This window comes from Paenibacillus sp. IHBB 3054, assembly GCF_051594305.1.
GTDB lineage: Bacteria > Bacillota > Bacilli > Paenibacillales > Paenibacillaceae > Paenibacillus_AQ.
Window position 1 is genome coordinate 57,672 of record NZ_JBOFBG010000016.1, and the last position, 89,851, is coordinate 147,522.

The 89,851-nt window shown below is 45.3% G+C and carries 80 protein-coding genes, 1 tRNA gene, 1 riboswitch and 1 other annotated feature (1 of these 83 running past the window's edge); of the genes, 19 read left to right on the forward strand and 62 right to left on the reverse strand.

The genetic code is table 11. The features are described 5' to 3' along the window. The 5 genes from bglX to hpt form a co-directional block, all read left to right on the forward strand. A protein-coding gene (bglX, locus tag ACQ76X_RS18135) for a beta-glucosidase BglX (protein ID WP_438495315.1) crosses the window boundary here: on the forward strand, positions 1–698 show its end. Its footprint begins 1,462 nt before the window's first position; 698 of the gene's 2,160 nt are visible here — the last part of the coding sequence; its start codon lies beyond the left edge, outside the window; its stop codon occupies positions 696–698. Positions 699–724: 26 nt separating this feature from the next. Next, positions 725–1,687 (forward strand): metallophosphoesterase family protein, encoded by a 963-nt coding sequence (locus ACQ76X_RS18140; protein ID WP_438495316.1) that lies wholly within the window; start codon positions 725–727, stop codon positions 1,685–1,687. A 184-nt stretch (positions 1,688–1,871) separates the two neighbouring features. Then, a riboswitch (purine riboswitch) is annotated at positions 1,872–1,974 on the forward strand. 138 nt (positions 1,975–2,112) lie between these two features. Further along, positions 2,113–2,673, forward strand: coding sequence for a phosphoribosyltransferase (locus ACQ76X_RS18145; protein WP_438495317.1), 561 nt, complete (start codon positions 2,113–2,115; stop codon positions 2,671–2,673). A gap of 60 nt (positions 2,674–2,733) precedes the next feature. Continuing rightward, entirely contained in the window at positions 2,734–4,245 is a 1,512-nt protein-coding gene (locus ACQ76X_RS18150; RefSeq protein WP_438495318.1) for an IMP dehydrogenase, read from the forward strand. Between the two features lie 70 nt (positions 4,246–4,315). Next, positions 4,316–4,843, forward strand: coding sequence for a hypoxanthine phosphoribosyltransferase (gene hpt, locus ACQ76X_RS18155; protein WP_038595755.1), 528 nt, complete (start codon positions 4,316–4,318; stop codon positions 4,841–4,843). A 212-nt stretch (positions 4,844–5,055) separates the two neighbouring features. Here hpt and ACQ76X_RS18160 read toward each other — a convergent pair whose 3' ends face one another. From ACQ76X_RS18160 to ACQ76X_RS18355, 40 genes are all read right to left on the reverse strand, one after another. Beyond that, positions 5,056–5,676 carry a VanZ family protein gene (locus tag ACQ76X_RS18160; RefSeq protein WP_438495319.1) on the reverse strand — a complete coding sequence of 207 codons (621 nt, stop codon included), beginning with the start codon at positions 5,674–5,676 and terminating at the stop codon, positions 5,056–5,058. Further along, positions 5,669–6,871 (reverse strand): sensor histidine kinase, encoded by a 1,203-nt coding sequence (locus tag ACQ76X_RS18165; RefSeq protein WP_438495320.1) that lies wholly within the window; start codon positions 6,869–6,871, stop codon positions 5,669–5,671. Before ACQ76X_RS18165 ends, ACQ76X_RS18160 begins: the two co-directional genes overlap by 8 nt. After that, positions 6,804–7,499 carry a VanR-ABDEGLN family response regulator transcription factor gene (gene vanR / locus ACQ76X_RS18170; protein WP_438495321.1) on the reverse strand — a complete coding sequence of 232 codons (696 nt, stop codon included), beginning with the start codon at positions 7,497–7,499 and terminating at the stop codon, positions 6,804–6,806. Before vanR ends, ACQ76X_RS18165 begins: the two co-directional genes overlap by 68 nt. 171 nt (positions 7,500–7,670) lie before the next feature. Beyond that, positions 7,671–7,835 (reverse strand): hypothetical protein, encoded by a 165-nt coding sequence (locus ACQ76X_RS18175; RefSeq protein ID WP_438495322.1) that lies wholly within the window; start codon positions 7,833–7,835, stop codon positions 7,671–7,673. After that, positions 7,829–8,290 (reverse strand): hypothetical protein, encoded by a 462-nt coding sequence (locus ACQ76X_RS18180; protein WP_438495323.1) that lies wholly within the window; start codon positions 8,288–8,290, stop codon positions 7,829–7,831. Before ACQ76X_RS18180 ends, ACQ76X_RS18175 begins: the two co-directional genes overlap by 7 nt. Further along, the gene (locus ACQ76X_RS18185) at positions 8,277–9,377 is read right to left on the reverse strand and encodes a hypothetical protein (RefSeq protein WP_438495324.1); all 1,101 of its coding nucleotides are present in this window, start codon (positions 9,375–9,377) and stop codon (positions 8,277–8,279) included. The genes ACQ76X_RS18180 and ACQ76X_RS18185 overlap by 14 nt, the downstream gene beginning before the upstream one ends. A 723-nt stretch (positions 9,378–10,100) precedes the next feature. After that, positions 10,101–11,471 carry a sugar phosphate nucleotidyltransferase gene (locus tag ACQ76X_RS18190; RefSeq protein WP_438495325.1) on the reverse strand — a complete coding sequence of 457 codons (1,371 nt, stop codon included), beginning with the start codon at positions 11,469–11,471 and terminating at the stop codon, positions 10,101–10,103. 329 nt (positions 11,472–11,800) lie between these two features. Beyond that, positions 11,801–12,796 carry a UDP-glucose 4-epimerase GalE gene (gene galE / locus ACQ76X_RS18195; protein WP_438495326.1) on the reverse strand — a complete coding sequence of 332 codons (996 nt, stop codon included), beginning with the start codon at positions 12,794–12,796 and terminating at the stop codon, positions 11,801–11,803. Between the two features lie 76 nt (positions 12,797–12,872). Further along, positions 12,873–12,965 (reverse strand): hypothetical protein, encoded by a 93-nt coding sequence (locus tag ACQ76X_RS18200; protein WP_438495379.1) that lies wholly within the window; start codon positions 12,963–12,965, stop codon positions 12,873–12,875. A gap of 28 nt (positions 12,966–12,993) precedes the next feature. Next, a complete protein-coding gene (locus tag ACQ76X_RS18205) occupies positions 12,994–13,128 on the reverse strand; it encodes a hypothetical protein (protein WP_438495327.1) in 135 nt (44 codons plus the stop codon). A gap of 921 nt (positions 13,129–14,049) precedes the next feature. Further along, complete coding sequence (gene glf, locus ACQ76X_RS18210) at positions 14,050–15,195, reverse strand: UDP-galactopyranose mutase (protein WP_438495328.1); 1,146 nt, start codon at positions 15,193–15,195, stop codon at positions 14,050–14,052. 34 nt (positions 15,196–15,229) lie between these two features. Next, positions 15,230–16,693: a flippase gene (locus ACQ76X_RS18215; protein ID WP_438495329.1), complete on the reverse strand. Its 1,464-nt coding sequence runs from the start codon at positions 16,691–16,693 to the stop codon at positions 15,230–15,232. A 970-nt stretch (positions 16,694–17,663) separates the two neighbouring features. Continuing rightward, a complete protein-coding gene (locus ACQ76X_RS18220; protein WP_438495330.1) occupies positions 17,664–18,851 on the reverse strand; it encodes a glycosyltransferase family 4 protein in 1,188 nt (395 codons plus the stop codon). Between the two features lies 1 nt (position 18,852). After that, on the reverse strand, positions 18,853–19,929 hold the full coding sequence (locus ACQ76X_RS18225) for a glycosyltransferase family 2 protein (protein WP_438495380.1): 1,077 nt from the start codon (positions 19,927–19,929) through the stop codon (positions 18,853–18,855). Further along, positions 19,892–20,776: a glycosyltransferase gene (locus ACQ76X_RS18230; protein WP_438495331.1), complete on the reverse strand. Its 885-nt coding sequence runs from the start codon at positions 20,774–20,776 to the stop codon at positions 19,892–19,894. The genes ACQ76X_RS18225 and ACQ76X_RS18230 overlap by 38 nt, the downstream gene beginning before the upstream one ends. Before the next feature lies 1 nt (position 20,777). Further along, the gene (locus ACQ76X_RS18235) at positions 20,778–22,130 is read right to left on the reverse strand and encodes an O-antigen polymerase (protein WP_438495332.1); all 1,353 of its coding nucleotides are present in this window, start codon (positions 22,128–22,130) and stop codon (positions 20,778–20,780) included. Positions 22,131–22,374: 244 nt separating this feature from the next. Next, a complete protein-coding gene (gene fcl / locus ACQ76X_RS18240; protein WP_438495333.1) occupies positions 22,375–23,304 on the reverse strand; it encodes a GDP-L-fucose synthase in 930 nt (309 codons plus the stop codon). Positions 23,305–23,321: 17 nt separating this feature from the next. Then, on the reverse strand, positions 23,322–24,404 hold the full coding sequence (gene gmd, locus ACQ76X_RS18245; protein WP_438495334.1) for a GDP-mannose 4,6-dehydratase: 1,083 nt from the start codon (positions 24,402–24,404) through the stop codon (positions 23,322–23,324). A gap of 74 nt (positions 24,405–24,478) precedes the next feature. Next, positions 24,479–25,222 (reverse strand): glycosyltransferase family 2 protein, encoded by a 744-nt coding sequence (locus ACQ76X_RS18250; protein ID WP_438495335.1) that lies wholly within the window; start codon positions 25,220–25,222, stop codon positions 24,479–24,481. Next, positions 25,219–26,394, reverse strand: coding sequence for a glycosyltransferase family 4 protein (locus tag ACQ76X_RS18255; RefSeq protein WP_438495336.1), 1,176 nt, complete (start codon positions 26,392–26,394; stop codon positions 25,219–25,221). Before ACQ76X_RS18255 ends, ACQ76X_RS18250 begins: the two co-directional genes overlap by 4 nt. 70 nt (positions 26,395–26,464) lie before the next feature. Continuing rightward, positions 26,465–27,328 (reverse strand): NAD-dependent epimerase/dehydratase family protein, encoded by an 864-nt coding sequence (locus ACQ76X_RS18260; RefSeq protein ID WP_438495337.1) that lies wholly within the window; start codon positions 27,326–27,328, stop codon positions 26,465–26,467. A gap of 41 nt (positions 27,329–27,369) precedes the next feature. Next, positions 27,370–28,005: a sugar transferase gene (locus tag ACQ76X_RS18265; protein ID WP_438495338.1), complete on the reverse strand. Its 636-nt coding sequence runs from the start codon at positions 28,003–28,005 to the stop codon at positions 27,370–27,372. 69 nt (positions 28,006–28,074) lie between these two features. Beyond that, on the reverse strand, positions 28,075–29,085 hold the full coding sequence (locus tag ACQ76X_RS18270) for a stalk domain-containing protein (RefSeq protein ID WP_438495339.1): 1,011 nt from the start codon (positions 29,083–29,085) through the stop codon (positions 28,075–28,077). Continuing rightward, positions 29,082–29,855 carry a hypothetical protein gene (locus ACQ76X_RS18275; RefSeq protein ID WP_438495340.1) on the reverse strand — a complete coding sequence of 258 codons (774 nt, stop codon included), beginning with the start codon at positions 29,853–29,855 and terminating at the stop codon, positions 29,082–29,084. Before ACQ76X_RS18275 ends, ACQ76X_RS18270 begins: the two co-directional genes overlap by 4 nt. A 24-nt stretch (positions 29,856–29,879) precedes the next feature. Continuing rightward, positions 29,880–31,712, reverse strand: coding sequence for a polysaccharide biosynthesis protein (locus ACQ76X_RS18280; RefSeq protein ID WP_438495341.1), 1,833 nt, complete (start codon positions 31,710–31,712; stop codon positions 29,880–29,882). 40 nt (positions 31,713–31,752) lie between these two features. Further along, entirely contained in the window at positions 31,753–32,442 is a 690-nt protein-coding gene (locus ACQ76X_RS18285) for a CpsD/CapB family tyrosine-protein kinase (RefSeq protein ID WP_342480569.1), read from the reverse strand. Then, entirely contained in the window at positions 32,423–33,199 is a 777-nt protein-coding gene (locus tag ACQ76X_RS18290) for a YveK family protein (protein ID WP_438495342.1), read from the reverse strand. The genes ACQ76X_RS18285 and ACQ76X_RS18290 overlap by 20 nt, the downstream gene beginning before the upstream one ends. Positions 33,200–33,298: 99 nt before the next feature. Then, the gene (locus ACQ76X_RS18295; RefSeq protein ID WP_438495343.1) at positions 33,299–35,311 is read right to left on the reverse strand and encodes an S-layer homology domain-containing protein; all 2,013 of its coding nucleotides are present in this window, start codon (positions 35,309–35,311) and stop codon (positions 33,299–33,301) included. Between the two features lie 140 nt (positions 35,312–35,451). After that, positions 35,452–36,234, reverse strand: coding sequence for a tyrosine-protein phosphatase (locus tag ACQ76X_RS18300; RefSeq protein ID WP_438495344.1), 783 nt, complete (start codon positions 36,232–36,234; stop codon positions 35,452–35,454). A gap of 103 nt (positions 36,235–36,337) precedes the next feature. Continuing rightward, positions 36,338–36,925 carry a non-ribosomal peptide synthetase module gene (locus ACQ76X_RS18305; RefSeq protein ID WP_438495345.1) on the reverse strand — a complete coding sequence of 196 codons (588 nt, stop codon included), beginning with the start codon at positions 36,923–36,925 and terminating at the stop codon, positions 36,338–36,340. A 184-nt stretch (positions 36,926–37,109) separates the two neighbouring features. Next, positions 37,110–37,775: a ribosome biogenesis GTP-binding protein YihA/YsxC gene (yihA, locus tag ACQ76X_RS18310; RefSeq protein ID WP_438495346.1), complete on the reverse strand. Its 666-nt coding sequence runs from the start codon at positions 37,773–37,775 to the stop codon at positions 37,110–37,112. 12 nt (positions 37,776–37,787) lie between these two features. Then, complete coding sequence (lon, locus tag ACQ76X_RS18315) at positions 37,788–40,151, reverse strand: endopeptidase La (protein ID WP_438495347.1); 2,364 nt, start codon at positions 40,149–40,151, stop codon at positions 37,788–37,790. A 268-nt stretch (positions 40,152–40,419) separates the two neighbouring features. Continuing rightward, the gene (locus ACQ76X_RS18320; RefSeq protein ID WP_438495348.1) at positions 40,420–40,842 is read right to left on the reverse strand and encodes a VanZ family protein; all 423 of its coding nucleotides are present in this window, start codon (positions 40,840–40,842) and stop codon (positions 40,420–40,422) included. 57 nt (positions 40,843–40,899) lie between these two features. Continuing rightward, complete coding sequence (gene lonB / locus ACQ76X_RS18325) at positions 40,900–42,612, reverse strand: ATP-dependent protease LonB (protein WP_038595820.1); 1,713 nt, start codon at positions 42,610–42,612, stop codon at positions 40,900–40,902. A 1,068-nt stretch (positions 42,613–43,680) separates the two neighbouring features. Then, positions 43,681–44,352 carry a type IV toxin-antitoxin system AbiEi family antitoxin domain-containing protein gene (locus ACQ76X_RS18330; RefSeq protein WP_438495349.1) on the reverse strand — a complete coding sequence of 224 codons (672 nt, stop codon included), beginning with the start codon at positions 44,350–44,352 and terminating at the stop codon, positions 43,681–43,683. Positions 44,353–44,792: 440 nt separating this feature from the next. Further along, positions 44,793–45,932, reverse strand: a complete 1,140-nt coding sequence (gene ispG / locus ACQ76X_RS18335; protein WP_076110811.1) for a flavodoxin-dependent (E)-4-hydroxy-3-methylbut-2-enyl-diphosphate synthase — start codon at positions 45,930–45,932, stop codon at positions 44,793–44,795. Positions 45,933–46,033: 101 nt separating this feature from the next. Continuing rightward, on the reverse strand, positions 46,034–47,290 hold the full coding sequence (clpX, locus tag ACQ76X_RS18340) for an ATP-dependent protease ATP-binding subunit ClpX (RefSeq protein ID WP_038595826.1): 1,257 nt from the start codon (positions 47,288–47,290) through the stop codon (positions 46,034–46,036). Positions 47,291–47,302: 12 nt separating this feature from the next. Beyond that, the gene (clpP, locus tag ACQ76X_RS18345) at positions 47,303–47,893 is read right to left on the reverse strand and encodes an ATP-dependent Clp endopeptidase proteolytic subunit ClpP (protein WP_038595829.1); all 591 of its coding nucleotides are present in this window, start codon (positions 47,891–47,893) and stop codon (positions 47,303–47,305) included. A 289-nt stretch (positions 47,894–48,182) separates the two neighbouring features. Further along, positions 48,183–49,511 carry a trigger factor gene (tig, locus tag ACQ76X_RS18350; protein WP_038595831.1) on the reverse strand — a complete coding sequence of 443 codons (1,329 nt, stop codon included), beginning with the start codon at positions 49,509–49,511 and terminating at the stop codon, positions 48,183–48,185. A gap of 96 nt (positions 49,512–49,607) precedes the next feature. Then, positions 49,608–50,501, reverse strand: coding sequence for a hypothetical protein (locus ACQ76X_RS18355; protein ID WP_438495350.1), 894 nt, complete (start codon positions 50,499–50,501; stop codon positions 49,608–49,610). Positions 50,502–50,674: 173 nt separating this feature from the next. Between ACQ76X_RS18355 and ACQ76X_RS18360 the strand changes: the two genes are divergently transcribed. Continuing rightward, a tRNA-Arg gene (locus ACQ76X_RS18360) sits at positions 50,675–50,748 on the forward strand. A gap of 933 nt (positions 50,749–51,681) precedes the next feature. Here the strand turns inward: ACQ76X_RS18360 and ACQ76X_RS18365 are convergent. The 9 genes from ACQ76X_RS18365 to ACQ76X_RS18405 all read right to left on the reverse strand — a co-directional run bounded on the left by ACQ76X_RS18365 (position 51,682) and on the right by ACQ76X_RS18405 (position 62,097). Beyond that, positions 51,682–52,869 (reverse strand): anhydro-N-acetylmuramic acid kinase, encoded by a 1,188-nt coding sequence (locus ACQ76X_RS18365; protein ID WP_438495351.1) that lies wholly within the window; start codon positions 52,867–52,869, stop codon positions 51,682–51,684. Then, positions 52,866–54,731 carry a beta-N-acetylhexosaminidase gene (nagZ, locus tag ACQ76X_RS18370; RefSeq protein ID WP_438495352.1) on the reverse strand — a complete coding sequence of 622 codons (1,866 nt, stop codon included), beginning with the start codon at positions 54,729–54,731 and terminating at the stop codon, positions 52,866–52,868. Before nagZ ends, ACQ76X_RS18365 begins: the two co-directional genes overlap by 4 nt. A gap of 34 nt (positions 54,732–54,765) precedes the next feature. Then, the gene (locus ACQ76X_RS18375; protein WP_438495353.1) at positions 54,766–55,938 is read right to left on the reverse strand and encodes an exo-beta-N-acetylmuramidase NamZ family protein; all 1,173 of its coding nucleotides are present in this window, start codon (positions 55,936–55,938) and stop codon (positions 54,766–54,768) included. Positions 55,939–56,129: 191 nt separating this feature from the next. Continuing rightward, on the reverse strand, positions 56,130–56,831 hold the full coding sequence (locus ACQ76X_RS18380) for a hypothetical protein (RefSeq protein WP_063848057.1): 702 nt from the start codon (positions 56,829–56,831) through the stop codon (positions 56,130–56,132). Between the two features lie 46 nt (positions 56,832–56,877). Next, positions 56,878–57,984, reverse strand: a complete 1,107-nt coding sequence (locus ACQ76X_RS18385; protein WP_438495354.1) for an ABC transporter ATP-binding protein — start codon at positions 57,982–57,984, stop codon at positions 56,878–56,880. A 54-nt stretch (positions 57,985–58,038) separates the two neighbouring features. Further along, positions 58,039–58,872 carry a carbohydrate ABC transporter permease gene (locus ACQ76X_RS18390; RefSeq protein WP_038595842.1) on the reverse strand — a complete coding sequence of 278 codons (834 nt, stop codon included), beginning with the start codon at positions 58,870–58,872 and terminating at the stop codon, positions 58,039–58,041. A gap of 21 nt (positions 58,873–58,893) precedes the next feature. Continuing rightward, positions 58,894–59,805, reverse strand: a complete 912-nt coding sequence (locus ACQ76X_RS18395) for a carbohydrate ABC transporter permease (protein WP_438495355.1) — start codon at positions 59,803–59,805, stop codon at positions 58,894–58,896. Between the two features lie 70 nt (positions 59,806–59,875). Next, positions 59,876–61,228: an ABC transporter substrate-binding protein gene (locus tag ACQ76X_RS18400; protein WP_438495356.1), complete on the reverse strand. Its 1,353-nt coding sequence runs from the start codon at positions 61,226–61,228 to the stop codon at positions 59,876–59,878. A gap of 26 nt (positions 61,229–61,254) precedes the next feature. Next, entirely contained in the window at positions 61,255–62,097 is an 843-nt protein-coding gene (locus ACQ76X_RS18405; protein WP_038595850.1) for a MurR/RpiR family transcriptional regulator, read from the reverse strand. Between the two features lie 231 nt (positions 62,098–62,328). Here ACQ76X_RS18405 and ACQ76X_RS18410 point away from each other — a divergent pair, with 231 nt between their 5' ends. After that, entirely contained in the window at positions 62,329–63,270 is a 942-nt protein-coding gene (locus ACQ76X_RS18410; protein ID WP_438495357.1) for a BadF/BadG/BcrA/BcrD ATPase family protein, read from the forward strand. 58 nt (positions 63,271–63,328) lie between these two features. Further along, the gene (murQ, locus tag ACQ76X_RS18415) at positions 63,329–64,225 is read left to right on the forward strand and encodes an N-acetylmuramic acid 6-phosphate etherase (RefSeq protein WP_438495358.1); all 897 of its coding nucleotides are present in this window, start codon (positions 63,329–63,331) and stop codon (positions 64,223–64,225) included. A gap of 133 nt (positions 64,226–64,358) precedes the next feature. Here murQ and ACQ76X_RS18420 read toward each other — a convergent pair whose 3' ends face one another. From ACQ76X_RS18420 to ACQ76X_RS18445, 6 genes are all read right to left on the reverse strand, one after another. Then, a complete protein-coding gene (locus ACQ76X_RS18420) occupies positions 64,359–66,230 on the reverse strand; it encodes a flagellar assembly protein A (RefSeq protein ID WP_438495359.1) in 1,872 nt (623 codons plus the stop codon). A 188-nt stretch (positions 66,231–66,418) separates the two neighbouring features. Further along, positions 66,419–67,300 carry a phosphate ABC transporter permease PstA gene (pstA, locus tag ACQ76X_RS18425; protein ID WP_038595858.1) on the reverse strand — a complete coding sequence of 294 codons (882 nt, stop codon included), beginning with the start codon at positions 67,298–67,300 and terminating at the stop codon, positions 66,419–66,421. Next, on the reverse strand, positions 67,300–68,244 hold the full coding sequence (pstC, locus tag ACQ76X_RS18430; protein ID WP_340896802.1) for a phosphate ABC transporter permease subunit PstC: 945 nt from the start codon (positions 68,242–68,244) through the stop codon (positions 67,300–67,302). Before pstC ends, pstA begins: the two co-directional genes overlap by 1 nt. Positions 68,245–68,326: 82 nt before the next feature. Continuing rightward, positions 68,327–69,190: a phosphate ABC transporter substrate-binding protein gene (locus tag ACQ76X_RS18435; RefSeq protein WP_038595861.1), complete on the reverse strand. Its 864-nt coding sequence runs from the start codon at positions 69,188–69,190 to the stop codon at positions 68,327–68,329. A gap of 63 nt (positions 69,191–69,253) precedes the next feature. Further along, entirely contained in the window at positions 69,254–70,600 is a 1,347-nt protein-coding gene (locus ACQ76X_RS18440; RefSeq protein WP_438495360.1) for a stalk domain-containing protein, read from the reverse strand. 272 nt (positions 70,601–70,872) lie between these two features. Then, positions 70,873–71,316 (reverse strand): hypothetical protein, encoded by a 444-nt coding sequence (locus tag ACQ76X_RS18445; protein ID WP_341095861.1) that lies wholly within the window; start codon positions 71,314–71,316, stop codon positions 70,873–70,875. A gap of 204 nt (positions 71,317–71,520) precedes the next feature. Between ACQ76X_RS18445 and ACQ76X_RS18450 the strand changes: the two genes are divergently transcribed. From ACQ76X_RS18450 to ACQ76X_RS18470, 5 genes are all read left to right on the forward strand, one after another. Beyond that, a complete protein-coding gene (locus ACQ76X_RS18450) occupies positions 71,521–72,252 on the forward strand; it encodes an ABC transporter ATP-binding protein (protein WP_438495361.1) in 732 nt (243 codons plus the stop codon). After that, on the forward strand, positions 72,249–73,292 hold the full coding sequence (locus tag ACQ76X_RS18455; protein WP_438495362.1) for an ABC transporter permease: 1,044 nt from the start codon (positions 72,249–72,251) through the stop codon (positions 73,290–73,292). Before ACQ76X_RS18450 ends, ACQ76X_RS18455 begins: the two co-directional genes overlap by 4 nt. A 57-nt stretch (positions 73,293–73,349) precedes the next feature. Further along, positions 73,350–74,057, forward strand: coding sequence for a TetR/AcrR family transcriptional regulator (locus ACQ76X_RS18460; RefSeq protein ID WP_052092273.1), 708 nt, complete (start codon positions 73,350–73,352; stop codon positions 74,055–74,057). Positions 74,058–74,081: 24 nt separating this feature from the next. Beyond that, positions 74,082–74,453, forward strand: coding sequence for a hypothetical protein (locus tag ACQ76X_RS18465; protein WP_438495363.1), 372 nt, complete (start codon positions 74,082–74,084; stop codon positions 74,451–74,453). Positions 74,454–74,653: 200 nt separating this feature from the next. Further along, on the forward strand, positions 74,654–78,025 hold the full coding sequence (locus ACQ76X_RS18470) for a DEAD/DEAH box helicase (protein WP_438495364.1): 3,372 nt from the start codon (positions 74,654–74,656) through the stop codon (positions 78,023–78,025). Positions 78,026–78,162: 137 nt separating this feature from the next. On the opposite strand, the gene ACQ76X_RS18475 is transcribed toward ACQ76X_RS18470, so the two are convergent. Continuing rightward, positions 78,163–78,519, reverse strand: coding sequence for a hypothetical protein (locus tag ACQ76X_RS18475; protein ID WP_438495365.1), 357 nt, complete (start codon positions 78,517–78,519; stop codon positions 78,163–78,165). Between the two features lie 320 nt (positions 78,520–78,839). Here ACQ76X_RS18475 and ACQ76X_RS18480 point away from each other — a divergent pair, with 320 nt between their 5' ends. The 3 genes from ACQ76X_RS18480 to ACQ76X_RS18490 all read left to right on the forward strand — a co-directional run bounded on the left by ACQ76X_RS18480 (position 78,840) and on the right by ACQ76X_RS18490 (position 82,453). Beyond that, on the forward strand, positions 78,840–79,055 hold the full coding sequence (locus ACQ76X_RS18480) for a hypothetical protein (RefSeq protein WP_256718105.1): 216 nt from the start codon (positions 78,840–78,842) through the stop codon (positions 79,053–79,055). Between the two features lie 321 nt (positions 79,056–79,376). Further along, positions 79,377–80,213, forward strand: a complete 837-nt coding sequence (locus tag ACQ76X_RS18485; RefSeq protein WP_438495366.1) for a YitT family protein — start codon at positions 79,377–79,379, stop codon at positions 80,211–80,213. 53 nt (positions 80,214–80,266) lie between these two features. Then, positions 80,267–80,488 (forward strand) — a binding site (T-box leader). Positions 80,489–80,575: 87 nt separating this feature from the next. After that, positions 80,576–82,453 carry an arginine--tRNA ligase gene (locus ACQ76X_RS18490; RefSeq protein WP_438495367.1) on the forward strand — a complete coding sequence of 626 codons (1,878 nt, stop codon included), beginning with the start codon at positions 80,576–80,578 and terminating at the stop codon, positions 82,451–82,453. A 278-nt stretch (positions 82,454–82,731) separates the two neighbouring features. Here the strand turns inward: ACQ76X_RS18490 and ACQ76X_RS18495 are convergent, their stop codons facing one another. Then, positions 82,732–82,878 carry a hypothetical protein gene (locus ACQ76X_RS18495; protein ID WP_438495368.1) on the reverse strand — a complete coding sequence of 49 codons (147 nt, stop codon included), beginning with the start codon at positions 82,876–82,878 and terminating at the stop codon, positions 82,732–82,734. A 60-nt stretch (positions 82,879–82,938) separates the two neighbouring features. Here ACQ76X_RS18495 and ACQ76X_RS18500 point away from each other — a divergent pair, with 60 nt between their 5' ends. The 3 genes from ACQ76X_RS18500 to ACQ76X_RS18510 all read left to right on the forward strand — a co-directional run bounded on the left by ACQ76X_RS18500 (position 82,939) and on the right by ACQ76X_RS18510 (position 84,567). Continuing rightward, complete coding sequence (locus ACQ76X_RS18500; protein WP_438495369.1) at positions 82,939–83,508, forward strand: transposase; 570 nt, start codon at positions 82,939–82,941, stop codon at positions 83,506–83,508. After that, positions 83,509–83,886 carry a transposase gene (locus ACQ76X_RS18505; RefSeq protein ID WP_438495381.1) on the forward strand — a complete coding sequence of 126 codons (378 nt, stop codon included), beginning with the start codon at positions 83,509–83,511 and terminating at the stop codon, positions 83,884–83,886. It begins immediately after the preceding gene. Between the two features lie 468 nt (positions 83,887–84,354). Then, entirely contained in the window at positions 84,355–84,567 is a 213-nt protein-coding gene (locus ACQ76X_RS18510) for a hypothetical protein (protein ID WP_438495370.1), read from the forward strand. Here the strand turns inward: ACQ76X_RS18510 and ACQ76X_RS18515 are convergent. From ACQ76X_RS18515 to ACQ76X_RS18535, 5 genes are all read right to left on the reverse strand, one after another. Continuing rightward, on the reverse strand, positions 84,555–84,998 hold the full coding sequence (locus ACQ76X_RS18515) for a hypothetical protein (protein WP_438495371.1): 444 nt from the start codon (positions 84,996–84,998) through the stop codon (positions 84,555–84,557). The two genes, ACQ76X_RS18510 and ACQ76X_RS18515, sit on opposite strands and share 13 nt — an antisense overlap. Before the next feature lie 103 nt (positions 84,999–85,101). After that, positions 85,102–85,854, reverse strand: coding sequence for a creatininase family protein (locus ACQ76X_RS18520; RefSeq protein WP_438495372.1), 753 nt, complete (start codon positions 85,852–85,854; stop codon positions 85,102–85,104). Between the two features lie 261 nt (positions 85,855–86,115). Further along, on the reverse strand, positions 86,116–87,048 hold the full coding sequence (locus ACQ76X_RS18525) for a hypothetical protein (RefSeq protein WP_438495373.1): 933 nt from the start codon (positions 87,046–87,048) through the stop codon (positions 86,116–86,118). Between the two features lie 310 nt (positions 87,049–87,358). Beyond that, entirely contained in the window at positions 87,359–88,201 is an 843-nt protein-coding gene (gene yidC, locus ACQ76X_RS18530) for a membrane protein insertase YidC (protein WP_438495374.1), read from the reverse strand. Positions 88,202–88,558: 357 nt separating this feature from the next. Next, positions 88,559–88,867: a tyrosine-type recombinase/integrase gene (locus tag ACQ76X_RS18535; RefSeq protein ID WP_438495375.1), complete on the reverse strand. Its 309-nt coding sequence runs from the start codon at positions 88,865–88,867 to the stop codon at positions 88,559–88,561. Between the last annotated feature and the right edge of the window lie 984 nt (positions 88,868–89,851).

Here is an 89,851-nt window from a genome sequence, read left to right on the forward strand (position 1 = left end):
ATCAGGAGAAGCTGATCTGGCGCCTGAAGGACACCGGCAAAAAGATAGTGACCATTGTATTCAGCGGCCGGCCGCTGGAGCTGAAGCCTGTGCTGGATGCCAGCGACGCTTTGCTCCAAGCCTGGTTCCTCGGCTCGGAGTCAGGGAACTCACTGGCAGATGTACTGTTCGGGGACTACAATCCATCCGGGCGTTTATCCATGAGCTTCCCCTACACAGTGGGCCAGATTCCCGTTTATTACAATGCCTATTCAACGGGGCGTCCCTATGATCCCATGTATCCGCAAGTACGTTATGTAACCCGGTATTTAGACTGCCCCAATGACCCGCTCTTCTGCTTCGGCTATGGCCTTAGCTATTCTAATTTTGCTTACAGCAGCTTCAAGGTTGAAGCCGCTGACAAGCTTGTAGCCTCTATTGAGGTAGAGAATACCTCGGACATCGACGGCAAAGAAACCGTTCAGCTCTATATTCACGATGTCAGCGCAAGCGTTGTGCGTCCGGTCAAAGAGCTTAAGGGTTTCCGGCAGCTTTCATTGGCAGCGCATGAGAAGCAGGTGGTTTCCTTCGAAATCACCAGAGACATGTTAATGTTCTATGGCAAGGACGATCAGCTTGTCTTCGAGCCTGGTGAATTTGATATTATGATCGGCCGTAACTCAGGAGATCATTTCACCCGGCGAATCCAGATCGACTGACTTTGGTCAGAGAGGGGAATTTTCAAATGAAACGCCATTTATCATTCCAGAACGACGGAACCTTTAAAATTGTGCAATTTACCGATCTACATTGGATGGATGGAAGAGCCGAGGATCAGCGTACCCGTAAACTCATGGAGCGAATTATAGAAGCGGAGCAGCCTGATCTTATCGTTTTTACGGGGGATTTAATTTACACGGGTCCCGTTCCAGCGGAAGAAAAGGAATGTGAGAACCCTCAGGAAGCTTTCCGGGAGGCTGTCGCTGCTGTTGAACAAACCGGCATTCCCTGGGCCTTTGTATTTGGCAACCATGATACAGAAACCCGCATTTCCCGTGATGAACTGATGCAGGTAGCCTTCGAGCATCCTCACACGCTGGCTGAGGCCGGACCTGCGGAGCTTGCCGGTACAGGCAATTATACACTTGAAATTGAGGGGCCTAATGGCAGCTCCGCTGCAGTTCTTTATTTTCTGGACTCCGGCAGTTATTCCGATCTTGAGCAGGTACCAGGCTACAATTGGATCCAGCGGAATCAGCTTAACTGGCTGACAGCTGAATCGGCACGGCTGAATCCGCAAGCACATGAGGATAAGCTGCCTGCACTTGCATTCTTTCATATCCCGATTCCCGAGTACCAGGAGGTATGGTCTACCCGGATCTGCCATGGACACCGATTCGAGCGCGTCTGTTCTGCTCCTGTTAATTCCGGATTATTTGCGACTTTGCTGGAAATGGGCGATGTGCTGGGCACCTTTTGCGGACATGACCATATCAACGACTTTGTTGGCAGCCTGCATGGCATACGCCTCTGTTACGGGCGGGCCTCAGGCTACAATACTTATGGAAAAGAAGGCTTTATGCGGGGTGCCCGCGTGATAAAACTAACCCTGGGCGAAAAGAATTTTGATACTTGGCTCCGTCTTGAAGACGGCTCCACCGTACTGGAACAGCCCGTTCATGAGCCAGATAACGTAACCGTACACTAATCTTCCAACCTGGAATTGTTCGGCACTAATAATCAGCCCACCCGCTCTTGGAACGAGACTTCCCCGCATGATTGGCGGCGGTCTCGTTCTTTTTTCATTTACATAACACCAAATCAATGATTGACACACCATAACGGCAATGATAGCATATAACAAAATAATTCAAGTTATAATTCCTCACACGATGTTAACATTACATCTCTCTTGTATAAGCTCGATAATTTGGATTGAGCGTATCTACAGGCAACCGTAAATTGCCCCAGGCTACAAGAGGCAACGCAAGACCGAAGGGAACCAAGGCTGAGAACCGCATAATAATTATGCACTCTCCTATGGTGACGTTTGTCTTGCATGTGCCTCTTGTCATCCGGGGTTTTTTGATATTCATGTTAAGGACTTATTCAGATTAAAGGGAGTGAAGGGCGATGAGCGCATCCTATGCACGGTTAAGCGAGTCCATCAGCAAGGCCAAAAACGTGAGGATTTATAAAAACAAGGATACCGCCTATGATTTCAAGCTGTACCCTTTCGGAGAACGGGGCACCTATATGGATCCCGAGCTGATTAGTGAAATCACTGATAATCTGGCAGACAGTGTTACGCAGCAATTCCCTGCATTTGATTATATCGTATCGCCTGAACCCGGCGGACACACTTGGGGGATGCTGGCCGCCTATAAGCTGATGAAACCGATGAACATCCTGCGGCTCAGCACCGAGCTGTACGACAATTATGAGGTATGCATCAAGCGGGAGACCGCTTATAACGAGAACTATATTTATTTTGAAGGTTTCAAGGCTGGGGATCGGGTACTTATACTTGATGATGTCATCAGCTCAGGGGCGACTATATGCTCCATCGCCGACCAAATGGCTGATATGGGCGTGCATTTAGTCGGGGTACAGGCGATTCTGGCCAAAGGCGAGCACTACAAGGCGCTGGAAGCAGACTATGGCATACCGGTACGGGTGCTGTCCAAGGTATAAGGTGCTATAGAAGCTGATTTCAACTTATATAAATAACTTATTTAAGGGAGTGAAGATCGTATGGCTTTTTATTATGAACAGCCTTCAAGAACGTTCAGCGAGTTTCTGCTTGTTCCGAACCTGACCACCAAGGAGTGTATCCCGGGCAATGTCGATCTTAGAACCCCTGTAACGAAATTTCGCAAGGGTGAAGCGCCAGCGCTTACGATGAACCTTCCGGTAACCTCCGCCGTGATGCAGGCCGTTTCCGACCACAACATGGCTATCGCTCTGGCCAAAAGCGGAGGAATCTCCTTCATCTATGGCTCCCAGTCTGTGGAACAGCAGGTTGATATGGTGCGCAGAGTCAAGAAATTCAAGGCCGGTTTTGTCCTCAGCGACTCCAATCTGCGCCCGGAGGATACCCTGCAGGATGTACTGGCCCTAAAAGCGCGCAGTGGCCACTCCACTATCGCCATCACGGACAATGGTGAGCCAACCGGCAAGCTGATGGGCATTGTCACCAGCCGCGATTACCGCGAGAACCGTCTGCCGCCGGAATGCCCGATTACGGAATTCATGACTCCTCTCTCCGCTTTAATCTACGCCGCAGAAGGCATCACTTTAACCGAAGCCAATGATATGATCTGGGACCATAAGCTAAACTGTCTTCCGATCGTGAACAGCAGCGGCCATCTCGTCTACCTGGTCTTCCGCAAGGACTACGACAGCCATCAGGAATATCCGCTGGAGCTGCATGACAGCAATAAACAGCTCATCGTCGGTGCCGGCATTAACTCCCGGGATTACAAGGAGCGGGTTCCGGCGCTGGTCGAAGCGGGAGCGGATGTGCTCTGCATCGATTCCTCCGACGGTTATTCGGAATGGCAGGCGGAGACCATCCATTATATTAAGGATACTTTTGGGGAATCGGTAAAGGTAGGTGCCGGGAATGTCGTGGATAAAGAGGGATTCCTCTACCTCGTTGAAGCAGGGGCGGACTTCGTCAAAGTCGGCATCGGCGGCGGCTCCATCTGCATCACCAGGGAACAAAAAGGCATCGGCAGAGGGCAAGCCTCCTCCGTCATTGAAGTGGCCGCGGCCCGCCAGGAATACTACGAACAGACCGGAATTTATGTCCCGATCTGCTCCGACGGCGGCATCGTCCACGATTACCATATCGTCCTTGCCTTAGCCATGGGTGCAGACTTCGTGATGCTGGGCCGCTATTTCGCCAGATTCGATGAAAGCCCGGGCCGCAAGCTGCTGGTCGGCGGGAACTTTGTCAAAGAATATTGGGGTGAAGGCTCCAGCCGGGCCCGCAACTGGCAAAGATACGACTTCGGCAACGCCGATAAAGAAAGCAAACTTGAATTCGAGGAAGGCGTCGATTCCTTCATCCCTTATGCCGGCAGACTCAAAGACAACCTGGATCTCAGCATCAGCAAAATCAAATCGACCATGTGCAACTGCGGCGCTTTAACCATTCCCGGGCTGCAGCAGCATGCCAAAATCACCCTCGTCTCCTCCACAACTATTTACGAAGGGGGGGCACATGATGTTATGCTAAAGGAAAAAGACAGAACATCCTGATCATTAGCAGCCTGTGAACACAGAAGGGTTGCTACGGCGGGATCATTCTGATTCATAAGGAGCCCACACAATGACGTCATTACAAAAGGTTCTGGTAACCAAAACAGAGCTGCAGCAAAGAGTTCAGGAGCTTGGAGCAGACATATCACGGGATTACGAAGGCAAGGAGCTGGTGCTCATCGGCATCCTCAAGGGAGCAGCCGTATTTATGGCTGACCTGATGCGCGAGATCACCCTCCCCATCGGCATGGATTACATGTCCGTATCCAGCTATGGCGCCAGCTCCACCTCAAGCGGCGTCATCACCGTCAAAAAAGACATCGACACCGACATCCGCGGCAAACATGTCCTCCTCGTCGAGGACATGATCGACACCGGCCTGACCCTGCAGCATCTCAAGCAGCTCTTTGCTCTCCGTGAGGCCGCTAGTGTCCGCATCTGCACCATCCTCAGCAAGCCCTCCCGCCGCCTTGCCGACATCCCCATCGACTACTGCGGCATCGAAATCCCCGACGAATTCGTCGTCGGTTACGGATTGGACTATGCTGAACAATTCCGGAACCTGCCGGAGGTTTGGATTGTGCAGACGGGCGAATAGGGGCAGCAAAAAGAGCCGGAACTTGTTAAGTGCCGGCTCTTTTGCTGTAATGAATTCATAAGGCTTTATTGGACATGGTGACGCTTAAATGCACGTCCGACAAAGGGGATGCATACTGCGCTTATAACAACATAAACAACAATCCTCATAGTGATAATATCTACGGTCAAGCCCCGTTCGCTCCCAGCAGGCCATACACTCCTGGTTTCATCTTAATCGTCATTTGATCGACCGCTGTTTTGCATCCATATTGTTTGGATTGAGTTTTTCTTTTGTCTGTTATTTTCACTGCCTAACAACTTCTCCCACCCGCTTGTACGTTGAAAACAGAGGGATAAAAAAGCAAATACGGCATAGCCGAGTATACCTCCCAAGAGGTTCAGGATTATATCATCAATGTCTGCGGAGGCTCCGATAAAATATTGCGAAAATTCGATAAAAAAGCTCCAGCAAAAAATCACCAACGCAGTTCTCCCAAAGGCTCGCGCCCATGAAAATACACTTGGCACAAAAAATCCACAGGGGATAAACATGATGATATTAGCATAGACCTGCACAATCGCTTTATCCGGCGACATTCCCCCTGACTCATTTAACCAGCGTAAAGGGATCAGATTCAAGTGATGTTGCGCCGGATGAAATGCTTCTTCTCCCCATGCAGAAATTATGGTGGCGTACAACACTATAAAACCACACGCAGCAAATAACAAAAAGCACAACTGCCGGATTACATTTACCCGTCTCCTCAACAAAAAGAATACCGGCAAATATAAGATGGCGAGAGCCCCAATAATAATGCCCCCTATTATAAAGTAACCCAGTAAATCATTCATAGTGACCTCCATGTGAAGTTAGCGGTATCTTTACACTAAATACGGTTTTCCCATTTTCACTCTGCATCCCGATCTGCCCTTCATGCCGCATTATTATTTCTTTGGCAATGGCCAGACCCAAGCCTGCACCTCCCGTATTCGTTGAACGGGCATCATCCAATCGGTAGAACTTATCAAAGATACTGTTTTGCTTATCAGGCGGTATGGTTTGCCCGGTGTTCGTAAAGGTAATGTTGGCCATACCCTCATGGGCTTTTGCCGCCACCTCAATCGTGCTGTTATCGTCACTGTATGCAACGGCATTTTTCAAAATGTTATTAAAAACCCGCGCCAGCTTATCTGCATCACCATAAACGGTTATCGTATCTTCGGCGTCAATAACCATCTTTTTTCCGGCAGTCGTGAGCGAGGGATAAAATTCATCCGGCATTTGTATCAGCATATAAGAGATGTCAACATTCTGTTTGTTGAGCTGGAGCGTTTGCTGGTTATACCTTTCGACTTCAAAAAAATCATGGATTAGGCGCTCCAAATGATACGCCTTATCCAAAGTGATTTTCATATATTTCTCTTGTTGCTCCTTCGGCATATCGGAAGCTTCGTTAAGTAAACTCAAATATCCAATGACGGAAGTAAGCGGCGTTTTTATATCATGAGCCAGATACATGACCAAATCTCTTTTGTTCTGTTCTGCCACCTGTACTTCCAGTTCACGTTTTTTGAGGGTTTGCTTCACAAAAATCAGTTTCTGCTCCATTGAGGACATCTCCGGTGATAGCGTAATATCTGCTTCATCCTTAATTAGGGCATCCATTCCTGCATTGACTTCATTAAAATATTTTGTAAACCAGGATAAAGAAAAATAGAAAAAAATAAGAAAAAAGGCCGATATCGCTATCAGCATTATGATTTCCCAATGATCACGGAAAGTACTTTCGTAAATCGAAAGGGCATCGCTATATTCGTAACCAAAAACATGTTGTAATAACAGAACGCCTCCCTCACCCAGTCGTCCTCGAACCAGTAAATATAGAATTTCCACTGCGATGATAGCCAGAATTATCAAAATCAGCATTCGAATAAATACTTTCATCCTTAACTTTGCATAGCTCATCTGAATATGGGGTTTACTTTTCAATTTTATACCCCACCCCCCATATCGTTCGGATCCATTTCGGATTATCCACCGAATCATTCATTTTCTCGCGCAAATGCCTGATATGAACAGTGATGGTATTATTATTCTTATTGTAATATTCATCGCCCCAAATCACGCGAAATAGTTGTTCCGAGCTGATGACTTTGCCTTTATTCTCACAAAGGACCCGTAAGATTGAAAATTCTGTAGGTGTAAGAGATAACTGTTTTTCGTTCAGCCAGCACTCATGGGTGTTCACATCCAGAACCAGACCCGAATAGGCTATGACCGTTTCATCAGGCACTGGCATGGACTTGTATTTCTTATATCTGCGCAATTGCGCCTTTACCCGCGCGACCATCTCTAGCGGACGAAACGGTTTGGTAATATAATCGTCTGCCCCCATCGTAAGGCCAGTAATCTGGTCTGTTTCTTCATCCTTAGCCGTAAGCATTATAATAGGAAAATTATGATTTTCCCGAATGCGCTGGCAGATGGTAAAACCGTTAATATCCGGAAGCATAACATCCAGAATTGCTAAATCCACATGTTCATTCTCAATATACTTGAGGGCATCCTGCCCATTATAAAACTTATGAACATTGAAATTTTCATTTCTTAAGTAGATTTCGATCAGATCGGTGATGGCTTGCTCATCATCCACCACCAGAATATTTTCAGCCACTATGTGATCCCTTCCTTCACTGCATGAAATATACTTATTGTACCAGAAAACGGAAAGGGCTTATGTTGTTTTTTTCTTGTTTAATTCTTAAGATAATCCTAAGGTTAGCTGAATTCCCCACATAAAGAAGGCTGTCGAAACTTTCTCGACAGCCTTACATTTTGAATGCAATCACGAAGTAGTTACTGGTATTGTACCGGACTTCACTCTGGCGCTGAACCCGGCAACTGCTTTTTTCAATAGTAAGGCCAGTCCCAACGTAATGAGAATACAAATCGCATTTAGAACAAGGTCGTTCACCTGCAGGTTCAGGCTTCTCCGGAGATCTGTCAACATCTTGAGCATTCTTTCATGAAGCAGATAAATCTCCAGACTATGCGTGCCGCAGAATGAGAGGAAGGGACGTACCTATCAAACCGACTGTCCAGCCCGAGCCAAAAGCTAAGCGTCGTCAGATTCAGAAGGACCTCTGTAAAGGACATCTCACCGATCCCCCACAATACAGAAGACAAAATAACAGCACCACCGGAAGATACGTTGGCAGAATCCGCTGCAGCCGTCTTTTGTAAAAGGTAGCCGTGCTGACATTGCCGCCATAGGCATAATATAACCCCCAAACCCGAAACCAGCAGGAAGATATCGACTCCACCGTACCCATAGGCTTGCAAGGTGCCGAGAACCGGCACGGAGGATACATTAATCGTCGAATGATACAGCACCACCCACAGAATTGCCAGTCCCATGAGTTGGGTGCGGTACGTGCTGATCAGCTTATAATTAAGCTTTGTCATGTATAACCTCCTGAAGCGCCGGCAGCTGGCGGGAAGAGGGGCTCGCAGGCATTAGACTGGAAAGTTTCTTGTAATTCAGCGAAAAGAGAATGCCAAGCAAAGCTTCCGCAAGAATGATTAAATCCCGATTAGAAATCACCAGCGGAATCGCAACCACACTAATGACGATAAGAACCCAAACCGCCGGATACCCCATATACGGTTCGATGAAGCAGCCCAGCCACAGCAGGGCTCTCATCGCCACATAAGTGCAGACCAAAGCCAGACACCATATCCACACAATATACAGGCGGCCCAGCCCAAGCCGGTCAAAAGCCAAGATCAAGATCAGATGGGTAAATAGAAATAGAAATGAATGCTTACCGAAATAGAGAATCAGATTACTGGGAGCATAGCTTTTTTTCCTTCTGAAGAGATAAAAGACCCCGAACAATACAAACAAAGACAGCAGAAGATAGTTCACAGACATATTGTATTTGATAAAATCCGCTTCATGCACTCCACCGTAGCTGGATATCACGAGCAGTCCCCCGGCTACAAGAGCTCCAATAAGGTTCACCCGGTTGCTGCACCGATAAGCGAAGATCCCGGCCACAAACGCAAACATCCAAGGGAAATAGGTAAACCCAACAGTTTCTGTGAACAGTATGGATTTAAACGGAAAGTGCGGCAATAGACTGCCAATGAAAAAATGCACCAAAAAAACAAGCAACGCCAAAAGGAGATATAAATAGAGTGGAGGTTTCAAATATTTCTCTATGAGGTATACACTCAGCACTCCGAGTGCAATGATCTGGGGAACATCCATTACCGAAAACGCCTGAACCTCCGGTTTCCACATGAGATTATAAGAGAAACCGATGACAGCGAACAACACGTAGAAGCTAAGCAGCGACCTGAAGCTTTTCCTTCGAACCTGCAAGGTGGTCGTCACACCCGAGACAGCAAAGAAAAGTACAGGGGCCAGACCGGCAATAATCTGAAACACCCGCTCATTGCCATTAAAATAAAGCGGAATATGCGCCACAATCATCAAAATACAGCTAATCCCCTTAATAGCATCCAATGAATAGTCATATTCCTTCATTCCCCTCACTCTCCTCCCCCTTTATTTGAATTTCTTGTAGAGTATTTTCTTATAGAGTATAAGACGGAATTCATAACTTTCCATCACTCTAAAGTGTAAGATTGGGTTGGGGGGGGATTTATGAATATCTGCTTAGTAAGAAAATAGAGAATTATATTAACTATTAAATCAGTGCTAGTACTCTTACAATCCCAACGTTACTGCTACAGCTTGCAGATACTCGACTCAAATCCGTTTTTTGTTCTCCAAACAATGGTGGTCTTCTGCCCTAGAAATGAAATTCAATATCGCACTCGTTTCTCCTCTTGTACTCATCGACTCAATTTGACAATAGCAACGATTGCTTAAATTCGTAGAATTTTTAGTCTTTGACAGAAACGAAACTTGCCCCCGACCACGATAATTTCTGTTTCCATATCTGATGATAAGTTTGGTATTAGCGAGAGAGTTACTGGCTTAAACTTGCACCTATAAAACAGGCCAACCAGAAGTATCAGGCTGACCTCAAAATATATGGAATTGATATACGTCATCACATATGTGCGAATCTCAACAAAGACCAGCGTCTTATCAACCCAATACTATATTTATCTGTCACACTCCATACATCAATGGAGTGTTAGCACGGCTTGAAGAAGACTACTAAAATTCAATAACTCAATTCTTAGTATACTTCAAACTGATTTCCAAGTGAGCACGATACTAATAACTGGTTAAAACATTTTATTTCACTGCAAATCTACAATTTTCTTCCACTTCATCCCACGTCACATATATACGAACAATATCTTCTTCAATTAAATTTGAACCTGTCTGTACTTCAATAAATTCTAAATCAGTAATGGCCTTTATAGCATGTTTTGCTTCTACAGGTATAACTATTACATCACCAAATTTGACAAGGTGAATCTTATCATTTAATACATACTCACCCTGACCTTTTATAATTGTCCATACTTCGCTCCGAGAAAAGTGCATTTGATAACTCAGGTTACAGCCAGCTTTAATACAAACTCTTTTTGTCAGAACTTCATTTTCTTCATCAAATTTTGTATGATCTAAAACTTTATACCAACCCCAACGCCGTTCTTCATACATTGGTCGTTGTTGAAATCCATTCAGTAATTCTTTTATTCTAGGACTTGCCTCCTTATCAGTTACTAATATCCCATCTGGACTTGCAGCAACTATTGCATCCTTAATTCCTAACACGGTTACTGAGATGTCTAGTTCATTTACTAAGTGGGTATTAGTAGAATCATCGCTGATAATGCCTTTACCAATTTGATGCGTTCCCATTTCTTCGGTTAAAGTATTCCATGTACCGAGGTCTTTCCAGCTCCCCATATAAGGCAAAGCGATGATTTTTTTTGCCTTCTCAACAACAGCATAGTCAAAGCTAATCTTTTCTAGCTGTTTATACTGAGTTAGCAATTCTTCATATTGTGTAGAAAAGCCCTTAGCTTCTAACAAGTTTGTAATATACTTAAGTTTAAAAGCAAATACACCACAATTCCATAAAGCGTTCTGATCTATAAGGCTCGTTGCTTCAAATTCTGTTGGCTTTTCTTTAAAGTGACTTACCTCTATAAAATTTTTATTATCATTTTGTATTGGTACGATATATCCGTACTTCTCAGAGGGATAAGTAGGCGTTACTCCCATCAAAGCAAGGTCAGCATCAGATAAATTAATTACTGTCTCTAAATCCTTAATACGTTCAAAAAAACTTAAGTCCACAAAGGGATCTACAGGCAAGACTCCTACTACTTCATCTAAACTTGTACCTTTGACAGAGTATAAGTAAGTAACTGCCAGTGCAATAGCAGGAAAAGTATCACGACGTTCAGGTTCAATAATTAACGAAACACCATCTCCTAATTGTCCACGAATCATATCCACTTGTGACTTGCTAGTGGCAATCACCGTTTTACCATCCATTTGTAAACTTTCCAACTGACTCCAAACTCTTTGAACCATTGATTCCAATTTTCCATTGTTGTCTAAAACCTTTAAAAATTGCTTTGATCTGGAATCATTGGATAATGGCCAGAGTCGTTTTCCTGACCCACCAGATAATAAAATTAAATCCATTATCTCTCCCCCAATATCTTTTCAACATTTCACTTTATTATGAACAAATCGATTTAAAGCCAACTTTTTATTAGCTTCTCAAATAAAAAATCAGAATAACATTCACCCTTTACGAGTATTCTATTGGACTATAATCCAAAATTCACAAATAAAAGAAGTACACAGATATATAATACCCCATCTATTCATGTCACTTTCAAATTAAATTCTTAACTTCAAGTTGCTCTCTTCACTTGAACAGCATTAACTATTATCAAATCATGCAGTTTGTTGCATCGATCCCAAGATTAATCAGTTAAAGTAAGGAAAAAGTATAATACAATATCAATCTACAATTCGTTATTAATCTCAAATCTCCAAGAATCACGACACATATCTATAATGTCGTATTTAGGTATCCAACCCAGCTCCTTCTCAGCCTTCGATGTATCAGCGTAACATGTTGCAATATCTCCAGGACGTCTTTCTACGATCTCATATGGAATCTTAACGTTATTCACCTGCTCAAAAGCATTTATCAATTCTAATACACTTGTACCCCTGCCAGTTCCTAAATTGTAGACATGAATCCCCTCTGTTAGATTATTTAGTGCTGCTAAATGTCCCTCTGCTATATCCACTACGTGAATGTAATCTCTTACACCAGTTCCATCTACGGTCGGATAATCATTACCGAATACATATAGCTTCTCCATCTTCCCTTTAGCTACCCTATTAATATAAGGCATTAAATTATTAGGTAATGAGTTCGGTGATTCTCCAATTAAACCACTTTGATGTGCTCCAACTGGATTAAAATAACGAAGAATTGATATGGATAAAGCTGGAACTGCTTTAGAAATATCAGCTAGAATTCGTTCACTCATTGCTTTAGTTTCACCATAAGGATTTGTAGTCGGAAGAAGTCCCATGTTCTCCATAAAGGGTACTTCATTTTCACCATAAACCGTAGCTGATGAACTAAAAACTAAGCGCCTCACATTATACTTTTGACAAGCCTCGGCCAAGTTCAAAGTACTAATAATGTTGTTCCGATAATATTGCATTGGCATTCTCACGGACTCTTCTATTGCCTTAAGGCCGGCAAAATGAATAATTGCGTCTATTTGATGGTTAATAAAGATGCACTCTAATTCACTTTTATTCGAAACGTCTATTTGATAAAAACAAACCTCTTTATTTGTAATTTCCTTAATCTTTTCTACTGTTTCGATTTTACTATTACATAAATTATCTGCTATAACTACTGTATATCCAGCTTCTATTAAAGCTATACAAGTATGAGAGCCTATATAACCGGTTCCGCCTGTAACTAGTATATTCATTAATACATCCTCCCACTATAAATTAATAAATGACTCGTTCTTAGATTTCCAACCATGGACTCGTTGAGAGCTAGCCTTAAGCCTTGCACATCCACGTTTGAATGCTAGACTTGTCTTTTTTCTTTCCCGAACTGTTCTTTTTAAGATTCAGTCCAGCCAGTCGAATAATTCGCTGTCCATCCTTGTAACCGCTTAGATCACCACTTCCGCCAGAAACCCAGCAAACGCACTACAGCCACACCCGGCACGGTGAGCATCCCTGGCACTCCCGGGATTTGCTGGAGTAGACGCTCCACCTCGGCCAGTATTTCTTCGAGCTGTCTGGCAAACAAGTCATACTGCTCCAGGATCGTTTGAATCTCTTTTTTCGCTGCGTATGCCCTTCTGTAAGTCCAATGGAGCTTCTCGCCGTTTTTCGACCAGCAGTTTGGCTCGTTTCGTCCTTACGCTCGTTTCACGTCCGATCTCAACAAGCGTAAGAAACTCCTGCAAAATGATGAGCGAAGCTTGCCTCCCCAGTCTATAAATACTGCGTATATTCCGAAAAAAGCGATCCTGCCAGTTCTGTATCCGTCTCTTTACCTGTCCGTGGTTCCCATGATCTGCTCTCGAAGATTCATGAGAATCTACAGATCTGCGTATATGCTCGTCGGCAGTTTGGGTTTCCTGTACTTCCCGTTTCGCACCAAACTAGCAATAACTTTTGCATTTTTATATTCGTTTTTCGTCGGTGAGTTGTCTTCCAAGTCATACTTTGTACATGATCCGGATTGACAATGACCAGGGGGATGCTTGATGTCCCAAATACTCGGCCAGGGTTAAGCAGTAATTTTCGGTGGTCTCAATGCCGAAGAGGACGTCGCTCTAGGATGCAACCGTTGAAGATCGTTCATCCACTTTAACAGTTTCTCGAGTCCGGTACGGGTACTGGAGAACACACAATCCTTTCCGAGTTCAATCCCCCGAAAGTCGATGGCGTGGGCCACATGGGTTTCTTTGGTGATGTCTGCGCCTACGACAAGGGTCTTGTCGAAAATTCGTGTAATCGTTGATTCTGCTCATTCAATTGCTTATATTTCATAAGAGTGCCTCCAGTGCTGGAATTGTTCTTAGGTCGGAATGTATCCCGTTTACAGTTGGCGCTTTTTTCATTCAAACCTCAAATTAATTCATTACAGGAATGGCTTCATTTTTCATATATATCAAAAACAACTAATTTATGAGTGCTGGACTTCATATTTATCAAGTTAAACTTAATTATTAGTGGTAGCTTTTTTAAAATCTTTTAATAAGATATTGAGCTCTTTTGTCACTACCGTCAGAGCTTCAGCAATTACTTGGTGCATGTCATAGTATTTATAATTAGCTAATCTACCTCCAAATATTACATTACTTTCATTTTCGCTCAATTCCTTGTATTTAGTATATAATTTATTATTTTTCTCATCATTCACCGGGTAATATGGTTCGTTTCCCGCCGTCCATTCAGATGAATATTCTCTAGTTATTACGGTCTTTTCTTGAGTACCAAACTCAAAATGTTTATGTTCTATTATTCTAGTAAATGGAGTTTCTCTATCAGTATAGTTTACAACAGCATTACCCTGATAATTATTTATATTGATGATTTCATTTTCAAACTTCAAACTTCTATATTGTAATTTCCCAAATTTATAATTATAATATTCATCAATCATGCCCGTAAATACAATTTTTTCCGCCTCATCTTCCAACGAATTCCTCTCCGAGAAAAAATCAATATTTAAGCGTTTTTCTATACCTTCTAACATTTTTTCAATAATTTTATTATAACCTCCCTCTGGAATACCTTGATATTTATCATTAAAATAATTATTATCGTATGTAAATCTAACAGGAATCCTTTTGATAATAAAGGCGGGTAATTCGTTTGCATTTCTACCCCACTGTTTTTCAGTGTATCCTTTTATAAGCTTATTATAAATATCTATGCCAACTAGTGAAATTGCCTGCTCTTCTAAATTTTTAGGATCTAGTATACCAGCACGCTCTTTTTGCTCATTAATTTTGGATTGTGCTTCTTCAGGAGTAATCACCCCCCACAATTTATTAAAAGTATTCATGTTAAATGGTAGATTGAAAATCTCCCCTTTGTAATTGGCGACAGGGGAATTAGTATATCTATTGAACTCTGCAAAACAATTAATATATTCCCAAATAAACTTATTACTCGTATGAAAAATATGAGCCCCATACTTATGAACATTAATCCCTTCAACGTTCTCGCAATACACATTCCCACCAATATGACTTCTTCGGTCAATCACCAAACATTTTTTCCCTTGCTTGTTCGCTTCATAAGCAAAAATTGAACCAAACAAGCCAGCTCCAACAATAAGATAATCATATTTCTTTTTCATTACTTCCTCCTATTAAGTTTTTTCGATTATTTGATTAGCTGCTGATATTCATTATTTTCTTTTTCATACTAGCTGTTATCTCTTGTATAAGTTCATTTTTCGAAAAATACAATAAAATAAAATAACAAGTTGATGATATTAATACTGATAAAGAAGTAGTTAACAACATGTTTAGATGTAATTTATTTACAATTTCACAAATTAATACAATCAACCCCCCGCCTAATAAATAGAACAGTAAATTTTTATATATGATATTACCTTTTAAATATTTATAAGCCAATATGATTTGAATTATTGTTACTGATAACTCTGCTACAAATGTACTGAATGCAGCACCATTTTGCTGATAAATAGGTATAAGAATTAAATTTAGAGAAAAATTCACAGTTGCTCCAATAATCGTAGAAATAACCGTCAATTTCTCTTTTCCATGAGAAACCAATATTTGTATACCTATCAAATTGCTTAATCCCATTGCAATTATTGTAGGACTAACTATTTTGAGACTAATTATTGCATCTGCATAGTCTTGTCCAGCAAATAAAAGAACTATAGGCTTCGCCAACATGAAAATACCAATTGTTGCAGGAATAGATACCATTAAAATAAAATCATGAGATTTTCTTATTAATAGATCAATTTGTTCTGAAAGGCTATTCTCAATATAATAAGACATTCTAGGTAGTAAAACAGTTCCTAAAGAAGTAACTAGCGCTATAACAACCATTATTATTCTATTTGCAGAAGCATATAATCCAACAGATCTATCTCCATGTATAATACCTAACATTACTTTGTCAAGATTAATATAAATACTAATTGATAAGCTCATTGCAAAAAGCATCATAATCGGCTTTATATGCCGTTTTAAAGTGAAGTTTTTGTATTTTCTAAAAATATCAATATATTTCCTCGCATAAAAAAAGTTAAAAATATAACTCGTTGAGAGCGCTAAAACTGTAATAAGTCCGTATACTAAATAGTCCTCTTCAGATTTCACAAAAACAAATACAGCTATCAACGTGATTATTTTAACTATTAGATTAATAATAGTTATATATCTGTAATTCTCAATTGCTTGATAGAACCATTCTATACCAATACTCGTGGAAATTATCGTAAAACTCATAATGATCAGTAATCTTTTATAAACATACAGATCATTCACATTATTTATTACAACAAAAAAAATCAAATAAGTAATTACAATCATTATCAAATTGATAGTTAATATCTCTTGAACTGTTCTCGATAAGTTCTCTTTATTATCTCTATGTTTGGAACATTCTCGAATTGCATAGGTTGGTATCCCGACCTGAGATAAAAGAATGAAATATTGTATTAAAGACAAAGAAAAATCAACTCTACCAATTCCTTCAGCGGACAAAATCCTAGCTACATAAGGAAATGTAATCAAGGGAAAAATAATATTTAAGATTTTCAGTGAAAAACTATAAATAAAATTCATTTTAAGTGACTTAGGTTTACTATTCATTTTGTCTCCTCTAATACCTATTCATACACTACTTAAAAAATTTAAACTTTTTCAATATATACGCTATATATATTGAACTCATAAAATTAAGAACCACCTGATCAGTAAAAGATAGTAAATAACCGATAAGGGCGATCGAAATGAGACATAAAGAAGAGATTGAAAAGCTGATCGCAGCGATGAGAGAAACGGAAAGCACACGCTGTTATTAACTGAAATTGAAATTATTTTTGGAAGATCCTTTCCTGCGATTAGCGGATATCGCAACAATTATCGCAAGCAAGGACTTCAGGACCTGGAATTTGGCGAGACCCTGGTGGGATTCGAAAACTTTCGGAAGATGAAGAATAACGGCTGAAAGAACGATTGCCATGCAAAGATCCTTGATGAATCGATGATTCGGGCGTATTTGGCTTTGCAGTATAACTATTTCCCCAAATAACACCAACTCAAGATCTCGACCATGGCAAACATAAAGGAGCTAAACTGTTTGCTGCTATCGACTACGAAACGGGCCATTTGACTCACCGAGGAGAGGAAGTTTACTCCAACGGCCTTTCAGCGATTTTTAGTTGATATTCTGCACATGTATCCCAAAGGTAAAGTCGTTATGGTTTTAGACAATGCTCACATCCATCACGGGATGAAATTCAGCTTTTCCTTCGGGAGATCCAAGACTCCAGCTTGTCTTTCTAAAGACTGTGGAAAAGACTGAAACAATATGTAGACAACAATGTCTTTTTCACAAGTTTTACATCATTAGCTCTCATGTCGTGGCTTTCATTAAACGGGTCAATCAACACCCTAATGAAGTAATAGATTGATTGCTGGTTCGGATGTGAAGTTTTTCAGTTCATTCTATAGTTACATTAAAGGCATAAAACAATTTTTTTCATTCCTAATAAACTCAAAATAATATTTATCTGTTTGAATTTCAGTAGATGTTTTGTAATCCTTATAGCATAAAAACTTAAATCATATCGATATCTTTTAATACCTTAATATATCTTTCCCCAAAGGAGTCTTGTGTAAATTCAGAATTGAATAATTTTTCATTTTTTTCACCATAAATTTCAAGCTCACCTTTTTCCCAGTATTGATACAACAATTCAAAAGTAGCCAACATTTCATTCAAATTATCATTTTCAAAAAAGAATAATCCTGTATCCTCATATTTATGAAAGTACCTATTCCCCCCAGTATCACTTAACAAAACCGGAGTTCCCATGCTCAAAACTTCTAACAAAACGAGATCAAAAAAAGTTTGTCTATTAGGAAGGACAAACAAAGAAGAATGTTTAATTATATCTAAAGATTTATTTGTCCATCCATATTCAATCCACTGCTCACTTTTCAAGGGTGGGTATTCATTATTTATTGTACCGGCGATAACGAAATAAACATTTTTGTAATTCGAAATAATATTCAGTGCAAACTTTTGTAACAAGTCGTAACCCTTAACTGGTAGGTGTCTTCCCACAAATGAAATGACAAATGCATCTTTGGGTATATTCTTCTCACTAAAAAAATCACTCTTTTTATTTATTTTCATAGGAATTAATCCGGTCGGTACATATTTTATTTGATTATTCCGCTTTTTCTCTTCGACAACATTCCATATTTTGATATCAGATTTATAAATCTCTAAAGCCTCTTCACAAGGCATAATAAGATAATCTGCTTTTTTGAATGCATCAAGATCAATGCGTTTAAATCCCCCACCAAATGTTCGTTTGACAAATCCATTCCCAAGCACTTTATCATCATCAATCAACTCTAGATAGTAATATTTTGGTGAATGTGATGTAAGCAGTATTTTACCATTATACTTCTCTTGATTCTTCCATTTATACAATGAGATGGAGGAATGAAAATGAATCCCCTTATAATTATCGAAAGCTATATTATATTTCTCCTTTGACATTATTTTGTAGTAAGCAGAAAAATATAAGATAATATTCGGAGTTAATTTTTTTATTAAACTTTTAAACTTCGTGCGGAAACTAATAGTATCTGATAAACTTTTATCAATGGAATTCAACTCAATTTCATTTATTTTTTGATTATCGATGTAATTTTTTAGAATATATAGGTAACCGCTTGACCCACCAGTATTCTGTTTTAATTGACCTTGGTTAAAAATTAATAACTTTTTCATCTTAACTAATTACCTTTCTCTTTATATATTTAAAATCAGAAACTTTGAAAATTATAAATAACAAGAGTATCATTCTTGATTTTATTAAATGTATAACCAGTTTTTCTTTAAAAGTCATTTTTTCAAATTGTAAATATTCAAATCCATGTCTAACATTATTATTGTTAATAATTTTTTTCATACATCTATAAATATTTTTGAAATTTGTATTAGACCTTGTTTCATTGATCAAAGATGTCCAGGAAAGATATATCAAATCCACTTCTAACTGGTATGATAACTCTTCGAATTTTTTTTCGTTAATAGCTATCTTTAACTTCTCATTTAGTAACAAGCATGCATTCCATAAATTTTTTTTATAAGTTGGAGAATTTGTAATAGAAGTTGGATTTTGTCTGTAATGATAAAGAAAGGAGTTTTTCATGACATAAATTTTATTCGCATCTAAAGCAACAGGCACTGTAATATTTAAATCTTCTCCATATGTAATTCTATTATCACAATATTTAATATTATTAATTACTAAATCTCTTCTGATTAGTTTATTCGCTCTACTTGCTCCAATACCTCGATAATTACCATAACCAACATTTATGAGTTTTGTATACAATTGAGTGTGTAACTTGTCCTTTGTATATAATCCTTCTTCCGCATACACTGGAACAGCTATTTGTCCTCCATGCACACCATAATCTTTATAAAACCCACAGACCACTAAATCAGAATCATGTTCATTTACTTTATCAACCATACTCTCATACATTGCATGGCTCACCCAATCGTCACCATCAACAAAACCGATATAATCTCCTGTAGATACATTTACTCCGGTTATCCAAGCATTCATTAATCCAGCATTCTGTTTATGAATAACTTTTATGCGATCATCCATCCGAGAATATTCATTGCATATTTCTTGCGATTGATCTATGGATCCATCATTAACTAATATAATTTCAATATTTTGATAAGACTGTTTTAGCAAACTATCTATACAAATGCGCAAGTATTTGTCTACATTATAGATTGGAACAATAACACTAACCTTTAGGTTGGGGATTTTTTTTGTAATAGTAATCTACTCCTTCTGTAAACCCGAGAATCAACCCGTTTAATCTACAAAAATATAACATTCTTTTTTCTTTATTAAGAACAAATAAACAGAGTGTCACAAAAGTTCTCAGCAACATATAAATAAATGTCACAAATATAGTGTATTGCCTTCTTTGTTTCATACTCTTTACAAACAAGGCTCCATTCCCTTTTGCATATTTAAATGTTCGTCCTGATAAATCACTCTTAACGCCTTCGATTTCATGATATACAGTATCATAAGAATAAAACTCACCAATTTTGTTATTACACAGAAGATCAAGTATTAAGTCACTTTCTTCACCAGAACCCCAATCAGTACCCACACCATATTTTTCATCAAACTTAAATTTATTTAAGATAACATCGGTTCTTACAAATATCCCGACCGATATCGGTAAACGAAGCGAATTTTTTATATTAATTTTAGTTCTTGTATTTAATTTTCTATTTTTCCCATACGTCTGTTTACTATAAGGATCATATACTCCGCAACACAAAAAATCCAAACCTCGAAAATTTATTTCATTTTCCACTGACTCTAAAACACTATCATTATACCAACAATCATCATCTGGAAAACCAATTATAGTAGAAGAGGGGCCAATATTTGCAAGTCCGATATTTCTGGCCTTACTTAATGAGATATGTTCACTTTGGATTAATTTGTAGTGAACTTTTATAACTTGGGGTATTTCACTAAATTTATCTTGATTTACGATTATTAATTCAATCTTTTCTCTAATACATTCCTTTTGTTCATTAATTGACTGTAAAAATCTTAAGAAATACTGCGAATCTAAATTTCTTGTAGTAACTATTAATGAAAACACTCTAAATCTCCTTTCCATCATACTTCTTTTTCGAATTCGCAATAAGAAGAAATGAAAGATACATGATAGTGAACTCAATAAGAGTAGAAGCAAACTCACCTCTATTAAAATTCATAGTTTGAATGAAAACAAAAAAATAAATAGGTAAAGATTTTTTACTGAGTGCTTCTATTCCAGAAAATAATAAAACAAGAAGTATAGGTAATAACACTACAAACAAAATGCCAAAATTAATGTAAGCCTCTGCAATAGGGTTAAAACCATACCCCATTCCTCCACCAAATATATTTGCAAAAGTTACAGCTAAACTATCCGGTTTAGCCGGCCATAATGCTCTGGGGAACATAAATAACAGAGCTGAGAAATATGATGCTCCATAGAGCATATCAATCTGATTCTCAAGATAATAGTAAAAGGTGTTAATTGGGATAAAAAATTCTCCAAATGAATCATTTATAACATTTTCAATGTTAGCATTTTCGAGACTAAACCCTACCGTTCTTAAATAACCCACTAATACAAAAACAAAGCTAAAAGCAACAAATAGCATTACCTTATAAAAGGATATTTTCTTTTTTTTAGTAACTATGATATAGAAAATAAGATACAATAAAATATAAGATACAAGCCTTCGATTACCCAATAGAATATCAAATATCCAGAAAAGTGATAATACCGAAACCCTTACAATCATCCCCTTGGATTTGATATTATTAAATCTGATTTTATTAAATATTGTTGTATATATCGCGCATGAATAGGCCACAATAAAATACATAAAAACCCAGTATGGCTGACTTTCAACCATTTCATTGGCCTCAACACGACTAACACCTGACATGATTATATTGATTAAGCCGCCACTCCAAACATTTCTTATATAATTTACACAAAGAATCAAAGCAAACAAATCAAAAATTAAAATAAAGTGCGTCAATTCAAAATTAATTAAATAATTTTTTATATTTTTATAAAATTCATTAGATTTTGCGATTCTATCCTTTACAAATGCCCTTGCCCATATTGATAGTAATATATATATCATTATAAAGAGATTACTTAGCAACATCCCTTTTTCTATAGTATCAGTCGACAGTGGTAAATAATTTAAAACCTCTAAATATCTACCCATATATAATTTTAGAAAAGAATAACTATTAGAATAAATAAATAAAAAAATAATAAATACGAAGCGAATGTTTATTAATAAATTTTGACCATTCTCTTTTTTTAAAATCCCAATATAAATAACTAAACTTATAATTGTGCATACGAAAGCAAATGAGCTTTCATTTATAGACAATGAGAGAACTATTAGAAGAATAATGTATAGTGACTTAAATATATCAAGCATTATCGGCTCCTTTTTATAATTTTTTCCGAAAAGTTCACAAGGCCTTATTGACTAATCAAAATCATTATACTTGACGCCTATTCCTGCAATTCCTGCAATCAATAGCCATTTCGTACGGGAGAGTAAGTATTATAGTGAAATTAATTTCGTGTCAAGTGTCGTCGTTAAAAATCCATATATATCCTGTAATTAGTTTACGAAAGGCTGATTTTGGGAAACCATAACTTTCAAACGCAACTTATTCTTAAAGGTGTGATTTTAAATACCAGTCATATACTTTTGATATCCCTGCTTCTAAATTGGTTGTATAAGTCCAACCTTTACTTCCCAATAAATTCACATCCAATAATTTCCTAGGAGTTCCATCTGGTTTGTCTAAATCATTAACAATCTCACCTTCAAATCCTACAATTCTCTTAATAATATTGGCTAATTCTCCGATTTCAATATCTTCACCAACACCGATATTAACATGCATCATTTCACTATAATTGTTCATTAAAAAAATACATGCATCAGCCAAATCATCAACATACAAAAACTCTCTTTTGGGTTTGCCAGTGCCCCAAAGAACAACTTCCTTACTATTACTTAGTTTTGCTTCATGGAATTTTCTTAATAAGGCTGGTAATACATGAGATGTATCCAAATCAAAATTATCGTTAATACCATAAAGATTTGTTGGCATTGCTGAGATAAAATCACAATTATATTGTTTACGATAGAACTTAATCAATTCAATTCCAGCTATTTTTGCAATAGCATATGCCTCGTTTGTTGGCTCAAGTAGTCCTGTCAACAAGAAATCCTCTTTTATCGGTTGTTCACAATGTTTAGGATAAATACATGAACTTCCCAAGAAGAGGAGTTTCTTAATTCCTGTTTTGTAAGAAGCATGAATAATATTACTTTCAATCATGAGGTTATTATAAATAAACTCAGCGGGATATGTGTTATTCGCATGAATTCCACCTACTTTAGCTGCAGCCAAAAAAACATATTCAGGTTTTTCAGATTCAAAAAACGACTCAACTTCTATTTGACGGGTTAGATCTAATTCTTTAGAAGATTTTCCAAACACATTAGTGTAACCTTTGCTTTCTAAATTACGTACAATGGCTGATCCTACCATACCATTATGACCAGCAACATATATTTTAGAATTTTTGTCCATTATGCGCTCACTCCCAATTAATCAAATTCTCTTCTTATAGTGGTTTCTCTTTCCACTAACTTCACATCATTGCTTACCATGATTTTCACAAGTTCTTCAAAGCTTGTTTGTGTAGGGTTCCATCCAAGTAGTGTTTTGGCTTTGGTGGGATCTCCTAAAAGTTGTTCAACCTCTGTCGGCCGGAAGTATCTAGGATCTACTGCTACTAAGACATTTCCGTTGCTTTTGTCAATCCCCTTCTCTTTCACACCATTTCCGGTCCATTCCAATTCAATTCCAGCTTCTTTAAAAGCAAGTGTCGTAAACTCTCTAACCGTATGCATTTCACCTGTTGCAATAACAAAATCTTCTGGGGTATCATTCTGCAACATTAACCACATACACTCCACATAATCTTTGGCGTAACCCCAATCGCGCTGCGCATCTAAGTTACCTAAATACAACTTGTCTTGGGTTCCTTTGGCAATACGTGCAGCAGCTAGTGTAATCTTACGAGTTACGAATGTTTCCCCACGTCGTTCTGATTCATGGTTAAAAAGAATGCCATTTACTGCAAACATATTATAAGCTTCTCTATAGTTCTTAGTAATCCAAAAACCATATAACTTCGCTACTCCATAAGGGCTTCTTGGATAAAATGGTGTCGTTTCCTTTTGAGGAATCTCTTGTACTTTTCCATAGAGTTCAGAAGTCGAAGCTTGATAGATTCTAGTCCGTCCCTCATATCCTAAAAATCTCACGGCTTCTAGCAACCTCAAGGTGCCAATACCATCAGTATCTGCTGTATATTCTGGCACTTCAAACGAAACCTTCACGTGGGACATAGCCGCCAAATTATAGATTTCATCAGGCTTGATCTCCCTAATGAGCCTAATAAGGTTCGTTGAATCCGTCATATCTCCATAATGCAAATGCACTTTCCGGTCATTGTGCATATCTTTAATTAATTCCTCAATATACAGGTGTTCAATTCTTTCAGTATTAAATGAAGAACTTCTTCTTATTACACCATGAACCTCATATCCTTTACTCAATAACAATTCAGCTAAGAAAGAACCATCTTGGCCTGTGATCCCAGTTATTAATGCAATTTTTTTCATATTTATAACCCCTCATTCCTTATTATATGCCAATTTAATAATGAACATGAAGATCAGAAAACACTCATGTTCTTTTAGATAACTTGTTTAAGTTTCCTTAATAGTCGTAAGCAAACAATTCCTAAAGGAAAATTAACTTTATTTTCTTTTAAGGTATTGTATACTTCTTTACTACCTTGTATAGTGCTTTTAATACCACTAGTTGATGCCCCGCCCATTCTCATATTTACGATAAACTCATTTAGATATGAAGTTCTCACCTTATTCGCTTGAATACTTCTAAACAAAAAATCATAATCCGATGAAATTTTATATTCACTTTTATATAGTCCAATATGTTCATAAATATTTTTCCTTACAAACGTTGTCGGATGCGGAGGATTCCAACCTAAATTGAAGCTACCATATCCAGGTATCCACTTTCTCACTATTTTTTCTGTATTATATTCGTCCACAAACTGAAGGTTTGCATAAAGGATTTCGGCATTGTCAATGTTCATCTTTTTAACAACTTTTTCAATTACATATTCATCAGTATACATATCATCTGAATTAATAATCCCGATAATATCTCCCGAAGCTAACTTAATTCCTTTATTCATCGCATCATAAAGTCCTTTATCCGTTTCACTTATCCACTTTAATCTTCCATTAAATTGAGGCTCGTATTCTTTAACAATGTTCACTGTTCCGTCTTTGGAGTTACCATCAATTATTATGTATTCAATATTTTTATAGCTTTGAAACAAAACAGAAGAAATAGTGTCTTTAATAGTTTTTTCACTGTTATAACTAACAGTTATTAAACTCACTTTCATTTTTTCACCTTTCCTGTCTCAACATTCCTATAGCATTGTTCGAAAAACATCATATATTTCTCCGCAATCTTATTCAAGGAATAAGCACTGTGTATATCATTTGAAATTGTGTTCAAACGTTCAATAGCCGGTGGATTTTCAAGTGTATCAGCAATTAATATAGCTAATGCTTTATAATCAAGAGGATCATTATAATATATTGCTTTGTCTTGTGTCACCTCAGGTAATGATGCACATTCTGTAGTAATTGTAGGTATCTTCTTGTACATTGCTTCAACAGGCGGCATCCCAAATCCTTCAAAAAGAGATGTCGAAACAAATATCCCCGCATGTTTATATAGTGAATTTAGATTATTATCATTAATAAATCCAGGTATTACAACTGAATCTTCAACCCTAGCTTTGGATATTAGTTCAGTCAATTCTGATGTAGATTTCCCTTTCACCCCAACAAGAACCAACTTATAATCTGCAAGATCTTTTTCTTTGAAAGTAGCAAAAGCTTGAATTAATGTATTTATATTTTTATGAGGTAGTAATGAAGCCACAGAAAGTATATACTTTTTATTTTGCAGACCATAAAGTTCTTCTATCGTTTGCATTGACAAATCAGTCGTTTCATCAAACTTTTCAAAATCAATAGGATTGTATATAGTTGTCAGCTTATTGTTATCAATATCAGAGAATTCAATTTTTATATCATTCTTAACAAAATCAGAGATACAAATGATTTCATCGCTTTTTTTCAAACTAAGTGGATAGAAAATATTGAAAATAATTCTCTGCATTTTAGAAAAATATTGTGGGTAATGCTTATATTGTATATCTTGAATATTAGATACTGTTATTACTTTATCCAAAGATCCAGCACTTCTTATATAGCTAGGAAAAAAGACAAGGTGCAAATCTAAACTCTTAATTATTTTTGGTAATGTTAAAGAAGTATAAATTACTCGTTTGAACCTATTAAGACCATCAATATTGCATTCTACTTTTTTGAAGTTATCTTTCGAGAACTCAAATGTAGCAGCATTGCTTTTCGATGTGAAAATATAGTATTCATTCGTACTATCTACCTCTTCTAACCCCTTTAATAGGTTTCTCAAATAACTCTCTGTTCCTCCTACTTTTCCAGGACGTATGAATAATGCATCTATGCCGATCTTCATCATATGTACTCCTTAGGCTGTGCAAAATGATATCGATGCACAACTATGATTCAATTAGTTTCCCAACGTTCTGTTATTGCTCGCATAGCTTAATAGATTCTGGTAAATCAACCAAGCAGTATTCGAAATCTTTATAATTTGATAGTTCCATATCACAAGTTAAATTTCCAAATGCCTTATTTAATGTTTTCATCCTTTTAGCAAGAGTTTTTATGAAATAAGCAAATATTTTAGATAAATAAATGTCTCTTGAGTTTTCTTGCGCTATAAGTTGAACTAAATTCAGAGTGCTAATGAAATTCTTGTTCTGTGGAAGAAAAACACCTGCTTCATTATTTTCAATGATAAATCTCAAAAACTCACTTAAATTATCAATGTAAATCATACTTCTCTTGTTCTCAATCCTAGGAAAAACAGGAATTTTCATTACGATGTCCCTTAAAGCAGCATAATTACCCGGGCAATTAGGTCCATAAATCATAGGTGCTCTGATAATAGCTACTTTAAAACTTTCATCATTGAGTTGTTCTAGTTTCTCTTCCGCCTTCAATTTACTTTTACCATAAAAAGTCTTTGGAGCACACTCAGTATCCCTCTTAATTTCGATGTTTTTCTCCAACGAACCCTCAAGTCCATAAACCGAAAATGAACTCATAAATACAAATTGTCTAATCCCTGATTTTTTTGCTTTATCGGCTAATTCTACGGTTAATTCCGTATTAACCTTATAATATAAATTCTCCATGTCTACCTGCTCTTTTTTATGTACAATTGCAGCTACATGAAAAACAATGTCGTACTCACTGAAATCTTTTTTTCTCCAATCCTCATCCTTAACTGAAACAAAGCTTGTATGATATTTATCAGGCCATTGCTTAACCCATTCGCTGAACTTATGTCCAACATAACTATTTTCGCCAGTGATTAAAACTCTCATGGTTTTACCTCGAATTCTACATCAAAATGTAATTAATTGACTCACACTGCCTTTGATTCATTATTATTCCCCTCTTTAATCCCTTCACTTTTCAAGACGCTAAAAAAAGTTTTCAGTAGCACTTTTAAATCAAACCCGAAACTCATTTGAGTAATATATTCACCATCAAGTTTCGCCTTTTCCTGAATAGATATCTCATCTCTTCCATTAATTTGAGCCCATCCAGTCAAACCCGGATTAACATTATTGGCATAATATTTATCTCTTTCTTCAATTAAGTCAACTTGATTCCAAAGCGCAGGACGCGGACCAACCACACTCATCTCACCTTTTAATATATTCAATATCTGTGGAAGTTCATCAAGACTTGTTTTCCTAAGAAATTTACCTATTTTTGTAATGTAAAAATCAGGATCTTCTAGTAAATGTGTTGGCATTTCATTTGGCGTATCTTTACGCATTGTTCTAAACTTTAGTATAAGAAACTCCCTTTTATTTTTACCTATACGCTTTTGCTTGAATAACACAGGGCCTTTAGAAGTTAACTTTATAGAAATAGCAATAATCAAAAAGAAAGGCCATAATAGGAGGAACCCAATTAGAGCCAAAATAATATCAGTTGCTTTTTTTATGACAGTATAAGAATACATATTCTCACCCATTCTTTTCGAATACATAATATATCACCAGTAATCATTACCCACCGACTCTAGTAGTAATGACACTGGTGAATAATGTGTTACTTATCAATTCCCTATACTCTCAGCCAAATCTTTCCCCGCTTGTAGTTCAGCCTCAAACGCACTCCTATATTGATTAATAATGTCGGTGCTATAACCATTTGCTTTTAATTTTTGTTCAGCATCTGCCACTATACTATTGAAACTAGCTGTGAATGATGATAATTGTTGCAGACCTTTAGCCTTAATGCTAGACTTACTAGCTTCATCTTTTGCATCTAAATATTCAAATGCAATACTCATCAATGTTGATTGACTTTGAGCCTTCAATGCATTTAGTTTAGCTTCAGTCGCGCTTGTAATCTCTCCATAGGAAACTTTACCAGTGGCACCACCATTTCCTGCTTGCGTAGGGTTTGTTGTAGCGGAAGGACTTGGTGTTGAGGAAGGTTCTTTTCCCACGTTCTCACTATTTATTTGTTCTTGATGAGCTTTAGAGTTAGCTGTAATTTTTTTCGTCATTTGGTCCCATGTGATTACATTCCCAACTGATTCTGAGAGGAATCTAAGCGGCACATACAAAGTACCATTTAAACTATAGTTGGATAGACCAGTAGGAAGTGCTTTTGCAGCACCATTGAATACAAAACTTGCTTTCACGTTATTCAACGTCACAGTTTTTGATGTGGTAACATCCGTATTAGTAATTACAGAATTCATTAGATATTCTTTAATTATCACCAGTTCCGAACTACTCGACTCAGCCACAGTTACTTTGAGATTTTTAGCATCCCAGGTTACTGTCTTTTGAAGTGCATACGACATGAATCGTACCGGTACATATATTGTATTATTATATGAGAATATAACTTGCCCTTTAGGTGGCGATAAATTCACGCCATCGAACACCATCTGTACATTTTGTGTCTGAGCTTTAACAATATTGGATTTTGCAGAAGCCGTAGTTAAGGGTGCAGCTGAAACTGATAGCGGAGCTGATGCAGTTAACGGTGCTGTTACGATTGACAACAAGAGCACTAAAGCTGCTGTAGAAATTTTCATTTTTTTCATCATCATTCACTTCCCTTTTCCAATGCTTCTAATTGCTGTTCTTCTGCCACTACTTCGTCATGAGAAAGGCCACGACTAACCCCATACTTTTTAGCAATTTGAGAAAGACTATCATATTGTTCAGCAGATACTTTGCCTAAAATAATTTGCCGTGCTTCTCGCTTCTCGTCTAAAGTTAAACCACCGCTAGCTAGCTCTTGTAGTCGCTTGATATCAGCCACACTCAGTTGACCAAGTACAATTGAAGCCACATCGGCCTTCTCCTTGACCGTAACATTCTCTTGGATTTGTTTTGTTTTATTAGCAGAAACCTGTGCTGAATACCCATTTCCGCCTTTGTCATCATTCCCAGAAGTAGGAGCGCTTGTTGGATTGCCAGCCTTTTTTTGAGTAGTCTCACTTGTTGGATTAACTTTCAAAGAATCCGCTTTATCTCCATTAGTCTGAGAGGCACTTTGTACTTTCTCTGGCTGATTACTGGCTATACCTACTATCGGTGTAGGTACGTTTGGGGTAATTCCAGTAGGGCTAGGTGTGACTTTACTATTATTTGAAGATGGTGTGACTTGTGGTGTGGCTTGTGGTGTAGCTATTGGTTCAACATCCGTCGCTATATCACTATTAATGCTATCTTCTGTATCAAGTTCTAAGCTTCCAGCCATTGAAGTCATAAGCTTATCAACAGCATAATTAGCAGCAAACAACCCTCCGATTGCTAATACTAAAATAACAGACAGAGACCATGCAAGTACTTTCTTCCATCTCTTGTTGAACATAGTAATCCCCTCCGATCATTATAGTTAGCTAATAGCGGCTTGAGCAACGGGCTGCATAGGAACAATCTGATTGATAACCTCACGAATCGCACTCGGTTCCTCAGCCAACACTCGTTCCAGACGCTTAAATTCCAGCTCCAACTGATTTTGACTAATCACATTGGGCCTGCCAATAAATATCCGATCATGCTGTGTTGAGCCTAGATTCTCTTCATCCGTTAGCAATTCCTCGTATAGTTTCTCACCTTCTCGAATCCCCGAGAAAGTAATGTCAATATCCTTGTAAGGTTCAAAGCCGGATAATGTAATCAGATCTTCAGCCAAAGTCAGAATTTTCACTGGTTCTCCCATGTCCAATACAAATACTTCGCCACCTTTGGCAAAAGAACCAGATTGAATGACCAATTGTACAGCTTCCGGTATGGTCATGAAATATCTAACCATCTCGGGATGAGTTACAGTTACCGGACCACCAGCAGCGATCTGCTGCTTGAAAGCGGGAATTACACTGCCACGACTGCCCAATACATTACCAAAACGCACAGCTGAGAATTTAGTCTGACTTGTAGTGTTTAAGCTCTGTACGTACATCTCGGCAATACGTTTGGTCGCCCCCATCACACTGGTAGGATTAACGGCCTTGTCTGAAGAGATCATTACAAAACGTTCTGCACCGAATCGGTCAGCACCATCTGCTACATTTCGGGTACCAAACACATTATTCTTAATGGCTTCCGATGGATTCCGCTCCATTAGAGGAACGTGCTTATGCGCTGCCGCATGAAAGACAACATGTGGTCTAAGTGTGTGGAACACATCCATCATTCGATTGCGATCCTGCACATCGGCGATTACCGTAACAATTTCTAGTTCGGGAAACTTCTTACGCAATTCCATTTCAATAGTGTAAATGCTATTCTCACCATGTCCAAGTAGCAACAGCTTGTCCGGAGCAAAGGGTGCAACCTGCCGGCAGAGCTCAGAGCCGATGGATCCTCCTGCCCCTGTTACCATAACTGTCTTATTGTGAACATAACCCAGGATGCCATTCAGATCGGCAACTATAGGCTCCCGCCCCAACAAATCCTCGACACTCACATCACGAAGCTTTTTAACAGAGATTTTTCCAGCAATCAGATCATTCAAAGCTGGAATTATTTTTAATTTAGCACCTGTCGTCTTTGCCAAATTAATAATTTCAGAGATTTCCGTTCTTGATACAGAAGGCATTGCAATAATAATCTCATGAACGTCCTTTTCTTTTACCAATCGAGGCAGATCATATCTATTCCCAAGTACAGGTAGTCCTAGAATGGACATATGATATTTGTTTGGATTGTCATCTATAAAGCCTATTAGTTTCGTTTGAGCAAAAGTAGGGCCCATCATTTCCTTGGTGATCAGCATTCCACAATCTCCAGCACCTACAATCAGCGCATGTGTCTGAGTGTCTTTATCTTGGGAGCGACCATAACGGAAGATTCTCCATATGAAACGAACTCCACCTACCAATACGAGAATCGTCTCCATCGCCCGGACTTCAACTCCAAAGGGAACGCGTTCCGAAAGAAGCAATAGCGCAACACCGTAAGAGATAATTGCACCTATTACAACGGCTTTAAAAATAGATACGATCTCTCCAATACTGGCATATTGCCACATCCGTCGATATAGGCCGAAATAGACCAAACTCCCTCCAATGGCTATTGACGAGATCACACCAAACTGCAGCATTTGAACAACATATGCATGAGGGATGTCGTCATAAAAACGGAACAGATAAGATGTTACAATACTAAGCCAAATGATAACCAGGTCTATCAGGAATAACATGAACACTCTGGATTTCGCTGTCATTTTTAGTGCCTCCAAAAATAACAAATTTCTCTACAGTACATTAATTTCCATAGTAGTAATAATAGTAGCCTTCGCTGGCTTTGCGTTTGACATTGTTGAGGACTACACCCAGCATTTTAGCGCCTACACGATCCAGATTCCCTTTAGCTTTGGCAGCAATATCCCGTTTGACCTTGCCATAACTCACTACCATAATGACTCCGTCACTCTTGGAAGCAACAATCTGCGCATCTGTAACAGCCAATAATGGCGGTGTATCAATTAGGATTACATCAAAGTTCTGTCTTAGTTCTTGAATTACTGTGCTCATCCGATTAGAGGCTAGCATCTCAGCAGGATTCGGAGGAATGGGGCCAGAAGTCATCAAGTAGAGATTATTCACTCCAGACTCCTGAACCACTTCTTTCAGTACGGCTTGTTGAGATAACAGCGAAGATAAGCCGTAACGATTACTTAGTGAAAACGTCTTGTGGGCTGTTGGTTTTCGTAAATCCCCGTCAATCAACAACACTTTCTTGTCGGCCTGAGCATACGCAGCCGCTAGGTTGGCAGAGACAGTAGATTTCCCTTCTTCCGGACCTGAGGAGGTAACCATAATTACTTGAATCTGTTCATCCACGGAAGAAAAATCAATATTGGTACGAAGCGCACGAAAAGCTTCAGAAATAGGTGAACGAGGGTTCGTCACGGTAATCAGATGGCGTTGTTGGTTATTTGGTTGCTGTGACATGTTCGAGTTCCCCTGCCTTTCTGGACAATAACTGCGCTTGTGTTTCAGTCCCTTTGCCTTCTTCTTGACCCACTCTTGTGATCATAGCAATTGTTGGCAGACCGAGGTATTTCTCAATATCATCTTCCGTCTTCAGCGTATCATCCAAATATTCCAGCAAGAAAGCAATCCCGAGTCCAATCATAAGGGCAACAATGAAAGCAATAGCAATGTTCATAATTACATTGGGTTCAACTGGCCCCGGCTCAACAGTCGGGTTGGTTTTGGCTTCATTTAGAATGGAGACGTTCTGTACATTGAACAGCGAAGGTATTTCTTGCTTGAACACAAGTGAAATGGCATTCACAATTTCTGCAGCTCTCTGGTATGAATTATCTTGAACGACAAGTGTCATCACCTGCGTATTATTTACGGAACTCACGTTTACCCTCTTCAACAACTCCTCCGCAGTAATATCAAATTGCGGATAGTTCTTGGCTACGACATCTAGAATCGCCGGTGTCTTGATAATTTCCTTGTACGTGTTAATCAGCTGTATGTTCGTGTTGATCTGGTTAAGATCAAGCTGACCTACCGTAGATTGTGTAGGTGTCTGATTCACAATGATCTTCGTGGAAGCTTCATATACGGGATTCTTGATAAACAAACTATATATTCCGGCAAGAATACATGCCACTACTACAATACTAATAATTAACCAAACTCTTTTCCTGACGATCTGAAAATAATCGCGAAGATCCAATTCTTGTGCTGACAAGTGAATTTCCCTCCAAGCTGTTTCTGTAATATTTCAATCCACGCTAAAAAAGTGCCCCCTCTCACGTAGACGAGAGGAGGCTCTCCACTTGCTTATTGCTTACTTGAAGTTAATAGTACGATAGATAATTACTGCAGCTTCTGCACGGGAAGCTGTGTTCGTAGGGTTGAACTTACCAGCATTACCGATTACCAAGTTATTGCTAGCTGCGAAAGCTACTCCGTCTTTCAGTGTAGCGTTGATCTTGGCAGCATCAGTGAATTTATTCAGAGCCGAAGCATCTGTCTTTGCATCTGGATGAGTCAATTTCAATGCACGGGAGATCAGTGTCGCCATCTCAGCGCGTGTAATAGTCGCAGTTGGATCGAATGTAGTTGAAGTGCGACCTTGGATAATACCCTTCTCTGCAGCAACAGCTACATAAGGAGCGTACCAAGCAGTAGAACTCACATCGCTGAAGTTTTCAGTTGCTGTGCTGTTTTCCAAGTTCAACGCACGAACCAGCATCTTGGCGAATTCCGCACGGGTAACATTGTTCTTAGGAGCAAACTTACCATTTCCGATACCTTCAATCGCACCCTTAGCAGCTACGACTTGAATTTGTCTTCCAGCCCAAGCTTGAACTTTAGCAATATCACTAAAGCTTACCTTGTTCTCTAGAACAGCATAGGAAGAGAACGTATCACGCGGTTCAACAATATGTTCGCCGTCCAGCACGCCACCTTGGAATTGCAGATCACTGTATACAACTTTTGCTACGGATAGCAGTTCTTTATCAAGACCTGTAGTATCCTTAAGCGGCAGTTTAATAGTCAGCGGTTGTTTAAATGTTGTTGTAGCCACGCCACCAACTGTCAAACCGAAGTCGTATACTTTAGAAGCCAGTTTCAACTTGGAAATCGAAGTTACCGTAGCATCTTCACCTGTTGTAGTAGTCAAAGTAACAGCATCGCTGAATTGTGCTACCGGAATAGTTACAGTCAATCCGTTAAAAGTAATAGCGATGTTCGCGATACCTTTAGTTTTAGCAGCTTCAATAATCACTTTGGACAACGGAACCTTTACAGTCTTAGCATTCACTGTTCCGAGGTTCAATGTTAAGGTAAGACCGGTTTTTCCAGGGTTTGCAGCCAGAAGGGCATCAAATGCTTTGAGTACATCGGCGTCAACCAGATTCAATGTAGCCACATCGCCCACAATGCTTACAAGCTTGGATACATCATAGATACCCGGTGTAGCAGTAGGATTAGTGACTACTGTACCACCAGTACCGCCACCAGTACCACCACCGTTATTACCGCCATTGTTGCCGCCAGCTTGGAGGTATGTGTTGTAATATGCTCTTGCAAGTACCAATAGCGCAGCTTTTTCTTTAGTAACAGATGGTTCATTTTGCAGCTTGTTTTTCACCGCTGCAAGATCCGCTCTAGTTACTCCAAACTTATTGAGCCCGTTAAGCACACCATTAACAGTAGAGGAACCCACTGCAACTTTAAGAGTAGCTTCTTTAGCTTGTTTGAAAAGAGCACTATTCTCGTCTTGCAGCGCTGCAAGAATCACAGCTTCACTTTGTCCCTTGAAGAGAGGAATCAATGTTTGTTCAACACCGTTTGCACCGAAGATGGAAGTGTATACTTCATCAACAGTTAGGTTAGGCAGACCAATTTCTCCAGCAATCTTCTTCACCAAGTCTTTGTAAGCCTGGTAGTTCTCAGACTTCTGAATGTCAGTTACTGCTGAATACTCAGGAGTATATACAGATGTAACGATCTCCACATAAAGTTTGTGTAACAGAGATTTGTCAGCCTGTGTCAGGAAAGTCAACTTATCCGTCACGGGAGCAAAATCCGCTTCCAATTGTGCTTGAGTCAAGCCCTGAAGCTCTCCACGGAAATCACGCAGGATTTGTTTGTCCGCATCTGCCAAAGTTGCGTACAACACATTTGCACGATCTTTCAAAGCTGTAAAAATCACGTCATTGCTAGATGCCGCAGATGCAACGCCATTCAAATGTTTAGCCAAACCTTGGCTGCTGAAAGGGAAGCCTGCTACAGATGCTGCTGCCATACTTACTGCTAGTGTTGATACTGCTAATTTTTTCTTCAAAGTCACTTTTCATCCACCTCTTTGTATGTAGTGTTGAATCTGTTACTGCTGTTGCTGTTAGAATAGGTCATACTAAGCCAACTCTATTCAAATAAAATGTAACAATAACCCAGTATTACCCATTCTACCACTATTCGAGAGATTGGTCACGCTTTACGAGAAAATATTCCGAAGATTTTTTGACTTTTTTTGCGGGAACCCGTATAAAGCACTCGAACTAGCTCTTCGTTGGCGATAATTCTCTGTGAATTGTGGCGAAAACAGTCGGAAACGGCAGCCCCCAGTTCTTTCTCCACAACGTTGTAAGCTTCACTGAGACCAAAAGGTCGATGACGGCTGTCATGCGCATCGGAAGCGATCACATGAACCGCGTTTCTTCGACATAGATCGAGTGAGAGCTTCTGCAGTTTGTTTCCAAAGACTCCGGCAATACTCTGTGCTGTGACTTGCCCTAGTGCTCCCAGCTCTATTAATCTTTCTAATTTGGCGGGATCATCAGCAATTTCAGCGTTGCGCTCCGGATGGGCAATGACTGGGACAAAACCTTGAATCATAAGCTCATGGCAAGTTTCCTCCATGCTGCGCGGTACCCGAGAAGAAGGCATTTCTAGCAATATATACTTTGATCCCGCAAGCGTCAGCAACTGGCCTTGTTCCAAATCAATTAGGAGATCCCCGTATATGCGGATCTCCTGACCAGGTAGTACTAGCAGGTTAATACCAGCCTGCTGAAGTCTCTCATTCAGAAGCTGCACAGCTTGTCCAATATTTGGAGCGGGATTCATATATACTCCATTGGCATGGTGAGGTGTAGCTATTGCCGTAGAAATACCATCCTTCTGGGCGTCCTGCGCCATGGCGAGAGCCGCTTCCCAGTCCGCAGCTCCATCATCCATAAAAGGTAAAATGTGGTTATGAATATCTATCATATACTTTTTATCGATCCTTTTCTAGCTTTATTTTATAGATTTTTCGCAAAAACACAACCATTTCACTGGGGAATAATCGCTAGAATTAATGTGTAATTTATTCCTACAATTCCAATTCTATCAAACGCTGGTTTATCGCTGCAAGTTTACCGTCAATTTCAACTATCATTTCATCGCTCTGGACGGTAAGTCTGCAATCTAATAAACTATCAATTTCGAGGCGCAGCGCCGCAATCTCGCGTTCTATAACGTCAGACTTAAAGAGAGTCATCATCTCCGATAAGGACTGTTTATGCTGATAGATCAGCTTGCTGCCATTAGCAGTAAGCTCTGAAATCCGGCGGACCGATCCACTCTCATAATAATACTCCATTGTGAATCCTTGATAAATCCTATTCACTGAACCAGACCCTTTATAAGTGACAAAAAGCTTGCGGACTGCATTATTCAGATGAGGGTTCACCACCCGGCAGGAAAACGTGCAGATATAGAGATGCCCCCGGCGTTCCACATTGAGGCGAATCGCTTCTCCCCCGTTTTCCTCCAATACAATCTCCTGTTCTCCACCTCCGAGAACCTTAACACGGTGGCTGATATAGCAGGTATCGGCTGTGAGCAGAAACTGGTTCATCTGAAATTCTGTCATTTGCAAAGTTGTATTCACATATTCCGTCGCCAATCGCTGAGCCATAACCATCCCTCTATTCTTTATAGCAATCATTAGATTGATTATACAACGTAGAGCGGCGGGTTTCTCTCATGCTAGAACAGGCTAAAGACCGTTAATCCCTCTTATGGCGTGGAAATGGGAGAATAGGTGAGGAATTCGCATTGATCCTATGATATACGCATATTTCCCATATATCAGGACCAACTTATTCTTCAGAAGTATCTTCAGACTGAGATGCTTCCACGGGATCCTGGCTTTCCTGCTCATCCTCTATATCTTCTTCGGAAGGAAGGCAGTATCTCTCAATCAGTTCCCACAGTTCATCTTTGCCGAGGCCCAGCTCCGAGGAAAAGGAGATGAAATTATCCCCCGGCAATACACCGAGCTCCTGTTTCATAATTTTGATATGTTTTGGCCAGTGGGTCTTTGGAATCTTGTCCGCTTTGGTTGCCACCACGCAGAGCGGCAGATCATAATGCTTCAGCCAATCAAACATCATTTTATCGTTACTTGTGGGGGGGTGACGCAAATCCACTATAAGCAGAATGAGCCTTAGCGTGTCCCGCTCTGCCATATACTTTTCGACCATTTTTCCCCATGAGGCACGTTGGGTTTTGGAAACTTTGGCATACCCGTATCCGGGGAAGTCAACAAAATACATATCTTCGTTGACACGGTAATAGTTCATATGCTGTGTCTTGCCCGGTGTGGAGCTGGTACGGGCCAGATTTTTACGGTTAATCATCCGGTTGATCAGGGAGGACTTCCCTACGTTGGAGCGCCCTGCCAGAGCAATCTCCGGCAAGGCGTCAATTGGGTATTGATCAGGGCCTACGGCGCTGATGATAAATTCGGCATTGTTAACTTTCATAGGACTTCCTTTCTAATGCACACTACTCGGCGCTTCACTGCTAATTTCTGTATGATGTTCAACAAGCGCATGCTGCAGCACCTGATCCATATGGGATACAGGCACAAACTCCACATCGTTGCGTACGCTCTCCGGGATATCCTTGAGGTCGCGCTCGTTGTCCTTCGGAAGAAGAATTTTTTTGTAACCGGCACGGTGGGCAGCCAGCGATTTCTCCTTGAGCCCGCCAATCGGCAGGACACGCCCGCGCAGCGTAATCTCACCCGTCATTGCCACGTCTTTAGATACATAGCGTTTGGTCAGTGCGGAGATCAACGCAGTAGCAATGGTGATCCCTGCAGAGGGGCCATCCTTCGGTATTGCACCTTCAGGGATGTGAATGTGAATATCGTTCTTCTCATGAAAATCCGGCGCCAGTCCCAGCTCCTCCGCCTTTGAACGGGTATAGCTGAAAGCGGCCTGTGCCGACTCCTTCATCACGTCACCCAGCTGTCCTGTAAGCGTCAGCTTGCCAGTGCCCTGAACAACCGTTACTTCGATCAGCAGCGTGTCGCCTCCAACCTCGGTCCATGCCAGCCCGGTTACGGTGCCAATCTGATCCTCCAACTCGGCCATACCATAACGGTACTTCGATACACCGAGATAGTCCTTGACCTCACCCGGCAGGATACTGACTTGTATTTTCTCATCGGATACAATCTGCTTTGCTGCTTTGCGGCATAGTGCCGCGATCTGCTGCTCTAAATTACGTACCCCGGATTCCCGGGTATATTCGCGGACGATCTTCAGCAGGGTGTCGTCTTCAATGGACAACTGCTCATCCTCCAAGCCATGATTCTTACGCTGCTTCGGCAGCAAATAACGGCTGGCAATTTGCAGTTTCTCCAGTTCTGTGTAACCGGGAATGAAGAGCATTTCCATCCGGTCAAGCAGTGGACGTGGAATATTATGCACAGCATTCGCAGTTGTCACGAACATAACATTCGACAGGTCGAACGGCAACTCGACGAAGTGATCGCTGAATGTATTGTTTTGCTCCGGATCAAGCACCTCCAGCAGTGCCGCGGAAGGGTCGCCGCGGAAGTCCGCCGCCATCTTGTCGATTTCGTCGAGGAGAAAGACCGGGTTAACACTGCCCGCTGTCTTCATCCCCTGAATGATCCGGCCCGGCATTGCACCGACATAGGTGCGGCGGTGGCCGCGAATCTCAGCTTCATCCCGCACGCCGCCCAGAGAAATGCGCACGAACTTGCGGTTCAGTGAACGGGCAATCGAACGAGCTAACGAAGTTTTGCCGACACCCGGAGGTCCTACCAGACAGAGAATCGGGCCCTTCAGCTTCTTGACCAGCTTTTGGACGGCCAGATATTCCAGTACCCGTTCCTTCGGCTTCTCTAGACCGTAATGATCCGCATCCAGCACCTGCTCCGCCTTCAGAATATCCAAATCATCCTCTGTGGACTCGCTCCAAGGCAGACTCAGCAGCCAATCCACATAGTTGCGGATGACGCTGCCTTCCGCTGAGCTAGCTGGCATTTTTTCCAAGCGGTCGATTTCCTTCTCGATTTTCTCCTGCACACGTTCCGGCAGATTCTTTTCTTCCATCAGGCTGCGCAGCTCATCCGCTTCACCGGCCCGGCCTTCTTTTTCACCGAGCTCCTTCTGGATCGCTTTCATCTGTTCACGCAGATAATATTCCTTCTGGGTTTTCTCCATCTGTTTCTTCACACGCTGGTTGATTTTGCGCTCAAGTTCAAGCACTTCACGCTCATTGTTAAGGATATCGAGCAGCTTCTCCAGGCGTTTGCTGACATCAATGGTCTCCAGAATCTCCTGCTTATCCTTAATCTTCAGTGCCAAATGGCTCGTGATGACATCAGCAAGTCTTCCCGGCTCTTCAATATCGGAGACAGCAGCAAGCGTTTCTGGGGTGACTTTTTTGGACAAGGTGATGTAGTGCTCGAATTGGCTCAGTACCGTGCGCATTAAAGCGTCACTCTCCTGATCCACATCCTCCTGCTCTGGCAGCTCGCGCGCCATCACCTCGTAAAACTCCTCATTATCCATATAATGAATAATTTCGGCCCGCTCCACACCTTCCACCAGCACACGAATCGTGCCGTTGGGAAGCTTCAGCATTTGCCGCACATTCGCGACGGTACCGACCCGAAAAATATCTTCTTGTCCCGGCTCCTCAATATTCACTTCCGACTGTGAGCAGAGGAGAATCAGGTTATCTTCAACCATAGCTTTTTCCAGCGCCCGAACGGACTTCTCGCGGCCCACATCCAAATGAAGAACCATACTGGGGTACACAAGAAGACCTCTAAGGGGCAATAAAGGAAAACGACGACCTTTTGTTTTGTTTGGTATCATCGCTTTCGCACCTCCCATGGTTCTCAAGTAGTGTCATATGCATTCATTCTAACAAAAGCGGCATCAAAACACCAACAGGCTGCCTTTCAGTGTAACGTTCTACGTCTTTCCAGCATATCAACGCAGCAATTAGTATTTGCGGCTCCTATGTGGAATATGTCTGTTTGTGGATAAAGTGGACAAAAGGAACGGAAAATTGTGCTGAAATGTGGAATTCCATAAAAAAGAGCGACGGGTTTTCCGCCACTCTTTCGCTGTGCAGTAACATCTAATTCGCATTGCTTAAATTGCGATCAAACTTAATTTTGTAGATTATCTGCACAACCATCGCGCCCAACAAAACACCGGCAGAATCAATGGCTACGTCATACAGTCTGCCGTCACGTCCAAAGTATAATTGGAGCAGCTCTGTCAGCAGGGCAAAAGCAATGGATACAAGAATACTCAGGACGGTGCTCTTACTCCGTCTATAGAACAGGACTGCCAGCACAGCAAATCCTGAGAAATGTCCTATCTTTCTGATGATATACCCGGAGGTATACTTCAAATCCAGCGTCGTCAGTTCGTGGAAATCGGCTGAACCCAGCCAACGGAAAGATGGAACAGTGCCGTTCGCCCAAAAGCTGGAGTCAGAAGCACAGGTGAATACAAGTAACAGTATGGCCCATGCGATAAGCGCAACAGTTTTCATTACAATACCCACTTTCAATTACAGTGTTTCTAGTATCGCAGATTTTTAAGCAAAAATCTAATTTTGCATATCCCCTGCAGCATCAGCCTTAAAGAGCGAAGGTGACGCAGAGAACGTCTCGCCGGAGACTGCTGGCAACCTCACATCCGCGGTCTCTGCGCCGAACAGGTGACGGAATACCTCTTCCACCGTCTCCACCGGAATGACCCGAAGGGGTGCGAGGTCGGCGAATAAGGATTGCCAGTTTTCTTTCGGAATCAGCACAGTAGTTGCTCCAGCCTGAAAAGCTGCCTCTACCTTGGCGATTACGCCGCCGACTGGCTTCACACGTCCGTGAATCCCGATCTCACCGGTGATGGCAACAGTGTTGTCAACCGGCAGACGGCGGATTGCGGAGACAATGGCAACAGCCATCGCCACTCCAGCGGATGGACCGTCAATCGGGGTACCACCGGGAAAGTTTACATGCAGATCGTAACGGTCCGGCTCCAAATTCATCGTGCGCAGGACCGTCAGCACGTTCTCTACAGATCCTTTGGCCATACTCTTGCGACGGATCGTACGCGATCCCCCGCCAATCTCTTCTTCATCGACCACACCGGTAACGTTTAGCCGCCCCTGACCGCTAGCAGGTGCAGCCGAAACTTCAATCTCCAGCAAAGTACCCATACCAGGACCATACACCGCCAGGCCGTTGACCAGCCCTATCTGCGGCGATGATGGAATCTTGCGTTCCGTCCGCAGCGGTAACTGACTGCTGCCAGCCACCCATTCTACGTCGGCCGCTGTCAGAGTGTCACGTTGTTCGGTCAAGGCCAGCCCTGCGGCGAGTTGAATCATATTGACGGCTTCCCGGCCATTAGTGGCATATTGCTGCACCACAGTCACAGCTTCCGGGCTTGGCTTCAGACCAATTTTCTGAATCGCATCACGCCCGATCACCGCGATCTCATCAGGCAGCAATGGACGGAAATAGATTTCCATGCAGCGTGAACGCAGCGCCGGTGAAATTTCATCAGGAGAACGTGTGGTTGCTCCGACGAGACGAAAATCGGCTGGCAGACCATTTTGAAAAATATCATGGATATACGCAGGTGTATTGCTGTCCTCGGAATTGTAATAGGCGCTTTCCAGCAGCACTTTGCGGTCTTCAAGTACTTTTAGCAGCTTGTTCATCTGAATGGGGTGAAGCTCACCGATTTCATCCAAAAAAAGAATCCCGCCATGCGCCTTGGTCACAGCTCCCGGCTTCGGCTGGGGCACGCCTGCCACTCCCATTGCACCTGCCCCTTGGTAGATCGGATCATGCACTGAGCCAATTAGCGGATCGGCGATTCCCCGTTCATCAAAACGGGCTGTTGTCGCATCAATTTCTGTAAATTTGGCATCACTTTTGAAGGGGGACAGCACATTTTTTTTCGCTTCCTCCATGACGACACGGGCAGCAGCAGTCTTGCCGACTCCCGGAGGCCCGTAAATGATGACATGCTGCGGATTGGCGCTGCACAGCGCCGCCTTCAGGGCGCGCAGCCCATCCTTTTGCCCGACGATATCTCCAATGGAGGCCGGACGCGTCTTTTCCGAGAGCGGTTTGGTTAAAGAAATCATCCGCATCTTCCGCAGCTTATCCAGCTCCTTGCGCGACTCACGATCCACCGCCGTCTTATTGGTCTTCTGTCCCCGCAGCAAATTCCAAAAATAAACGCCGATAACCAGCGCGAAAAAGAGCTGCACGATCATCAGCAATATGCTCAATGAGCTTAATTCCATAGGTCATCCTCCCATTTCATTCAGTCTACCTGGTCTATACCGTTGGCTACTACTAGGTAGTATAGCCGTTTCGGTCATTCGTAAACGCAGTGTAGACAGTATTTATGAAAGATTAACTAAATTTTGGATAATAATTCAGGGTTATGACCGAGGGCCAGATTGACGGGATGGTATTTGAATTTTATAGCTGAATGTTACAGGAATGAATACGGGGGTGATGTAGGAAAATGTATGGGCGGATAAAATCAGTAATGTGTTGGGCAATCGTAATGAAGGTTAGGCGCAGATCGCCTTCGTGCTAATGCTGCACGTAGGGGCAAGAGAGGCCGGATGATTATCGTTGTTGAGGGTGATAGAGCGTTGCTGCTGAAATCTAACTAAGCGTTGCTGCGAGCGCTAGACCGTTGATAAGGATGTCTTACATTGCTGCTGCGGGTGATATGATAGTTCCTTGATGCGACGTCTTGGCGTTGCTGCGGCCACTAGTCGTTGATGTGCACCACTAAACGTAGCTGTAACTGGGCGATAGTACGTTGATGCGACGTCCTCGCGTAGATGCGCCAACAGTTGTTGATATGCACCACTAAGTGTAGCTGTAGCTGGGGATAGTACGTTGATGCGACGTCCTCGCGTAGTTGCGGTCACCAGTCGTTGATATGCACCACTAAGTGTAGCTGTAGCTGGGGATAGTACGTTGATGCGACGTCCTCGCGTAGTTGCGGTCACCAGTCGTTGATATGCACCACTAAGTGTAGCTGCTGCGGGCCATACATTGAGCAGCCTCACAAACTTTTGAACAGACTTTTTACCAAAGGGAAATACTCCCTCTATTTCAAGTGATTTGTTCTATATAGCTGAAATAGAGGGATATCCTCCCTATATTTTTAAAGATTATTGTGAAATCAGCCTCTCCATTAAAAGTTAGCGGGCAAATTCCCCGCAACTTGTAAGCACGAGCATATCACAGCAAATTTATAGGGTACATTTCCCGCTATCCCGTGAATTTAACTGTTCTTCGCTTACTAAAATCCTCCATCCTATTTCTCCATGTTCGACTCACTCACTCTACTATTCCCAGTAACTGAGAACATTGCGCGCCAGCTCATACCTTACCCTCCGGACACCATCGCCACGTTTTGCAGGCGTCAGCCAACCTTTTTCACTTAACTTATACAACATGTGCCGGGCCGTTTTAGGATCGAGTGAGAAATATTCAGCTACATCCTGCGGTCGTACGGTTCCTGCCTGACGGATTACAAAACGCATAACCTCTCTCTCAACCAGCAGCAACTTCTCCACTGGAACAGCTGGTGCTATATATCTGCTCAACACCATGCGCAGTAAGGTAACACATAATTCAGGACGCTGCTCCACATCGTCGTAGGCAAAGGAGATGACTTGGTAACCCATTGCACACAGAAACGTTTCGCGGTTCAACTCATTGCTATATTTCTGTCTGTCCATATCCTTTACATGTGCAGCATAACCTTTGATCTCCAACAGGAGTCTGAACGTTCCCGGCAAAAATGCAAAATCAGCAAAATAGGAACGGCCGCGCCAGTCCATGACTTCATATTCCGGATGAAGATCGCAGAAGTCACCACGCAGCGGCCCCCATACATTTTGCAGAAATAATGCTTCGGCATGCCGATGCCCCCTCTCCAGCCTCCCCCTTCGCTCTCCGCTCCTAGAATCTAGATGATGCTGAATAAACTCTTCAATATTCGGCTTGTGATTCATATCCGCTAATCCCCCTTTGGTTATACAAAATAAAAAACGCCCCATTTCACCACCGGATCACCCGTGGTGCAATGGGACGTTTTTCGTCACCTTGCTTGATGCTATAAAAAAATTAGGAGCAACTATCTATACTTAGAGGGAAATACGCCCGCTATTATATCCAGAATGCTTGTTTCTCAAGCAATAAAGGGAATACTGCCCTTTAATTATTTCTAAATCTCCGAATCGTCCTAAGATGATTGAATTAAAGGGACGAATTCCCCCTATATTCTTCATTCCCTTGAATAATACAAATTAACGGGAGTATTTCCCCTTAGTAAATTTAATTAGTGCAATTATAGTATAGCCAAACTGCAGAGCAACGAGTTCCAATCAGCAACTGAATGAAGGATGATTAGATAAAAGGAGTCAGCTTGTTCGACTGGTTAGAATAAGTTCTACTATTCTTCCGGAGTACCCACACCTATAGCAGGAGCCAGTCCAGCATGCTTGCGGCCGGGGATTTCACCCGTTGCTTCAAAGTGGGCGACAATGATGTCGATTTCCTTCTTCAGTTCGGAGACCAGCTCTGCTTCAGGAACCTTGCGAATCATTTTTCCGTAACGGAACAGCAGTCCCTCACCTCGGGCACCGGCGATGCCGATATCGGCTTCACGGGCTTCTCCGGGGCCGTTAACGGCGCAGCCCAGCACCGATACTTTGATCGGCACCTTCAGCTTGGAAATATACTCTTCTACTTCGTTGGCGATGGAGAAGAGATCAATGTCCAGGCGTCCGCAGGTCGGACACGAGATCAAGGTAGCAGCGTTGGAGATCAGACCAAAAGTCTTGAGCAGTTCACGCGCTACCTTCACTTCCTCGACCGGATCGGCACTGAGCGAGATCCGCACGGTGCTGCCGATGCCCATAGAGAGCAGTGCCCCGATACCTGCCGAGCTCTTCACGGTTCCGGCGAACAACGTGCCGGATTCCGTAATGCCCAGATGCAGCGGATAAGGAATGACTTCCGCCGCCTTGCGGTAAGCCTCGATAGCCATAGGTACATCCGAAGCCTTCAGGGAAACGATAATGTCATGGAAATCGAGTTCCTCGAGAATTCCAATATGATAAAGTGCGCTCTCGACCATGGCTTCCGGAGTCGGATAGCCGTATTTCTCGAGCAAGTGGTTTTCCAGCGAACCGGCGTTTACGCCGATACGGATCGGAATTCCTTTTTCTTTGCAGGCTTTGACTACAGCTTCCACCTTGTCGCGGCGGCCGATGTTGCCGGGATTGATCCGGACCTTGTCGATGCCGTTCTCAATAGCCAGCAATGCCAGCTTATAGTTAAAATGAATATCCGCTACAAGCGGAATATGAATTTGCTTCTTGATTTCCTTGATCGCGGCAGCCGCTTCTTCATTGTTGACAGTTACGCGCACGAGTTGGCAGCCCGCTTCCTCCAGCCGCAGGATTTCAGCGACCGTAGCTTCCACATCAGCGGTTTTGGTCGTACACATGCTTTGAATAGCAACCTCATTGTTTCCCCCGATAATAACTCCGCCAACATTGACAGGACGGGTCTGGTGTCTCAAGAACATGGTTTTCTCCCCCATAACGATCAAAGCTCCACCCCCACCGCTCCCGCTTTGTGAAGCGGGATAGCGGCAAAAAGGTGGAGTCTGTGAATTGTATTGTTTAATTAGGCGCTTTCTTCCTTCTTCTTGTCTTTCTTGATGCCCAGCTCAGGCAACGCCTTCTCTTGAACGACCTGCTCCGTAATCACGCAGTCCTTGATGTCATCGCGTGAAGGAACCTCATACATCACATCAAGCATAATACTCTCTATGATTGCACGCAGACCACGGGCACCCGTGTTACGTTTGATGGCTTCCTTAGCGATGGCTTCAAGCGCCAGCGGTTCAAATTTCAGCGCGACATTGTCCATTTCCAGCAGCTTGATATACTGCTTGGTGAGCGCATTTTTCGGCTCGGACAGGATGCGCACCAACGTATTCTCATCAAGCGGCTCTAGCGTGGAGATTACCGGCAGACGGCCGACAAACTCAGGAATGAGACCGAATTTGAGCAGGTCTTCAGGCAATACCATGGACAGGTATTCGCCTGTCTTCAGGTCCTTTTGACCTTCAACAGCAGCGTTGAAGCCGATGACTTTTTTGCCGATACGGCGTTTGATCATTTGCTCCAGACCGTCAAAAGCACCGCCAACGATGAACAGGATGTTCGTCGTGTCGATTTGGATAAACTCCTGGTGGGGATGCTTGCGTCCGCCTTGCGGTGGTACGGAAGCTACAGTGCCTTCCAGAATCTTCAGCAGGGCCTGCTGTACACCTTCACCGGAAACGTCGCGTGTAATGGACGGATTCTCGGATTTGCGTGCTACTTTATCAATTTCATCAATATAGATAATGCCGCGTTCGGCTTTTTCCACATCATAATCCGCAGCCTGGATCAGCTTCAGTAGAATGTTCTCAACATCCTCACCCACATAGCCCGCTTCCGTAAGGGAAGTGGCATCTGCAATAGCAAAAGGAACGTTGATAATCTTCGCCATGGTCTGCGCCAGCAGCGTTTTACCCGAACCTGTTGGACCGAGCAGGAGAATATTGCTCTTCGTCAGTTCAACGTCTTCGATCTTGCTTTGGCTGTTCACACGCTTGTAGTGATTATATACAGCAACGGAGAGCGATTTCTTCGCCTGCTCCTGGCCGATTACGTATTGATCAAGAATATCACGGATTTCCTTTGGTTTCGGGATATCCTTCAGGTCCAGCTCTTCCTCATGGCCGAGCTCTTCCTCCACGATTTCCGTGCACAGCTCGATGCATTCGTCACATATATAAACACCAGGTCCTGCTACAAGCTTACGAACCTGCTCTTGTGATTTGCCGCAAAAAGAACATTTCAATTGCCCTTTTTCATCATTAAATTTAAACATCTTACCACCCCTTTAAGATATGATCGGTGAAGAGAGTACCTGGTCAATAAGCCCATATTCCTTCGCTTCTTCCGCGCTCATGAAGTTATCGCGGTCCGTATCCCGTTCGATTTTTTCAAGGGGCTGACCTGTGCGATCCACATATATTTGATTCAGCTTATGTCTAGTCTTGAGGATCCAGTCCGTGTGAATCCAGATATCGGATGCCTGCCCTTGAACGCCGCCGAGCGGCTGATGAATCATGACCTCACTGTTGGTCAGCGCGTATCTTTTGCCCGGAGCTCCAGCAGTAAGCAACAGCGATCCCATACTGGCTGCCATTCCTACACAAATCGTAGAAACATCGGGTTTGATGTATTGCATCGTATCATATATACCCATGCCGGCTGTCACAGAACCACCAGGCGAGTTGATGTACAGGTGAATGTCTTTTTCGGGGTCATCTGCTGCCAGGAACAACAACTGGGCAATAATCAGATTGGCGACATCATCGTCAATTGCATTGCTCAGGAAGATGATGCGATCCTTAAGCAATCTGGAATAGATATCGTATGACCGTTCTCCCCGACTTGTGGATTCCACAACCATTGGTACCAGACTCATGCCACCAACCTCTTTTCTCTATACAGATTAGTCTTTCCGTTCAGAAATATTTTAACACGTTCAAGGCGGTATGTCATTTTTTCACTGCTGAGGAAATCCGCATTGGTCATGTGCCTGCCATTATAGCGCAATTTCAGACACATTGCCAATCCTCTGTTCGGTTATGTACCTCCAAACGCCAGCACCCGATAAAAATAAGGCACGTAACAAACTTACGTGCCTTATCAACTGTCTATGGAGGCCGTACTACTGCTTGGCCGTTCTAGGTAAAATGTAGCTCCAGAAAATATTACTCAGCGCTTGTTTCTTCAGCAGCTTCTTCAGTTGCTTCAACTTCCACGCTGCTGGATACGAGCAGTTCAATGGTCTTGCGCAGCGAAATTTCTTCGTTCAAGCTGCTCAGGGAACCGTTAGCTGCAAGGATACTGCGGATTTCTTCAGGAGAACGTTTGAAGGATTCAGCCATGGAAGCGAGCTCTTGGTTCACTTCTTCTTCGGAAACTTCGATCTTCTCTTCCTTCGCGATCACTTCAAGCACAAGGTTGTTGCGGACGCGTTTTTCGGCATCGTCTTTCATTTGGCTCTCAAGATCTTCACGGGTTTGACCGGAGAAGCTGAGGAACATATCCATGTTCATGCCTTGTTGGCGAAGACGGTTGTCGAAATCGCGAACCATGTTTTGAACTTCGCTGGCGATCATCGCTTCAGGAATTTCCACTTCAGCATTTGCTGCTGCTTTGTCAACTACTGCAGTTTCACGAACGCCTTTCAGTTCTTCCTGTTTGCGGGATTCAAGTTGTGCTTTCAGATCTGCTTTGTATTCTTCCAGTGTGTCGAATTCACTTACATCTTTGGCGAACTCATCGTCCAGGGCAGGAAGCTGTTTGCGTTTGATTTCATGCAGCTTCACTTTGAATACAGCAGCTTTGCCTGCAAGGTTCTCTGCATGGTAAGCCTCAGGGAAAGTAACTTCTACATCCTTGAAATCACCAGTGGACATGCCTACAACCTGCTCTTCAAAACCAGGGATGAAGGAGTTGCTGCCAAGTTCCAGGGAATGACGTTCTGCTTGGCCGCCTTCGAACTGCACGCCATCTACGGAACCGTCAAAGTCAATTACAGTGATATCGCCATTAGCTGCCGCTTCATCTTCAACAACAACCAGTTCAGCATGACGTTCTTGCAGACGTTTCAGTTCGGCATCCAGCTCTTCTTCTGTAACTTCAGCTTTTTGAACCGGAACTTCCAGGCCTTTGTACTCGCCCAGCTTCACTTCAGGCTTAACAGTGATCTTCGCTTTGAAAATAAATGCTTGACCTTTAGCGAATTGCTCGATGTCCACTTCAGGACGGTCTACCGGGAAAATGTCGGTTTGCTCAACAGCTTCGCCGTAAACTTCTGGAAGAAGAATGTCGATGGCATCCTGGTACAGGCTTTCTACACCAAAACGGGATTCAAAGATCGGCCGAGGCACTTTACCTTTACGGAAACCAGGTACGTTTGCTTTCTTAACCACTTTATTAAAAGCTTTGTCGAGTGCTGCAGCTACGCGTTCTGCTTCCACTTCGACTTCAAGAACTCCAAGGTTCTTCTCTATTTTTTCCCAAGTTGCCTTCATAATATACTTTTCCCTCCAAAAATAGGTTACATGTTTACTTTAAATAATCACGCAATTCACGCACAGAATAACCACTATATTATATACAACATCGCTTTATTTATCAAGTAGAGAACTCTTTACAAATCCTTTGAGAGAACGATAGGCTCCTTCAAATTGAAAGCGCATGCCGCCCGTTATCCCGTACATCCCGCGTGTTTCTTCCTCCTGCCGCGTTCCGTTCAGGCTCTCTGACACCATTTGATGCAGCGCACCCGCCCAAATATCGAGCAGCGCATCCTCTCCGTCCAACAATTTTCGATATTCGGCCGAACCGTAAATCGACATGATAAACTGTCCCCAAAGCTCTTGGGCAAAATAATAAAGTGTAGGCTCATGAACCTCCGCCTGCTCAGCCACCCGTTCCATCACTTGGCTCACCTGCAGCGGGAAATCCTCATTTTGCAGCGGTACCGTCTCAATCTCCACAATCGACGCTTCCTGTCCGCGCATCAGCTTAATGGTTCCCTGTGCACCGCGCCGCCGGAGGGTCTGCAGTGTACGGAATTGCAGCAGCGGATGAACCGTTGCCTTCTCCAGCCAGTCTGTCAGCGTCTCGTCGACATGTCCGCCCTCCAGATAAGAAAGCTGCTCCAGTGCCAGGATCGTCGCTTCGGACAGCGGCTCGTTCATGATACGCTTCAATAACTTATCAGGATAATCCGCATCCTCTTCCTGCTTCGATTTAGCCAGTATGCGGGCCATGTCCTCTTCCTTAAGATCCTGCTCTTCACCGGGAGCGGCATCTTTCGCATCTCCGCCCTGAGCAGCGTATGGAAAGGCCGCCTCCAGCCAACTAAGCAGCGACTGCCATTCCTCGTAGTGCCGCTCTTCCTGACCTTGGCATTGCAGCAAAAAGCGCAGCAGTTCCATCGCTTCCCCGTAACGTTCACTCTCCAGCATCACCGTGAGCTGAATCTGATAGTAATCCAGCGTCTTCGGAAACAGCACGACATTCTCTTTGGCAGGGGAATTCGAATGACTAATGAGGGCACCTCCTTTTCTCCGAACCTTAGTCAATTGTAGATTATAGCATATCCCGGCTAGGTTTCAAAAAAACAAGTTGAAAAAGTCATCTATGTATGATAACATAATTTTTGCTTGCTTTTCGCACAAGCTAATATGTCCCGGTAGCTCAGTTGGATAGAGCATGCGCCTTCTAAGCGCACGGTCGGGGGTTCGAATCCCTTCCGGGACGTCCTTTCAGAAACAGCCTTCCTTCGGGGAGGCTGTTTCTGCGTTCAGGCGAGCGGAGCCCGCTGCGGGCTGGCGCTTCCAAGAACGCGATGCAGTTCGGAATTAGAATGTCGGGAACACGAAGTCAGCTGGACGTTGGCGTGTCCGGCAACGCAATACCTCCTGACTGGACGTTAGGGATCTAGAATCGTGAAGCCCACTGGGGTTCGTTTGACGTCTGGAACGACGAGTGAAGCCCGTTGGGGATTCGTTAGACGTTTGGAACGACGAGTGAAGCCTGTTGGGAATTCGTTAGACGTTTGGAACGACGAGTGAAGCCTGTTGGGAATTCGTTAGACGTTTGGAACGACGAGTGAAGTCCATTGGGTGGACTACCATATCTCTGAATGAGGTCCGTTGAGTGCTGAGCGAACACAAACGAAAATACTAGTGCTTCAGTTCAGCGGCATCTCGGCTACTGCGGACTCAGGAGACGCTATTTAGTGAATTACCAGACATCCGGGGGAGTCGCGGACTCCAGAGTCGTTATTTAAAAGAAATTAACCTAAATCGGGGATTCCAGCACAAATAACGGCACCTCAGTCCGGATGCGCCTAAAAACAGCCTGATCTCCAGTAATAAGGACTCTTGGGTCCGAAGCGGGTGAGAAATAGCACCTTTCGTCAGTAGATACAGATTCCGCTTGAATTCTTTCCTTGTCCTCCTTCCTTTAACGCCTCGAGCTCCATGCATAAAAAGAAACAACCCCGCCTGATAACAAGCGGGGCATTTGTCTATTTAACGGCTGCGTTTATCCTACTGGTTAAATTCACCTACCGGGCCTAATCTACCGGTTGCGTTTAACCCGCTGTCTGCGTTTACCTGCCGCCTAAGTTTCTCGACTACCTTCGTTTATACAGCAACGGTTAGCTGCGCATGTGAAAATCAAATCGCTTTATGGAAACGCCAGCTTGCCCATCACTGTCGGACGGGACGCTCCTGTGGCCGAAGGAAGATTATTGGCGACTCCGTGCATGAAATCATTGCCCAGCAAGGCGAAAATAATCGCCTCCTTCGCGTCGTCGCTGAAACCCAGCACACTTGAGGTTATTACAGCCTGTTCCGGCAGCAGGTGCTGAAGCATAGCCAGCAGCGCAGCATTGTGCGCACCGCCGCCGCTGACGATGACCTCGTCAATTTCGCATACAGGGAATACGTACCTCAGATAACCTTCCGCTATCGTCCGCGCGGTAAATGCGGTGGCAGTGGCTACAATATCTGCATCGTTCAAGCCGCGTGTCCGGGCCAGGGTCACAAACTGTTCGGCATAAGCTTTGCCGAAGACTTCCCGGCCTGTAGACTTGGGTGGCTTCAGTGCAAAATAAGGGTGCTCCATCATTTGATCCACCAGCATTTCGTCCGGTGTTCCCTGCGCGGCCCAAGATCCTCCGTCATCATAAGTCATTTGTCCGTTGCTCAGCCGATATACAGTCTGATCAATGACCATGTTTCCGGGGCCTGTATCGAAGGCAAACACATCCTCCGGACCCGCTGCGGCAGGAAGTGCTGTACAATTCCCGATTCCTCCAATATTCTGCAGCAGCCGTCCTTTCTCCGGATGCCGGAACAGAATCAGATCTCCATAAGGTGCCAGCGGCGCTCCCTGCCCGCCAACTGCCATGTCACCCGGGCGGAAATCCCCGACCACAAGCCGGCCTGTTTCCTTGGCCAGTACAGACAAGTCGCCAAGCTGGAGCGTGGAACGGACCAGAAGCGGATCATCGGTTGCCGCTTCCGGGATATGCCACACGGTCTGGCCGTGGGAGCTGATGAGATCAATCTCATCAAGCTCCATTCCGGCACTGCGTACCGCTTCTATGGCCGCCTCGGCAAACCGTTCCGCCAGATATACGTTCATACCACATACTAGGTCCACAGATGAATGTTCTATCGTGCATAGCTCTTTCAGCCGCTCCCGAAGCCCGTCGTCATAGGGCACAGAGGAATAATGCAGCAGTTCAGCCTTGGCAACCAGTCCGCTTCCTTCTATTGAGACTATTGCTGCGTCAATGCCATCCAGCGAAGTGCCGGACATCAAACCAACAACGACAGATTTTTGTTTAGTCCAGAGCGGGCCAATCATAAGCTAAGGCCCCATCCCGCCGGATATTTATCCCCAAGCGATACCGGCAGTCGTCCCTGAAACGGAATTTGCCCGAGCAATGCTTTGGCTGCACTTTCCAGCGCAAGCGGACGCCCTTCATATGCAGCGGTATAAGTCTCTATCTCCGGCATTGCCAGCAGGTCATAAGGATTGCGCAGGGCAACAACCGCAAGCGGCTTGCCAAGCGCCCGCAAGGATTCCACCAAATTGCATTGATCGGGATTAAACTGCGCATTGTAGGTGCCGACAACGATCTGCTCAATGTCCTCAACCCGCGCTACCTCCAGCAGGTCAGCAGCATAGCTGGCAATATCTCCTGCCGGAACGACACGGTCAATGCAATCCAGACCATATTTACTCAGCATCGTACCAAGTCCCGCGGTTTCGCCAAAAGCTTCATCCACAAGAGTGGCTACTACAGGCGCTGCCGTAACTGCTAGCGTCTTTTTCCGTTGTAGGGGAAGCACAGAGGATTGATTGCGGACCAGGGTGATGCTGGCTTCACTGATACGGCGCGCCACTTCTACATGAGGGGGAGCTTCCAGCAGGCTGAGACCTGCATATGCTGCGGCAGAGCTGACCACGTGTCCGTATTCAACATCCATCGCAACGGTATTTGCAGCATCCCCGTCTTCAATCTCAGAATGTTTGGAACCCCCAGCACTTGTGTCTTCTGCACTCACTGCTCCAGCGCCTTCTGCACTTGCAGCCGTTGAACCCGCTGCCGAAGAATCCGCAGCATCGGAATCCGCTGCTCCGTCCCCCTCAACAGGTCCGGCTGCGATCACACCCCGCTTCACCTTCAGCGCGAGCAGCCGCCGCACCGAGTCGTCAATGCGGGTTTCGCTGATTCTGCCTTCAGCGACCGCATGAAGGATAGCCTCAATGGCAGCCAGCTGACGGTCAGCGCGGTGGCTGATTAGAACGATATCAGCCCCGGCTTCAATGGCCAGCACCGAAGCTTCAACGGTGCCGTAGTGCTCGGCGATGGCGTTCATCTCCATGCAATCGGTCATAATAATCCCGCCGTAGCCTAGTTCTTCTCGTAGCAGACCGGTCAGAACCGCCTTCGAGAGCGTAACCGGAAGCTTCTCCTGCTCAAGTGCCGGGAAGTAGATATGCGCCGACATCATGGCATCCACACCTTCGGCAATCGCTCTGCGGAAAGGAACCAGCTCTACGCTGTCCATACGCGCCCGGTCATGTCTAACGGTTGGCAGATCCAGATGGGAATCCACATCGGTATCGCCGTGGCCCGGAAAATGTTTAGCCGTAGCCGCGACACCTGCATCCTGAAATCCGCGGATCGTCGCTGCGCCATAATCGGCTACCTTCTCCGGCGATTCGCCGAAGGAACGGACGCCGATCACCGGATTCCGGGCATTATTGTTCACGTCCAGCACAGGAGCATAATTCAAATTAATGCCCATGGCGCTCAGTTCCCGCCCGCTGATCAAAGCCGCCTGATAGGCATCCTCTACCGAACCGGCCGCTGCGATAGCCATTCCGCCGGGCATAAGCGCCACGCCTTCAGTAATACGGGCGACCATACCGCCTTCCTGGTCGATGGAGATCCAGAGAGGAGCCTTGCCGCCTTCCGCTGCAGCCTGCTGCAACTCAGCGGTCATTCTGGCTACCTGCTCCGGCGTCTCTACGTTGCGGGCGAAGTAAATGACGCCGCCGATCCCGCCTTTTGCAACAAGCTCGCGAATTCCGTCGTCCGGCACAGCGGTTCCTTCGAAACCGCACATCAGCATTTGCCCGATTTTGTCACTGAGACTCATTTCGGCGACCACCATATCAAGGCCGCTCTCTTGTACTGCTGCCTCACGCCAATCCATTGCCACCGCCTGCCTTCCCCAAATCAGATTTTAGCTATTCATACAGAAGATAAGGCTTCCGCAACATCAGCCATCTATCGTTTTCTTCCTGCCATTGTCCAATGATTTCCCGCAGCCCCTCTGCTGTGCCAATACATCTGCGCACCGCTTCGCCGCCGGTCAATAAATCAATGAAGTATCTACCGCCTTCTATCGGCGGAGCAAGCCACTGAAATTGCTCCGGATAGAGTGAACACACCTCATGCAGCATGACAAGTCCGGTACGTACGGATTCATAAGCCTTGGGCTCAGTCACGAATAATCGCACACCGCCGCATAGTTCTCCTTGATGTTTGGAGAAGGTCGGTGTTGCATACACAGGATGGAAGTGCACACCCGGAAGCTGATGTTTCTCCATCGCTTCGGCAAACAATGCCCCATCCAGCCATGGTGCGCCAACCCACTCAAACGGGCGGGTGGTTCCCCGACCTTCTGAGAGATTCGTTCCTTCAAAAAAGCAGGTTCCAGCATAAACTCTCACCGTGTCAATCGTCGGCACATTGGGGGAGGGCATCATCCACGGGAGACCCGTGTCCATAAATTCCAGCTGACGATTCCAGCCTTCCAGCGGAATGACATCCAGCACACAGCCAATTCCTCTCTTGCCGTTCGCCATAAGCGCCAATTCCCCGATGGTCATCCCCGTGCGGATCGGCATGGACCAGGCGCCAACCATAGATTCGTAGCCAGCCTTCAAAAGCCCGCCTTCGCTGCCGGTTCCGCCAAGCGGGGCAGGACGGTCGAGTACGAGCAGGCTTTTACCGTTTTCCGCGCAGGCCTCCATCACATAAAGTAAGGTTGATACATACGTATAAAACCGCACGCCCAGATCCTGAATGTCAAAAATAAGCGTATCCACTTCATCCAGCATCTCAGGCACCGGCTTCTTATGCATCCCGTACAAGCTGTACACCGGAATCCCCAGCCCCGCGTCCAGCTCATCCGTGAATTTCACACCGGCTTGGTGCTGGCCGTATATGCCGTGTTCACACGCAAAAAGTGCCGTAAGTCTAGAAGATTCCAGACTCCGGCACACCTCCACACTGGAGCGGAAGTCCACCGTTATGCCGGTAGGATTTGTAACCAGCCCGATCCGCCGCCCATCCAGCAGCGGATGAGACAAACCTGAGGCCAGCCGGTCTACCCCGCAATTTACCTGTAGACTCATGACAATCCACCTCCGGCAATGACACCAGCGGATCTATCCACTCCGCACTTCACCTGTAGACTCATAACAGTCCACCTCCGGCAATGATGCCAGCGGATCTATCCACCCCGCAGCTTACCTGTAGGCGCATGACAATCCCCCTTCCGGCATATAGGAGTACAGAGGACAACCGCTGTGCATTATCCTCCGGTTCATAGCAATCTCCCGCCTGCATAGAGCTCACTCGTCTCAGGCACACCCTCCTGCTCATCATCCTCATCGGGATGAAGTACATTGTATGCAGCTTTATGCAGATAGACTGCAAGCATGCCGTTAAATAGCGCCATGAAACCTACTACAGTTACAGTCAGCATGATCCCCACAACCAACGCCTGGAAGAAGGCCCCGATAGTATAAGCCGGATAACGGAGGAACAGCTTGACGCTTTCCCCCATGGCCTTGAAGATGCCCATTCGGCGCTGAATCACCAGTTGCAGCGTGTAGAATTGAGAGACAAGCGCCATAGCGACAAAATAAGTCTGGAAAATGGCAATCGTCCAGCTTACCGCCCCGTCACGGCCTCCATAGAACCACCAGGTTGACCATAAAATCAGCACCAGCAAGGAGCATAGCAGACCGAACGCCACTGCCGGCCCAAAACCCTTGCGCGCACCGCTGAGCATCTCCCGGACACTCAGCTTCTTTCCCTCCGTTCTCCGGTGGTACGCATGGAACACACCGAAAAACAGCGGCATGTAAAGAAGCGGAATCAGGATAAATGACAACGCTATAGGCGCAAAGATGACCACTGGCACCAGCATAGCCGAACTGGCCAGACTGAGCAGCGCAATCGGCACAATCTCCCGGAATGACTCCACTCCCGTACTCACCAAGACTTGATTCAGTTTCTGCATTGCTTGTCTCCCCTTTCTACCTTGCAACCCTTATAGCCAGCTTGTTCTACCAGACAATTCTTTCTTCTGTTGCCGGATCGAAATAACGCGCTTTGCTGAGATCGAATATAAACTGCTTATCGAGATTATTGTAGGCTTTCGTCTCCGGATGAACCTTGGCGGTTACCGTTCGGCTGCCGATTTTAAAATAGACCAAATTCTCGGAACCCAGATGCTCTACTACCTTAATATGCGCCTGCATTTGATGTTCTGTAGAAACTCCCGGTGCGAAGTCATCGCCGTAGATATGCTCCGGGCGGATGCCAAGAATAATCTCTCTGTTGTTATAGCCTTTCAAACCGGCTGCCGCATCCTCTGACAGCAGGAATTCCGCACCATCAATAACTACACGTCCCTGTTCAATCCGGGCATCAATAAAGTTCATCGCCGGAGAGCCGATGAATCCGGCTACGAACATATTTTTGGGATTGGCATACAGCTCGGTCGGAGAAGCCACTTGTTGAATGACACCTTTATTCATAACAACAATCCGCTCACCAAGTGTCATTGCTTCTACCTGGTCATGCGTAACATATACAATTGTAGCGCCGAGACGTTTATGAAGCTCGCCCAGCTCCACACGCATCTGAATCCGCAATTTCGCGTCCAGATTGGACAGCGGCTCATCGAACAGAAACACCTGCGGATCACGCACAATCGCCCGGCCGACGGCCACACGCTGGCGCTGTCCTCCGGACAGCTCGCGCGGCTTGCGTTCCAGCATCTCTTCAAGTCCGAGAATGGTCGCGGCTTCCTGAACTTTTTTCTCAATATAATCCTTCGGTTTCTTCAGGTTCTTCAGTCCAAAGGACAGATTCTCACGGATGCTCATATGCGGATACAGCGCGTAATCCTGGAACACCATCGCAATATCGCGGTCTTTAGGATGAAGGTTGTTTACGATACGCTCGCCGATGATAATATCCCCGCTTGTCTGCTGCTCCAGGCCTGCGATCATCCGCAGCGAGGTGGTTTTGCCGCAGCCTGAAGGTCCGACGAACACAACAAATTCTTTATCATTAATAACAAAATCGGAACCCGCCACCGCTGTAAAGGTCTGCTTGTTCTGATCGTCAAATTGTTTGCGCACATTGCGGAATTCAACTCGTGCCATTGCTCTTCCCCCTCATATCTAACCCTGTGAATTTTGAGAATATCAACAATTAACCTAGCCTTTTACAGCTCCGATAGTAATGCCCTGCAGGAAATAGCGCTGCAGCGAGAAGAACAGAATCAGCATCGGCAGCGCACCAACTGTCGCCCCTGCCATAATCGCTCCGAAATCCGTAGACTCTGCGAATACAAAGGAAGCCAGTCCGACCTGGATCGTCCGCATTTCCGTCGAATTCGTAATCAGGAAAGGCCAGAAAAATTCGTTCCAGGAAGCGACGAAGGTGAAAATTGCGAGTACGGCAAGCCCGGGCTTTGCCAGCGGAAGAATAACCTTCCAGAAGATGCCGAACTCGCTGCAGGCATCGATCCGCGCCGCATGAATCAGCGAGGTCGGAAGAGAGGACATGTACTGCTTCATCAAAAAGATATTGCCAACCGTGATCGCCGTCGGCAGAATAATCGCGGTATAGCTGTCACCGAGATTAAACACGTTGACGATCAGAATATAGAGCGGAATCAACGTTACCTGTGCCGGGATCATCATCGTGCTGAGCAGCACCCAGAAAATCGCGTTGCTTCCGGGAAATTTCAATTTAGCAAAAGCATATCCCGCAAGGGAAGCGAAAAACACATTGGTAATGGTAAGGATCGATGAAATCAGCAAAGAGTTGAACAGCCAGCGCCAGGCCGCTGTTTTGGCAAAAAAACGGTCATATGGAGCGAGCGAGAAAGCCTCCGGCAGCATGCTTGGCCGGAAACTGGCGGATGCAGCAGAGTCCTGCACGGAACCGACAATCATCCAGTAAAGCGGAATAACCGTTACTATACTCCACACTACAAGACAAGCCACCGCCACCCATAGAAAGATGGTCTTTGATCTAGTTTTCATTACAGGTTCGCCCCTTCCATCCTAATACTCGACATCACTCGAGAAATATTTAAACTGAATGACAGAGACCAGGATAATCAGAAACGCCAGCACGAACGACTGCGCCGAAGCCAGGCCAAATTCATAAAACTGGAACGCCGTCTGGTAGATCAGATAAGCAATCGTCGTTGTCGCAAAGTTCGGCCCGCCCTGGGTCATCATGTACACCGAGATAAAGACCTGGAAGGAAGTAATCACTCCCGTTACGAGCAGATATAGAGTGGTCGGTTTCAGCAAAGGCCAGGTAATCCGTGTAAATTTGGTCCAGCCGCTGGCATGATCAATATCAGCCGCTTCATAGAGTGATTTCGGAACTCCGCCCATCGACGCCAGATAAAGAATGATTCCCGCTCCGTGCGAGCCGAGCCAGTTCATCAGAATCAGCGAGAAGAGTGCGGTCTTGGACTGTCCAAGCCAGATCACCGGATCAAGGCCAAACCATTCCAGAAACCGGTTCAGAAGCCCGACATTCGTCGGATCAAAAATCGCCAGCCAGACGATGGATATCGTGACACCGGACGCAACTGCCGGCAGATATAATGTAGCCTTGAAAAAGGTCTGCCATTTGGTCTTCATCTGGTAGATTAAATAGGACAGCACAAACGTAATGATAATATTAACCGGTACCGTGCACACCGTAAAAATAACGGTATTCCACATCGATTTCCAGAAGGTTGAATCCTGAAACAGCCGCTCATAGTTGTCGAAGCCGATCCAGGTGGAGTTCATAATGTTGTACTGCTGGAAGCTCATGATCAAGGCAGATACGACCGGATATAGTGTAAACACTAGAAACAGCAGAACGGGTGCCAGGATAAACAGGTATGCCCATCCATATTCACGCCATAACCTGCCGGCGGAACTGCGCGTCCGCTTTGGCGCGATTGTCGTCATCCCTTTCCTCCTCCTCTTGTAAGAGAGGGCGCCAAATTCAACAAATGCGAAGGGCGCCCCCCTTAGAAAACTACTTATTCAGCATTTGGCTTCCTTTACTGTTGAATTCTTTTGCGATAGCTTCAGGCGATTTCTCCCCGGAATACAGGGCCTGGATATTCGGTGTTACAACCTGCTCCTTGAACTGTTTCATTTGGGCTGCAATAGCGGTGTCGAGCTTCAGTGTTACAGGCATTGCAATGTTCTCAGCCATGATCGCGGAAGCTTTGATCGTTTCATCCGTTCCTAGCGCTTTGCCTGCAAACAGATCGGCTTGCGATTGACGTACAAATGGAAGCACCAGCTCGTTGGAGGAATTACCGGCTTTGGCACTGCTCAGATAATCCAACACCAGGAATGTATTTTTGGCATGCTGCTCGCCTTTGTCATTTTTCTGTTTAAAGGCGATATAGCCTTCCGCGCCCATCGTAGTTTTGGCAGGAGCAGCATCATTATGCGGAACCGGCAGCAGAACGAAATTAATTTTCTCGCCAGTGATTGTACCAGCATCAATATCCTTGTTCCGGTTCTGAATCATTACGTCATAATAAGGGATGGCTTTGGAAATAATGGCGGCTTGTCCGGCATAGAACATATCGGAACGTTTGGCCGGAGCAATAGCTGCGGTCTCTTTGGGCATGTAGCCTTTGTCCAGCAGGCCTTTAATAAAGCTCAGCGTGTCAAGGATGCGTTCATCATTCCACTGAAAAGCACCGGATTCATCCAGAACATCAGGCATATAGTTGTTGCGGGACAGCATTTCAATGAAATCCAGCGATGTTCCGTCTGTCACCAGCGGATATTGGGTGGAACCGTCGCCCAAGGTTTTGGTCAGCTTAGCAGCAGCGGCTTCAAATTCAGACCAAGTCCAGCCTTTTTGCTGAATCGAAGCCCAGTCAATGCCCGCTTCTTCAAGAATCCGTTTGTTTCCGCCCCAGCCCCATTGGAACTGATAGAGCGGCAGGCCGTATTGTTTGCCGCCAATCTGGGCGAGCTCCAGTGTTCCCGGAAGGTAATCCTTCTTGATGTCGTCCGTCATGTACGGATCCAGATCAAGCGCAAGCCCGGTGTTGACATAGGTGCCGTCCACACTGTGGAAGTACAGGTCAGGCGGACTGCCGGCATTCAGGGCTACGTCGAATTTCTTCGGACCCTCCGCCCACGACAGCACTTCCGTCTTCACGGTGATGTTCGGATGTTCTTTTTGAAAATCTGCTACCAGACCCTTTAGCTCATCCTCATAGGCTCCGTGCACCGGATAAGTCCAGACGGTAACGGTATCTTTGGCATCCGGGCTGCTTGCCGCCTCCTTGCCTCCGGAGTTGCCACATGCGCTGATCAGCATCATTACCAGAACCATACTAAGCAATAAACTTTTCTTCATTATTTCTTCTCCCCTTATTTTTCCGGCTACAGCCGTTTGATGTGTTGTCTGCTCTTTTCCAGATAAGTAACGGACTGTTCATAATTCCGGCTTGCAACGGCGAGATATAAAATATCGATAAGATTAAGCTGTGTAATCCGCGAAGCCATCGCTCCGCTGCGGATTTCATTTTCGGTGGCGGAGGTGCATAGCGGAATGTCCGCGCTCCGGCTTAAGGTGGAATTGCCATATTTCGCGATGCTGATCACGGTTCCCCCATTATCCTTCACAATGGATGCTGCCCGGATAACCTCTTTGGTCTCGCCGGAGTATGAAATGCATACAGCCACGTCATCAGCAGTTGCGGTTATGGCGCTCGTTAACTGGACATGCGGATCGGCAAAAGAGAAGCTCATCTTATTAATCCGCAAAAACTTCTGCTGGGCATCCATCGCAATCAGGTTGGAGGCTCCCACTCCGAAGAAATAGATCACCTTTGCCCGGTCAATCGCTTCAACCGCCCGCTCAACCATGGCTTCATCCAAAATCGTGAGAGTATCCCGGATCGATTGAATATTATTATTGGATACATTCTGCATAATGGCTGAAATCGTGTCATTGGGACGAATCTCCTGGTAGCCAATGATTGCCGGATCTCTGCCCTGAAGATCACCGGCCACTTTAATCTTCAGATCCTGGTATCCCTTAAAGCCGATGGACTTGCACAGCCTGACGATTGCCGCCTGGCTGGACCCGCTCTTCGTAGCCAAATCAGCGATGGAGAGCTGGATCATTTCATCCGGATTCTGCAGGATATACGCAGCAATCTTGTGCTCCGACGGACTTAGTGTTTCATACAATTCCCGCAAACGAATCAAACCGCCATTCATTGGAATCGATGCACCTCCCTATAGAATAGAACTCTCTTTGAACCGACACCCCGCAAAACAATGTTAGCTTTGTTAACTCATAAGGTTTGTTATTCTCCCAAAACCTTGGATTGAATTCATTATATGAGTTGTAAAATAAAATTTCAACATTTATTTTTCTTGTGAAATTTTATTTTACTTTATGCTCTTCATCTCATATAATTAGTAAAAAATCAAAGTGGTGATTGATCGATGAAAGTGTTCTTAGGCCTTGATGGAGGTGGCACAAAGACCGATGCAGCCGCTTTGGATGAGCGGGGAACATTACTCGCCCGCTATATTGGAGGTCCATCCAATCCGCATAGTGCCTCCTTCGGGACAGCGCTTACAGAAATCATGTCAGCTATTGACGGATTGATAGAGAGACTGTCGATAAATGTCGATGAAATTGCAGCAATATGTCTCGCCGTGTCAGGTTTCTCCAGCATTGATGAAGAAACCCTCCTCAAGAGGGCCGTTCAGCAGCATGTATTGAAACAAGGACTATCTATTCCGGTGTTCATACAATCAGAAGGGCAGATTTCTTTGATGGCCGCAGTGGGAAGCAATCACGGGGTGCTGGTCATCTCGGGTACCGGATCGATTTGCTACGGCTATCTTCCGGATGGATCCGGCACCCGCACCGGCGGCTGGGGACATTACCTTGGAGATGAAGGCAGCGGATATCAAATCGGGCTCCGTACACTCAAAACGGTGATGCGCAGCTATGACAGTGTTTGTAAACCCACGATAATGACCGATATGATTATGGAGGAATACGGATTTAAGCTCATTACGGATTTGAAGGGATATATTTATATTCCTTCCCATTCCAAAGCAGAAATTGCCGCCTTCTCAAAGGTTTGCATTCAGGCGGCTGAAGCCGGAGATGCTGCTGCTATCGCCATTCTTACCGAAGAAGCTGCGTCCTTAAGCGATACTGCTGCGGCCCTGCTTCGCCATAGTCCCACTCTGCAGAACTATCCCGTAGTGCTCAGCGGCTCAGTGTTTAGATATTCCCCAATCTTCCGCGGGATCTTCTGCAGCAGCCTGCAGAAAACTTTTGGCGGGTTGAATTTCGTAGAGGGGAGCCTTGGGGCACCGCCATCCACCGGAGCGGCCTTGACTGCACGCAAGCTGTTTAATGACTTATGATTCATCTATTAAGAATTCCCATACAGACAAGAATAGACTGGCAGGAGGAAGAAACCTCATGAATCCTATTTTGGACAACCTGATTACAGAGCAGCTCAATGATAAAACAAGCGATATCGATAACCTCAGTTCCACCGAAATTATGGAGCTGATTAATAATGAAGACCGGCTCGTCGCCGAGTGTATTCAAGGGCTTATCCCGCAGATTGCCATCGCTGCGGACTATATCGTCCATGCCTTTCAGCAGAGCGGGAGATTGTTCTATGTAGGTGCCGGAACGAGCGGAAGAATCGGCATTCTTGATGCCTCCGAATGTCCGCCCACCTATGGCACAGACCCGGCTATGGTGCAGGGATTAATTGCCGGAGGGTTTCAGGCGATTAAAGATCCCGTTGAGGGTGCGGAAGACAGCGAGGAATTAGGTGCAGCCGATATCGACTCCTCCGGCATCACCGCGAAGGATGTGGTTATCGGCATTGCCGCCAGCGGGCGCACACCATATGTTCTGGGGGCGATGAAACGTGCGGGAGAACTTGGAGCGGTTGTCATCGGCTTATGCAACAACCCCGGAACACCGATGGCAGGCCTCGGCCAATTAACCATAGAAGCAGTGGTTGGCCCGGAAGTCATCATGGGCTCTACCCGGATGAAATCAGGCACCACGCAAAAAATGATTCTCAACATGCTGACCACCACTGCCATGATCCGGATCGGGAAGGTCTATCGTAATCTCATGGTCGATCTGAATCCATCCAATAAAAAACTGGTGCACCGGGCCAAACGGATTATTGGACTGGCCACCGATGCTTCCGACGAACAGATTGAAGCGGCTTATCATGGCGCAGAAGGCCATGTAAAGACTGCCATTATTATGATATTGGCCAATGTGGATGCTGAAGAAGCGCGGAGCAGACTGCTGGCTGCAGACGGATTCGTGCGCGGAGCACTGCAGTAGTCTGAACTTCATTCCTTCTGGACAACACGAACAAGACTTTCCGGGTCCTTCCGGAAAGTCTTGTTCGCCATATCTAAGGATTACTGGCCATTCAACAAGCTATGATTAAGCCGCCCATTCCCTGCCCTTATGCTCACTTGGCTTCCATGCGGAGCTTAATCATCCGCACAGTTTCGATATCAAATACGATATTCTCTACCGGCTCCATAATATCCGCTGTATAACGGTCGATCGTTACTTTGCCCATGTACATTTTGCGGACAGTAACACTCTGTTTGGCCTTCAGGTAAGACTGCGCCCCGCTCTCCCCGCCGACAAAATAGGCTAAAATGTTCCCTCCTGCCTCCAGCTTGGAGCCACGACAAACCGAAAACGTCTTATGAAACGTAATATTCCCCGATGAAAACAGTACACTCTGCACAATGCCATCCCGGTGGATATTAATATCCCCATTCGATTTCAGTGTGCTGTTCTGGCATTTGCCGATATTAACCTCCACTTTGGATTCCTGCATCCGTGCTACGCCAACATGCAGCTCCTCCAATATACCGATGACTCCACTGAGCGAAGTCTCCGTCAGGAAATCGACCAGCTGCACCGGCTTCAGAAACAGGTTGAGAAAATGCAGGGTCTGTTCCAGATCCTGATGAAAGGAAGCCTTCACCGTATCCAGCACCAAGAGGAGCTCCTTAATGAGCTGGGGGATTTTCTGAAACTTGCTTTCCAGCAGCAGCAGCACGGCCTGTCCGTACTTCACACTCTTTTTGTGGCTTTGTACGGCTTGTACGAGCATCTGAGTAGCATTTTGCAAGACCTTGCACTCCTCAATCAGCTGCTTGGAGAAGTTGTAGATCCGGTTGTACATGACGCCGAAATAACCGGAATACAGCTTGCTGTTAACCACGTTTCCTTTCACTAGAATGCTCCCGGTAGCCGTAATTGTGGAGTTGTAGACACTTCCGGAAACATAGACATTGCCCAAGGATTCAATAATCATGTTGTCCTCTACATTGCCGCGGATAATCACATCGCCCGAGAAGACGATATTGCCGGTGTGGATGCTCACATTGCCGGGAACGAGGTATGAGGTGCAGATGTCAAAACATTTGACTTTGTCGCCAGTCACCCTGGGCCTGCCTTCGCGCAGGGCGCGGACTTCGTTGTTGATCAGCAGCACTGTGTTATTCCTTGCAGTCACCGTGACATCAGCTGGCTCAGGCGGATAAAGAATTTCTCCATATACATCATAGCCGTGAATCCCTTCGACGACCGGAATCTTGCGGGCAATGACCTCACCGCGGATCACTGAAGGAATGCGGAGATGGCTGCGGTAATCCACCTGTCCTTCAATTTCACTAAATTCATTCTCAATTGTCTCGGAGAAAAACAATTCCAGATACGCATTCTCCCCAGGCACAGCCGCTCTCCCTTTGGCAGCAGTAATCGGCTGGTAGGTCGGATTCTGAAGTTCGGCATGAATGCCGGAGATGTTCAGGTTCTGGATGATCTTCTTATGCTCAAAATCAACAATGATCTGATTCAGGCCAAGCATGCCGATGACATTCGCCGAATCCTGCGATGCTTTCACCTCTACTATGCTGGCTGTGAAATGGTCGTTTAATTTCCAGGGAGATCTTTTAGAACCAAATAAGGTGAAAAAGGCCAGCAACCTGTCCTCGGAAACAGTAATGGTATAAAGCGGCGGTTCGACGATCTCCCATTCTATGATGTCTTGTGAGGTGACAGCTGACGGTTCTGTAAGCACTTGACCGTTTACATGAAGCAGCACCGGGAGCAGGGCCGATATCACTGCTGGTGATCCGCCTGGAAGCGGGTCCTGAACAAATATCTTTCCAGCCCGGACCAGCAGCCGTCCATCCCTTTCATTGTCGGAATTATCGTCTTCCATAAAAGATTCTTCGATGCTCACCTCACTCTCAATCCGTGAAAGCTCCAGCATGTTAACCAGTTTATTGAGTTCCTTCTCGGACATGTGCTCCGCCATCACTCGCACCTCCTGGTTAGGGACTACCTAATATGTAACTGCTTTCATTTTAGTATTATTAAGAATTTTAAGCAATTAACATTCCGGATTTGCCTTCCTCCCCCATCCGCCATAGAAAAAAAGACTGCACTCGCGGCATGAAGCTGCTGCTGGCAGTCTGTTTTTTGTATTCAATGAAATTTAATTGTTCAGCGCCCCTTGCGGCGATTTCCGAGCCATAAAGGAAAGCGAAAGACAAAGTTGATCAGCAGGACTACGAAGACCAGCACCGCCGCCGATTTGTCGGCGATCTGCCGCGCGTCTTCGACAATGGCTTCGGATTGCACATACCAAAGATGCACAGCGAGTGTCTCTCCAGGCGAGAACAGATTAAAGTCCCACATTTCTCCGGAGGTGCTGAGTCCTGCGGTCAGAATAATAACCGCCGATTCGCCGAAGGCACGGCCGGCCACAAGGCAGACACCGGTGACAATCGACGACATCGCTACCGGAAGCACCACTTTGCGGATGACATGGAATTTGGTCATGCCAAGCGCATATCCGGCTTCACGGATTTCACGGGGAACCGCCTGCACAGCTTCCTCCGTCACCCGGGTCAGCATCGGCAGGTTAAGCAGCGCCAGGCTGACACCGCCGCCGAGAATCGTCAGGCCGACACCGAAATATTCGGCAAAAATCGCCAGACCCAGCATCCCAAACACAATCGAGGGTACCGAGGACAACGACTCCACGCAGATGCGCAACGCGCCGGTAAAGCGATTGTCCGGGGCGTATTCCGCCATGTAGATGCCGGCGCCGATCCCAATCGGTATGGAAATCAACAGCGAAATGAACAGGATGTAGAAGGAGTTGAACAGGACCGGTCCGATCCCTCCGCCGGGATCAATCTCCTCCGGCTGCTTGATCAGGAAATCGGGTCTAAGCGCCGGCAGTCCCTTGCTCAGGATCGTAAAGAGCAGCCAGAAGATCAGCAGCATCACGAGAGCGCCGAGGGTATAAAAACCAAAGGTCGCAATTTTGTTGCGCCGCTGGGCACGGGCAGTATAACGGGTACGTGTGAAACCGTTCATTACGCATCCCTCCTTTTCCGTCCCAGGATGCGGATCACCAGGATCAGCACAAAGGAAATGAGCAGCAGCAGGAAAGCCATCATATGCAGCGCATAGTTCCAGGTGGAGTCAAACTCCACATTGGAGATTTGCATGACGATATTACTGGTCAGCACAGACGATGGCGTAAACAGCGTCTTGGCCAGCTGCGGGGTATTGCCGATGACCATAACAACGGCCATGGTCTCCCCGACAGCCCGGGTCATCCCGAGGATGATGGCCGAGATGATGCCTCTGCTGGCCGCAGGCAGGATCACCCGCATAATGACCTGAAGGCGGGTCGAGCCGAGGGCATAAGCGGCATCCCGGTATTTGCGCGGAACGGCAACAATGGCATCGTCGCTGATCCGGCAGATCGTCGGCAGCACCATCAATGCCAGAACGAGCGCAGCGGCGAGTAGTCCGTCACCCAGCCCTTCCCCGCTGACTCTGCGCAGAAAAGGCAGAAGGACCGTAAGGCCCAGATAACCATATACTATAGAAGGAATTCCGACGAGCAGGTCGAGCACTGGCCGGATAAAGTTCTTCATCCATTTCGGAGCAATTTCGGCACACAGCACGGCCATGCCTACGGAGATCGGCACGGCAATCAGCAGCGTCAGTGCTGTAAGCGACAATGTATTTACAATGAAGGCAGCAGCCCCGAAGGCATCCTCTTCCGGCGTCCAGTTAAAGGAGAAGAAAAATTCAGCCGGTGAGAGATGAGCGAACAGAAGCAGCGCCGTTTTGCCGATGAAAATAATAACAAGTCCAAGCACAAAGCAAAGCGCAAGAATACTGAATATAAAATAATAGCGGGATAAGGTATTGCTGAACAAATGTCTGCTGTGGCGTTTCTCACTGACTTTAACCTCGGATAGACCCTTTTGTGCCCTTGATGCCAGGCCCTGGACTGGTGCCCCCATACGTTCCCTCCTGTAAGCGGCCACCCCCGTGTGGAATCCGGGGCTGGCCGCATGTACCGTTCAATATAGTGAAGAATGATGACTAGGATTTCATTGCTGCGATCGGAATGAATTTAAGCTTTTTGAGCGAGCCGGTTTGGAACTTTTTGCTCTGAACATAATCGATGAACTCTTTGGTAACACCGGTTGGCTGACCTTTAGTCATGTAATAACCATAGGCCCAAATTTTGTACGAGCCATTGATTACATTGTCTGTAGATGCTTCAATGCCATTGAATTTCACGGCTTTGATGTCGCTGCCGCTTACATAGACAAGGTCGATATAACCGATGGCATTAGGAGTAGTGGCAACGGCTGTCTTCATGTCACCGCTGGAACCAGTCTCCTTGTAGTTCTTCTCTTTCTTGACGATATCTCCGCCCGCAAGAGCTTTAGCCTGATAGTTTACGCGTGTACCAGAACCGAAAGCGCGGGTAATCACGACAATGTTCGCATCCGATCCGCCGACTTCCTTCCAGTTGGTGATTTTACCGGAGTAAATGCCTTGCAGCTGTTCCGTCGTCAGGTTGTCTACACCCACATTCTTGTTCACGATGGTGGCGAAAGGAATGACAGCTACCTTGTTTGCCACTTGTCCGTCAAAAGCTTTAAAGCCCGGAACGTCAATGCTGGCATCCCAGTCACAAGCGCCGATGTCGGCGATGCCTTTTTTCACGGCTTGCGGTCCGGTAACGGAGCCTTTGCCTGAAGCGGCGATCTTCACTTTAGGATGCAGCTTCTGGAACTCCTTGGCTGCTTGCAGCGTCAACGGCAGCAGCGCTGTCGAGCCGTTTACTGTGATCTTGCCTTTAAGTGTGTCAGCCGCTGCTGCCACTCCGGCAAACGATGCGGTTACCGCGATAACCGCGGTCAATGCTGTAACTGTAAATTTTTTAAACATCTTCATGAGTAAAATCTCCTCCCGGCGGTTGCGCCGTTAAATGTTGTTGTTCTGAAGCAGGGAATAATCTTATTTCGACAGCTGCAGGGCTTTGCCGTTCTGAACCAGCCAGAGCGTGCCGCCGCTAACGAGAGCGAGCTTGCTGCCGTCATGGGATGCAGACACTTCCGTCACGTCTTCGGCTGTGCGGAACAGTTCACTCTTAGCCCCGTCAGCACTGATAGCATAAATTACGGTACTTCCGTCCGCCGTCACAGCGGATACAACCAGACCACCACTTACACCAGTTGCCCAGTTCGCTTCGCCATCAAGGGCAATATTCGAGCTTTTGCCATCGGCTCCGATTGATTTCAGGCTGTTCGCCGCGTTGCCTTCGGGATCTGCACTCAGGTACACAATGCTGCCGTTATTCAAAATTTCCGGGTAGAGCTTGTTATCCAGTTCAGTCGTGAGTGCTGCCGGCTTCGCATCTTTGGTTGTCAGATCCAGCTTGTACAGCTGTTCTCCAGCCTTGCTGAAATCTACCGTCAGCGAATCCTCAGTGCTGTCCGCATCATTTTTGGCTACGCCGGTAACGTTGACGATATAGACCACGTTCTTCTCGTCGGCGGATACGCGGAGCTCGGATTTATTTTCTACTTTATCTTCAAGCAAGGTTTTGACCGTTCCGGTTTCCAGCGAAATTTGAGCGATCTTCTCCTGCTTGTCGCCCTGGATGAAGTAAATCTTCTTGCCGTCCTCCGACCATACCAAATCAGTCTTAACACTGGTATCCTTGCCGAGCGGTGAGATCACCCCATTGAACAGGTTGATCAGCTTGAGCTGGCCTGTCTCGTCACTAAACGCACCCCACTTCTGGTCAGCGGAAACGGCGAAATCGACAGCTCCGTCATTGGAGGAGAACAGCTCGTAATTCCCCGGCGTGTTGCTGAATTTCAAGAGCTGGGTTGTTTCTGCATCACTTTTATTGGCGATCAGGCTTCCATCTGAACTCCAGCGCAGTGTATCAAAATCACCTTCCGGAAGGGCAAAGCTGAGAACAGTAGCCGAATCCGCCTGCAGCTCACCGCCAAGACCAGTGACCAGTTTTGTCAGTTCTACGTAGGTTTTACCATTATAGAAAATAGGTGCTACAGTGAACTCCTGCTTGGTGCCATCTACCAGATAGCTTTTAGCTCCCGTTTGAATTTGTATAGTATGTAATCCTTTGCTGTCGTTGAGTTCAAAACCGCTGCTGCTGACTTTCACATGGGCTCCAAGCTCTCCGGCAACCTGACTTAACGAATACAATTTGTAGCCGTTTTTGTCTATTGTGCTGAGTGCAACCGGTGTACCGTTCACAGTCCACGTAGTCGTACCTTCCTTGACTGCAGCTGACTGGACGGCGGCGGCCTCAGCGCTGTTGCTTGTTGCCAAAACACTTACCACTCCTCCTGTTACAAGAAGCGAAGAAGCCAAAGCCGCACTCAACCATTTACTATTCTTCAATTAGATTCACCCTTTTCCCTTAGGTAACTGCTAATGTTATTTTCATCTACGAATGTCAATTCTGTTCTAGAGGAATGTTATGGAAATGTTAAGTGCGGCAAATCCTTAATAATAAATAAAGCCGGCCCCGGAAACCTCCGGGGTCGGCTTTATTAAAACTGGGGTTAAATCGGCAATATATGTAAAACAGTGTGAATAGCTTAATTCTCGATCCACGTAACAATCACTTCGGCACCGCCCGGTTTCTTGTCCAGGCTGCTCCCTATAATAGAATAAGAGTAATCGCCTTGAACTTTACCGTTAATAATCAGATTGTTCGAATCCACAATTTGTGTGCCCTGGTCCAGTTCCTTGGCCTTAACATACTCTTTATATGTACTTCCTAGTGCATCCATACTCTCTTCTGTCTCAAAGATCAGCATGGATGACTTTTTTCCGCCCACCAGCTCCCCATCCGTAAACGTAATGCCTGCACCCACAGGAATCGGAAAGTCCCCGGGCAGATATTCCGCCTGGTCCACACTTTCTTGCGCTAAGGTGCGAAAATGCTCACTGCCTGTTCCCGGACCGGAGCTGCTGCAACCGCTGAGACCCGCTGCAGTAAACAGCGCCAGCATGGGAAAAACGAACTTCTTGTTGAACATCAAATAAACCTCCTCCTGTATGAAAATAGAGTTATCGGGCTTTAGCTAATACCCATAATTACCCTGATTTGTTCTTGTGAAAACCAATATTCTAAAATTTTAAATATTTAACTATCCGCAGAAAAAAGATTTACATCGGCAGCTGATTGCATTAATATAATGAGTGAGTACTCACTCATTATTATGAGAATTGAGGAGATAGTTATGAATCAGGGAACTTCTGTTGTTTCCGTAACCCACGTCTGCCGGACGTTTGGCAGCAAGGAAGTGTTAAAGGATATTTCCCTGCAGGTTGCAGAGGCGGAAACCTTCGGCATTCTGGGCCCTTCCGGCTCCGGCAAAACTACGCTGGTGAAGCTCTTGACCGGCATTGATGAAGCGACCTCGGGCGAAGTGCGTGTATTGGGGATCCCCATGCCTAAGCTTGCCATGCTGCAGCAAATCGGGTATATGGCTCAGTCTGACGCCTTGTATACGGAGCTGAGCGCAAAAGAGAATCTGGAATTCTTCGCCGCTCTCTATGGACTGAAAGGCGGAAACCGCACCCGCCGGATCAGGGATGTCTTGGAGCTGGTCAATCTGCAGGATCATCTGCGCAAAAGAGTTGATCAGTATTCCGGGGGGATGAAACGCCGTCTGTCACTGGCGATCGCCTTATTGCATGAGCCTCCGCTTCTGCTTCTTGATGAGCCCACGGTTGGCATTGATCCCGTACTGCGCCAGTCCATCTGGAAGGAACTGAAGGCACTGAACCGCAAAGGGACTACCATTGTACTCACTACCCATGTGATGGATGAGGCCGAGAAATGCGACCGTCTGGCCATGATCCGTGATGGTGAACTGCTGGCGGTGGATACACCTGCAGGTCTGCTGAACGCTACCGGTTCTGCTTCTCTTGAAGAAGCTTTTCTACATTATGGAGGTGTCCGCCGATGAGAATCCGGGCGATCACCCTGCGAATTCTCCAGCAGTTTATTCATGACAAAAGAACGATGGCACTGATGTTTATTGCCCCCCTGCTGGTTCTCAGCTTAATGAGTCTGGTGTTTAACGGCGACGACTATGAACCGAAGTTTGGTGTGTACGGAAATACCCAAGCCATCTCTGCGGCGTTTGAGAAGCAAAGCAATGCTGTTGTCGAATACGCCACGGCAGAGCTGGGCAACGAAGCTTTGAAGGAGGGCAAGATCGATGCGCTTGTCACAGTAAGCGGCGCTGCTCCTGAAGTTGTGCTGGAAGGCAGCAACCCCACGGCAAATCGTGCGGCACTGATGGCCTTACAGGAAGCGGTCCAGAGCCTGCAGCCTGTTATACCCGGCCAGGGACAAGGTCAGCTAAAGCCGCAGATCAGCTATCTGTACGGCGCTGAAGATATGAGTACAATCGACCGCTTCGGTCCGATTATGATCGGCGTCTTTGTCTTCTTCTTCGTCTTTCTGATTGCCGGCGTTTCCTTGCTGCGGGAACGGACTACCGGGACCCTGGAACGTCTGCTCTCCACCCCGCTGAAACGCTGGGAAGTCGTTCTTGGCTACGTGTGCGGCTTCGGGATTTTCACCGTATTCCAGGCGCTGCTGATCTCCTGGTTTTCCATTCAGGTGCTGGGAATTATGATGGCTGGCAGCTTCGGTTATGTCCTGCTTGTGACACTGCTGCTGTCGATGACGGCGCTGACGCTTGGTACACTGCTCTCGGCTTTTGCTGCCAATGAGCTGCAGATGATGCAGTTCATTCCGCTAATCATCGTGCCGCAGATTTTCTTAAGCGGGCTGTTCCCGATGGATACGCTCCCGGTGTGGCTGCAGCGGATCGGGCTGGCGACACCGATCTATTACGGCTCGGAGGCACTGATGGACATCATGATCCGCGGCAAAGGCTGGAGCGACATCGCGCTCGATGTCTTTGTTCTGATCGGTTTCTCTCTGCTGTTCATGCTGCTGAATGTGCTGGCCCTGCGCAAACACCGCAAAATGTAATTTCGCAAGCAGCTATGATAATATAAACGGAAAATACGAGGTTTGGAGGGCAAAAGAATGGAGACGGACAATGCTGCGGGGCAGCAGCATGAGGGGGAGCAGTGGATTGAGGAGCTGCTGGCCATCAGTCAGGAAGAAAAAATGACGCCAAAGCAGATCGCCATTCTGGAGGCGGCGATTGAAATATTTTCAGATAAAGGATATTCGGCTGCAGCTACCAGTGAAATTGCCCAGAAGGCGGGGGTGGCGGAGGGGACGATCTTCCGCTATTACAAGACCAAAAAGGATCTGCTGCTCTCCATTGTCGGGCCGACGATGAGCCGCATGATCGCGCCCTTTGTCATGCGCAATTTCGACGGCGTGCTGGATGGTCCTCCCGAGAGCTATGAGGCATTTCTGCGGGCTTTTATGGTCAACCGGCTGGAATTCGCCCGCAAGAACTTTAAGATACTGAAAATTCTTATTCAGGAAATCCCCTTTCAGCCCGCATTAAGGGAACAGTTCGCCGAGAATGTTCTTGGCCAGGTACTGGAGCGGGTAACCGCCATTACCGAGCATTTCAAGGAAAAGGGCGAAATTATCGACATGCCCACACCCGCAATTATCCGGTTTACGGTCTCTTCTGTAATCGGATATCTGCTGGCCCGTCTGCTGTTCCTGCCGGATAGCGATTGGAATGATGAAGAAGAGATTGAGCAGACTTTGGCCTTCATGCTGTACGGTATCAGCGGACCGGCAGTACGCCCGGAAGCGAAGGGAACTTAGGCCGGAAATTTAGGAGGATTATATTTGGGATTCAGAAACCGTAAAAGCATTCAAATTGTGATTGTCCTACTATATCCCTTAATAATCTTCGGGCTGCTATGCATGAGTCAGACGCTGGATTCCTGGTTCGTTCCGGTAATCGTTACCCTCTTGTTCAGCTTACTGTGGGCCAATCTGCGTTATTTGATGATTTCTACAATTCTCATGTGGACCACTGCTGTACCAGCGTGGTGGCTGCTAATCGAGCGTACCCGGGAAGGACAAGGCGCCGCAATCTTCAGCGCATCCCTGCCTTTTGTTATCCTGTTATTCCTATTTCTTGTGTTAATACCGGAGATGCTGATTGTATCTATCGGGAATGTCCTTGTAAAGAAGGCATCGGTTAGCCAATCCTGATCTGAACAATGCTACCCTGACACTTTCAATAAAAGGGCCATCTCCAAACCGCAGAAATGCGGTTTGGAGATGGCCTTTTTTTTACATTGCAAACACTCAGAGTGATCCCGCACCGCAGCATCTGTTCAAGGAGTCCGGTAAATGGTTTTGAAGGCGTACGCCTGTTCTGTTATTATGGGTACTATAGCAAATTCGGACTTATGGACAAGACAAAGGAAGTGATTAGGGCTGTGGGTTTCTATGTGCCGGAACGGGTAATCAGGCTGCTATGCGGCGGTGCTGCTTTGGAGCAGGGGACGGTTTATTATGAAGCGGATAAGGTCACGCTGACCTATGCGGAGAACAATGTTGAGCTGGAATATTCAAAATACCGGGCTGAGGTTCAAGGCCTCGAAAGCTACGAAGTGGTGCTTGCTATAGACAGTGACGGTGATGTGAATGGGGAATGCACCTGCCCTGCATACCACCACGGCGGAGCTTTTTGCAAGCATATCGCAGCTGTTCTCGTGAATATACTCCGTCAGGAAATGGACACGGAACTCTCCAGAAGTATGGCCGGCCCCAGTCTCCACCTTCACGGAGGCTCCACCGGAGAGAGCGGCAGACTTACTCCGCGTAATCAGGAACCTGCAGCCTTTGGCTCAGGGGAACATACGGGTGACCGGAAACTGGTGACCAGCATGCTGGATATGTTCGGCAGCTCCCGGAAGCGTCCAAGCGGCACCGGAACCTATAGCGATATCAGAACTCCGCTTCAGGTTGAGTTCATCTGTAAGCCGGTTCCGTACACCGATGGCACTCATAAGCTTGGAATTGAACTGAAGATCGGACTAGAGCGGCTTTATATTGTGCAGAAAATCAGAGCTTTTCTCGAGCGCATCCACCGCGGGGAATCCTTTGAGTTCACCAAGCATTTTATCTATGACCCTTCCTTGCACAGCTTCAATAAAGAAGACAATGCGGTGATTCTGAAGCTGATCGAAGTCCTTTTAAATGAAAAGATGTACCGCGAAGCTGTCAGTCCACATACGCATTATTCGGGTGGCCCGGGAGGGGAACGGCTGCTGCCGGTTCCGCCTTTTTTCTGGGAGCAAGTTCAGCCTGCGCTAACAGCAGTATCCTCTGTACATTTGCAGCATGGGGGAATAAGCACTGAAGGGCTTCAGATCACAAACGCTCCCCCTCCGCTGAGCTTTCAATTCGATCAAACCCCGGATAACAGCTACCGTCTGGATATCCAGGGGCTGGCGCAGCTTACAGTCATGGAGGATTATGGGCTTATCTTGTCTGAAGGCAGGCTGCTGAAGCTGCCTATTCAGGAATGCCAGCGTCTCTCCGAGCTTAAGAAAATGCTGGCGTCCTCCCGCAAAGATGAAATTGCCATTGCCCCGGAGCAAATGGAGCCTTTTATGGACAAGGTGATTCCCGGGCTGAAAAAGCTGGGCCATGTGCATATTGCCGAGGCTATCCAAGGCCGGATCATCCAGGCACAGCTTCAAGCCAGACTTTATCTTGACCGGATAAGAGACCGGCTGCTGGCAGGTCTTGAGTTTCAATACGGCAATATTGTGATTAATCCGCTCGATGAGAAAGCACGCGAACGGGGCAATGAGGTGATTCTGATGCGGGACGGGGAAGCCGAAGGGCGGATTCTTGCGCTGATGGATCATGCTTCTTTTACCCAAACGGAAAGCGGCTATATTATGAGCGATGAGGACGGCGAATTTGATTTTCTGTATCATACCGTGCCGCTGCTGGAGCCCTTGCTTGAGGTATATGCCACTACTGCTGTCAAGGGAAGACTGCTCACCGGAACAGCCCTGCCGAAGGTAACCTTAAGCTGGAACGAAAAAACCGACTGGCTGGACTTCAAGTTCGCCATGGAAGGAATCCCCGAAACGGAAATTGTACTGGTGCTGAAATCGCTGCAGGAGAAACGCCGCTATTACCGGCTGCCGGATGGGGCGCTGCTGCCGCTGGAGAGTGCAGAATTCTTAGAAATCATCACCTTTATGAACGAAATCGGAATCCGGCAGGATGAGCTCAAAAGCCCGCAGTTCTCCCTCCCCCTGGCCCGCGGCCTGCATCTGAATGGCGATAGCGCGGGGGACTCCGTCACCATGGGACGCTCCCTGCGCCGGCTTCTGGCCAACATGCGGAATCCCGAAAATCTTGATTTCCCGGTGCCGGACAGCCTTGTTCCCGTCCTCCGGGATTATCAGCAATATGGTTTCCAGTGGCTGAAGACGCTGGCCCATTACCGGTTTGGCGGCATCCTCGCCGATGATATGGGTCTCGGCAAAACGCTGCAGAGTATCGCCTTCCTGCTCTCAGAGCTTAAGGATATCCGGCAGGGAGGCCTCCCTGCGCTGATCATCGCTCCGGCCTCCCTGCTCTACAACTGGCAGAATGAACTGAAGAAATTCGCCCCGGAGATCAAAGCGGCCATAGCCGACGGGAACTTAACCGAACGCCGACGGACACTGAAGAACACCGCAGGAAACGATGTAATCATCACCTCCTATCCGCTGCTGCGCCGTGATATTGAAGAGTACGCCAAGTATTCCTTCCACACCCTGTTTCTGGATGAGGCGCAGGTTATCAAGAACCATGCGACCCAGACGGCTCAGGCGGTAAAAATATTACAGGCGCGCTACCGCTTCGCGCTTACCGGAACGCCCGTAGAAAATGCTCTGGAGGATCTATGGTCGATCTTCGGAGTTGTGTTTCCCGGACTGTTTCCGGGCAAAAAGGCCTTTCATGACCTGCCCCGGGAGACGGTTGCGAGGCGGGCACGACCTTTTCTACTGCGCCGCCTAAAAAGCGATGTACTGAAAGAGCTGCCGGACAAAATCGAATCTCTGCAGGCCTCGGAGCTGCTGCCTGAGCAGAAAAAACTGTATGTCGCTTATCTCGCCAGGCTGCGCAAGGAAGCGCTCAAGCATCTGGACAGCGACGGGTTTGGCAACGGCAGAATCAAGGTGCTTGCCGGGCTGACCCGGCTGCGCCAGCTCTGCTGCCACCCCGCGCTGTTCATTGCAGGCTATACCGGCGGCTCGGCGAAATTCGAACAGCTGCTGGAGATTATTGAAGAATGCCGCAGCTCCGGCAAACGGATGCTGATTTTCTCCCAGTTCACCGAAATGCTCGGCCTGATCGGCCGTGAACTGGGCCTGCTGGGTGTGCAGCATTTCTATCTCGATGGCCAGACGCCTTCAGCCCAGCGGGTGGAGCTCTGCAACAGGTTCAATGAGGGGGAACGGGATCTTTTCCTGATTTCACTAAAAGCGGGCGGTACCGGACTGAACCTGACGGGAGCGGACACGGTCATTCTCTACGATCTCTGGTGGAATCCCGCTGTCGAGCAGCAAGCTGCCGACCGGGCCCACCGGATCGGGCAAAAGAAGGTGGTTCAGGTGATCCGCCTCGTAGCACAGGGGACTGTGGAGGATAAGATGTACGAGCTTCAGCAGAAGAAAAAGAACCTGATCGACGAAGTCATCCAACCGGGCCAGGAGGCCATTTCTGCCTTAAGCGAGCAGGATATCCGTGAAATCCTGATGCTTTCATAAATTGGCCATGCATGCTTATCTCCTTGCACAGCAAACAGGGACTTTCACAGCCTAAGGCTGGGGATGTCCCTGTTTGCTGTATTTTTTTAGAATGACATAAGGATTTGTTACTCTACCGGGTTCAGACTCCGCAGATATTACAACTCGTCACTCCATTTCTCATGCGTTACAACACGATGGGCATCCACCAATTGACCATCAGCTTGTTTGCCCCATACTGAAATCCCTGCTTTTTCTCCTAGGTCATCGCCTGTAAAGAGAAATTCGAAAGCATCCAGATCGGCAAAGTAGTCTCTGGTCACCACCCCGCCTGGTGCGATTTCGATAACTTCACTCACATATAAAGTTCTTGTAGTGCCCAGGAAGTAACCTAGAATATTAATAACCAGTACCTCTGCAGCAGCCCGATTCACAATCTTTACAGTTACAAGCTGCGCCGGTCTTACTCCAAGAACAGGATTATTCTCTATAGGTCCAGTAGATAATGTGGTCATCCCGTCTTATTCCTCCTTTCAATCCACTCATTTGTGAATATCAAACTCTGATTCTAGCGGTAGTGTTAATTGATCGCACAATATATTAATATTCGTGTGCTACCCTGACGGTGTGGACAGAAGACAGGCTCCATTCACCAAATCCTGCAGCAGTGCATAAAGTGTACAAAAGAGAGTTCGCCCACTAGTGGCCGCTGTTCTGAAAGAATGTATACGGAAGAAGGGAGTCCATGCCCCCTCCTGGAAAAGGAAAGAAAACGAGCATAAAAAAACAACCGGCAAACCCTAAAACACAAAGTCCAAAGGGGCTGGAGTTTGCAGTGGCTGCACTTCTTTTATCAGGCAAGTTAAAGGTAGACTCTGTCCAGATGTTCACGGACGCTTCGCTTCTGGTCAGCCTGGTTGGCAAATATAAATCACTTGGCAATTTGAGCGACAGCAACGTTGATAAACTGGTCAGCTTTCTCGACGACAACAGCAGCCTGACCTTGAACGAGATCATGGCCGCTTTGAAGAAAAAATCAGACAACTCTTGAGTGGATGAATACAAAGGGAGGCCTAGCACGTATGGACAATTTTGACGGTGAAGATTTTGCCGGGGGGATCCTGCTGGTCATTGTAATTGTGCTGCTTATCTTTGGTTCAACGGATATTAAGGATCTTACCGCTGCGCCCACTTCCGATTGAAAAGGGATTCCTTACTTGAATTAAAATCATTTACATCCCATATAAGGCTTGTTATGATTAAAGGATCAAAAGAGCTGCGCAACCTATGTTTGCTACAAAGCGATTAAAGGATGATTTTTTTCCTTTAATCGCTTTTTTGTGTGAGCTTTAAAATCATGGAGGTATATCGTATGAACAAAAGAGTACATGATATGGTTATGCTGCTTCTCGGGGCATTTATTTTTGCGCTGGCAGTCAATTTATTTGTTATTCCCAATGACTTTGGTGAGGGTGGCGTGACAGGGATATCGATCATTCTGTATTATTTGCTGAAATGGTCACCTGCGCTGGTCGGCATCATCTTGAACGGGATTTTGCTAATCATCGGCTACAAGCTGCTGGATAAAAAGACGACGGGCTATACCATTATCGCCGTTGCCTTTAACTCCCTGTTCCTGTACTTGACCAAGAACTGGCAGATCGCTTCGGATGAGCCAGTGATTAACGCTATTTTCGCGGGTCTGTTTGCCGGGGTCGGGATTGGACTGATCATTCGGGTCGGCGGCACGACTGCAGGTACGACAATTCTGGCTCGTCTTGCCAATAAATATTGGGATTGGAATATCAGCTATGCCTTGCTGTTCTTTGATCTTATCGTTGCCGGACTGTCCGCCTTCGTCATTGGTATCGAAAAGATGATGTTTACGTTCGTCATCCTCTATATCGGAACCAAAGCTATGGAGTTCATTATCGAGGGCTTGAATCCTAAAAAAGCGGTGACCATCATCTCGGCACACTATGACAGCATTGCCGTACGGGTTACGGAGATTATGGATCGCGGAGTAACGGTGCTCCGGGGATACGGCTATTACACCGGCGAAGAAAAGGAAGTCCTCTACATCGTAATTAGTAAGCAGGAAGTTTCCATGCTCAAAAAAATCGTACGGGCTGAGGACAAAAATGCTTTTGTCACGATCCACGATGTGCGCGACGTGTTTGGCGAAGGATTTATTGATATTTCTAAATAAGCCAATCGGCCATTGATTTATTCCATAAATTCGCTATACTGATAAAAATCAATATACAATCGATGAACGGGAAAGTAGTTTCCTTGGACCCTAGTCCCCAGCGAGCCGGAAGAGTGAGAGCCGGTACAGGCCAGTTAATGAAGCGCACCCGGGAGATGGACTTCTGAACTGATAGTAGGAAGCCCCGGCTGAAGACCGTTAACCTGTAAGGTGGCTAAACCAAGGTGTTTAGCAACGAGAGTGGTACCGCGAGCGCTAAAGCCCTCGTCTCTTTTAGAGACGTGGGCTTTTTTTGATGTTTTTCAGCCCGCTAAGTACTGTAGCGCAAATCTGCTTCAAGAATTTTAAAGGAGGTTCATCCCGTGTTAAGCCAACTTATCAGAACAAGCTTGGAACAAAGCGTCCAGCAGGTATTCAGCAGCCTGAGCGCTGCCGCACCAGAACATTTAACCATCGCTCTTGAACAGCCCGCTAATCCGGATTTCGGCGACTACTCCAGCAATATTGCCATGCAGCTGGCCAAAGTCCTGCGCAAGGCCCCAATGGCTATTGCCGAGCTGATCACAGCGGAGCTTGGGCAACAGGGAGCGATCAAGGGATTGCTGCAGCGAATCGAGGTTGCAGCTCCAGGCTTCATCAATATGTACGTGAATTGGCAGGAATGGGCAAATCACAGCTTTGAGCTGCCGCCAGGGAACGGGAATAAGGTGATCATTGAGCATACTTCTGTGAACCCAAACAAATCAATGCATATTGGACATCTGAGAAACTCCTGTATTGGAGATGCGCTGGTTAGGATTTTGAAAAAAACAGGTTACGACGTGGAAGTTCACAACTATGTGGATGACCTTGGCAATCAGCTGGCAGATACGGTGGTCGGGCTAATGAATGTGCCGCTCACGGGTGATCATGTCCGCTTCGGTGATTATTGCTGGGATATCTACGCCGGAATCAATAAGGAATACGCGTTACATCCTGAGACGATCCATAAACGGACAGAGATTCTCCACGCACTGGAAGAAGGAAACGGCAATACCGCTTGGCTCGGCAGCCTTGTGGCTGAACGGATTGTGAGAGAGCATGTTGAGGAAATGAAAAACTTCGGCATCACCTACGATTTGCTGGTGTGGGAGAGCAGCATTTTAAAAGAGGGATTTTGGTCCTCCGCTTTTGCGCTGCTGGAACAGACGGCCGTTTTTGTTCAGGAAACCGAGGGCAAGCTGGCGGGATGCTGGATTCTGAAGCAATTGGCAACAGAAGGCACAGGGGCGGATTCAGAGGAACATCAGAAAGATAAGGTGCTGGTGCGCTCGAACGGGATTTTAACCTACACCGCCAAGGACATTGCCTATCATCTCTGGAAATTCGGACTGCTGGACAAAAACTTCTCCTACAGCGAGTTTAATGCAGGCGTTTGGACGACGGGTCCAAGTGGACAGCAGATGCCTTTTGGAGAGGCGGATATGGTGGTTAACGTCATTGATTACAGACAGGAGTATCCGCAGGCGATGGTGAAGCAGGCTTTAGAGGTATTGGGATATGCCGAGCAAGCCGAGAAGCTTCATCATGTAAGCTATGGCGTGGTTTCCCTTAGTCCGGCTTCCGCCGCTGAACTGGGGATCGATACCTCGGACGGCAAAACCTCTTACGCCATGTCCGGCCGTCAGGGCATCGGCATCAAGGTCACCGAGCTGGTGCAGCTCATGGAGAACACCATTGAAGCCACCCGCTCCGACAAAAACGGCCTGTCCAGCCGGCTGATCGCCACAGCTGCAATCCGTTACTATCTGCTGCGTTTCAATCTGGGGACGGAGATTGTGTTTGATTTCAAGCAGGCGACCGAGATTTCCGGCAATACCGGCGTATATCTGATGTATACCTATGCACGTGCAGGCAGTGTGCTCAGCAAAGCTGCTGGAATGGAAGCAGGAGCCGTATTGGGAGCAGCTGCGGTACCGGATTTCCCGGTCCCACTGGACAAAGCGGAGCTTGCCCTGCTGAGACATCTCAGCATCTGGCAAGACACCTTATACAGCGCAAGCATCGAGCTGACGCCAAATACAATCTGCAACTACGCACATACTCTGGCCTCGCTGTTCAATAACTTTTATTCCGCCTGCCCGATTCTCAAAGGGGAGCAACCCACCATCCGCTTCCGTCTCTGGCTTACTTCAACATTCCAGGAAACGCTCGGCGAAGTGCTTGAGGTGCTTGGCCTGCCGAAGCCGGAGCGGATGTAACCGAGGAAGTGGCAGACTGTAGAGCGGGTATAAATCAGGAGTAAGCCGGTCTATGCAATAAGCACGGCTATCACTTCATTCACTTAGATATAAGCTTAATTGCATTGTATACACTAGCGTTGCATAAAAGCTGACATAAACCGAACTGCATAAAGTAACTGCGAGAAATAGAAAAATCCCCTATTGTAAAAGGGTAGGCACGTTGTCCATACCTCCTTACAAAGGAGACTCGCATGGATAACGTTAATGCAAATTCGGTCGTTCGTCAATTCTTATCTTTACTTCCGGTCCATGTTCTGGATCGGACCTTGTTCGATCACTACTCCAAAAAGCTCACCGTCGTGAAAGCCGTCTTCATTTTTGTCACTGCCCAGATGAACCGATGGTCTTCCTATACCGAAATCGAAGCTCATATTCGCGCTCAACCCGAACTGCAGCGCCTACTTCATCTCGACAGCATCAGTGGCTCCCAGTTATCCCGTTCCTTGGATCGTCTGCCCACCGAGCTACCCGAGTGGATCTCTCAGCAACTAGCCCAGCGCGCCAAACGACGGACGGCAACGCTGGGTGGGATCTCCAATACCATCCGGAAACTGAGCATCGTAGATGCCTCTAGCCTTTCGCTGCCGTTTGGTCTTGGGGATTGGGCACGGGTGTCCCGTAAAGCTAGCAGTGTGAAGATGCACCTGCGCCTCGTGGCCGCCTCGCCGGATACCGTTTTCCCTGATGCCATGGTACCCACCTCCGGCAATGTGGGAGACAGGGCCTGTGCCCTTCATCTCGTCATCCCCTCCGACACCACCTATGTGATGGACCGGGGCTATGATGACTACAAAAAGATGGAGGCATGGAGTACGGATGGGATTCGGTTTGTAATGCGTTTGAGAGATCGGGCATTCACTACGGTCCTGGAGGAATCTCCCGTGAAGGCAGAGGGCCGAATCCTTAGGGATGCCAAGGTTCAAATGGGCAGTGCCTTTCGTGACGATAAGCAAACACTACGGCTCATTGAATTCACGGATGAACAGGGACGTCGCTACCGGCTCGTCACTTAGATCTGGGATTTATCGGCGGAGGACATCGCACAGATCTACAAAAACCGCTGGCTGGTGGAGCTATTCTTTAAATGGATCAAGCAGCATTTGTCGACGGTACATGTGCATAGCTATAAGCCGCAGGCGATTTGGAACCAGTTGTTCCTGGTCTTAATCACGGCGCTTTTGGTTCAAGAGGTAAAAGCTTCTTTTGGCACCAAACACACGCCGTGGCAACTGCTTAAAGTGATGCGGGTCTATCTCTATCGGCCGTGGTCTTCCTTGGAACAAGAGGTACAAGGGCCGCGCAGAGCCTCTAAAGGAAAACCGCCGGGAGCCGGGCAAAAACCCAAGATCTTACGAACAACGGTGGGTGAACTTCGGTTGAGCAAAAAGTAATCCACACACAAAAAATATGGACTAAATTGACAACATGTGCTCTGCATTTATATGTCCTTCGACTTTTAGCTTTAGAGACGAAAAACAAGATGTTAAAATATTCTTTTTAATCCAATAATATGATTATCGCAATCTTATGTCAGGGTTAATGCAACGCTAGTGGATGCATACAAGTTAGACATGTTAAAAAAGTCGCGTTTCCGTCCTAGCTTCACTAGACACGCCGCAGAAAAAAACAAACCCGCCAGCATGTTTTACTCGGCGGGTTATTTTATGTATGCCCGATTCTCAAACCATCACCGAACAAAATAAACACCAGCTAACTTCGTCTTACGTTCTGCACACTGTCATACGCACTCATAATATTAGATACATATCGCTGATGTTCAGAAAATGATCAGAGGTTTGGGTTTTGATAAGAAAGTAATTTGATATTCTGGGCCTATAGCCCCTCTAAAGGAGGATAGAATGGATCAAGAAAAAGCCATAGATGATTTAGCCAAGTATTTAATTGTACAATATCCCGGCAAACATGATGGGAGGTTCCGCCGGGCTGCAGTTCTTGGCCGGATAGAAACCATTGTCGAAAGCGATCGTTCACCTTTACTTTGCCTCTTTACAGTTACTGTAGATTTAATTTTCATGGGAGCTAAACAAGAAAAAGCAAGTCACATCAATTGAAGTTCAAGAAGATCCAAATTATCGCGGACGAGGATCATTTTGTGCTTATAGTCCCAATGGCCAATCAAGTTGGGCAGCTTCGTCAGATTGTAGTCTTTATTCCATGCCAACAAGTTGTGGATGCCTTCGAGCGTCTCGCGCTTCTTGTTTGGGACTATGCCCGCAATGCGCTCTTCATAACGCTTCCAGATTCTTTCCTCCTGAACGGACAACGGCGTCATCAGTACGACGATCTTATCTGTCTTCAAATGAACTGCTTGTTTTGCCAAGTACTCCTTCAGTATGGTTAACGTTACCTCTGTGACATCGAGATTGCCTAGCTCCAGCACTAACATCTTGTGCTGTAAGGCGTATGCTTTTAATGTTTTTGGACTGAACCCTTGAATGCGTTTGTCAGCCTCATACAAGCTCCACAACTCATTTAAGTTCATAACAAAACCTCCCTTTAGAAGCTATTAAATCTAGTTTGCTTCTAAGGAGAGGTTTTAATCTGCCCGCTGTATTAAACTAGCGTTTCCCGATAGCTCAATATAGTCATTGCGTTTTTCGGCGGTATCCTTCTTCAATGATTAGTTTAAGACCTTCAGTTCTTCTTTGAATAAATGTGTTCCAAAAAGTTTTACCTTTTTCAGCTAATTGTTCTGGAGAATAGATCCCTTCATCATACTGTCCCCAACAACCGTCCTGGGTTAGTTTATCCCATCCCATATAATCTGCGTAGAAACGGTTTTCTGAAGGTACAACTGAACCCATGGAATTAGATTTAACTAGTTCAGGGCAAAGCCACATAGCCGTACAAACGGATAATAAACCACCATGCATTTCATTTAAGTCCCTTAAACCAGTAGCCTCAATCGCTTCTTCCCATGCAAGATGATTATTGTGATTTGCGGTTATAACGATAATCTCTGGATACTTGAAATTGATATGCTTAATAAATGCTCCTTCCCAGTAGGATCCGCCATGTCCTGTGCAAACCAAGAACTTTCTAAATCCTTGTCTTGTTAGGTTGCTAATAATATCTTCCAACATTGCTGTTAAGATGTTGGGGCTTACGGTAACAGTCCCCTTGAAGTTGGCATGCTCCTCAGAGGTATTAAAGGGGATTGTAGGTAGCACGTAAGCATTTAATTCTCTCCCATAAGCGGTCGCATATAACTCAGCAATAAGCGTATCTAAATGCATGGGCAAATATGGTCCAAATTGTTCCGTTGCTCCAACCGATAAAATTGCAGTATCAACCCCACTGCTTGAAATATCCATTGTTGTGTTTCTAAAACTAAGCATAATAACACCCCTAAATAGGCTGATTTTCTAAATGACACACCATATTGTACCATTTATGGGGTGGTAGAAGACAATTTAAATCAAACAATCCTATCCGAAAGAGTATTGAGCAAATCTGCCCGTTAGCTGAATAGGCAGCCGATGATCTCGGCTACCTATTGTCATGGAGCTATCGTTTCCCGTTAGCTTAATTAGACAAGTCATTTAAATATTTGAAATTTTTAAGCATTCTTCATCCTGGTCCTTACCCTTTCGACCAGATCACTTTTCTAAAGGAAGTCTTGAGGTATATTCCGGGCCCATTCGTTCGAACACTCGATCCAATTGTCTGGTTAGATAAGGCGAAACGACACCAATACCGGCCGTTGCTTCTAACAAGGAAAAGGTTTGTCCACCCCACGGGCCTTGGGGATCAAACACTTGTCTACCGACTTGTAAGCCTTCTGCTGTCATAGATGTATTCAAGCGTTCCAATCCTTCTCTAAACAGCCAGACCGGTAGCAGTTTATTCCTACGCCGGGACCATTCTGCCAAGAATGACATGCCGCGCAAAATATCATATTCAAAAAACCTTGGAAAGAAAGGCTTCAGCCATTCCATATCGATGACGTCCCCATTTTGTTTAGAACATACAAGACGATGTTCAATTAAATAACGTGCACCTTCGTCTAAGAAAACAGCTTCCTGTTCAGTAAATTCACGGTCAGTATGCCATAAGATAGCTTCAAGCGGAGGCAATGTTGAAACAATAGAGCTTTTTTTAGAATGAGTATAAGCTTCAGGATCGCAGTTCAGTCCACCATCAGGTAGCTGATGCTTTAAGAGCCATTCACGAATCCAAGGTAGTTCCTTGTCCAAATCACAACCATACGCCATTAGAATCATATAGTACACGGCAAGTTCACAATGGCAGCAATCCATCTTCATCTTATCAATTTCACTTGTTGGATGGTCATTGGCAGATATAATGAAAGTTGGCCAGACCTGGGTTTTGAGTAGATGTTTAGCTCTTTCAATAGCGGACTGGGGGATCCGTTTCACCTCCCCCATTTCATAAAGAGCAGCCATATGCCACCAAGCTCCATCCCATTTTCGACGAGTGCACTCGCCGTGAGCCATCGTAAAATGCGGTGCAAATTCAAGAAACTCTATAGATTCTTCGATTGCCAGTCGAATAGTTTGATTAGTTTCCATCTGGTACCTCCTTTTTAAGTACTTCTACCTCACTCAGTTTAGCAAATACCTCACGTCGTATTCCTTTCCAAGCTTCAACATTCGATATGTTATTAAACTATCCTGACCGTTAACCATTATTTATGATACAGTTCCCCGCGTTGTCTGTAACGGTAAGTTTTAGGGCCATCCTTTTGTGGGATGGCCCTTTCAATTTTCTCATTATGTGAACTATGTTCCCCGTTAACGAGCCGCCAACATAAAAAACAGAGCATCTGAGGCCGCTCCTCAGATGCCTTGCATTTAGTATTGTTTTATGACTGGTTCAATTTCATAAGTCTTCTGCACCGGTAGGTAGGTTTTTACTCGCTCCATTTCGCCTCGTGTACATTTTATTGAGTATGATCGTTTGCACGATAATGAATATACCACCAACCGCCCAATATAACGGTAACGCGGCGGGCATCTGAAAAGAAAATACACCCATCATGATCGGTGACAATAATCCGATAAAAGCCATTTGGTTATTTTGATCTTGCTGTATCTGCGCTGAAACGGTTTGAGATACGCGGAACTGAACGTAATACACCACAGCGGCAATAAGCGGCAAAATCATATCTGTTTTCCCCAAGCTAAACCACAGAAAATCGTGAGCTCCAATCTCTTGGGTACGACGAATGGCGTAGTAAAATGCAAGGGTGATCGGCCATTGGAGAAGCATCGGTAAACACCCCATGTTTAAGAGATTAAATTGATGCTTCTGGTAGAGCTGCATCATCTCGGCTTGCTGTTGTTTTTTTGCATCCGCACTGACGTCATTCTTATACTTCTCCTTAAGTTCAGTTAACTCCGGCTGGAGGACGGCCATCTTTTCTTTCACGTCCAATTGTTTCTTGGTTTGATTCATCATGAGCGGCATGATCGCAAGTCTGATAATGAAAGTCATCAGCACGATCGATAATCCGTAGTTTCCCTGAAATGCATTCGCGAAGAATTTGATCAAGAACGAAAAGGGATAAATAAAAAAGTGGTTAAATATCCCTGATGAATCGGCATTAATCGAGTTTGATTGGGATGCTGTCGTACACCCGCTCAGCACAATGACCGGAATAACTCCAATCAACATGATGAGAATGGGCTTGGCCCATTTCTGGAGCAACAAAATCTTTTTCATCGTTGTCCTCCCTAATTGAAAGTATTGAATATCAATGTGGGGAAGGACCATTTTCGTCCTCATCAGGTGCTTCTCTTCGTCTGGCGATACGTACAATCCACCGTTGAATGCTGTTGGGTTGCGACAGTCTGATGGCCACAAACCAAGTTGAACCGGCTGCAGCAATTTCATGACCCCAGTGTATCTTTTGTAAAGAATAATAGGTGAATGGAAGTACTACTAAGGAAGTGATGAGAGCGATCGAGAATGCCAATTGAACCAAGTCATAAAAATGCTCCAGTCAAGTTCACCTCCGCATGAGCCATATTGGTAAAAATTTGAATAATGGTTATACGTTAGAATAACTGTGTGGTTTCACTAACCTGCCCTTTCGTTGAACAGCGGCGGATTTCTGAAATCGGTAACAAATAAGGCTTTGCAGGAGTCCTCACGGCTGGTCAGGTACTTCTTTAACCATACTTTGCACACAGTCGTAAAGTATACTTCTCTTTGCTTCGATCCCTTGCCATTAACGGTTGCTGAGCAGTTCTCCCAGTTAAGGTCCTCGATGTTGATGTTCTCCACCTCCCCAACTCGGCATCCGGTGCTGTAGAGAAACTCAAGCAGTGCTCTTTCCCTGAGTGATTGACATGAGATCTTTAAGTGTATGATGTCTTCCTCAATCAAAAACTTAGGAATTCGTTTATCTAATTTCGGTTCTCTAATTTTTGAGAAGGGTTTGAAGTCAGAAACGTCTCTTCATAAGCGTAACGGAAAAGAGAACGAACAAACCGAATTCGATGTCCCAGGCTGCTTGGCTTCAAGCAATCTGCTTGTTTTGCCAAGTACTCCTTCAGCATGGTTAACGACGTCTGCGATTTCGAAATTACCTAGCTCCAACACCAACATTTTGTGCTGAAGAGCGTATGCTTTTAATGTTTTCGGATTCCCTTGTAATACCGCTGCTTCAATTGAACGATTAATGCTCTCTTCGTTAGGGTCATCGATCCGGAAAATGCGGAAGCACTGAAAAGCACGTGGAGTTGGCGTTCAATATGGCGACTTTGATCAACCGGAAACACTGAAATGGTAGGATAGCCCTTGGTAACTCTATTCTTGTGGGGGGCTATACGTTGTTTGGTGAATCTTTAGTCGACAGTGCGGATTTGATCGGGTTATTTTGCAGACTGCACATGAATTCAAAGACCAGTTTGCTTTGCCGGTAAGGTCTAGCGAGATGGATATACTGAATTATATCGAGAAGAAATCCATAACACCGCTGATCGCTGATGCCCCGCCATTTTTTTAAAGTGTCCAAGCCTACAGTAATGGTCATGATCAACTCGCAGCTTAAGCAGAGTTATCTTCAGAAAGCTGCAAGTGGATGGAAGAAGTGCTTCCGTCCCGCTTACAACTAAAGGCAGCGAATTAGTGCCATCGACCGCTACTTCTAATTTCCACAATCTTACCCGGCTGCAGGAGCAGTTGGGGGCGGAGGCCCTAAAAACACATTTTTCGAATACGATATATTAGATTACGCTGCCACCATATCTCAACGTATTTATTCCATTAGAAATATTCTCAAAGCCAAGCTTCTTATAAAACTCAACATTTTTATCTTTGCAATATAATTCAATTCTCTCTACTCCAATAAAATCTTTATTATTTATT

What these genes read in the sequence shown, in the direction of transcription:
- ACQ76X_RS18140 (WP_438495316.1), top strand. Translation starts at nt 725, where the DNA reads ATGAAACGCCATTTATCATTCCAGAACGACGGAACCTTTAAAATTGTG.
- ACQ76X_RS18145 (WP_438495317.1), top strand. Translation starts at nt 2,113, where the DNA reads ATGAGCGCATCCTATGCACGGTTAAGCGAGTCCATCAGCAAGGCCAAA.
- ACQ76X_RS18150 (WP_438495318.1), top strand. Translation starts at nt 2,734, where the DNA reads ATGGCTTTTTATTATGAACAGCCTTCAAGAACGTTCAGCGAGTTTCTG.
- hpt (WP_038595755.1), top strand. Translation starts at nt 4,316, where the DNA reads ATGACGTCATTACAAAAGGTTCTGGTAACCAAAACAGAGCTGCAGCAA.
- ACQ76X_RS18160 (WP_438495319.1), bottom strand. Translation starts at nt 5,676, where the DNA reads ATGAATGATTTACTGGGTTACTTTATAATAGGGGGCATTATTATTGGG.
- ACQ76X_RS18165 (WP_438495320.1), bottom strand. Translation starts at nt 6,871, where the DNA reads ATGATTCGGTGGATAATCCGAAATGGATCCGAACGATATGGGGGGTGG.
- ACQ76X_RS18175 (WP_438495322.1), bottom strand. Translation starts at nt 7,835, where the DNA reads ATGTTGACAGATCTCCGGAGAAGCCTGAACCTGCAGGTGAACGACCTT.
- ACQ76X_RS18180 (WP_438495323.1), bottom strand. Translation starts at nt 8,290, where the DNA reads ATGACAAAGCTTAATTATAAGCTGATCAGCACGTACCGCACCCAACTC.
- ACQ76X_RS18185 (WP_438495324.1), bottom strand. Translation starts at nt 9,377, where the DNA reads ATGAAGGAATATGACTATTCATTGGATGCTATTAAGGGGATTAGCTGT.
- ACQ76X_RS18190 (WP_438495325.1), bottom strand. Translation starts at nt 11,471, where the DNA reads ATGGATTTAATTTTATTATCTGGTGGGTCAGGAAAACGACTCTGGCCA.
- galE (WP_438495326.1), bottom strand. Translation starts at nt 12,796, where the DNA reads ATGAATATACTAGTTACAGGCGGAACCGGTTATATAGGCTCTCATACT.
- glf (WP_438495328.1), bottom strand. Translation starts at nt 15,195, where the DNA reads ATGAAAAAGAAATATGATTATCTTATTGTTGGAGCTGGCTTGTTTGGT.
- ACQ76X_RS18215 (WP_438495329.1), bottom strand. Translation starts at nt 16,693, where the DNA reads ATGAATAGTAAACCTAAGTCACTTAAAATGAATTTTATTTATAGTTTT.
- ACQ76X_RS18220 (WP_438495330.1), bottom strand. Translation starts at nt 18,851, where the DNA reads ATGAAAAAGTTATTAATTTTTAACCAAGGTCAATTAAAACAGAATACT.
- ACQ76X_RS18235 (WP_438495332.1), bottom strand. Translation starts at nt 22,130, where the DNA reads ATGCTTGATATATTTAAGTCACTATACATTATTCTTCTAATAGTTCTC.
- fcl (WP_438495333.1), bottom strand. Translation starts at nt 23,304, where the DNA reads ATGGACAAAAATTCTAAAATATATGTTGCTGGTCATAATGGTATGGTA.
- gmd (WP_438495334.1), bottom strand. Translation starts at nt 24,404, where the DNA reads ATGAAAAAAATTGCATTAATAACTGGGATCACAGGCCAAGATGGTTCT.
- ACQ76X_RS18250 (WP_438495335.1), bottom strand. Translation starts at nt 25,222, where the DNA reads ATGAAAGTGAGTTTAATAACTGTTAGTTATAACAGTGAAAAAACTATT.
- ACQ76X_RS18255 (WP_438495336.1), bottom strand. Translation starts at nt 26,394, where the DNA reads ATGATGAAGATCGGCATAGATGCATTATTCATACGTCCTGGAAAAGTA.
- ACQ76X_RS18260 (WP_438495337.1), bottom strand. Translation starts at nt 27,328, where the DNA reads ATGAGAGTTTTAATCACTGGCGAAAATAGTTATGTTGGACATAAGTTC.
- ACQ76X_RS18265 (WP_438495338.1), bottom strand. Translation starts at nt 28,005, where the DNA reads ATGTATTCGAAAAGAATGGGTGAGAATATGTATTCTTATACTGTCATA.
- ACQ76X_RS18270 (WP_438495339.1), bottom strand. Translation starts at nt 29,085, where the DNA reads ATGATGATGAAAAAAATGAAAATTTCTACAGCAGCTTTAGTGCTCTTG.
- ACQ76X_RS18275 (WP_438495340.1), bottom strand. Translation starts at nt 29,855, where the DNA reads ATGTTCAACAAGAGATGGAAGAAAGTACTTGCATGGTCTCTGTCTGTT.
- ACQ76X_RS18280 (WP_438495341.1), bottom strand. Translation starts at nt 31,712, where the DNA reads ATGACAGCGAAATCCAGAGTGTTCATGTTATTCCTGATAGACCTGGTT.
- ACQ76X_RS18285 (WP_342480569.1), bottom strand. Translation starts at nt 32,442, where the DNA reads ATGTCACAGCAACCAAATAACCAACAACGCCATCTGATTACCGTGACG.
- ACQ76X_RS18300 (WP_438495344.1), bottom strand. Translation starts at nt 36,234, where the DNA reads ATGATAGATATTCATAACCACATTTTACCTTTTATGGATGATGGAGCT.
- ACQ76X_RS18305 (WP_438495345.1), bottom strand. Translation starts at nt 36,925, where the DNA reads ATGGCTCAGCGATTGGCGACGGAATATGTGAATACAACTTTGCAAATG.
- yihA (WP_438495346.1), bottom strand. Translation starts at nt 37,775, where the DNA reads ATGAAAGTTAACAATGCCGAATTTATCATCAGCGCCGTAGGCCCTGAT.
- lon (WP_438495347.1), bottom strand. Translation starts at nt 40,151, where the DNA reads ATGATACCAAACAAAACAAAAGGTCGTCGTTTTCCTTTATTGCCCCTT.
- ACQ76X_RS18320 (WP_438495348.1), bottom strand. Translation starts at nt 40,842, where the DNA reads ATGAAAACTGTTGCGCTTATCGCATGGGCCATACTGTTACTTGTATTC.
- lonB (WP_038595820.1), bottom strand. Translation starts at nt 42,612, where the DNA reads ATGGAATTAAGCTCATTGAGCATATTGCTGATGATCGTGCAGCTCTTT.
- ACQ76X_RS18330 (WP_438495349.1), bottom strand. Translation starts at nt 44,352, where the DNA reads ATGAATCACAAGCCGAATATTGAAGAGTTTATTCAGCATCATCTAGAT.
- ispG (WP_076110811.1), bottom strand. Translation starts at nt 45,932, where the DNA reads ATGTTCTTGAGACACCAGACCCGTCCTGTCAATGTTGGCGGAGTTATT.
- clpX (WP_038595826.1), bottom strand. Translation starts at nt 47,290, where the DNA reads ATGTTTAAATTTAATGATGAAAAAGGGCAATTGAAATGTTCTTTTTGC.
- clpP (WP_038595829.1), bottom strand. Translation starts at nt 47,893, where the DNA reads ATGAGTCTGGTACCAATGGTTGTGGAATCCACAAGTCGGGGAGAACGG.
- tig (WP_038595831.1), bottom strand. Translation starts at nt 49,511, where the DNA reads ATGAAGGCAACTTGGGAAAAAATAGAGAAGAACCTTGGAGTTCTTGAA.
- ACQ76X_RS18365 (WP_438495351.1), bottom strand. Translation starts at nt 52,869, where the DNA reads ATGATTGGCCCGCTCTGGACTAAACAAAAATCTGTCGTTGTTGGTTTG.
- nagZ (WP_438495352.1), bottom strand. Translation starts at nt 54,731, where the DNA reads ATGGATTGGCGTGAGGCAGCAGTACAAGAGAGCGGCCTTGATATGGTG.
- ACQ76X_RS18375 (WP_438495353.1), bottom strand. Translation starts at nt 55,938, where the DNA reads ATGAGTCTACAGGTAAATTGCGGGGTAGACCGGCTGGCCTCAGGTTTG.
- ACQ76X_RS18380 (WP_063848057.1), bottom strand. Translation starts at nt 56,831, where the DNA reads ATGCAGAAACTGAATCAAGTCTTGGTGAGTACGGGAGTGGAGTCATTC.
- ACQ76X_RS18385 (WP_438495354.1), bottom strand. Translation starts at nt 57,984, where the DNA reads ATGGCACGAGTTGAATTCCGCAATGTGCGCAAACAATTTGACGATCAG.
- ACQ76X_RS18390 (WP_038595842.1), bottom strand. Translation starts at nt 58,872, where the DNA reads ATGAAAACTAGATCAAAGACCATCTTTCTATGGGTGGCGGTGGCTTGT.
- ACQ76X_RS18395 (WP_438495355.1), bottom strand. Translation starts at nt 59,805, where the DNA reads ATGACGACAATCGCGCCAAAGCGGACGCGCAGTTCCGCCGGCAGGTTA.
- ACQ76X_RS18400 (WP_438495356.1), bottom strand. Translation starts at nt 61,228, where the DNA reads ATGAAGAAAAGTTTATTGCTTAGTATGGTTCTGGTAATGATGCTGATC.
- ACQ76X_RS18405 (WP_038595850.1), bottom strand. Translation starts at nt 62,097, where the DNA reads ATGAATGGCGGTTTGATTCGTTTGCGGGAATTGTATGAAACACTAAGT.
- ACQ76X_RS18410 (WP_438495357.1), top strand. Translation starts at nt 62,329, where the DNA reads ATGAAAGTGTTCTTAGGCCTTGATGGAGGTGGCACAAAGACCGATGCA.
- murQ (WP_438495358.1), top strand. Translation starts at nt 63,329, where the DNA reads ATGAATCCTATTTTGGACAACCTGATTACAGAGCAGCTCAATGATAAA.
- ACQ76X_RS18420 (WP_438495359.1), bottom strand. Translation starts at nt 66,230, where the DNA reads ATGGCGGAGCACATGTCCGAGAAGGAACTCAATAAACTGGTTAACATG.
- pstA (WP_038595858.1), bottom strand. Translation starts at nt 67,300, where the DNA reads ATGAACGGTTTCACACGTACCCGTTATACTGCCCGTGCCCAGCGGCGC.
- pstC (WP_340896802.1), bottom strand. Translation starts at nt 68,244, where the DNA reads ATGGGGGCACCAGTCCAGGGCCTGGCATCAAGGGCACAAAAGGGTCTA.
- ACQ76X_RS18435 (WP_038595861.1), bottom strand. Translation starts at nt 69,190, where the DNA reads ATGAAGATGTTTAAAAAATTTACAGTTACAGCATTGACCGCGGTTATC.
- ACQ76X_RS18445 (WP_341095861.1), bottom strand. Translation starts at nt 71,316, where the DNA reads ATGTTCAACAAGAAGTTCGTTTTTCCCATGCTGGCGCTGTTTACTGCA.
- ACQ76X_RS18450 (WP_438495361.1), top strand. Translation starts at nt 71,521, where the DNA reads ATGAATCAGGGAACTTCTGTTGTTTCCGTAACCCACGTCTGCCGGACG.
- ACQ76X_RS18455 (WP_438495362.1), top strand. Translation starts at nt 72,249, where the DNA reads ATGAGAATCCGGGCGATCACCCTGCGAATTCTCCAGCAGTTTATTCAT.
- ACQ76X_RS18460 (WP_052092273.1), top strand. Translation starts at nt 73,350, where the DNA reads ATGGAGACGGACAATGCTGCGGGGCAGCAGCATGAGGGGGAGCAGTGG.
- ACQ76X_RS18470 (WP_438495364.1), top strand. Translation starts at nt 74,654, where the DNA reads ATGGACAAGACAAAGGAAGTGATTAGGGCTGTGGGTTTCTATGTGCCG.
- ACQ76X_RS18475 (WP_438495365.1), bottom strand. Translation starts at nt 78,519, where the DNA reads ATGACCACATTATCTACTGGACCTATAGAGAATAATCCTGTTCTTGGA.
- ACQ76X_RS18485 (WP_438495366.1), top strand. Translation starts at nt 79,377, where the DNA reads ATGAACAAAAGAGTACATGATATGGTTATGCTGCTTCTCGGGGCATTT.
- ACQ76X_RS18510 (WP_438495370.1), top strand. Translation starts at nt 84,355, where the DNA reads ATGGATCAAGAAAAAGCCATAGATGATTTAGCCAAGTATTTAATTGTA.
- ACQ76X_RS18515 (WP_438495371.1), bottom strand. Translation starts at nt 84,998, where the DNA reads ATGAACTTAAATGAGTTGTGGAGCTTGTATGAGGCTGACAAACGCATT.
- ACQ76X_RS18520 (WP_438495372.1), bottom strand. Translation starts at nt 85,854, where the DNA reads ATGCTTAGTTTTAGAAACACAACAATGGATATTTCAAGCAGTGGGGTT.
- ACQ76X_RS18525 (WP_438495373.1), bottom strand. Translation starts at nt 87,048, where the DNA reads ATGGAAACTAATCAAACTATTCGACTGGCAATCGAAGAATCTATAGAG.
- yidC (WP_438495374.1), bottom strand. Translation starts at nt 88,201, where the DNA reads ATGAAAAAGATTTTGTTGCTCCAGAAATGGGCCAAGCCCATTCTCATC.